Annotated in this window: 104 protein-coding genes (1 of these 104 only partly in view); 47 read left to right on the top strand and 57 right to left on the bottom strand. The window is 63.4% G+C overall.

The genetic code is table 11. The features are described 5' to 3' along the window. Positions 1-23 precede the first annotated feature (23 nt). Both AC1RM7_RS22665 and AC1RM7_RS22660 read left to right on the top strand, forming a co-directional pair. Entirely contained in the window at positions 24-752 is a 729-nt protein-coding gene (locus tag AC1RM7_RS22665; protein ID WP_024919358.1) for a sensor histidine kinase, read from the top strand. A gap of 76 nt (positions 753-828) precedes the next feature. Beyond that, positions 829-1,632, top strand: coding sequence for a transglutaminase-like domain-containing protein (locus AC1RM7_RS22660; RefSeq protein ID WP_024919359.1), 804 nt, complete (start codon positions 829-831; stop codon positions 1,630-1,632). Positions 1,633-1,717: 85 nt separating this feature from the next. Here AC1RM7_RS22660 and AC1RM7_RS22655 read toward each other — a convergent pair whose 3' ends face one another. Then, entirely contained in the window at positions 1,718-3,052 is a 1,335-nt protein-coding gene (locus tag AC1RM7_RS22655) for a dihydroorotase (protein ID WP_024919360.1), read from the bottom strand. A gap of 161 nt (positions 3,053-3,213) precedes the next feature. On the opposite strand from AC1RM7_RS22655, the gene ygfZ reads away from it, so the two are divergent. From ygfZ to AC1RM7_RS22625, 6 genes are all read left to right on the top strand, one after another. Continuing rightward, complete coding sequence (ygfZ, locus tag AC1RM7_RS22650; RefSeq protein WP_024919361.1) at positions 3,214-4,095, top strand: CAF17-like 4Fe-4S cluster assembly/insertion protein YgfZ; 882 nt, start codon at positions 3,214-3,216, stop codon at positions 4,093-4,095. Beyond that, positions 4,092-4,715, top strand: a complete 624-nt coding sequence (locus AC1RM7_RS22645; RefSeq protein WP_024919362.1) for a DNA-3-methyladenine glycosylase I — start codon at positions 4,092-4,094, stop codon at positions 4,713-4,715. Before ygfZ ends, AC1RM7_RS22645 begins: the two co-directional genes overlap by 4 nt. Then, positions 4,712-5,329: a YfbR-like 5'-deoxynucleotidase gene (locus AC1RM7_RS22640; RefSeq protein WP_024919363.1), complete on the top strand. Its 618-nt coding sequence runs from the start codon at positions 4,712-4,714 to the stop codon at positions 5,327-5,329. The genes AC1RM7_RS22645 and AC1RM7_RS22640 overlap by 4 nt, the downstream gene beginning before the upstream one ends. A gap of 78 nt (positions 5,330-5,407) precedes the next feature. After that, positions 5,408-5,914, top strand: a complete 507-nt coding sequence (locus tag AC1RM7_RS22635) for a tyrosine phosphatase family protein (RefSeq protein WP_006019053.1) — start codon at positions 5,408-5,410, stop codon at positions 5,912-5,914. A gap of 95 nt (positions 5,915-6,009) precedes the next feature. Next, the gene (locus AC1RM7_RS22630; RefSeq protein WP_024919364.1) at positions 6,010-6,993 is read left to right on the top strand and encodes an NUDIX hydrolase; all 984 of its coding nucleotides are present in this window, start codon (positions 6,010-6,012) and stop codon (positions 6,991-6,993) included. An 86-nt stretch (positions 6,994-7,079) separates the two neighbouring features. After that, complete coding sequence (locus AC1RM7_RS22625) at positions 7,080-9,761, top strand: DUF2339 domain-containing protein (RefSeq protein WP_024919365.1); 2,682 nt, start codon at positions 7,080-7,082, stop codon at positions 9,759-9,761. Between the two features lie 22 nt (positions 9,762-9,783). Here AC1RM7_RS22625 and AC1RM7_RS22620 read toward each other — a convergent pair whose 3' ends face one another. Continuing rightward, positions 9,784-10,326, bottom strand: coding sequence for a hypothetical protein (locus AC1RM7_RS22620; RefSeq protein ID WP_006019050.1), 543 nt, complete (start codon positions 10,324-10,326; stop codon positions 9,784-9,786). A gap of 141 nt (positions 10,327-10,467) precedes the next feature. Then, the gene (gene acuI / locus AC1RM7_RS22615) at positions 10,468-11,454 is read right to left on the bottom strand and encodes an acrylyl-CoA reductase (NADPH) (RefSeq protein WP_024919366.1); all 987 of its coding nucleotides are present in this window, start codon (positions 11,452-11,454) and stop codon (positions 10,468-10,470) included. A gap of 417 nt (positions 11,455-11,871) precedes the next feature. Between acuI and nadA the strand changes: the two genes are divergently transcribed. The 3 genes from nadA (at position 11,872) to nadC (ending at position 15,654) form a co-directional block, all read left to right on the top strand. After that, a complete protein-coding gene (gene nadA, locus AC1RM7_RS22610) occupies positions 11,872-12,984 on the top strand; it encodes a quinolinate synthase NadA (RefSeq protein WP_492837272.1) in 1,113 nt (370 codons plus the stop codon). A 172-nt stretch (positions 12,985-13,156) separates the two neighbouring features. Further along, positions 13,157-14,758: an L-aspartate oxidase gene (locus AC1RM7_RS22605; protein ID WP_024919368.1), complete on the top strand. Its 1,602-nt coding sequence runs from the start codon at positions 13,157-13,159 to the stop codon at positions 14,756-14,758. A 38-nt stretch (positions 14,759-14,796) separates the two neighbouring features. Further along, positions 14,797-15,654, top strand: coding sequence for a carboxylating nicotinate-nucleotide diphosphorylase (nadC, locus tag AC1RM7_RS22600; protein ID WP_192824453.1), 858 nt, complete (start codon positions 14,797-14,799; stop codon positions 15,652-15,654). Positions 15,655-15,829: 175 nt separating this feature from the next. Here nadC and AC1RM7_RS22595 read toward each other — a convergent pair whose 3' ends face one another. The 4 genes from AC1RM7_RS22595 to AC1RM7_RS22580 all read right to left on the bottom strand — a co-directional run bounded on the left by AC1RM7_RS22595 (position 15,830) and on the right by AC1RM7_RS22580 (position 20,923). After that, complete coding sequence (locus tag AC1RM7_RS22595; RefSeq protein WP_024919370.1) at positions 15,830-17,287, bottom strand: cell wall hydrolase; 1,458 nt, start codon at positions 17,285-17,287, stop codon at positions 15,830-15,832. 101 nt (positions 17,288-17,388) lie between these two features. Continuing rightward, positions 17,389-17,613, bottom strand: a complete 225-nt coding sequence (locus AC1RM7_RS22590; protein WP_024919371.1) for a hypothetical protein — start codon at positions 17,611-17,613, stop codon at positions 17,389-17,391. Between the two features lie 118 nt (positions 17,614-17,731). Next, entirely contained in the window at positions 17,732-20,620 is a 2,889-nt protein-coding gene (gene ppdK, locus AC1RM7_RS22585; protein WP_024919372.1) for a pyruvate, phosphate dikinase, read from the bottom strand. 159 nt (positions 20,621-20,779) lie between these two features. After that, entirely contained in the window at positions 20,780-20,923 is a 144-nt protein-coding gene (locus tag AC1RM7_RS22580; protein WP_081758572.1) for a DUF3096 domain-containing protein, read from the bottom strand. Between the two features lie 318 nt (positions 20,924-21,241). Here AC1RM7_RS22580 and AC1RM7_RS22575 point away from each other — a divergent pair, with 318 nt between their 5' ends. Continuing rightward, positions 21,242-21,601 carry a DUF1236 domain-containing protein gene (locus tag AC1RM7_RS22575; protein WP_024919373.1) on the top strand — a complete coding sequence of 120 codons (360 nt, stop codon included), beginning with the start codon at positions 21,242-21,244 and terminating at the stop codon, positions 21,599-21,601. 156 nt (positions 21,602-21,757) lie between these two features. On the opposite strand, the gene AC1RM7_RS22570 is transcribed toward AC1RM7_RS22575, so the two are convergent. The 8 genes from AC1RM7_RS22570 to AC1RM7_RS22535 all read right to left on the bottom strand — a co-directional run bounded on the left by AC1RM7_RS22570 (position 21,758) and on the right by AC1RM7_RS22535 (position 29,574). Beyond that, positions 21,758-22,861, bottom strand: coding sequence for a hypothetical protein (locus tag AC1RM7_RS22570; protein WP_024919374.1), 1,104 nt, complete (start codon positions 22,859-22,861; stop codon positions 21,758-21,760). A gap of 263 nt (positions 22,862-23,124) precedes the next feature. Further along, positions 23,125-25,296 carry a glycine--tRNA ligase subunit beta gene (gene glyS, locus AC1RM7_RS22565; protein ID WP_024919375.1) on the bottom strand — a complete coding sequence of 724 codons (2,172 nt, stop codon included), beginning with the start codon at positions 25,294-25,296 and terminating at the stop codon, positions 23,125-23,127. A gap of 14 nt (positions 25,297-25,310) precedes the next feature. Then, positions 25,311-25,730, bottom strand: a complete 420-nt coding sequence (locus AC1RM7_RS22560; RefSeq protein WP_024919376.1) for an endonuclease domain-containing protein — start codon at positions 25,728-25,730, stop codon at positions 25,311-25,313. Between the two features lie 92 nt (positions 25,731-25,822). Then, positions 25,823-26,755, bottom strand: a complete 933-nt coding sequence (locus tag AC1RM7_RS22555) for a glycine--tRNA ligase subunit alpha (protein WP_006019037.1) — start codon at positions 26,753-26,755, stop codon at positions 25,823-25,825. Between the two features lie 361 nt (positions 26,756-27,116). Then, positions 27,117-27,302 carry a hypothetical protein gene (locus tag AC1RM7_RS22550; RefSeq protein ID WP_006019036.1) on the bottom strand — a complete coding sequence of 62 codons (186 nt, stop codon included), beginning with the start codon at positions 27,300-27,302 and terminating at the stop codon, positions 27,117-27,119. A 15-nt stretch (positions 27,303-27,317) separates the two neighbouring features. After that, the gene (locus AC1RM7_RS22545; RefSeq protein ID WP_492837278.1) at positions 27,318-28,205 is read right to left on the bottom strand and encodes a S49 family peptidase; all 888 of its coding nucleotides are present in this window, start codon (positions 28,203-28,205) and stop codon (positions 27,318-27,320) included. 357 nt (positions 28,206-28,562) lie between these two features. Then, a complete protein-coding gene (locus AC1RM7_RS22540) occupies positions 28,563-29,354 on the bottom strand; it encodes a tRNA1(Val) (adenine(37)-N6)-methyltransferase (protein ID WP_024919377.1) in 792 nt (263 codons plus the stop codon). Beyond that, complete coding sequence (locus tag AC1RM7_RS22535) at positions 29,347-29,574, bottom strand: putative signal transducing protein (RefSeq protein WP_006019032.1); 228 nt, start codon at positions 29,572-29,574, stop codon at positions 29,347-29,349. Before AC1RM7_RS22535 ends, AC1RM7_RS22540 begins: the two co-directional genes overlap by 8 nt. Positions 29,575-29,681: 107 nt before the next feature. Here AC1RM7_RS22535 and AC1RM7_RS22530 point away from each other — a divergent pair, with 107 nt between their 5' ends. Beyond that, positions 29,682-30,692, top strand: coding sequence for a polyprenyl synthetase family protein (locus AC1RM7_RS22530; RefSeq protein WP_006019031.1), 1,011 nt, complete (start codon positions 29,682-29,684; stop codon positions 30,690-30,692). Positions 30,693-30,801: 109 nt separating this feature from the next. On the opposite strand, the gene AC1RM7_RS22525 is transcribed toward AC1RM7_RS22530, so the two are convergent. From AC1RM7_RS22525 to AC1RM7_RS22515, 3 genes are all read right to left on the bottom strand, one after another. Further along, positions 30,802-31,686, bottom strand: a complete 885-nt coding sequence (locus AC1RM7_RS22525; RefSeq protein WP_024919378.1) for a 4-(cytidine 5'-diphospho)-2-C-methyl-D-erythritol kinase — start codon at positions 31,684-31,686, stop codon at positions 30,802-30,804. A gap of 127 nt (positions 31,687-31,813) precedes the next feature. Beyond that, entirely contained in the window at positions 31,814-33,619 is a 1,806-nt protein-coding gene (locus AC1RM7_RS22520; protein WP_152544118.1) for a tetratricopeptide repeat protein, read from the bottom strand. Between the two features lie 144 nt (positions 33,620-33,763). Then, on the bottom strand, positions 33,764-35,425 hold the full coding sequence (locus AC1RM7_RS22515; protein ID WP_006019028.1) for an electron transfer flavoprotein-ubiquinone oxidoreductase: 1,662 nt from the start codon (positions 35,423-35,425) through the stop codon (positions 33,764-33,766). Between the two features lie 132 nt (positions 35,426-35,557). On the opposite strand from AC1RM7_RS22515, the gene AC1RM7_RS22510 reads away from it, so the two are divergent. Then, on the top strand, positions 35,558-36,349 hold the full coding sequence (locus AC1RM7_RS22510; protein WP_492838041.1) for a uracil-DNA glycosylase: 792 nt from the start codon (positions 35,558-35,560) through the stop codon (positions 36,347-36,349). A 9-nt stretch (positions 36,350-36,358) separates the two neighbouring features. Here AC1RM7_RS22510 and AC1RM7_RS22505 read toward each other — a convergent pair whose 3' ends face one another. Beyond that, positions 36,359-36,781 carry a GFA family protein gene (locus tag AC1RM7_RS22505; protein WP_425992074.1) on the bottom strand — a complete coding sequence of 141 codons (423 nt, stop codon included), beginning with the start codon at positions 36,779-36,781 and terminating at the stop codon, positions 36,359-36,361. Between the two features lie 208 nt (positions 36,782-36,989). On the opposite strand from AC1RM7_RS22505, the gene AC1RM7_RS22500 reads away from it, so the two are divergent. After that, positions 36,990-38,192, top strand: coding sequence for an MFS transporter (locus AC1RM7_RS22500; RefSeq protein ID WP_492838043.1), 1,203 nt, complete (start codon positions 36,990-36,992; stop codon positions 38,190-38,192). Here AC1RM7_RS22500 and AC1RM7_RS22495 read toward each other — a convergent pair. The 5 genes from AC1RM7_RS22495 to AC1RM7_RS22475 all read right to left on the bottom strand — a co-directional run bounded on the left by AC1RM7_RS22495 (position 38,189) and on the right by AC1RM7_RS22475 (position 43,555). After that, positions 38,189-39,517 (bottom strand): NCS2 family permease, encoded by a 1,329-nt coding sequence (locus AC1RM7_RS22495; RefSeq protein ID WP_492837282.1) that lies wholly within the window; start codon positions 39,515-39,517, stop codon positions 38,189-38,191. The genes AC1RM7_RS22500 and AC1RM7_RS22495 overlap by 4 nt on opposite strands. A gap of 12 nt (positions 39,518-39,529) precedes the next feature. Then, the gene (locus AC1RM7_RS22490) at positions 39,530-41,041 is read right to left on the bottom strand and encodes a glycosyltransferase family 39 protein (protein WP_425992078.1); all 1,512 of its coding nucleotides are present in this window, start codon (positions 41,039-41,041) and stop codon (positions 39,530-39,532) included. Positions 41,042-41,114: 73 nt separating this feature from the next. Further along, positions 41,115-41,873 carry a ribonuclease HII gene (gene rnhB / locus AC1RM7_RS22485; protein ID WP_024919385.1) on the bottom strand — a complete coding sequence of 253 codons (759 nt, stop codon included), beginning with the start codon at positions 41,871-41,873 and terminating at the stop codon, positions 41,115-41,117. Between the two features lie 52 nt (positions 41,874-41,925). After that, the gene (locus AC1RM7_RS22480; RefSeq protein ID WP_024919386.1) at positions 41,926-42,375 is read right to left on the bottom strand and encodes a VOC family protein; all 450 of its coding nucleotides are present in this window, start codon (positions 42,373-42,375) and stop codon (positions 41,926-41,928) included. Positions 42,376-42,394: 19 nt separating this feature from the next. Next, on the bottom strand, positions 42,395-43,555 hold the full coding sequence (locus AC1RM7_RS22475) for a PA0069 family radical SAM protein (protein WP_024919387.1): 1,161 nt from the start codon (positions 43,553-43,555) through the stop codon (positions 42,395-42,397). 229 nt (positions 43,556-43,784) lie between these two features. Here AC1RM7_RS22475 and AC1RM7_RS22470 point away from each other — a divergent pair, with 229 nt between their 5' ends. Beyond that, positions 43,785-44,357 (top strand): glycosyltransferase family protein, encoded by a 573-nt coding sequence (locus tag AC1RM7_RS22470; protein WP_024919388.1) that lies wholly within the window; start codon positions 43,785-43,787, stop codon positions 44,355-44,357. An 87-nt stretch (positions 44,358-44,444) separates the two neighbouring features. Next, the gene (locus tag AC1RM7_RS22465; protein ID WP_024919389.1) at positions 44,445-45,380 is read left to right on the top strand and encodes a bifunctional helix-turn-helix transcriptional regulator/GNAT family N-acetyltransferase; all 936 of its coding nucleotides are present in this window, start codon (positions 44,445-44,447) and stop codon (positions 45,378-45,380) included. 158 nt (positions 45,381-45,538) lie between these two features. Here the strand turns inward: AC1RM7_RS22465 and moaB are convergent, their stop codons facing one another. Both moaB and ypfJ read right to left on the bottom strand, forming a co-directional pair. Next, entirely contained in the window at positions 45,539-46,090 is a 552-nt protein-coding gene (gene moaB / locus AC1RM7_RS22460) for a molybdenum cofactor biosynthesis protein B (protein ID WP_024919390.1), read from the bottom strand. Between the two features lie 124 nt (positions 46,091-46,214). Next, entirely contained in the window at positions 46,215-47,150 is a 936-nt protein-coding gene (ypfJ, locus tag AC1RM7_RS22455; protein ID WP_006019015.1) for a KPN_02809 family neutral zinc metallopeptidase, read from the bottom strand. A gap of 377 nt (positions 47,151-47,527) precedes the next feature. On the opposite strand from ypfJ, the gene AC1RM7_RS22450 reads away from it, so the two are divergent. Then, a complete protein-coding gene (locus AC1RM7_RS22450) occupies positions 47,528-48,658 on the top strand; it encodes a site-specific DNA-methyltransferase (protein ID WP_006019014.1) in 1,131 nt (376 codons plus the stop codon). A gap of 58 nt (positions 48,659-48,716) precedes the next feature. Here AC1RM7_RS22450 and AC1RM7_RS22445 read toward each other — a convergent pair whose 3' ends face one another. Next, on the bottom strand, positions 48,717-49,145 hold the full coding sequence (locus AC1RM7_RS22445; RefSeq protein ID WP_024919392.1) for a nuclear transport factor 2 family protein: 429 nt from the start codon (positions 49,143-49,145) through the stop codon (positions 48,717-48,719). Between the two features lie 92 nt (positions 49,146-49,237). Here AC1RM7_RS22445 and AC1RM7_RS22440 point away from each other — a divergent pair, with 92 nt between their 5' ends. The 3 genes from AC1RM7_RS22440 to AC1RM7_RS22430 all read left to right on the top strand — a co-directional run bounded on the left by AC1RM7_RS22440 (position 49,238) and on the right by AC1RM7_RS22430 (position 52,679). After that, positions 49,238-50,164, top strand: a complete 927-nt coding sequence (locus AC1RM7_RS22440) for a LysR family transcriptional regulator (RefSeq protein WP_024919393.1) — start codon at positions 49,238-49,240, stop codon at positions 50,162-50,164. A gap of 74 nt (positions 50,165-50,238) precedes the next feature. Further along, complete coding sequence (locus AC1RM7_RS22435; protein WP_492837288.1) at positions 50,239-51,528, top strand: flavin-dependent oxidoreductase; 1,290 nt, start codon at positions 50,239-50,241, stop codon at positions 51,526-51,528. Continuing rightward, positions 51,525-52,679, top strand: coding sequence for a hypothetical protein (locus AC1RM7_RS22430; protein ID WP_051472482.1), 1,155 nt, complete (start codon positions 51,525-51,527; stop codon positions 52,677-52,679). The genes AC1RM7_RS22435 and AC1RM7_RS22430 overlap by 4 nt, the downstream gene beginning before the upstream one ends. Before the next feature lie 96 nt (positions 52,680-52,775). Here AC1RM7_RS22430 and AC1RM7_RS22425 read toward each other — a convergent pair whose 3' ends face one another. Both AC1RM7_RS22425 and mutY read right to left on the bottom strand, forming a co-directional pair. Next, on the bottom strand, positions 52,776-53,213 hold the full coding sequence (locus tag AC1RM7_RS22425; RefSeq protein WP_492837290.1) for a DUF4440 domain-containing protein: 438 nt from the start codon (positions 53,211-53,213) through the stop codon (positions 52,776-52,778). 108 nt (positions 53,214-53,321) lie between these two features. Then, positions 53,322-54,419, bottom strand: coding sequence for an A/G-specific adenine glycosylase (gene mutY, locus AC1RM7_RS22420; protein WP_024919397.1), 1,098 nt, complete (start codon positions 54,417-54,419; stop codon positions 53,322-53,324). Between the two features lie 29 nt (positions 54,420-54,448). Here mutY and AC1RM7_RS22415 point away from each other — a divergent pair, with 29 nt between their 5' ends. The 9 genes from AC1RM7_RS22415 (at position 54,449) to AC1RM7_RS22375 (ending at position 64,805) form a co-directional block, all read left to right on the top strand. Continuing rightward, positions 54,449-54,928, top strand: a complete 480-nt coding sequence (locus AC1RM7_RS22415) for a DUF721 domain-containing protein (protein WP_024919398.1) — start codon at positions 54,449-54,451, stop codon at positions 54,926-54,928. 118 nt (positions 54,929-55,046) lie between these two features. Beyond that, on the top strand, positions 55,047-55,703 hold the full coding sequence (locus tag AC1RM7_RS22410; RefSeq protein ID WP_024919399.1) for a DsbA family protein: 657 nt from the start codon (positions 55,047-55,049) through the stop codon (positions 55,701-55,703). A 252-nt stretch (positions 55,704-55,955) separates the two neighbouring features. Beyond that, complete coding sequence (smc, locus tag AC1RM7_RS22405; RefSeq protein ID WP_006019004.1) at positions 55,956-59,420, top strand: chromosome segregation protein SMC; 3,465 nt, start codon at positions 55,956-55,958, stop codon at positions 59,418-59,420. A 166-nt stretch (positions 59,421-59,586) separates the two neighbouring features. After that, the gene (locus AC1RM7_RS22400; RefSeq protein WP_024919400.1) at positions 59,587-60,582 is read left to right on the top strand and encodes a small ribosomal subunit Rsm22 family protein; all 996 of its coding nucleotides are present in this window, start codon (positions 59,587-59,589) and stop codon (positions 60,580-60,582) included. A gap of 72 nt (positions 60,583-60,654) precedes the next feature. Beyond that, positions 60,655-61,035 (top strand): COG4315 family predicted lipoprotein, encoded by a 381-nt coding sequence (locus tag AC1RM7_RS22395; RefSeq protein WP_006019002.1) that lies wholly within the window; start codon positions 60,655-60,657, stop codon positions 61,033-61,035. A 296-nt stretch (positions 61,036-61,331) separates the two neighbouring features. Further along, the gene (locus tag AC1RM7_RS22390; RefSeq protein ID WP_006019001.1) at positions 61,332-61,892 is read left to right on the top strand and encodes a LemA family protein; all 561 of its coding nucleotides are present in this window, start codon (positions 61,332-61,334) and stop codon (positions 61,890-61,892) included. 130 nt (positions 61,893-62,022) lie between these two features. Continuing rightward, complete coding sequence (locus AC1RM7_RS22385) at positions 62,023-63,186, top strand: M48 family metallopeptidase (protein WP_024919401.1); 1,164 nt, start codon at positions 62,023-62,025, stop codon at positions 63,184-63,186. A gap of 144 nt (positions 63,187-63,330) precedes the next feature. Beyond that, on the top strand, positions 63,331-64,098 hold the full coding sequence (locus AC1RM7_RS22380) for a P-loop NTPase family protein (protein WP_024919402.1): 768 nt from the start codon (positions 63,331-63,333) through the stop codon (positions 64,096-64,098). 35 nt (positions 64,099-64,133) lie between these two features. Next, positions 64,134-64,805, top strand: a complete 672-nt coding sequence (locus AC1RM7_RS22375; RefSeq protein WP_024919403.1) for a P-loop NTPase family protein — start codon at positions 64,134-64,136, stop codon at positions 64,803-64,805. Positions 64,806-64,976: 171 nt separating this feature from the next. On the opposite strand, the gene AC1RM7_RS22370 is transcribed toward AC1RM7_RS22375, so the two are convergent. The 12 genes from AC1RM7_RS22370 to petA all read right to left on the bottom strand — a co-directional run bounded on the left by AC1RM7_RS22370 (position 64,977) and on the right by petA (position 78,778). Further along, complete coding sequence (locus tag AC1RM7_RS22370) at positions 64,977-65,516, bottom strand: adenine phosphoribosyltransferase (RefSeq protein ID WP_006018997.1); 540 nt, start codon at positions 65,514-65,516, stop codon at positions 64,977-64,979. A 112-nt stretch (positions 65,517-65,628) separates the two neighbouring features. Further along, positions 65,629-67,788, bottom strand: a complete 2,160-nt coding sequence (locus AC1RM7_RS22365; RefSeq protein WP_024919404.1) for an anthranilate synthase component I — start codon at positions 67,786-67,788, stop codon at positions 65,629-65,631. A 209-nt stretch (positions 67,789-67,997) separates the two neighbouring features. Next, on the bottom strand, positions 67,998-69,191 hold the full coding sequence (locus AC1RM7_RS22360; protein ID WP_024919405.1) for an ABC transporter permease: 1,194 nt from the start codon (positions 69,189-69,191) through the stop codon (positions 67,998-68,000). Then, positions 69,188-70,408: an ABC transporter permease gene (locus AC1RM7_RS22355; RefSeq protein WP_024919406.1), complete on the bottom strand. Its 1,221-nt coding sequence runs from the start codon at positions 70,406-70,408 to the stop codon at positions 69,188-69,190. The genes AC1RM7_RS22360 and AC1RM7_RS22355 overlap by 4 nt, the downstream gene beginning before the upstream one ends. Position 70,409: 1 nt before the next feature. Beyond that, positions 70,410-71,396, bottom strand: a complete 987-nt coding sequence (locus AC1RM7_RS22350) for an HlyD family secretion protein (protein ID WP_024919407.1) — start codon at positions 71,394-71,396, stop codon at positions 70,410-70,412. Positions 71,397-71,595: 199 nt separating this feature from the next. Then, entirely contained in the window at positions 71,596-72,069 is a 474-nt protein-coding gene (locus tag AC1RM7_RS22345) for a GNAT family N-acetyltransferase (RefSeq protein WP_024919408.1), read from the bottom strand. Further along, entirely contained in the window at positions 72,066-72,740 is a 675-nt protein-coding gene (locus AC1RM7_RS22340; RefSeq protein WP_006018989.1) for a dienelactone hydrolase family protein, read from the bottom strand. The genes AC1RM7_RS22345 and AC1RM7_RS22340 overlap by 4 nt, the downstream gene beginning before the upstream one ends. Positions 72,741-72,766: 26 nt before the next feature. Then, a complete protein-coding gene (locus tag AC1RM7_RS22335; RefSeq protein ID WP_024919409.1) occupies positions 72,767-74,062 on the bottom strand; it encodes a flavin-containing monooxygenase in 1,296 nt (431 codons plus the stop codon). Then, complete coding sequence (locus AC1RM7_RS22330) at positions 74,059-75,045, bottom strand: SDR family oxidoreductase (RefSeq protein ID WP_034459947.1); 987 nt, start codon at positions 75,043-75,045, stop codon at positions 74,059-74,061. Before AC1RM7_RS22330 ends, AC1RM7_RS22335 begins: the two co-directional genes overlap by 4 nt. Then, entirely contained in the window at positions 75,042-75,986 is a 945-nt protein-coding gene (locus AC1RM7_RS22325; protein ID WP_024919411.1) for a bile acid:sodium symporter family protein, read from the bottom strand. Before AC1RM7_RS22325 ends, AC1RM7_RS22330 begins: the two co-directional genes overlap by 4 nt. 139 nt (positions 75,987-76,125) lie before the next feature. Continuing rightward, entirely contained in the window at positions 76,126-78,198 is a 2,073-nt protein-coding gene (locus tag AC1RM7_RS22320; protein WP_024919412.1) for a cytochrome c1, read from the bottom strand. A 49-nt stretch (positions 78,199-78,247) separates the two neighbouring features. Further along, positions 78,248-78,778, bottom strand: coding sequence for a ubiquinol-cytochrome c reductase iron-sulfur subunit (petA, locus tag AC1RM7_RS22315; RefSeq protein ID WP_152544124.1), 531 nt, complete (start codon positions 78,776-78,778; stop codon positions 78,248-78,250). 273 nt (positions 78,779-79,051) lie between these two features. On the opposite strand from petA, the gene AC1RM7_RS22310 reads away from it, so the two are divergent. From AC1RM7_RS22310 to AC1RM7_RS22285, 6 genes are all read left to right on the top strand, one after another. Beyond that, positions 79,052-79,534: a tRNA (cytidine(34)-2'-O)-methyltransferase gene (locus tag AC1RM7_RS22310; RefSeq protein ID WP_024919414.1), complete on the top strand. Its 483-nt coding sequence runs from the start codon at positions 79,052-79,054 to the stop codon at positions 79,532-79,534. Beyond that, complete coding sequence (queE, locus tag AC1RM7_RS22305; RefSeq protein WP_006018980.1) at positions 79,531-80,163, top strand: 7-carboxy-7-deazaguanine synthase; 633 nt, start codon at positions 79,531-79,533, stop codon at positions 80,161-80,163. The genes AC1RM7_RS22310 and queE overlap by 4 nt, the downstream gene beginning before the upstream one ends. A 15-nt stretch (positions 80,164-80,178) precedes the next feature. Continuing rightward, a complete protein-coding gene (locus AC1RM7_RS22300; RefSeq protein WP_006018979.1) occupies positions 80,179-80,544 on the top strand; it encodes a 6-pyruvoyl trahydropterin synthase family protein in 366 nt (121 codons plus the stop codon). Positions 80,545-80,749: 205 nt separating this feature from the next. Continuing rightward, positions 80,750-81,625: an oxygen-dependent coproporphyrinogen oxidase gene (gene hemF, locus AC1RM7_RS22295; protein ID WP_192824433.1), complete on the top strand. Its 876-nt coding sequence runs from the start codon at positions 80,750-80,752 to the stop codon at positions 81,623-81,625. 217 nt (positions 81,626-81,842) lie between these two features. Next, positions 81,843-82,634 (top strand): outer membrane protein, encoded by a 792-nt coding sequence (locus AC1RM7_RS22290; protein ID WP_024919416.1) that lies wholly within the window; start codon positions 81,843-81,845, stop codon positions 82,632-82,634. A gap of 133 nt (positions 82,635-82,767) precedes the next feature. Further along, positions 82,768-83,031: a YodC family protein gene (locus AC1RM7_RS22285; RefSeq protein WP_024919417.1), complete on the top strand. Its 264-nt coding sequence runs from the start codon at positions 82,768-82,770 to the stop codon at positions 83,029-83,031. Positions 83,032-83,075: 44 nt separating this feature from the next. Here the strand turns inward: AC1RM7_RS22285 and AC1RM7_RS22280 are convergent, their stop codons facing one another. Genes AC1RM7_RS22280 through AC1RM7_RS22265 form a run of 4 tightly spaced genes read right to left on the bottom strand, consistent with a single transcriptional unit; the run spans position 83,076 to position 85,906 of the window. After that, positions 83,076-84,332 (bottom strand): CCA tRNA nucleotidyltransferase, encoded by a 1,257-nt coding sequence (locus AC1RM7_RS22280; protein WP_024919418.1) that lies wholly within the window; start codon positions 84,330-84,332, stop codon positions 83,076-83,078. Then, on the bottom strand, positions 84,329-84,592 hold the full coding sequence (locus AC1RM7_RS22275; RefSeq protein WP_024919419.1) for a DUF6111 family protein: 264 nt from the start codon (positions 84,590-84,592) through the stop codon (positions 84,329-84,331). Before AC1RM7_RS22275 ends, AC1RM7_RS22280 begins: the two co-directional genes overlap by 4 nt. After that, positions 84,589-85,281, bottom strand: coding sequence for a CoA pyrophosphatase (locus AC1RM7_RS22270; RefSeq protein WP_006018972.1), 693 nt, complete (start codon positions 85,279-85,281; stop codon positions 84,589-84,591). The genes AC1RM7_RS22275 and AC1RM7_RS22270 overlap by 4 nt, the downstream gene beginning before the upstream one ends. 16 nt (positions 85,282-85,297) lie before the next feature. Continuing rightward, complete coding sequence (locus AC1RM7_RS22265; RefSeq protein WP_024919420.1) at positions 85,298-85,906, bottom strand: DUF1285 domain-containing protein; 609 nt, start codon at positions 85,904-85,906, stop codon at positions 85,298-85,300. Positions 85,907-86,203: 297 nt separating this feature from the next. Between AC1RM7_RS22265 and AC1RM7_RS22260 the strand changes: the two genes are divergently transcribed. The 4 genes from AC1RM7_RS22260 to AC1RM7_RS22245 all read left to right on the top strand — a co-directional run bounded on the left by AC1RM7_RS22260 (position 86,204) and on the right by AC1RM7_RS22245 (position 93,352). Further along, positions 86,204-87,208, top strand: a complete 1,005-nt coding sequence (locus tag AC1RM7_RS22260; protein ID WP_024919421.1) for an AAA family ATPase — start codon at positions 86,204-86,206, stop codon at positions 87,206-87,208. Further along, a complete protein-coding gene (locus AC1RM7_RS22255) occupies positions 87,208-88,152 on the top strand; it encodes a DUF58 domain-containing protein (protein ID WP_024919422.1) in 945 nt (314 codons plus the stop codon). Before AC1RM7_RS22260 ends, AC1RM7_RS22255 begins: the two co-directional genes overlap by 1 nt. Continuing rightward, entirely contained in the window at positions 88,149-91,016 is a 2,868-nt protein-coding gene (locus AC1RM7_RS22250) for a DUF4159 domain-containing protein (protein ID WP_024919423.1), read from the top strand. Before AC1RM7_RS22255 ends, AC1RM7_RS22250 begins: the two co-directional genes overlap by 4 nt. 272 nt (positions 91,017-91,288) lie before the next feature. Further along, complete coding sequence (locus tag AC1RM7_RS22245) at positions 91,289-93,352, top strand: membrane protein (protein WP_024919424.1); 2,064 nt, start codon at positions 91,289-91,291, stop codon at positions 93,350-93,352. Between the two features lie 65 nt (positions 93,353-93,417). On the opposite strand, the gene AC1RM7_RS22240 is transcribed toward AC1RM7_RS22245, so the two are convergent. Further along, on the bottom strand, positions 93,418-93,639 hold the full coding sequence (locus AC1RM7_RS22240; RefSeq protein WP_006018966.1) for a hypothetical protein: 222 nt from the start codon (positions 93,637-93,639) through the stop codon (positions 93,418-93,420). A 227-nt stretch (positions 93,640-93,866) separates the two neighbouring features. Here AC1RM7_RS22240 and AC1RM7_RS22235 point away from each other — a divergent pair, with 227 nt between their 5' ends. Continuing rightward, a complete protein-coding gene (locus AC1RM7_RS22235; protein WP_024919425.1) occupies positions 93,867-94,220 on the top strand; it encodes a DUF2946 family protein in 354 nt (117 codons plus the stop codon). Between the two features lie 114 nt (positions 94,221-94,334). Then, on the top strand, positions 94,335-96,677 hold the full coding sequence (locus AC1RM7_RS22230; protein WP_024919426.1) for a TonB-dependent receptor: 2,343 nt from the start codon (positions 94,335-94,337) through the stop codon (positions 96,675-96,677). Between the two features lie 176 nt (positions 96,678-96,853). Here AC1RM7_RS22230 and AC1RM7_RS22225 read toward each other — a convergent pair whose 3' ends face one another. Both AC1RM7_RS22225 and AC1RM7_RS22220 read right to left on the bottom strand, forming a co-directional pair. Beyond that, positions 96,854-97,372, bottom strand: a complete 519-nt coding sequence (locus AC1RM7_RS22225) for a GNAT family N-acetyltransferase (protein ID WP_024919427.1) — start codon at positions 97,370-97,372, stop codon at positions 96,854-96,856. A 186-nt stretch (positions 97,373-97,558) separates the two neighbouring features. Then, a complete protein-coding gene (locus AC1RM7_RS22220) occupies positions 97,559-98,023 on the bottom strand; it encodes an NUDIX domain-containing protein (protein ID WP_006018962.1) in 465 nt (154 codons plus the stop codon). A gap of 191 nt (positions 98,024-98,214) precedes the next feature. On the opposite strand from AC1RM7_RS22220, the gene AC1RM7_RS22215 reads away from it, so the two are divergent. Continuing rightward, positions 98,215-99,114 carry a metallophosphoesterase family protein gene (locus AC1RM7_RS22215; protein ID WP_024919429.1) on the top strand — a complete coding sequence of 300 codons (900 nt, stop codon included), beginning with the start codon at positions 98,215-98,217 and terminating at the stop codon, positions 99,112-99,114. Here the strand turns inward: AC1RM7_RS22215 and AC1RM7_RS22210 are convergent. The 3 genes from AC1RM7_RS22210 to AC1RM7_RS22200 form a co-directional block, all read right to left on the bottom strand. Next, the gene (locus AC1RM7_RS22210; RefSeq protein WP_024919430.1) at positions 99,111-99,674 is read right to left on the bottom strand and encodes a hypothetical protein; all 564 of its coding nucleotides are present in this window, start codon (positions 99,672-99,674) and stop codon (positions 99,111-99,113) included. The genes AC1RM7_RS22215 and AC1RM7_RS22210 overlap by 4 nt on opposite strands. A gap of 203 nt (positions 99,675-99,877) precedes the next feature. Then, positions 99,878-100,087 carry a DUF4170 domain-containing protein gene (locus AC1RM7_RS22205; RefSeq protein WP_006018959.1) on the bottom strand — a complete coding sequence of 70 codons (210 nt, stop codon included), beginning with the start codon at positions 100,085-100,087 and terminating at the stop codon, positions 99,878-99,880. A 269-nt stretch (positions 100,088-100,356) separates the two neighbouring features. After that, a complete protein-coding gene (locus AC1RM7_RS22200) occupies positions 100,357-101,796 on the bottom strand; it encodes a helix-turn-helix domain-containing protein (protein ID WP_024919431.1) in 1,440 nt (479 codons plus the stop codon). Between the two features lie 149 nt (positions 101,797-101,945). Between AC1RM7_RS22200 and AC1RM7_RS22195 the strand changes: the two genes are divergently transcribed. Next, positions 101,946-103,586, top strand: coding sequence for an isocitrate lyase (locus tag AC1RM7_RS22195; protein WP_024919432.1), 1,641 nt, complete (start codon positions 101,946-101,948; stop codon positions 103,584-103,586). On the opposite strand, the gene AC1RM7_RS22190 is transcribed toward AC1RM7_RS22195, so the two are convergent. Next, positions 103,583-103,801 carry a hypothetical protein gene (locus tag AC1RM7_RS22190; RefSeq protein ID WP_192824434.1) on the bottom strand — a complete coding sequence of 73 codons (219 nt, stop codon included), beginning with the start codon at positions 103,799-103,801 and terminating at the stop codon, positions 103,583-103,585. The two genes, AC1RM7_RS22195 and AC1RM7_RS22190, sit on opposite strands and share 4 nt — an antisense overlap. A 20-nt stretch (positions 103,802-103,821) precedes the next feature. Between AC1RM7_RS22190 and AC1RM7_RS22185 the strand changes: the two genes are divergently transcribed. The 3 genes from AC1RM7_RS22185 (at position 103,822) to AC1RM7_RS22175 (ending at position 106,981) form a co-directional block, all read left to right on the top strand. Further along, entirely contained in the window at positions 103,822-105,042 is a 1,221-nt protein-coding gene (locus AC1RM7_RS22185) for a lytic murein transglycosylase (RefSeq protein WP_024919433.1), read from the top strand. A 90-nt stretch (positions 105,043-105,132) separates the two neighbouring features. Beyond that, entirely contained in the window at positions 105,133-105,633 is a 501-nt protein-coding gene (locus tag AC1RM7_RS22180) for a DUF1993 domain-containing protein (RefSeq protein WP_024919434.1), read from the top strand. A 250-nt stretch (positions 105,634-105,883) separates the two neighbouring features. Further along, positions 105,884-106,981: an alkene reductase gene (locus AC1RM7_RS22175; RefSeq protein WP_024919435.1), complete on the top strand. Its 1,098-nt coding sequence runs from the start codon at positions 105,884-105,886 to the stop codon at positions 106,979-106,981. 69 nt (positions 106,982-107,050) lie between these two features. Here AC1RM7_RS22175 and AC1RM7_RS22170 read toward each other — a convergent pair whose 3' ends face one another. From AC1RM7_RS22170 to AC1RM7_RS22150, 5 genes are all read right to left on the bottom strand, one after another. Next, complete coding sequence (locus AC1RM7_RS22170; RefSeq protein ID WP_006018953.1) at positions 107,051-107,245, bottom strand: hypothetical protein; 195 nt, start codon at positions 107,243-107,245, stop codon at positions 107,051-107,053. A gap of 394 nt (positions 107,246-107,639) precedes the next feature. Then, positions 107,640-108,068, bottom strand: coding sequence for an acyl-CoA thioesterase (locus AC1RM7_RS22165; protein ID WP_006018952.1), 429 nt, complete (start codon positions 108,066-108,068; stop codon positions 107,640-107,642). Positions 108,069-108,107: 39 nt separating this feature from the next. Further along, on the bottom strand, positions 108,108-110,195 hold the full coding sequence (locus tag AC1RM7_RS22160; protein WP_024919436.1) for a 3-hydroxyacyl-CoA dehydrogenase NAD-binding domain-containing protein: 2,088 nt from the start codon (positions 110,193-110,195) through the stop codon (positions 108,108-108,110). A 10-nt stretch (positions 110,196-110,205) separates the two neighbouring features. Further along, the gene (locus tag AC1RM7_RS22155; RefSeq protein ID WP_006018949.1) at positions 110,206-111,489 is read right to left on the bottom strand and encodes an acetyl-CoA C-acetyltransferase; all 1,284 of its coding nucleotides are present in this window, start codon (positions 111,487-111,489) and stop codon (positions 110,206-110,208) included. Further along, on the bottom strand, positions 111,489-111,601 hold the final stretch of the coding sequence (locus AC1RM7_RS22150) for an acyl-CoA dehydrogenase (RefSeq protein ID WP_024919437.1). Its footprint extends 2,149 nt past the window's final position; only the last 113 of its 2,262 coding nucleotides appear in the window; the start codon falls outside the window, past its right edge; its stop codon occupies positions 111,489-111,491. Before AC1RM7_RS22150 ends, AC1RM7_RS22155 begins: the two co-directional genes overlap by 1 nt.

The following is a 111,601-nucleotide window of genomic DNA, read 5'->3' as shown; positions in this document are numbered from 1 at the left end:
GCCGCCGAAACACGGGATAATTCATGAGCACTGAGCGGCATCTCGCCCCGCTACGCGACGTCGAGGACGAAAACGACCAGCTTCGGCAACTGCTCATCCAGGCAGGTGTCGAAGCTCATGCCCATGTTGTCGCCGCGAAACTTCAGACCGTCCTGATCGGTGAGCTTCATCACCGGGTGAAGAACATGCTGGCGATTGCCTCGGCGATCGCCTCGCAAAGCCTGCGCGAAGCCACCAGCGTCGAGGCGGCGGCCAAGACCATCGCCAGCCGTCTGGCGGCGCTCGGCGTCTCCCACGATCTTCTCATTCGCGAGAGCTGGACCGGCGCGGGCTGCCGCTCGCTGATCGAAAACGCAATCCTCGCGTTCCAGACCGAGGGGCTGGCGCAGTTCACGATCACCGGGGAGAACGTCGCCGTATCATCGGGACCTGCCGTCGGACTGTCGATGGTGATCCACGAGCTCTGCACCAACGCGCTGAAATACGGCGCGCTGTCGGTGCCGGACGGCCGCGTCTCGATAACATGGTCGGTCGATGCCGAGGCGGAACGCTTCACCCTCGAATGGAAGGAAAGCGGCGGGCCGGCGGTGACCGAACCGAAGCAGAAGAATTTCGGCAGCCGGTTCATCGAGCAGGCGCTGCCCGGCCAGCTTCAGGGCGAAGCACGGCTGATCTTCGATCCGGCCGGTCTCGTTTGCCACGTCAATATTCCGGTCACGTCGTTGCAGGAGCCGGTGATCGCACTGGTTTAACACCTCAAACAACAGGCCCGGCATCGATGCCGGGATGACCTTCACACACACCCACGATTGGAAACACGTGACTGGAATCAGGATTCGCGTCGGCTACGAGATGATCTACGATTTTCCGCAGGCCACGCCGATGATCATGGTGCTGGGCACGCACTTCACGCGCGCGTCGGATGTCATCACCCCCGATTTTCTCACCACGACCCCGCCGGTGCCGATCACGCCCTATCGCGACATGTTCGGCAACTGGTGCAGCCGCATGGTCGCGCCGCCGGGACGGGTTCGGCTTTTCGCCGACGGACTGGTCCGCGACAGCGGCGTGCCGGATGTCGCCGTCCCATCGGCGATCCAGCATGCGGTGGAGGATCTGCCGCCGGACACGCTGGTCTATCTGCTGGGCAGCCGGTACTGCGAGACGGATCGCCTGTCGGACATTGCGTGGAAGCAGTTTGAAAACACCGCACCGGGCTGGGCGCGCGTTCAGGCGATCTGCGATTTCGTCCATCACCGCATCAAATTCGGCTACGAGCATGCGCGGGCCACCATGACGGCATTCGAGGTTTACAACGAAGGCAAGGGCGTGTGCCGCGACTACGCGCATCTCGCCATCGCGCTCTGCCGCTGCATGAATATTCCGGCGCGCTACTGCACCGGCTATCTCAGCGACATCGGCACGCCGAAACCGTGGTTGGGAGATTTCGCCGGCTGGTTCGAGGCCTATATCGGCGGCCACTGGCACATGTTCGATCCGCGCAACAACGTGCCGCGCATCGGCCGTGTGCTGATCGCGCAAGGCCGCGACGCCTCCGACGTTCCGATCACGCAGACATTCGGGCCGAATGAACTGATCAGCTTCAAGGTCTGGACCGACGAGGTCGCGTGAGGGCCTTTGCGATCCTGATTGATGGATTTCGCAAAAACAAAAACCCCGGCATCGCTGCCGGGGCGTTGTTCGGTCGCTCTTCAGATCACGCCTTCAGCGTCTCCAGAAACCGCACCGTTTCGCCGGTCGACGGGGTTGCGACCTCGCCCTGCCACATCACGCGCTTGCCGCGCACGAAGGTGCCGACCGGCCAGCCCTTGACCTTCACCCCGTCATACGGCGTCCAGCCCGCGCGCGAGGCGATCCACTTGTCGGTAATGGTTTCCTCGCGCTTCATGTCCACGATGGTGAAGTCGGCGTCGTAGCCGGCGGCGATCCGGCCCTTGCAGGCGATGTTGAACAGCCGCGCCGGGCCGGCGCTGGTGAGATCGACAAAGCGCGCAAGCGACAACCGTCCCGCGTTGACATGATCGAGCATGATCGGCACTAGCGTCTGCACGCCGGTCATGCCGGACGGCGAAGCCGGATAGACCTTGTCCTTTTCTTCCAGCGTATGCGGCGCGTGATCGGAGCCGAGCACATCGACAATGCCCTGCTCGATGCCGCGCCAGATGCCGTCGCGGTGGCTGGTATCACGCACCGGCGGGTTCATCTGCGCCTTGGTGCCGAGCCGCTCATAGGCCTCGGGACCGGCGAGGGTCAGATGATGCGGCGTCGCCTCGCAGGAGGCGACGTCCTTGTGGTCGCGCAAATACTCGATTTCCTGCTTGGTCGAGATGTGCAGCACATGGATGCGCTTGCCGGTCTCGCGCGCGAGGTTCACGAGGCGCTGCGTCGCGATCAGCGCCGCGTCCTCGTCGCGCCACACCGGATGCGAGCGCGGATCGCCCTCGATGCGCAGATGCTTGCGGTCGTTGAGGCGGTACTCGTCCTCGGCGTGAAATGCCGCGCGGCGGCGGATCACCTTGAAGATGCGGCGCAGGCTGTCATCGTCCTCCACCAGCAGCGAGCCGGTCGAGGAGCCGATGAAGACCTTGACGCCGGCGCAGCCCGGCGCGCGTTCAAGATCGGGCAGATGATTGACGTTGTCGCGGGTGCCGCCGATGAAGAAGGCGAAGTCGCAATGCATCCGGTGATGCCCGGCCTTCACCTTGGCGGTGAAGGCTTCCTCGGTCACGGTCAGCGGATTGGTGTTCGGCATCTCGAACACGGCGGTGACGCCGCCCAGCACCGCGCCGCGCGATCCGGTTTCCAGATCTTCCTTGTGGGTCAGGCCCGGTTCGCGGAAATGCACCTGCGTGTCCATGACGCCGGGCAGGATGTGCAGCCCCTTGCAGTCGATCACCTCGCCCGCGCTGGCAGCGCCGAGCGATCCGATTTCCGCGATCCGCCCGGCGGAGATGCCGATGTCGCGGACCCCCTCGCCGTCCTGGTTGACCACGGTGCCGGATTTTAGAATCACATCAAATGTCTGGGTCAATGCTCGAAACTCGTCTGATTTTGGGGCCGGATTTTACGCGTTCAATGCTGTGGTCGCACGGCGGCGCGGGCCTTGTTGTCCGCACCTTAGCGCCTTACGTTGCGATGTAACAACCAGCGGGCGAATTGTCCCACAGAACTTGAGAATCCCGAGAAAACCTTATGAAAGCAGCGTTTCTGCCGGATCGCGGCGTTGTCAAAGTCAGCGGCGAAGATGCGAGGGCATTCCTCGACGGGCTGATAACCACCAATGTGGAACTGGTGCGGCCCGGTGTGGGCCGGTTCGGCGCGCTGCTGACGCCGCAGGGCAAGATCATCGTGGATTTTCTCGTCACCGAGGCGCCGGAGGCCCATGGCGGCGGCTTCGTGTTCGACGTGCCATTGGCGCTCGCGCAGGCCTTCGCCACCAAACTCGGATTCTACAAGCTGCGGAAGAAAGTCACGGTCGACAACCTGTCCTCGCAGCTCGGCGTGATGGCGGTCTGGGGCGGTGCTCCGGCAACGACACCCGATCTTGCGTTTGAAGACCCGCGCGATCCGCAGCTCGGCTGGCGCATCTTCGTGCCGGACGATCTGGTCGATGAGACCGCAGCCGCGATCGGCGCGGACGTGACCGACAGCGAGGCCTATGAGGCCCACCGCATTGCCTGCGGCGCGCCGCGCGGCGGCGTGGACTTCATCTATGGCGACGCCTTCCCGCACGAGACCAACATGGACCGCCTGCACGGCGTCGATTTCGACAAGGGCTGCTATGTCGGCCAGGAGGTCGTCTCCCGCATGCAGCATCGCGGCACCGCGCGCACGCGCACCGTCCGCGTGCGGCTGGGCGGCTCGGTGCCGGAAATCGGATTGCCGGTGACCGCGGGCGACAAGGCCGTCGGCACCATGGGTTCGTCGGCGAACGGCGTCGGCCTCGCGCTGCTGCGAACCGACCGCGTTGCCGATGCACTTGAGGCCGGACTGCCGCTCACCGCAGGCGGGCTCCCGATCAGTCTGGTTTCGCCCGATGACGTGAAGGCCACACCGAAGCAGGCCTCCGCATGAGAAGCGCGCGCCTGCATGACGATGGGCTGGTGCGCTGCCCGTGGCCGGGTGAAGACCCGCTCTACATGGCCTATCACGACACCGAATGGGGCGTGCCGGAATACGACGACCGCGCGCTGTTCGAGAAACTGATCCTCGACGGATTTCAGGCCGGGCTGTCGTGGATCACGATCCTGCGCAAGCGCGACAATTTCCGAAAAGCCTTCGACGATTTCGAGCCGGCGAAAATCGTGCGCTACAGCGACAAGAAGGTCGCCGCGCTGATGAACGATGCGGGGATCGTGCGCAACCGCGCCAAGATCGAAGGCACCGTCAACAGCGCCAAGGCGTATCTGAAGATCATGGAAGAGGGCCCCGGCTTTTCCGCCTTCCTCTGGGATTTCATGGACGGCAAGCCGAAGGTCAACAACTTCAAGACCACGGCGTCGGTGCCCGCCGCGACGCCGGTCTCGACCAAGATGTCGAAGGAACTCGTCGCGCGCGGTTTCAAGTTCGTCGGGCCGACCATCGTCTACGCCTTCATGCAGGCCACCGGCATGGTCAACGACCATCTCGTGACCTGCCATTGCCATGAAACGTGCAGCAAGCTGAAGAAGCCTGTGCGCGTAAAATCAAAATGACCACGAAGAAATCATCGCCATCCAAACCAGCATCGCGCGCCTGGCAGCGCATGCTGTCGGGCCGCCGCCTCGACCTGCTCGATCCCTCGCCGCTCGACATCGAGATCGAGGACATTGCTCACGGCCTCGCGCGCGTGGCGCGCTGGAACGGACAGACCCACGGCGCGCATATCTTCTCGGTCGCACAGCACACGCTGCTGGTCGAGGCCGTGCTGCGCCAGCAGACCCCGCGCGTCGATCATCGCATTCGCCTCGCGGCGATGCTGCACGACGCGCCGGAATACGTGATCGGCGACATGATTTCGCCGTTCAAGGCGGTGATCGGAGGCTCGTATAAAGTCGTCGAGAAACGGCTCCTGTCGGCGATCCACATCCGCTTCGGCCTTCCTGCGGTGCTGCCCGCCGAGATCGAGCAGCAGATCAAGTCCGCCGACATGGGCGCGGCCTATCTTGAGGCGACGCATCTTGCCGGCTTCGCGCAGGCCGAAGCGAGGCGTCTGTTCGGCCGCGATCCCAGGCTGCCTGCGGCGACCGAAAAAGACTATGTGACACCATGGTCGGCCGGGCGCGCCGAAAAGCAGTTTCTCGCGCGATTCAAGGCGCTTTTGTCATAATCATCCACGGCATGTTTGCCGTGCAGCATGACGGGCGAAGACAGCAGGCATATACTCGTGCGGAACATAAGGACCGCCATGATTCACGTCTGCTCGCTCGCCGCCCTGCCCGCCACCGTCGAAGCCACCGGCGCCCAACACATCCTGACCGTGATGGCCAATGTCGCACAGGTGGTGCGTCCGGTATCGGTGCCGGAGGCCAATCACCTGCGCATCCAGATGGACGACATCATCGAACCGGCGCAGGGATTCACCGCGCCGTCGCATGAGCATGTCGAACAGGCGCTGACCTTCATCCGCAAGTGGGATCGCACCGCGCCGATGGTAATCCATTGCTATGCCGGGATCAGCCGCTCTACCGCGAGCGCATTCATGGCGGCCTGCGCGCTCAATCCGCATCGGGACGAGACCTCCATCGCACGGCAGATTCGCTCGGCATCGCCGAGCGCCTATCCCAACCGCCTGATCGTCACGCTGGCGGACGAGGTGCTGGGGCGTAATGGGCGCATGGTCCGCGCGCTCGACGCCATGGGTCCGGGCAACATGACCATCGAGGGGCGGCCGTTCCGGGTGGAGATTGAATGAGATCCGTCATTGCGAGCGAAGCGAAGCAATCCAGAGCAACTGAAAGCTGGATTGCTTCGTCGCTACGCTCCTCGCAATGACGGGGCTTTTGCATCATGACCGATAAAATCCTTACACCGATCGAGATCGGACTGACGGCGGCCATCGTGTCGATCGACGGCAACGAGCCGTCGATCCTGACGGCCTCCGGCAGCGACGGCGACGAACTCGAGGGCCTGCCGTTCGGGCCGTTCGACGCGGTCGCTCATCGCACGCTGGAAATCGGCCTGCGCTCATGGGTGGAAGAGCAGACCGGCCTGCGACTCGGCTATGTCGAACAGCTTTACACCTTCGGCGATCGCGGCCGTCATGCCCAGCGCAGCGACACGGACGCGCATGTCGCCTCGGTCGGCTATCTCGCGCTGACCCGCGCCGCGGACAGCACCTCGAAGCCGCAGGTGGCGGGCGCGACATTCAAGCCGTGGTATCGCTATTTTCCGTGGGAGGACTGGCGCGACGAGCGCCCGGCAATGATCGAGAAAGAGATTCTCCCGGCGCTGGAAGACTGGGCGGCGCAATCCGAAAAGCCGGATACCGCACGTGCACTGGCGCGCGGCGACCGCGTCCGGCTTTACTTCGGTACACACGGTGCGCAGTGGGACGAAGAGCGCGTGCTCGACCGTTATGAACTGCTCTATGAGGCCGGGCTGATCGAGGAATCCCGCCGCGACGGGCGTCCCGCCGCACTGGCGCGCAAGACACTGCCGGCGCTCGGCTCGCCGATGCGGTTCGACCACCGCCGGATTCTCGCCACCGCCATCGCGAGGCTGCGCGCCAAGCTGAAATATCGCCCGGTGGTGTTTGAACTTCTTCCCTCGGAGTTCACACTAACGGACTTGCAGCGCACCGTTGAGGCGATCTCGGGGCGTCATTTGCACAAGCAGAATTTCCGCCGTCTGGTGGAGGCCGGTGCGCTGGTCGAACCGACCGGCGAAATGTCGACCCAGACCGGCGGACGCCCGGCGGCGCTGTTTCGTTTTCGCCGCGAAGTCTTGCAGGAACGGCCCGCGCCCGGATTGCGGGTACGGGGACGACGCTGAATTTAAGGCCCGGTTGTTCGGGGCTGCTTTGAATTTTTCGCGTGATCCGAAAGCCCTCGCTGAGGCGGATCGCGCAAGGAGGATCGATGGAATTTATTGCGCTTGTCCTTGCTCTTATCGCGATCGGCATTGCCCGCAACGTGACCATGCGCTCGAAGGCACTGGAGGCGCGGCTGTCCCTGCTCGAAGCCTCGCTCGCGGGCGGCGCGCGTCCATCGACAACAAGAACGGATGCTCCGATCGCTCCGCCGATCGCGCCCGAAACGGCAGCGCCTGAATCAGCCGAGCGGACTGCGTCAACACCGCCGCCGCTGCCGCCTGCCGGATCGCGCTATCGGGAGACTGCGGACCGCGACATTCCCGAAATGCCTGCCGCACCGGCTGCATCGAGCGGCCCCGGCTTCGAGGAGCGCATCGGCACCCGCTGGGTGGTCTGGGTCGGCGGACTGACGCTCGCGCTCGGCGGCGTCTTCCTGGTCAAGTATTCCATCGAAGCCGGACTGCTGGGCCCCGAGGTGCGTGTGCTGCTCGGCGGCCTGTTCGCGCTCGGCCTGCTCGCCGTCGGTGAGTTCGCACGGCGCAAGGAGAGCCTGTCGTCGATCGCACCGCTGCCGATTGCCAACATCCCGGCGATCCTGACCGCCGCCGGAACGGCGGTCGCATTCGCCACCGTTTATGCATCCTACGCGCTCTACGGTTTTCTCGCACCGCCTGTCGCCTTCGTGCTGCTCGGCGCGGTCGCGCTCGGCACACTTGCCGCTGCGCTCTTGCATGGTCCGGCGCTTGCGGGCCTCGGCGTGGTCGGCGCATTCGTGACGCCGCTGCTGGTGGCATCGGACAAGCCGGACTACTGGGCGCTCTATATCTATATCTCTATCGTCACTGCAGCCGCCTTCGGCCTTGCACGCATTCGCCTGTGGCGCTGGCTCGCCGTCACCACCATCGCGTTTGGCGCTTTCTGGATGCTGGTTGGCATTGCCGAAGCCAACACGCTGGGCCCGCATGCGTTCGACATGATTGCGAGCTTCGCGCTGGCTGCGGTTCTGGTGGTCGCCGGGTTCATGTTCGGCCCGTCGGCGGAGCAAGGCCAGGTCGAGCCTGTTTCATCGATCTCGCTCGCGGTGTTCCTGTTCGGCGCCACGGCGCTGGTGCTCGGCCACAATCACGCCGATGCGGCGATGATCGTGTTCGCATTGCTGGTTGCAGCAACCTTCGCCATCGCCTGGCGTGCGGAGAGCGCCGCCGGCGCAATCGTTGCGGCTGCATTGTTCGTCTTCGCCGTGTTCGCCGAATGGGCGATCCGCGCCAATCCAGAACTCACCGTGATGCCCGGCGGCGCAATGCCCGGCATCGGCACGCGCGCCGACGAAGGCTCGATCAGCATGCATCTCATCGCGGCGGCCGGTTTCGGCGCGGCGTTTGGCGCGGCGGGTTTCCTCGCGCAGGGCCGTTCCTTCAGCGCGATCATTCCGGTGATCTGGGCGGCGGCCGGCGTGTTCACACCGCTGGCACTGCTGGTCGCGCTTTACGCGCGCATCGCGCATCTGGATCGTTCGATCCCGTTCGCGATCATCGCCATTGCGGTCGCCGGCGCATTCGCCGCGGCGACCGAACTCCTGACCAAGCGCGATACGCGTCCCGGCCAGATGATCGCAACCGCGATGTTCGCCACCGGCACGCTCGCCGCGCTGGCGCTGGCGTTTACGTTCGCGCTGGAAAAAGGCTGGCTCACCATCGCGCTCGCGCTGATGTCGCTCGGCACCGCCTGGATCTCCATGAAACGGCCGATCCCATTCCTGCGTGCGCTCGCGGCAATTTTGGCAGGCATCGTGGTGCTGCGGATCGGCCACGAGCCGCGCATCGTGGGTGATGACCTCGGCACCACGCCAATCTTCAACTGGCTGCTGCTCGGCTACGGCATTCCGGCAGCCTCATTCTGGCTCGGCTCTTACTTCCTGCGCCGCCGCGGTGACGATGGCCCGCTGCGCGGCGTGGAAGCCGCCGCGATCCTGTTCACGGTGCTGCTCGCCTTCACCGAGATCCGCCACTACATCAACAGCGGTAACATCTACAGCCGGTCTTCGGACCTGATCGAGATTGGCTTGCAAGTCTGCGTCGCACTGGCGATGGCGATCGGACTGGAGCGGCTTCGCATCCGGACAAGGAGCGTCATTCACAACGCGGGCGCGCTGCTGCTGACATGGTTCGCCGGTCTCGCGATCCTGTTCGGGCTGTTCTTCATCGCCAATCCGGCGATCTGGAGGATCGAGATCGCAGGTACGTTCATCAACCCGCTGATCCTCGGCTACGCGCTTCCGGCGATCCTCGCGCTGCTGCTGTCCTATGCCGTGGCGGGACGCCGCGCCGCGCCCTATGCCAACACCATCGCAGCCGGTTCGCTCGTTCTTGCGCTGGCCTGGATCACGCTGGAAATCCGGCACCTCTATCATGGCCTCTACCTCAACAGCGGCGACACGTTCGACGCCGAGCAGTACACCTACTCGGTGGCGTGGCTGGTGTTCGGCGTGGTGCTGCTGGGCATCGGCCTCCTGCTGCCGTCGCAGCGTGCGCGCCTTGCGTCGGCGGTGATCATCGCCCTCACCGTGCTCAAGGTGTTCCTGATCGACATGTCGAACCTGACCGGCGCTTACCGCGCGTTCTCGTTCATCGGTCTGGGCCTCGTGCTGGTGGCGATCGGATGGCTGTACCAGCGCATCCTGTTCCGGCAAACGAAGACGCCGCCGGCTGAAGGCAGCCCGGCGGCGTGATCAGAATTCTTTGCAGGAATAATTACTCGCTGGCGGAGCGGCGCAGTTCGAGCGCCGGTTCGCTGCGAACCGAAGCCGGACGCACTTCGGCGCGCGGGGTCGCATCCGCCGACTGGGTCACACCGGGTGCGCGCAGCGAGCGCGGGCGCGAGATCGACTGCGCCAGGAACACGCGCGCATTGCCGTGCTTGCGGAAATCGCAATAGGCAAAGCCCATGCCCGAGACCGAGCCGCGGAAGCTGACATTGTCAGTCTTGTTCAGGTTGAAGCATGGCTCGAAGGGAATGCCCTTGATCGATGCGCAGATCTGCTGGCCGCGCACCTGAAGCGTATTGCTCGGCAGCCGCATATGGCGGGTCTCGCCGGCGCCGCCGAACTGCACCGCGCCTGCCGCTGCGCCATCGTACGTGATCTTGCCGACACCCTTGGTGCCGTCGAAGCACGTAAAGGCGAACATCTTGTTGGCGACGAACTTGCGAGCTTCGTCTGCGTTCAGGGTTTCAGCCAACACCGGACCTGCAACCGAACCGGCAAGCAGGGCTCCAACAACGATGCGCACGAGCATACGGGCTACTCCAACTGACTGAACTTGCGGATCAAGTGAACCCGCCGGGCCAGGTGCCCGGCGGTTTACGCCTTAACTCGCTGATTACCATACCAACCATGGCAACATTGGCGCATCATGGTTGGCAAAGTCTGAACATCCTCAGGAAATTCTCACCACAGTGCGGCCACGAAGCTGGCCGGCGAGAATTTTCGGGCCTGCGTCGAAGACCTCGGCGAGACCGATTTCCTTAGTCATTTCAGCAAGTTTTGCATGGTCGAGGTCCTTCGCCAGCCGCTCCCAGGCGGCCTTGCGCGGGCCGATCGGGCACATCACGGAATCGATGCCCAAAAGGCACACTCCGCGCAAAATGAAAGGCGCCACCGACGACGGCAAATCCATACCGCCGGCAAGACCGCAGGCCGCGATCGCGCCGCCGTACCTGGTCATCGACAGCAGATTCGCCAGCGTGGTCGATCCGACGCTGTCGATGCCGCCGGCCCAGCGCTCCTTGCCGAGCGGCTTGCCAGGTGCGGACAGTTCGTTGCGGTCGATGATCTCGGACGCACCGAGGCCGCGCAGATAATCATGCTCGGAGGCACGGCCGGTCGAGGCGATGACCTGGAAGCCGAGCTTGGAGAGCAGCGCCACCGCAACCGATCCGACGCCGCCGGCTGCGCCGGTGACAACCACCGGGCCGTCCTTCGGCGTGAGACCATGCTTCTCCAGCGCAAGCACGGAGAGCATCGCCGTGAAACCCGCAGTGCCGATCGCCATCGCTTCGCGCGTGGTCATGCCGTCCGGCAAACGCACCAGCCAGTCGCCCTTGACGCGCGCCTTCTCGGCATAGGCGCCGAGGTGGGTTTCGCCGAGACCCCATCCGGTGGAAACAACCTTGTCGCCGGCCTTCCAGCCCGCATGCGACGACTCCAGAACCGTGCCTGCGAAATCGACACCGGCGATCATCGGGAAACGGCGCACCACCGGCGACTTGCCGGTGATCGCGAGGCCGTCCTTGTAATTCACGGTGGACCATTCGACCGCGACGGTGACGTCGCCGTCCATCAACTCCGCCTCGTCGAACTGCGTCAGCGCCGCCGTGGTGCCCTTTTCAGCCTTGTCGATTCTGACTGCCTTGAACGTTGCCAACTTTTCTCTCCGTCTCTTCTTGTGCGGTTGAAATCCGGCCCCCTGATTGGCGGCTCCGGTCCGCTTTGCCAAGCCCCTTCGGGCATGATCCCGAAAAGTGGGAACCGGTTTTCAGAGGGGATCATGCCCACAGTGAAAATAAGTCCGCATCTACCGTCACATCGCTGAGCGACCGGCGGACGCATTCCCGCCATGCGGGATTTTCCCGGCGCGCCTCTGGCGAGGCGGCGGATGACCTGCTATATTTGTTTTGCTCGTTATGAGAATAAGTGACCGTCTCGCGAGCGGGGAACGACAGCAGGTTGAAGCGGTCGTCCCTCAAGGGAGCCCGAGTTTGGAACGCCGGCCCAAAAGGCCGGATTTCTCAAGGCCCTAATATGCTCAAAATGAGCATATTAGGCATTCAAGGAGGCTGCGATGCCGATCTCAGGAATTTACGGTCCCGACGATTTCGGGAATCCGATCCACCGCCAGCCGGTGGGCGTCACCCGTCCCCTCCTCACCGACGCGGACCGCGCGCGCGCATTGCCGATGCCGTCACTGGAATGGACGCCCGAGGTCGAGCGCGCCACCGCGCATCTCTACGCCAAGGTGAAGAACGTCATTCCCGAGATCGAGTGGCCGTTCATGGCGCCTTACGTCAAGGCGATCAACGATCTCAAGAAGCAGCGCAACGCGGTGATCCTGGCGCACAACTACCAGACGCCGGAAATTTTCCATTGCGTGGCCGACATCGGCGGCGACTCGCTGCAGCTCGCGCGCGAGGCGACGAAGGTGAAGGAGAAGGTCATCGTCCAGTGCGGCGTGCACTTCATGGCCGAGACCTCAAAGATTCTGAACCCGGACAAGACCGTGCTGATCCCGGATTCGCGGGCCGGCTGCTCGCTGGCCTCAAGCATTACCGGCGCGGACGTGCGCCTGCTGCGCGAGCGCTTTCCCGGCGTGCCGGTGGTGGCCTATGTCAACACGTCAGCGGATGTGAAGGCGGAGGTCGACATCTGCTGCACGTCGTCGAACGCCGTGCAGGTGGTCGAGAGCCTGAACGCCGACACCGTGATCTTCCTGCCCGACCAGTATCTGGCGAAGTACGTCGCCTCGAAAACCACTGTGAAGATCATCGCATGGAAGGGCGCGTGCGAGGTGCACGAGCGCTTCACCGGCGACGAGCTGCGCACCTATCGCGAAGCCGACCCTTCCGTACAGATCATCGCACACCCCGAATGCCCGCCCGATGTGATCGCCGAAGCAGACTTCACCGGTTCGACCGCGCACATGATCGACTGGGTGCGCAAGCATCAGCCCAAGCGCATCGTCATGGTCACCGAATGCTCGATGGCGGACAACGTGCAGGCCGAACTGCCGAACGTCGAGTTCATCAAGCCGTGCAACCTGTGCCCGCACATGAAGCGCATCACGCTGCCGAAGATTCTCGACAGCCTTGTCTACATGCGTGAGGAAGTGACCATCGATCCGGCGATCATCGGCAATGCCCGGCGCTCGGTGGAGCGCATGATCAATCTGAAGAACTGAGAGGCGTGGCTTTTGAAAGCTGTTCTGCGTTCACCTCTCCCCGTTGGGGAGAGGTCGGCGCGTAGCGCCGGGTGAGGGGGTTCGGTGCTCATGACTATTTATCGAGCCCCCTCACCCCAACCCTCTCCCCCAAAGGGAGAGGGAGCACATAGTGCCGGTAGGTAGGGCAAACATGACAACATCCCCTTCTCGCAATCTTTCGCAGTCTTCCGACATCGTCATCGTCGGCGGCGGTCTTGCCGGCCTGTTCTGCGCGCTGAAGCTCGCGCCACGTCCCGTCACGGTGATCTCCGCCGCGCCGCTCGGCGAAGGCGCTTCCAGCGCATGGGCTCAGGGCGGCATCGCGGCGGCGGTTGCCGACGGCGACAGCGCCGAATCCCATGCCGCCGATACGATTGCCGTCGGCGGCGGGATCGTCGATGAAGAGGTTGCGCTCGGACTGGCCCGCGAAGCCGGTGCGCGTATCCACGATCTCCTGCAATACGGCGTGCCGTTCGACCGCGACCTCGAAGGCAGGCTGGCCGTCGGCCGCGAGGCGGCGCATTCCGCGCGCCGCATCGTGCATGTGCAGGGCGACCGCGCCGGCAAGGCCATCATTGCGGCGCTGATCGAAGCGGTGCGCAGGACGCCCTCGATCCATGTCATCGAAGGCTATGTCGCCGAAGCCCTGCTGACCGAAGGTGACGCGGTCACCGGCTTGCAACTGCGCAAGGCAGGCGACGCGGTGGCAGCGCCGGTCATCGTGCCGGCGCGCGCCATCGTGCTCGCCACCGGCGGCATCGGACATCTTTATGCGGTCACGACGAATCCGGCTGAGGCCAGCGGATCGGGTCTTGCGATTGCCGCCCGCGCCGGCGCGGTGATCGCCGATCCGGAATTTGTGCAATTCCATCCGACCGCCATCATGGCCGGCCGCGATCCCGCGCCGCTGGCGACGGAGGCCTTGCGCGGCGAAGGCGCGACGCTCATCAACGGCAAGGGCGAGCGCTTCATGCTGGCGCGCGACCCGCTTGCCGAACTTGCGCCGCGCGACATTGTCGCGCGCGGGGTGTTCGATGAAATCGCCGCCGGGCGCGGCGCATTCCTCGACGCGACACAAGCGCTCGGCGCAAAATTCGCTGCGAGATTTCCGACGGTGTACGCGAGCTGCATCGCGGCGGGCCTCGATCCGGCGACCCAGCCGATCCCGATTGCGCCCGCTGCGCACTATCACATGGGCGGCATCGCGATGGATCATCACGGCCGCACCTCGCTGAAGGGGCTCTGGGCCGGCGGCGAAGTCTCATCCACCGGCGCGCATGGCGCCAACCGCCTCGCCTCCAATTCGCTGCTGGAAGCCGTGGTTTATGCCGCGCGCATTGCCGACGATATCAACGGCAATCCCCTCGCCGCGGCAGGGCGTCCGCGCGACGGGATGATCTCGCGCAACAGTGCGATGCCGCCGCTCCGCGAGGCCAATCTGCGCGCAATGATGAGCTCGCATGTCGGCGTGGTCCGCGACGGCGATGATCTCGCAGAAGCCATCCGCACATTCACGGTGATCGAGCAGACCACCGGCAACATCGCGCTGCGCAACATGGCGACCACCGCGCTGATCGTCGCCGCCTCCGCATGGTCGCGCTGCGAAAGCCGCGGCGCGCATTATCGGTCAGATTACCCGGCGGAAGACCCGGCACGGCGGCATCGCACCGTGACGACGCTCGACGAGGCGCGTAACATCGCCGCAATGGTGGCCGATACCGCGCCTCGCAAACGCACTTCGACGGGAGCCTGATCTTGAGTATCAGCGACGTTCTCAATCCTGCCGCCCTGATGCACCCGGATGCATTCCTGTCGCCGCTGGCCATCGACGATGCGGTGGCACGCGCGCTTGCCGAAGATCTCGGACGCGGCGGCGACGTCACATCGGTTGCAACCATACCGCCCGCGGTTCATGCCCACGCGATTCTCGTTGCGCGGCAGGCCGGTGTGATTGCGGGATTGCCTCTGGCCGTGGCGGTGTTTCAGCGCCTCTCGCCCGACATCAACATTCAGGCCCATGTGCGCGACGGCAACGCCGTGGCAAAGGGCGTGCATGTGCTGACGATCTCCGGTCCTGCCCGCGCCGTGCTGGCGGGCGAGCGCACCGCGCTGAATTTTGTCGGCCGTCTCTCCGGTATCGCGACCCTGACCTCGGACTACATCCGCCACGCCGGGGTGACCAGGATGCGCATCTGCGACACCCGCAAGACCACGCCGGGGCTGCGCGCGCTCGAAAAGTATGCGGTGCGCTGCGGCGGGGGCTTCAACCACCGCTTCGGTCTCGATGACGCGGTTCTGATCAAGGACAACCACATCGCGGTCGCTGGCGGCGTGAAGCCGGTGCTGGAGCGCGCGCGGGCCCATGTCGGCCATCTGGTCAAGATCGAGATCGAGGTCGATACGCTCGATCAACTGCGCGAGGTGCTGGCGACGGGCCTCGCCGACGTGGTGATGCTGGACAACATGGACATCCCGACCCTGCGCGAGGCGGTCGCGATCACCGACAAACGCGTGGTGCTGGAAGTATCCGGCGGCGTAACGCTGGCGTCGATCGGCGAGATCGCGAAGACCGGCGTCGATTATGTGTCCGCGGGTGCGCTGACGCACTCCGCACCGAACTTCGATGTCGCACTGGATATCGATGCGTAGGTCGCGTCATCCCTCCCCCTTGTGGGGAGGGTGGCGCATTGAGAGCGAAGCGAACAATGCGTCGGGTGGGGGAAAGCTCCCACCGCGTGCGATGAACCCCCACCCCGGCCTCCGCTTCGCTCGGCCGACCCTCCCCGCAAGGGGGAGAGAAATTCAGAAATCGATTCGCTGGCGACTACTTCGCGCTCGACATCTCAGCCGAGCTCTTCGCCGCTTCGGCAAGCTTCGCGGAGATCGCCGCCGTCTCGGCCGCCGTGCCCCAGGTGGGCGCGTCCTTGCCGTCGCCCCAGGCCCGCGGACGATAGAAGGTATGCACGCCGTATTTGTACATCTTCTTCATCTCGTTCACCCACGACGGGCGAACCCAGTAGGCGTGGTAATGGGTCGACTTGCCGACTTCAGGCAGCCATAGCCGTCCGTCGAGGCTTTCACGCGCGATCTTTTTGGCGCGTTCCCACATATCCGGCTCCTTCACCACATCGCGGATGCCGTCGCAGGCGAAGGTGAACTGGCAGGACAGGTGACGGTGCGAATTCTGGTAGACGACGCCGCACACCGTGCTCGGATAGTAGCCGGAGAACGCGCGGTTCAGGACGACCTGCGCCACCGCGATCTGCCCGCGCACCGCTTCGCCGCGCGCCTCGAAATAGATCGCGTCGGTCAGGCACTTTTCGGACTTGGCACGGGTCTTGGCATCGAGGCCGAGGCGTTCCGCCGGTGTCCGCGGACGCTGATACTCGCCGGTGACTTCGCCCTTGCTCGCGACGCTTTCGCCGCCAGCGGACGGGGCTGAAGACTGGTTTGGCACCGCCGCAGGCATCTTCATGTCGGGATCGATACCCGGCACCACGATGATCGGCTCTTCGCCGGGCTGCCAGCGCTCCAGCGATCCGCTTGTCATGCCGAGCGAGGAATTGCCGAAGAACAGGGTCGCGGTCTGGAACGAGAAGCCGTCGCGGCTCGCTTCCGGCGTGGCGGCGACGCCGTCCCGATCGGCATTCGCGCGCGGCGCGTTCAGCGGATGGTCGGCGGGAAGGTCCTGAAGCGAAACGGAGGATTCATATTGCTGCAGGCGCGGCGCGTTCAGCGCGGCTTCGAGTTCGGCATCGAGCGGCGCTGCTGCGTTTACCGCCGGAGCATCGGCCTCGGCCGTTTTCGCGCCCCGCACCGATGCGTTGGAATTCGATTGATCCTGCGCGGGCTGCGGCTGCGGCGCGGCAATGGGAGCCGCGATCTCTGGAACATACAGCGGAAGACGGTCGCCCTTCGACGAGCGCACCACTTTCGGGAAATCCGATTTTTGCAGCGGACGCAGCACAGGCCCGAGCGGATCGCGGCTGACCGAGCCGGTGAAATCCACGCCCGTGCTGTCGAGGCTGGCCAGACGATACGTCGGTGCTTCGCGGGTGCTGGTGCCGATCGGACGGGGCAGATTGAAGGACGCGACCTGCAACATGCGGCGCGACGACGCGAAGATGTATTCCTGCCAGCGCTCTGCGACACCGGGCTGGCGTGCCAGCAGTGACGCGAGATCCTGATAGCCGATTTCGGTCGGGCTCACTGTCAGAAGACAGAGAACAAAGCCGAAGGGCGCGAACCGCGCGCCCTTCGACCCGTTACGCAACACAGACATCGATACGCTCACGCAACTAACGCTTATACACACGCAACCGAACCGCACATTCAGTGCAATTCGATCAATTTCGTTGGTATCGAATTAAAGTTGCCGGGGGGTTAATCGCAGCGTCCCGCGCGCAACACGCAAGCGCGTGCTTGAAAACGCGCGATCACATCGAAAGCGTTGGTAAACAGCGCCTCCAGCAAGGTGGTAAAGATCGCGTCAACAAAAAGAGTGAACGCAAATTGACGCAGGTCCGGTTGCGCGAGCCGCAATGGCGCCGCACCCACAATGTCGTCCCCGCGAAAGCGGGGACCCATAACCACGAAGGTCGTGGTCATCAAAGAAAGAGCGACACGAACATCACACGTGGAATCGAAGACTCAGGGAGTATGGGTCCCCGCTTTCGCGGGGACGACACTCGTTATGGAGTCACGCAATCCGTGATCACCAGCGAACTCACGCCTGGCTGGCGACAGCCTTGCCGAGAGCCGCCTGCGCAGCCGCGAGGCGCGCGATCGGCACGCGATACGGCGAACACGACACGTAATCGAGGCCGGTCTCGTGGCAGAATGTGATCGATGCGGGGTCGCCGCCGTGCTCGCCGCAGATGCCCATCTTGAGGCCGGGCCGCGTCTTGCGGCCGCGCTGCACGCCGATCTTCACCAGTTCGCCGACGCCGTCGCGGTCGACCGAGATGAACGGATCGATCTCGAGGATGCCGCGCGCGACATAGGTGCCGAGGAAGCTCGCGGCGTCGTCGCGGCTGATGCCGTAGGTGGTCTGCGTCAGATCGTTGGTGCCGAACGAGAAGAACTCGGCGGTCTTGGCGATCTCGCCCGCGAGCAGACATGCGCGCGGCAGTTCGATCATGGTGCCGGTCTGATAGTTGAGCTTCACGCCGGTTTCCTTCATCACCGCGGCCGCGGTGGCGTCGATACGCGCCTTGGTGATGTCGAACTCGGCGCGGGTCGCGATCAGCGGCACCATCACTTCGAGGCCGACCGGCTTGCCGGTGCGCTTGCCGGCTTCAACCGCGGCCTCGAAAATGGCGCGCGCCTGCATCTCGGCGATTTCCGGATAGGCGATCGCCAGACGGCAGCCGCGGAAACCCAGCATCGGGTTGAACTCGGCCAGTTCACGCGCGCGGTCCGCGATCTTGCGGGCGTCGGTATTCATGGCGCGGGCGACTTCCTCGATCTCGCTCTGCGAATGCGGCAGGAACTCGTGCAGCGGCGGATCGAGCAGACGGATGGTGACTGGCAGGCCCTTCATGATCTCGAACAGATCGACGAAGTCGGCACGCTGCATCGGCAGCAGCTTGGCCAGCGCGGCGCGGCGCGAGCCCTCGTCTTCGGCGAGGATCATCTCGCGCACCGTGCGGATGCGTGTCTCCTCGAAGAACATGTGCTCGGTGCGGCACAGCCCGATGCCTTCGGTGCCGAACTTCAGCGCGGTGCGCGCGTCGGCCGGCGTATCGGCATTGGTGCGGACCTTGAGCTTGCGGACCTGATCGGCCCAGCCCATCAGGGTGGTGAAGTCGCCGGACAGTTCCGGCTCGATCATCGGCATGCGGCCGGCCAGCACCTGGCCCAGTGAACCATCAATGGTGATGACATCCCCCGCCTTGAAGCTGCGGTTGCCGATGGTCATTATGCCGCGGCCGTAGTCGACGCGGATTGTGCCGACGCCGGATACGCAGGGCTTGCCCATGCCGCGCGCAACCACCGCCGCGTGGGAGGTCATGCCGCCGCGGGTGGTGAGAATGCCTTCCGCTGCATGCATGCCGTGAATGTCTTCCGGCGACGTCTCGACGCGCACCAGAATAACCTTGCGGCCATCGGCCTGAAGCTTGGCGGCTTCGTCCGACGAGAACACGATCTCGCCGGCGGCGGCGCCGGGCGATGCCGGAAGTCCGGTGGCGATGACATCGCGCTTGGCGACCGGATCGATGGTCGGATGCAGCAACTGATCCAGTGAGGCCGGATCGATCCGGGTGATCGCATCCTTCTTGGTGATCAGGCCTTCATTGGCGAGATCGACCGCGATGCGCAGCGCGGCCTTCGCGGTGCGCTTGCCGTTGCGGGTCTGGAGCATCCACAGTTTGCCCTGCTCCACCGTGAATTCCATGTCCTGCATGTCACGGTAGTGCTTTTCGAGCAGCGTGTAGATCCGGGTCAGTTCCTTGAACGCGTCCGGCATCGCGACTTCCATCGACGCCTTGTCGGAGCCGGATTCCTTGCGCGCGTATTCGGTGATGTCCTGCGGCGTGCGGATGCCCGCCACCACGTCTTCGCCCTGCGCGTTGATGAGGAATTCGCCGTACAGCCGCTTCTCGCCGGTCGACGGGTTGCGCGTGAACGCAACACCGGTCGCCGAGGTGTCGCCCATGTTGCCGAACACCATCGACTGGATGTTGACGGCGGTGCCCCATGACTCAGGGATGTCGTGCAGGCGGCGATAGGTCACCGCGCGCGCATTCATCCATGACGAGAACACCGCGCCGATCGCGCCCCACAACTGCGCGTGCGGGTCCTGGGGGAAATCTGCGCCGGTTTCGCGCGCCACCGCGTCCTTGTACTTGCCGACCAGATCGACCCAGTCGTCCGCGGTCAGTTCGGTGTCGAGCGAGTAGCCCTTGCTGTCCTTGTAGGTGTCGAGGATGTCCTCGAAGTGATGATGCTCGAAACCGAGCACCACATCCGAATACATCGTGATGAAGCGGCGATAGCTGTCATAGGCGAAACGGCGGTCGCCGGAGAGCTCCGCAAGCGCTTCCACCGTGGTGTCGTTCATGCCGAGATTGAGCACGGTGTCCATCATGCCGGGCATCGAGGCGCGGCCGCCGGAACGCACCGACACAAGCAGCGGGTTCTTGGCGTCGCCGAAGGTCTTGCCGGCGATCTTGCCGACCGTGACCAGCGCCTTCTCGACCTGCGCCTTCAGATCCTTCGGATAGGTTTTGTCGTTGGCGTAGAAATACGTGCAGACCGAAGTCGGAATCGTGAAACCCGGAGGCACCGGCAAACCGAGATTGGCCATTTCGGCGAGATTGGCGCCCTTGCCGCCGAGCAGATCGCGCATGTTGGCCTTGCCCTCGGCGCGTCCGTCACCGAACGTATAGACCCACTTGCCGGCCTGAACGGTTTGCTTCGCTGCGGGCTTCGCAACCTTCTTCACTGCGGGAGCGGATGTCTTGGCGGCAGCTTTCGCCGCGGCTTTGCCGGCAGGTTTTGCGGCAGCCGGCTTCGCTTTCGGGGCCGGCTTGGATTTGGACACTGATTTCGGAGAGGACTTCGCGGCGGATTTCTTCGATGAGGCTTTGGCCATGGCTTCCAGACGCTGCATGAGTGAAACGGCAGCGGCGTTACACCACGGTTGCCCGTTGAGGCGCAAGCGACTCCCGGCCGATATCCGCGTTTTCGATCACGGACGGTTACAGATTGTTACAGAATCGTGCAAATGGCGGGGTTTTGAGCCCAGCGTGTAACAATCTGAAATATTCCGTTACTTAATAAGGCCCAGTCCGATGATCCCGACCAGGATCAGATAGATCGCCACAATGAAATTCAGCAGCCGCGGCATGACGAGAATCAGCACACCGGCGATGAGAGCAACGATGGGCTGAATGTTGGCGACGCTGACGGACATTTCGGTCTCCCGGCATGGAGGAAAAGGACAAAGGATTGAACGAGCGCGAATCGAGACGAAATTTTATCCCCGTCTCGCGCATCGCAACAGCCAACGGCTTCGATCGGCAGTGGGTTCCATGACAGATCAAACTTCGACTGCGCACAGCCGCGTCACCTCCACGAAAATGCCCCGGTGAAATCACATTCCGTGAGGAACGATGATCGGCAAAAGCGATTGTCACCGCTGGTTGATCGGCCCGTGCCGGTTTCCGAGCGTGATTGACGAGAGCGAAGCCGCTTTGCGCGATCAGGCTCCTTATCAATTGAGGAGAAAGCCATGCGTAACCCCCTTCTCGCAGCAGCGCTGTTGGCCACTGCCACGGCGATGCCGCTCGCGGCTCAGGCCCAGCAGCGCATCATTGTCGAGGAAGGCGTGACAACCGGCCTTGCCCCCAGCGTCGGCATCATCACCGAGGAAGAGCGTCCGCGCTTCAGGCAGTACATTGTCGAGGAGCGCGTGCCGTCATATGCGATCGAGTCGCCCGTGCGCGTCGGCACCATCCTGCCGGAAAGCGGCGTGACCTATTACGACGTGCCGCAGCAATACGGAGCGACCAGCTATCGCTACACGGTGGTGAACGATCGGCCGATTCTGGTTGAACCGCGCACGCGCCGCGTGATGCAGGTGATCGATTAAAGCCAGCTTCGGCCCCGTTTGAGCAGGAAAGGTTGTCCCCGCCGCTCCGCTCAAACAAACAGCCCCGTCCCGGCGCCCCCCGCCGGGCGGGGTTTTTTCGCGCTTGTCCGTCACCTCAGGATGACGGTGACGCCCTGCTATCGATCTGTTGCGGGTTTACGCGCCGTTCAGGATCGACAGGATGTTGCTGGTGGATTTGTAACTCTGGAGCACGTTGTCACGGAACGACGGCGACCAGCCCGACGCCTGCCGCTCTTCATCGCTCATCGCGGAATAGCTTTGAAGAATGCCGAGGCTGAGCTGGGTGGGATCGCCGCTCTGCTGGCTCTGCTTGAGAGAGGAGAGGATGTTGGCGCGGTTGCGCGAATCCAGTTCCTTCTTGGCTGCGTAGATCTCCTGGTTGGAGAACTTCTGATCCTGATTGAGCGTGATCGCCGACAGCGAGCGATTGTCGAACGACGAGAAATCCACCAGCTGTCCGAATTTGCGCGACGGATCGTAGACCAGTTCCGTCTTGTTCTCGGCCGCGAGTTTGGCCTGCGCATCCAGCGCGGCGCGGGCGTCGGTCGCGACCATGCCGAACGTCTTGGTGGTGCCAACCGGCGCGCCGTCAGGATATTTCGCGAGATAGCTGGCGACCGGATCGCCTGAAACCGAGGGCGCCGTGTCGGGCTTCTGCTTTGCGGCGTCATAGCCCTTCTGCACGGCGGCGCGCTGCGCCGACCATGCCGCGGTGGCCTTCTCTTCACTGCTTGCGCCGTCGAGATAATCCAGCGCGGCCTTGTAGACCACGGTGTAGTTCCTGGTCATCGACGTCGCCGCGGCGGCAGGCGCAAGCGCGGCGTTGAAGCGGTTGGTCAATTCGCCGGACGCGACGCTTTGTTCGTCGGGCGTGAACTTGCCGCCGCTGTTGGTGGCGATCGCAAACAGCGAGCGTCGGTCGAGCGACGACAGATCGATGGGGGTCTTGCCGTCAGCGCCCAGCGGGCTCGTCACCTTTGCGGCGGCATAGAGCTTGTCGAGCACCGCACGCGCGTCATTGGTCACCGCCGTGAAATCGGGCGTCTTCGCATCGCTCGCCAGCTTGGCTTTCGCCGCATCGGACAGGGTCAGATTGGTTGCTGCGTTGGGATCGAGCGGGTTGCTGTTGCCGGCTTCCGCCGCATTAAGCGTATCGGCGAGCGACGGCTGCGTTGCGGCGGCACGCGCGTAAGCGGAGCCATACTGGGCGTAGGGATTGGTACCGTTGATCGATGTCATGCAGGCCCCGGCATTCGCTAACGGCCGTTAACGGAAGTTACCGGAACCTTACAGAACATGGTTAACGAGGGGTAAACGCGCGGACAGCACACACGGCGGCAGCGCCTCTTTCACCTCTCCCCGTTTACGGGCAGAGGTCGGAGCCGAAGTGCAACGAAGGCTCCGGGTGAGGGGCCAATGGAGAGTTCATGATAGAACTCGCCCCTCACCCCAACCCTCTCCCCGCAAGCGGGGCGAGGGAGCACATCGGCGTTGTCGCGCGGTCAGTCCTGGATCTTCGAGAAATCCGCCACAGCGCGCGTCGCTTCGCGGATTTCGTTCAGGAGCTTGAGGCGGTTTTCGCGCACAGCCTTGTCGTCGTCGTTGACCTTCACCTTGTCGAAGAAGGCATCGACCGCGGGACGCAGTTTGGCCATCGCGGTCATCGCGGACGCGAAGTCTTCCTTGGCGACGGCAGCACTCGCATCGGCCTTCACCTGCGCGATGGCGCCGGCGAGCGCCTTCTCCTCATCGAGCTTGTAGAGCGACGCATCCGGCGCGCCGTCGAAGGTGCGCTTGTCCTTCTTCTCCTCGATGGCAAGGATATTGGACGCGCGCTTGGTGCCGGCGAGCAGGTTCTTGCCGTCGTCGCTGTCGAGGAATTTTCCGAGCGCTTCGACGCGGCGCACGACCATCAACAGATCGTCCTGACCTTCAAGCGCGAACACGGCGTCGACAAGATCATGCCGCGCGCCCTGATCGCGTAGCTGGACTTTCAGGCGGTCGGCGAAGAAGGCCAGCAAATCCTTGCCGTCATGCGGCTTCGCGGCTTTCGCGAAAGCGGCGAGCAGCGGCAAACGAATGCCATTATCACCCACAAGGCGGATCACCCCGAGCGCAGCACGGCGCAGCGCAAACGGGTCCTTCGATCCCGTCGGCTTTTCATCGATGGACCAGAAGCCCGTCAGAATGTCGAGCTTGTCCGCCAGCGCGACGGCAATCGCGACCGGATCGGTCGGCACGCGGTCCGCAGGCCCCTGCGGCTTGTAGTGATCTTCGATGGCCGCGGCGACGGACGCGTCTTCCCCCTGCGCCAGCGCGTAGTATTTCCCCATCAGGCCCTGCACTTCAGGGAATTCGCCGACGACTTCGGTCAGCAGATCAGCCTTCGCGAGCTGCGCCGCGCGTTTGGTCTTTGCGACATCCGCGCCGACCAGCGGCGCGAGTTCGGCGGCGAGCCGTTCGATCCGCGCGATGCGCTCCGCCTGTGTGCCGAGCTTTTCGTGAAACACGATCTGCGCGAATTTCGGCAGCCGGTCTTCGAGTTTGGTCTTCAGGTCCGTCTCGTAGAAGAACTTCGCGTCCGACAGGCGCGCGCGGATCACGCGCTCGTTGCCCGCGACGATGGCCTTGCCGCCGTCAGTGGCTTCGACATTCGCGGTGAGAATGAATTTCGGCGCAAGTCTGCTCCCCTCCCCTTTGCGGGGAGGGGTCAGGGGTGGGGGTCCGTCGCGCACCGGATCTTGTTGCTCACCCCCCTCCCCAACCCTCCCCCGCAGGGCAGGAGGGAGTGAGGGGTCGCGCACCACGAAACACTTCTGGTTGTTGCGGATGGTGGCGCGGATCACCTCGCCGGGGATCGACAAAAATTCTTCGTCGAACGAGCCCATCAGCACCACCGGCCATTCGACCAGGCCGGCCACTTCGTCGAGCAGCACCTGATCCTCGACCAGTTCGAAGCCCTGCGCGAAGGCCAGCTCCTTGGCGTCCTCGAGAATGATGTTCTTGCGGCGCTCGGGATCGAGCACGACCTTGGCGGCTTCCAGCTTCGACACGTAATCGTCGAAGCGGCGCACCTCGATTGGCGTGGGCGCCATGAAGCGATGACCGTAGGTCGTCTGTCCGGCCTCGATGCCGGCGACGTCGAACTTCACGATCTCCGGCTCTTCGGTTTCGGGACCGAAGGTCGCGATGATCGAATGCAGCGGGCGCACCCAGGTCAGCGCGCCGTTCCGCGCGGAGCGTTCGCCCCAGCGCATCTGCTTGGGCCACGGGAAAGTGCGGATGATCAGCGGGATGATTTCCGCGATCACATCGATCGCGGGACGGCCGGCCTTCTCCATCAGCGCGATGTAGAAATCGCCCTTCGGGTCGCGCTGGATCTTCGCTTCATCGAGCGATTTCAGGCCAGCGGCTTTCAGGAAGCCCTGCACGGCAGCATCCGGCGCACCGACCTTCGGGCCCTTGCGCTCCTGCTTGAGGTCCGGCTGCCGCGCGGGAATGCCGTGCACGGTGAGCGCGAGACGGCGCGGCGTCACGAACGCTTTCGCGCCTTCATAGACGAGACCTTCGGCGACCAGCTTGTCGGTCACCATCTTGCGCAGGTCGTCCGCCGCCTTCGCCTGCATGCGCGCGGGAATTTCTTCGGAGAACAGTTCGAGGAGAAGATCGGGCATAGGATGTCTGTTCTCTACTCCCCTCCCCCCGCTTGCGGCGGGGAGGGGTCGGGGTTTGCCAATAACTCCCCTCCCCCTTGCGGGGAGGGGTCGGGGGTGGGGGTCAGCGCATTCTGAATAGCAGCAAGCACGCCGTCGATGTTGCTCAACACGTCATGGTTCCAGAAACGCAAGACTCGATATCCTCTCTCTTCGATCTGCCGCGTCCGGTGCATATCAGCCGCGTTCTCCGCGTGCTGACCGCCATCCAGTTCGATGACAATCTTTGCGCGCCGGCTGGCAAAATCCGCGATGAACGGACCAATCAAAGCCTGACGCCGGAAATGCGAGCCGCTCAGCGCAATGTCATGCCGAAGCCGATGCCATAGCACCCGCTCGGCTTCGGTCGGCTGTGCGCGCATGCGATGCGCGAACTGTCGCTGACGATCATCCATAGTCCGCGATTGAAGCACATAGGCCAATGCCTGTGGACCCCCACCCCCGCCCCCTCCCCGCAAGGGGGAGGGGAGCATAGGCATCGCGCCTCTCACTCCGCCCTTCCCGCTTCGGTGTGCACCCACGCTTCGCCGCAGGCTTTTGCGAGTTCGCGCACGCGCAGGATGTAGCTTTGCCGCTCGGTGACCGAGATCACGCCGCGCGCGTCCAGCAGGTTGAACACATGGCTGGCCTTGATGCACTGGTCGTAAGCGGGCAGCGCCATCAGATGCGCCTCACGCTTGCCATCCTTCCATCCGGCTTCGAGATATTTCCTACAGGCGTTCTCGGCCATCTTGAACTGCTCGAACAACATTGCGGTGTCGGAGTGCTCGAAATTGTGCCGCGAATATTCCTGCTCGGCCTGCAGGAACACGTCGCCGTAGGTCACCTTGTCGGCGCCGTCGCGGCCGTTGAAGTTGAGATCGTAGACGTTGTCGACGCCCTGCACGTACATCGCGAGACGCTCGAGACCGTAGGTGAGTTCGCCCGCGACCGGCGCGCATTCGACGCCCGCGACCTGCTGGAAGTAGGTGAACTGCGAGACTTCCATCCCGTCGCACCAGCACTCCCAGCCGAGCCCCCACGCCCCGAGCGTCGGGCTTTCCCAATCGTCCTCGACGAAACGCACGTCATGCAGCGCGAGATCGACGCCGATGGCTTCGAGCGACTTCAGATAGAGATTCTGAAGGTCCGGCGGCGACGGCTTCAGGATCACCTGAAACTGATAATAGTGCTGCAGGCGGTTCGGGTTCTCGCCGTAACGCCCATCCTTCGGGCGGCGCGACGGCTGCACGTAAGCCGCGTTCCAGCGCTTCGGTCCGAGCGCGCGCAATGTGGTCGCCGGATGGAACGTGCCCGCGCCGACTTCCATGTCGTAGGGCTGCAGGATGACGCAGCCATAGTCGGCCCAGTAGCGCTGCAATGTCAGGATCAGGCCCTGAAACGAGCGCTCGGGACGCATGTGCGGAGGCAGGGAATCCATCGGAAATCTTCGGGCGTTGGAATGGGATGATTTGCGCGCGGACCGTATCGGCGCAGGCTAACGGAATCAAGGCGATAGCCTGTTTATGGGGGCAATTCCTGCCGGAATCGGCTGAATTTTAGCGATCCCCCGAACGCCGGTTTAACCGCCCCGGCAAGCCGTCTGCCCGCGTCCGCAGTTCGTTAGCAACTCCCCGCTAGCAAAGCGTCATTGCAACCAACGGCCGGATTTCAACCGGCGGTGTGTTCGACAGGGACGACAATGATTGCCTTTCAGGTTTTGGCCGCCGCGGCCATCATGGCTGCGCTCTGCATCATGACCATCAACGACGTGCGCGGGCACGGCTGATTTTCAAGACAGCCTAACCAGGACGATAGGTCCCGGTGTCGGGATCGCGCCGCAGCTTGGGCATGCGCTCCTGCTCGGCGGGTTTCGCCTTGCGCGCATCGTCAAGCTCGCGATTGATGCGCCTGCCCTCGCGCACCGCGAGGCGCACCAGCGCTGCGCCACCCAGAATTCCGGCAGCGATCAGGATCAGCGGCGGCATGATCGGTCTCCCGTCCTACAATCCGTAACGCGCCCAGATCGCGCGCTCTTCCAGCGCCGAAATCAGGTCTTCCGAAAAACCTGGAAAACCCGGCAGCGCCACTCCCGCGCCCGGCTTGCGGCCCGCAAGCCCGGAGAGAAGCCCCGCCGCAGGCGCAATCACCGGCATCTGCACTTTCTCGCCATAGCGTGCGCGCAGCACCGTGCGCAGATCGCCGAGCGCGTCCGCAAGACCGAGCTTCACCGCGCGTTCGCCGGCCCAGTATTCGCCGGTGAACAGATAATCACCCTCGGCCTTGAGCCGTGCGCCGCGGCTGTCCTTCACCAGCGCGATGAAGGTGTCGTGAATCTCACGCTGGATCGCCTTCAGCCGCGCAACGTCATCGGGATTCTCGGGGAGAAACGGATCGAGCTGCGACTTGTTCTCGCCGGATGCGTAGACCCTGCGCTCGATGCCGACCTTCTTGATGAGATCGACGAATCCGAAGGTGCTGCCGACCACACCGATCGATCCGACGATGGAGGACGGATCGCAGAAAATCTCGTCGCCCGCGCAGGCGATCATGTAACCGCCCGACGCCGCCACGTCCTCGACGAACACCAGCACCCGCAGCTTCTTCTCGGCGGCGAGCTGGCGGATGCGCTGATAGATCTGCCGTGACTGCACCGGCGAGCCGCCCGGCGAATTGATCACCAGCGCGACGGCCTTTGCGCCCTTGGTCGAGAACGCCCGCTCCAGCGTCCGGGATACACCCGCCAGCGACATGCCCGGCCGCAACGGCGTCACCGCGCCGATCACGCCGGACAGGCGCACCACCGGCACCACCGCGCCGCCGCGCCAGCGCGCCGGCAACAAGCTTTTCAACCTCTCGGCAAAGTGACTATCGCCGTCATTCTCAGCCATGAAACATCCTTCATGTTCACAGTTTATTATTCGGTAACTGGCATCACGAGCCCAGAGCGCATTCGACAATCGTTAAGCACGTCCTTTGTGCCCGAATTCCGTCTAAATGTTTGAGGGGACGGGATTTCTTCCGAACTTCTCCGGTTCTTCGCCGGAGCGCGACAAGAAACTGGAACGCACTTTGCATTGCAGCAGATACGCAGGCTGCAACGGCGCAGCCACTAAGGTGCAGAAATGAAGATTTATCTCCTAATCCTTTTGATTGGCGCCCTTTTCGCCGCCATCCACTTCACCCAGGCTCCCGAAACCGAGCCAAAATCGGTAACCCAATAAGCAGGCTGCCTGCCTGCTGTGCATTCAGCGGGTTCTCGATACCTTCGCCAGCGGCAGAGCGGCTTTGCCGCCAAGGACCGCCTGAATCTCGTGACCCGCCTCCCCATTCGTGTCGAGCAAGACCAGACCGGAATGGAGCGCCATCGGCGCGCGTCCGCCTTTGACCGCGCTCACCAGGACGCGGATCGCCGGTGCGCCCGGCGTGGGATGGACCGGCAGAATCTCGACGCTGCCGAAGCCCCGCGCCAATGCCGCCAGCACGTCCGCCAATCCATCCGCCCGCCAGATCAGCGTGAGTGCGCCGCCGGATTTGAGCACGCGCCGCGCCGCATGGGTCCATCTCTCGAGCGTGTCGGCCGCCGCCACATGCGCTGATTGCCGCGCAGGGTCCGGCGATGCGCGATGCCTCGCGGCATCATTGAACGGCGGATTCATCAGGACGACATCGGCAGTGTCGGGACCCAGCCCCGATGCCGCGAAAACATCGGCGTCCGCGGTGACATCGAACGCCATCACGTTTGCTTTGATGCCATTCGCCTCGGCATTGATGCGCGCCAGCGCCGCAAGCGTTTCATCGATCTCAGTGAGCACCAGATCGAGCCCGGCGACACGGCGCGCGGCGCTGAGCCCGGCAGTCCCGACACCCGCGCCGAATTCCACCACGCGATCGCCCGGCTGCGCCGGCGTTGCCGCCGCCAGCAGGATCGCGTCGTGACCCGCGCGGTGACCGCGCCTCGGCTGGCGCAGCCGCAACTGGCCGCCGAGAAACATGTCCTCGGTCACTTCCGGAATTTCAGTACGGGCGGGGTCAGTCATTGTCCCGCAGTTCATGGGCCAGACCCGCCTCGGTGAGCAGGCGGCGCGCGGCCACGGCGTCGTCCTCATGAACCAGAATGCGCCGGGGCAGCACGCCCAGCGATCCGTCCATGATGCTCATGTTACTGTCGAGCACGAGGTGGTGAATATTGGCACCATCCAGCAACGCGCCTACAGCGGACACCAGCACCGCATCGTTGGTCCGCACCAATTCCTTCAAGGCAGTGTCTCCCGGGGGTGGATACGGGACGCCGGGCGCCCGTTGTTGCTCTTGCCGCGCCGCACGGCAGTTTCTATTGTGCCCTTACATTCATCCGGAGACCGGACGTGGCGGTTATTGTACCCTTTGAGAGCCACTCGACGCCATCGATAGATCGGCTGGTTGAGCTTGTTGCGCCCGATATGGAACGCGTCAACAGCACGATTCTGTCGCGAACCGGCTCGGAAGTCACGATGATCCCGGAGGTCGCCAACCACCTGATCTCGTCGGGCGGCAAGCGCCTGCGGCCGATGCTGACGCTGGCGATGGCCAACCTCACCGGCTACACCGGCGAAGGCCATATCAAGCTCGCCGCCGCCGTGGAATTCATGCACACCGCGACGCTGCTCCATGACGACGTGGTGGACGAAAGCGAACTGCGCCGCGGCAAGCTCTCTGCACGGATGCTGTGGGGCAACGAGGCCAGCGTGCTGGTCGGCGACTTTCTGCTCGGCCAGGCGTTCCGCATGATGGTCGAGGTCGGCTCACTGCGCGCGCTCGACATTCTCTCCTCCGCCGCCGCCACTATCGCCGAGGGCGAAGTGATGCAGCTTGCGGCAGCCAAGAACACGGCGACCACCGAGGACGAATATCTTGCGGTGATCCGCGGCAAGACCGCAGAGCTGTTCGCCGCGGCCTGCGAAGTCGGCCCCGTGATCGCCAACCGCCCCAAGGCGGAGCAGACCGCGTCCCGTTCGTTCGGCATGAACCTCGGCATCGCCTTCCAGCTCATCGACGACGTGCTGGACTACGGCGGCAAGGCCGCAAAGCTCGGCAAGAACGTCGGCGACGATTTCCGCGAAGGCAAGATCACGCTGCCGGTGGTGCTGGCGTTTCGCCGCGGCAACGATGCCGAGCGTGCATTCTGGGTCCGCACCCTGGAAAAGGGCGAAATCGGCGACGGCGACCTCGATCACGCCATCGGTCTGATGACCAAGCATCGCGCACTCGAAGACACCATGAGCCGTGCGCAGCATTACGGCGCGATGGCGGTCGATGCGCTGGCGCTGTTCCCGTCGTCACCGATGAAGACCGCGCTCGAGCAGGTGGTTGCTTTCTGTTTGGCAAGGTCGCACTAAGACGCCTTGTCGTCATTGCGAGCGAAGCGAAGCAATCCATTCACAATGCTTCGCGTGCGAGAAGCTTGATTGCTTCGTCGCTGACGCTCCTCGCAATGACGAGAGTGCGCTAGCTCAGCACGCCGGCGTGGACCCACCAGCCGGGATGAGCTTTTGAGATCGCCTTCGCGGCCTGACCGGCGTCACCTATGGTCTCGAAGATCGCAAAGCATGTCGCGCCGGAGCCCGACATCCGCGCCAGCCGCACACCTTCCGTTGCGCGCAACGCCGACAACACCTCGCCGATCACCGGCTCGACCTTCAGCGCCGGCTTTTCGAGATCGTTCGTGCCTTGGCCAACGGCCTCGACCCATTCATCGAATGACGCACCCTTCGCCGGCCATCCCGGCGACAGCATCACATCACCGACACCGGCAAGGAGTTCGCCCTTAGCCAGACCAAGCGCTGTGAACACATCCTTGGTCGCGACGCCGACGCGCGGATTGACCATCACGCACGGCATCGCGGGAATATCGAGCATCGACAAATTCTCACCGACACCGGTCATGGTGCAGGCACGCGAGGCGAGACAAACGGGAATGTCCGCGCCGGTGTCGCGCGCGACATTGACAATGCGGGGATCGTCGATCGCAAGATTGTTGGCCTGTGCCAGCAGCCGCAGCGCCGCCGCGGCGTCGGCCGAGCCGCCGCCGATTCCGGCCGCGACGGGCAGATGCTTGTCCAGCGTGAAACGGCCGAGCGTAAGCCCCGGAATGCGCTCGCCAAGCAACAGCGCTGCGCGCACCACCAGATTGTCTGACATTTCGCCGCAGTCCTGCGCACCGGGGCCGCCAGTCGCAAGGGTCAGGTCGGGCCCCGGCGTCAGTGTCAGCGTGTCCGCACAGTCGGCGAACACCACCAGGCTTTCGAGGTCATGGTAGCCGTCGGCGCGGCGGCCGAGGACGCGCAAGGTGAGATTGACCTTGGCGCGGGCGGTTTCAGTCAGCATTGCCATTCCAGCCAGCGTTGCGCCGTCCGCGCGTCCGCGCAGCCATGCGATAGGCCATGCTTATCAAGGAAGATCGATTGCCGGGTCAAGTCCGGCAATCGAAGGACATATTTAAAGAGCCGCAGAACTGCGATCAGCCGCCCCGGCCGTCTTCCTTTTTCTTCTCGGCGGCAGCCGCGTTGGACGTGTCCTCGGGCAGGCCGTCACGCAGCTTGGCTTCGATCTTCGGAAGCTCTTCCGCCTCTGGCTTGAGGTCGCGGGCATGCGCCCACTGGAATTTCGCTTCCAGCGTCCGTCCGACGCGCCAGTAGGCATCGCCGAGGTGATCGTTGATGGTGGGGTCTTCCGGCTTCAGGTCGATCGCGCGTTCGAGATGCTTCACGGCGTTCTCGTAATCGGCGATGCGGTAATAGGCCCAGCCGAGGGAGTCGACGATGTAGCCGTCATCCGGCCGCTGATCGACGGCGCGGCGGATCATCTTCATGGCCTCATCGAGATTGACGCCCTGATCGATCCACGAGTAGCCGAGATAGTTCAGCACATGCGGCTGCTCGGGCTGCATCTCGAGCGCTTTCTTCAGATCGGTCTCTGCCTTCGCCCACTGCTTCGAGCGCTCGAAGCAGATGCCCCGGAAGTAATAGAGCACCCAGTTCTGCTTCTCGGCGCCGGACTGCGCCTCGATGCCCTTGCTGTAAGTCTCGCCGCAATCCGCGAACTTCTTGCGCGCGCGCTGGATGTTGCCGAGCGCCATGATGGCCTCGACATCCTTGGGATCGTCGGCGACCACGGCGTTCAGGATCTTGATGCCCTCGTCGGTGCGGTCGACTGCATCGAGATCGGTGGCGAGCTGGATCTGCGCATTGCGCTTGAGCGGCGACGTCGCAGGCACGCGCTCATAGACCTTGATCGCCATCTGCGGCTTCTTCACCGACTCATAGAGATCGGCGAGCGACAGCAGCGCGAGCGAATGGTTCGGGTTGAGATAGAGCGCGAGCTGGAGATAGACCAGCGCGAGATCCTCGCCGCCCCGGCGCGTCAGTGAAGCGCCGATGCCGTAGAGCGCCTCGGCCGCACCCTGCTGCGGGTTTTCAGCCAGCGGCGAAAGCTTCTTGCCGGCCTTGGTTTCGCGAATGCCTTCCACCACCAGCGGGTGGCGCGCGAGTTTCTTGTCGAAGCCTTCATAGATGGCGGTGGCCGCGGCCGCGTCCTTGTTGCGCGACAGCCAGCGCGCATAGGCGTCGGACACCCGCAGCGCCGAGTCGTCGAGCTTGTAGGCGCGCTCGAAGCGGACGCCGGCTTCCTTCTGCTTGTTGGCCAGTTCCAGGATCATGCCCGAATGCAGGTCCTTGAAGATCGGATACCATTCCGGACCCGCCAGCTTGTCGATGGCGTTGATCGCGGCCTGGGTATTGCCCGCGCCGTAGCTCGCCCAGCCCGACAGCAGCGTCGCGACCAGATCGGTGATCGGCCCGCGGACCGACTGATTGATGTTCTGCTGCGCGGCGCCGTATTGCTTCTGCTTCAGCGAGCGCACGCCCGCGACCAGCCGCGCGACGCGATTGTTCTTGTCGATGGTGAGAATGCGGTCGGCAAGCTTTACGGCTTCGTCGATGTCGCCGTCGGCAAGCGAGGCGATGAAGGCGCGGTCGAGCAGTTCGTTGTTCTTCGGGTCCGAACGCAGCGCCGCGCGATAGAATGCCGCAGCAGCGGTCGCGTCGCGATCGACGCTGGCGTGACGCGCGGCGAGGTAGCTGCCGGATACCGTGAGGCCGAGCAGGTCACGCCCGCTCGGATACGTTCCCTGCTTGGTGTCTTCGCTGGCGCTGGTGCGGGTCTGGGCCGCAAGCGGACCGGCGGACGCAAGGACCGATGCGAACGCGAAAGTGGCGACGGCCACGCGGCTGAAACGACGTTGGAGGATCACGCTCGCCGGCTCCATGGATTGATTAAGGGTGCGACCGGTCAGGTCAGCAGCACCGGGACAATGGCTTGTTTGGCCCGCATCCGCAAGGATGCGAGGCGGCCGACGAGCCTATCTAGTATGGCGCAATCGTGGCGATCAGCGGTTCTCGCGCAATCGTGCTTACATTGACTGATAATTAGGCCCGCCGCCGCCTTCCGGAGGAACCCAGGTGATGTTGCCGTTGGGGTCCTTCACATCGCAGGTTTTGCAGTGGACGCAGTTCTGCGCATTGATCTGGAACCGCAAATCCGCGCCCTCGCCAACCCACTCATAAACGCCCGCCGGGCAATAGCGGTTCGAGGGACCCGCGAACACATCGTGCTCGGAGGTCTTTTGCAGGTTCATGTCCGCGACCTTGAGATGGATCGGCTGATCCTCCTCATGGTTGGTGTTGGACAGGAATACCGACGACAACCTGTCGAAGGTCAGCTTGCCGTCGGGCTTCGGTCCCGGAATCGGCTGATGGGCCTTCGCAGGATCGAGCGTTTTGCGATCGGGCTTGGCATGCGACTGGGTGCCGAACAGCGAGAAGCCGAACAGCGTGTTGGTCCACATGTCGAGGCCGCCGAGCGCGACGCCGATCACCGTGCCGAACTTCGACCACAGCGGCTTGACGTTGCGGACCTTGAACAGGTCCTTGCCGACGGCTGAATCACGCCAGGTGTTTTCGTACTCGACGATCTCGTCATTGGCGCGGCCCGCAGCCAGCGCAGCGGCGACATGTTCTGCCGCCTGCATGCCGGTGCCCATCGCGTTGTGCACGCCCTTGATGCGCGGCACGTTGACGAAGCCCGCCGCGCAGCCGATCAGGGCGCCGCCCTTGAAGGTCAGGCGCGGCACCGACTGGTAGCCGCCCTCGGTGATCGCACGCGCGCCGTAGGCGATGCGCTTGGCGCCCTCGAAGACAGGGCTGATCTTGGGATGGGTCTTGAAGCGCTGGAATTCCTCGAACGGCGACAGATATGGATCATTATAATTCAGGTGCACCACGAAGCCGACCGCGACCAGATTCTCGTTGTAGTGATAGAGGAACGATCCGCCGCCGGTGGACATGTTCAGCGGCCAGCCGAACGAATGCTGGATCAGTCCCTTCTTGTGCTTGGCCGGATCGATCTGCCAGACTTCTTTCAGACCGATACCGAACTTCGATGGCTCGCGATCCTTGTCGAGGCCGAACTTCGCGATCAACTGCTTGGTGAGCGAGCCGCGCGCGCCTTCGGCGAACAGCGTATACTTGCCCAGCAGTTCCATGCCGCGGGTGAAACTGTCTTTCGGCTTGCCGTCACGGCCGACGCCCATGTCGCCGGTCGCGATGCCGCGCACCTCGCCGTTCTCGCCGTAAAGAACTTCAACCGCCGCGAAGCCCGGATAGATTTCGACGCCGAGCGCTTCGGCGCGCGGGCCAAGCCAGCGGCAGACATCGCCGAGCGAGCCGATGTAGCAATGATGGTTGTCCATCAGCGGCGGCATCATGAAATTCGGCAGCTTGATCGCGGAGCTGCCCGTCATCCAGAAGAACTGGTCGTCCTTCACCTGGGTCTTGAGCGGGCAATCGGCGTCCTCGCGCCAGTCCGGGACCAGCTTGTCGAGCGACACCGGGTCGATCACCGCGCCGGACAGAATGTGCGCGCCGACCTCGGAACCCTTTTCGACGACCACGACGCTGAGATCCGGATTGATCTGCTTCAGCCGGATGGCGGCGCTCAGGCCGGACGGGCCTGCGCCGACGATCACAACGTCGAACTCCATGGACTCGCGCGGCGGAAGCTCTTCGGTGCTCATGCTGTCATCTCAAAATTGGGTGGTTCAGAATGTTTCTAATCATCGTTCTTCCCGATTTTTGGCGCAAGAACAACCCCGTTTCGCTGCACCGCGATCCGATCTAGATTGGCACCCGTGACCACACCCGAACCCATGCCCTCCGCCCGCGAACTTCTCGCCTTTTATCTAGAGGCTGGAGTGGATTGCGCGTTGTCGGAAGCCCCCGTCAATCGCCTGTCGGAAGAGGCTGCGGTCGAGGAAAAGCCCGCCGCCAGGCCCGCGCTGTTCCGCACTGCGAACCCTGCGCCCGCGCCGGTGCTCGCTGACCCCGCGCCCGCGCCCGACGCGGCGATCACATCGGCCCGCGAGATCGCGCCCAGGGCCGCATCATTGCAGGAGCTGCGCGCGCTGCTCGAACGCTTCGACGGCTGCGCGCTGAAATCCACCGCGACGCGGCTGGTGTTCGCCGACGGCAACCCCGAAGCGAAGATCATGTTTGTCGGCGAAGCGCCGGGACGCGACGAGGATCTCGAAGGGCTTGCGTTCGTCGGACGCTCCGGCAAGCTGCTCGACCTGATGATGGCGTCGATTGGCCTCGACCGCAGCAAAGCGTATATCGCCAACATCATTCCCTGGCGGCCGCCCGGCAATCGCGATCCGTCGCCGCAGGAAACGCAGATCTGCCTCCCGTTCATCCGGCGGCAGATCGAACTGGTCAATCCCGACGTGCTGGTGTGCCTCGGCAAGCCCTCGTCGCAGGCGGTGCTGGACCTCAAGGACGGCATCATGAAAACGCGCGGCAAGTGGTTCGACTACGACACCGGCACGCGCAAGATCAAGGCGATGGCGACCTTCCATCCGGCGTACCTGCTGCGGCAGCCGATCTACAAGCGGCTGGCCTGGCAGGATCTGCGCGCCGTGCAGAAGGCACTGGCCGCTGGCTAACACAAGCCGCTATTCCGCGATCATCTCGCCGGAGCCGCCGAGTTCGGCCGGGAAGTCTTTCAACTTGGGCAAACCATCCCGCATCGGCATCACCGTCTCGGCGTAGTTCACATGCACGCCAGGGATGAACGCAAGTGTCGGGATCGTCGAAGCGAAAACGTCCACGAGGCTAATGGGCGGATGATTGGTCATCAGATGTCCGCCGCATTTCGAGCAATACTGACGCTGGCTCATTTCAGATTTCTGGAACGTCGCAACATACTCGGCTCCCGACGCGATCCGCACAGCTTCCGGCTTCCACAGGCTGAAGGCGTTGACTGGCCCGCCGGACCATGTTCGGCAGGAGTTGCAATGGCAGTAACCCATCGCCTCCGGTGACCCTGTCACCTCGAGTTTAACTGCGCCGCAAAAACAGCTTCCAAGGTGAGACATCGGTTTCTCCTTTGAACTGTTCATATCGATCACGCCAGAACGGCCGCAATACACCGAATGGGTAGCGGGCGTCCCTCGATCGCAATCCCGATCAGATGATGTCACACCACAGCCATGCAGTGGATGCTGATGACGCAGGCGACCGGTTCAGGCCATAAGCCATGGGTGCTGCGCAATTACGCAGCCGTTCGGGGCGCTTAATGTGAATATGCATACTGCGGACGCGGCAATCGACGACACGGTGGCGCGGGCGAATGTCCGCCGCCTTGCGGCCGCGCAGGCCTTGACCGGCGCGAACGCCGCTGTGGTGTTTGCGACCGGTTCGATTGTCGGCGCGCAGCTTGCGCCCAGCATTTCGCTCGCGACCCTGCCGCTGTCGATCTACACGCTCGGCCTTGCCGCTGGCACGCTGCCGACCGGCATGATCGCTCAGGCTTACGGCCGACGGGCGGCGTTCATCGCGGGCACCGGCAGCGGCGCGCTATGCGGACTCATCGCCGCCATCGCCATCCTTTACGGCTCATTTGTGCTGTTCTGCTTCGCGACGTTTCTTGGCGGTGTCTATGGCGCGGTCTCGCAATCCTATCGCTTTGCCGCGACCGACAGCGCCAGCATCGCTTACCGGCCAAAGGCGATTTCGTGGGTGATGGCCGGCGGCGTTTTCGCCGGTTTTCTCGGTCCGCAACTCGTGCAGTGGACCATGGATCTGTGGCAGCCCCACCTGTTCGCAGTGAGCTTTCTGGTTCAGGCCGTCGTCGCGCTTATCGCGATGGCGGTGCTGGCCGGTGTCAATGCGCCAAAGCCTGTCGCTGCGCAGATGACCGGAGGCCGGCCGCTCACGGAGATTATCCGGAAACCCCGGTTCATCGCCGCCGTGGTCTGCGGCGCGGTCTCCTATACATGCATGAACTTCCTGATGACGTCGGCGCCGCTGGCGATGAAGTTCTGTGGCCTGTCGCTGAGCGATTCCAATTTCGGCATTCAATGGCACATTGTTGCAATGTTCGGGCCGAGCTTTTTCACCGGCTCGCTGATTTCGCGCTTTGGAGCGGCCAGGGTCGCTGTCATCGGCCTGTTGCTTGAAGCAGCCGCCGCAATCATCGGCCTGTCGGGCATCACCGCGATGCATTTCTGGGTCGGGCTATTCGTCGTCGGCGTCGGCTGGAATTTCTCCTTCGTCGGTGCATCGGCGCTGATCGTCGCAACCCATGGTCCGCAGGAAGGCAAGAAGGTTCAGGCCTTCAACGATTTCATCGTGTTTGGCCTTGTGGCCATCGGTTCGTTCTCATCCGGCCAATTGCTGGCAAGCCATGGCTGGTCGATGGTCAACATCGTGATTTTCCCGGCGGTCGCGCTGGCACTGGCAGGTCTGGCCGTCGCTGCATTCACGCAGCGGCGGGCGGCGGTCTAACCAACCGCGAATTTTACAACGAACACCAGCGCCAGCAGCATCACCGCGGGCTTTGCGTCCGAGAAGCGCCCGGCAAGAATCTTGATCACCGCATAGGTGATGAAGCCGAGCCCGATGCCGGTGGCGATGGAATAGGTCAGCGGCATCGCGATGGCGGTGACCACCGCGGGCGCGTATTCGGTCACATCGTCCCATGCCATGTCCGCAAGACCGCGTGTCATTACGCAGGCGACATAGAGCAATGCGGCGGCTGACGCATAGGCCGGCACCATGCCGGCCAGCGGCGCGAAGAACAGCGCCAGCAAAAAGAACAGCGCGACGAACACCGCCGTCAGCCCGGTGCGTCCGCCGGCGGCAACACCGGATGCGCTTTCGATGTAGCTCGTGGTGGTCGAGGTGCCGATCAGCGCGCCGAACATCGCAGCGAAGCTGTCCGCCAACAGCGCCTGCTTCATGCGCGGCAGTTTGCCGTCCTTGTCGAGAAGACCAGCCCGATGCGTCACGCCGATCAACGTTCCGGCATTGTCGAACACGTCGATGAACAGAAAGCTGAACACCACGATCAGGAACGTCAGTTCGGTGGCGCGCGAGAAATCGAGTTGCAGCAATGTCGGCGACAGTGACGGCGGCAGCGACACCACGCCGTTGAAGCTGGTCAATCCCAGCGGCAGCCCGAGCAACGATACCGCAAGAATGCCGATCAATGTGCCGCTGGCGATGCCCCGCGCATTCATCGCCACGATCAGCGCAAAACCCAAAAGGCACAGCACCGGCGCGGGATGGGCGATGCCGAGCGGTCCCGCAGTGACGAGCGTCGCGGGACTGGCGATAATGATCTTGGCCTGCTCAAGCGCGATGATCGCGAGGAACAGTCCGACACCGGCGGAGATCGCGAATTTCAGGTTTCGCGGGATGGCATCGATGACATATTCCCGCAGGCGAAAAAACGTCAGCACAAGGAAGATCACGCCCGAGCAGAACACCGCGGCCAGCGCCTGCTGCCACGTGTACTTGTAGCCGAGCACCACGGTGAACGCGAAGAACGCGTTGAGCCCCATTCCGGGCGCAAGCGCGATCGGGTAATTCGCCAGAAACGCCATCGCGAACGTGGAGACCGCTGCCGCCAGACAGGTCGCGACGAACACCGCGCCCTTGTCCATGCCGGCGTTCGCGAGGATCACCGGATTGACGAACACGATGTAGACCATGGTCAGGAATGTTGTGAACCCCGCGACGAACTCGGTGCGGACGTTCGTGCCGTTTTGGGTGAGGCCGAACCGGCGATCGACGATTGCTTCCAGTGACGTCTGCGACGGTTCGCTCATCTCGCCTCGCTGTTATCGCGGCCGCGGCCGCACAATGGCCCAGCCGATCCGCAGCAGCGGCTGACGGCCTCTGACCGTGCGCTCGAAGGCGCGCGGCACTTCCGGCACGAGACCGGGAAAACGTTTCTGGATGTCGTCGGGCGGCGTGCCAGCGGTATCGGCGGCGCGCCAGACTACTACGCCGCCGCTCTCGTTGAAGCGCGCGGGCGTCATCCATGGCGTCAGCTGCGGCGTTGCATCGAGCATCACATGCGGGCGCGATGCTGCGGCGAAGCCGATCAGCGTCGCGATCTGCGGATCGCCCGCCACCGCAGCAAGCGGACGGCCGGTGCGACGCTCAAAACTCTCGCCAAAGAAACGTCCGATCTCGCTGGCCGGCAGCGAGGTCTTGACCTCGGCGCTTCCGATCCAGGGCAAAATAAAAGTGATGCCGAGGATTGCGGCGACAGGCGCCGCCATGATGACCAGCCAGACCGAGCGCAGGAGCTGTTGCCGCCGCAGCGCGATGAGATCGCTGGCGGCGACGACGATGGCGAGGCCGGTCAGCAGCAGCGCGATGCCGTCGCCGCCGATGATCTGATCCCGGTCGAACAGCGCGGCGATGAAACTGAGCGCGAAGGGCGGGACGAGCGCAAACACATAAACATAAAGCCGCGCGAAGGGATCGAGCGGCGGACGGAAGATCAGCGGCGGATCGTCCGCCTTGCGGACGAAGTAGCGCGAATTGGCGATCAGCAGCAGCGCCACGCCGGAGAGCGCGAACAGCAGTCCGGCCAGCAGTCCGGCCCATCCGAGCAGCCGGTCCTGCAACTGCGCCACCGCCGGCAATGACGGCAACACCGTCACGTCCGCGCGCAGCACCCACACCAGATATGGCAGCACCACCACGAACACCACGACGGCCGCATAAAGCGGATCGGTCGAGAGCAGCGCACGCCTGCCCTTCTGCGTCGCCAGCACAAAGACGGCCAGCAGTACCAGCAGCGGCAGCGCCGCCGAGGTGGTCAGGATCAGCAAACCGATCTCGACCGGCAGCATGAACCACGCCCTGCGCCGCCCCTGCCCGACGATCTGCCAGGTATGGAGCAGCGTCAGCGCCCAGAGCGGCCGGGCCAGGATCAGCGGGCCGAACTCGGCGCCGGGAAAGGCGAAAGCGGTGATGGTCGCCGTCAGCAGTACCGCAAGGACCGCCTGCTGCGCGCCGACGATGGCGCGGCCGAGCGCGAACAGCGCCCAGAACGTCACGATGAAGCAAAGCTGCGACAGCAGATAGACGCCGAAGATGTGATTGCCGGACAGGCGGAATGCGACATCGGCAAGCCAGAACGCCGCGGGCGGACCGAGATGGGTGCCGACCTGATACTCCCGGCCGAACGCCAGCACCGTCGCCACCTCGCCCGGCGGGCTTCCATACAGCAGCCATGGCAGGAACAGCCACAGCGCCGCCTGCGCCAGCACCACAAGCCAGAAGATCAGGCGGGGCCGCGCGCGGACCAGTTCAACGATCAGGGATGTGAAGCGCATAAAAAGTTTGAACCGGCCTCGCGAGGAACCCGTCACTGATAGAGTGCACGAAGCGATCAGGCAACCGAACCGCTCAGAGCGCCGCGATGGCCTCGTCGGACGATATGAGCATCTCGATTTGCGCGGGCGCCTGGATATCGTCTTCCCCAAAGTGCTTGCGGCGCGACGCCGCGACAGGCGCGAAAAAGCGGCGGTGATGGACCGTCGGCCCGAGCCGGTCGAGCGCTTCGAGATGGGCCGGAACGGCGTACCCCATGTGCTGCTCGAAACCGTAGCCAGGATGATCCTGCGCCAGCCGGCACATCAGCCGGTCCCGCGAGACTTTGGCGACAATGGAGGCGGCAGCGATCGACATCACAATGCCGTCGCCGCCGATCACCGCGTCGCAGTCGCAGGATACAGCCAGCCGGTCGCGGCCATCGACAAAGACATGTTTCGGTGCCTCGGGCAGCGCACGCACCGTGCGCGCCAGCGCCCACAATGATGCACGCAGGATATTGTCGCGATCGATCCGCGACGGCGGCGCAATCGCCACCGAGACGAGCGCGGTCGCGCAGATTTCCTCGAACAGTTCCTCGCGGCGCTCCCGTGTCAGGCGCTTGGAATCGTCGATGCCCTTCGGAATTCGCTTCGGATCGAGAATCACGGCGGCGGCCACCACCGGACCGGCCAGCGGTCCCCGCCCCGCCTCGTCGCAACCCGCCACCGGCCAGACGCCGCGCTTGATCAGCGCGCGCTCACGGCGAAAGGTCGGCGGCGTAACGGCAATGACACCGGTTCGCTTTGCTTTCTTTGCAGCAACTGGAACTGCGGAGGGCTTCGCTCGACTCATGCGGCTATGCTTGCGTTCTTAAAGTAGAACGCGCAACCGCTAATCCCCACTATTATTCCGGCAGATGAACACGCCTGTCATCCCCGACCTCAATGCCGGGGGCAATGACAACTTCCCACGGATGGCCATCGGGATCGGTGAAATATCCCGAATACCCGCCATAACCGGTGCGATGCGCGCCCTTTTGCAGCCGCGCGCCTTGAGCGACAGCGAACGCCAGCACGTCATCGACTTCGCTCTCGCTTCGGCAGTTCCACGCCAGGGTGATTCCCCGAAAGCCTGCGGGCTGCGGCTGCGCCGGCAGACCGGCATCCAGCGCCAGCTTGTCCCATGAATACAGCGCCAGAACCGTCGCACCGGTGTCGAAAAACGCGACTTCTTCGCCTGTCACTTGGAGCTTTCGCTCAAAGCCCAGAGACTCGTAAAACGCGATGCTCCGGCGCATGTCGCTGACGCCGAGCGTCACGACGGTGAATCGCGCAACCGGTTTGGGGAGACTCATAACACAGCGCCCTTTGCAGTCAGAACAGATCCAGTTGCTCGTTTGCGGGCTTGGGCCGCGCGAAATGCGCGGTCGTCAGCTTGGAGCGCCGCTTGTTGAGGCCGAGTTTCTCGCAGGCGATCTCGAACCGCCGCCCGATCATCCAGGCCATCGGCCCGGTGCCCTTCATACGGGTCCCCCATTGCGAGTCGTAGTCGCGGCCGTCACGCATGTCGCGGATCAGGGTGAAGACATGGCGATAGCGATCCGGATAATTCGCCATCAGCCACTCGCGGAACAAATCGCGCACTTCGAGCGGCAGCCGCAGCAAAACGTAGCTCGCTTCCTTCACGCCGGCGTGCGCTGCTGCGTCCAGAATGCGCTCCATCTCGGAATCGTTCAGCGCCGGTATGACGGGCGCGACCATCACCGTGGTCGGAATGCCGGCTTCCGATAGTTGGCGCAGCGCCTCCAGCCGCTTCGGCGGCGTCGCCGCGCGCGGCTCCATGGTGCGCGCGAGTTTCGGATCCAGCGTCGTCACCGAGATCGCAACCTTGGCGAGATTTCGTTTCGCCATCCGTGCCAGAATATCGATGTCGCGGGTCAGCAGCGCGGATTTCGTGACAATGCCGACCGGATGCCCGGTGCGTTCCAGCACCTCGAGAATACCGCGCATGATTTTGTGCTCGCGCTCGATCGGCTGATACGGATCGGTATTGGTTCCGATCGCGATCATGCGCGGCTCGTAGCCCGGCGCGGACAGTTCCTTTTGGAGCAGTTCCGGGGCGTCGGGCTTGGCGAACAATTTGGACTCGAAATCGAGCCCCGGCGACAATCCCAGATAGGCGTGGGTCGGACGCGCGAAGCAATAAACGCAGCCGTGCTCGCATCCCCGGTACGGGTTGATCGAGCGGTCGAAGCCGATGTCCGGCGAGTCGTTGCGGGTGATGACCTTGCGCGCGGTATCGACCGCGACCGTGGTCTTGAAGGGAGGCAGGTCTTCGAGGCTCTGCCAGCCGTCGTCGAAGGTGACGCGCGCTTCCGCCTCATAGCGCCCGCTGACGTTGGACTGCGCGCCGCGGCCCCTGCGCCGCTGGCTGTCGATCGCCACTTCGATCTCGGCAAAGGGAGAAGGACCACCCGCCGGATCAGAGGGGGGCGTCACCGGCGGGTGTTTGAGGGCATGGGATGCATGGCTCATGGAGAGAACATAGCACCACACGAGAACAAAACAAGAACTTCAATATCGTCCCCGCACAGATTCTTTTCCCGGAGGCCGCCCTCCGGTGTGCCGCTTCGCGAGGGCTCGTTCCCGGATCGCAGCCGTTAATGAATGCCGCAAAAAGCTGCACCGGACGGGCTGTTCTGAGTGTGACAAGATGATAACGATGCCGCATCTGTCGTCCGGCGATCACGTATTTCACCAAGTCATGATCAGCGTTGTCATTCCAACCGAAGGCGTCGAGCAACCCGTTGTTGCCACCCTTGCGGCCCTGGTGCCGGGCGCCGCGGCCGGCATCATCCGGGACGTGGTGCTGGTCGATCGCTCGCAGACCGACACCATCGAGCGGGTGGCCGATGTTGCCGGGTGCAATTTCCTGAAGTTCGAGGGCTCGCGCGCTGCGGCGCTCGCGGCGGGCGCCGAGCAAAGCCGGTCTCCCTGGCTGCTGTTCCTGCTTCCGGGCGCTGTGCTGGATTCCGGTTGGATCGACGAGACCTCGCAGTTCATTCAGAGCGTGTCCCTGAGCGGCCGTCAGCGGGCCGGCATCTTCCGCTATGCGCGCCCACCCTATGAGGACGCAACGGTGCGCGACGGGGTGAAATCGCTCGCGCGCTTTATTGCCGGCCCGTCCACCGATCAGGGTCTGCTGATTTCCCGCGATCATTATGAGCGGGTCGGCGGCTATGCCCCTGCCGCGCGCCGGGCCGAGGCTAAACTGATCTCGAAGCTCGGCCGCACCGGCCGCGCCGTGCTGCGGACCCGGATTTTCGTCGCCGCCTGATAATATTTGACTCCGTCAACTTATTAGTTGACCCCGTCAACAATCATGCCAGAATGCCCGTAACACCAGGACGAGGCATGTTGGCCCATGGACACCCTTCATGATGGCGGGAATGACGACCGGATCGCCGCAGTCCGGCGGTTCAACCGCATCTACACCCGCAAGATCGGCGTGCTCGAACAGCATCTGCTGGAAAGCCCGTTCACCCTGACCGAGGCCCGCGTGCTGTTCGAACTGGCGCATCGCGGTGGCGCCCTCGCCAAGGAGATCGGCGCCGAACTCGGCCTCGACGCCGGTTATCTCAGCCGCATCGTTCAGGCTTTTACAGAACAGGGACTGATCACGCGCAAGCCAGTCCCCGCCGACCGCAGGCAATTCGAGCTGGCGCTCACCGCCAAGGGCAAGCAGGCGTTCTCCCGCCTCGAACGCGCGTCCCATGATGAAGTCAGCAAGATGATCGCGGCATTGCCGGCGGGCGGCGGGCAGCGCCTTGTCGCCGCGATGACAACGATCGAGCGGTTGCTGGATAATACAGCCACGCGACCCGAGGTGACGCTTCGCACCCACCGGCCCGGCGACATGGGCTGGGTCGTGCAGCAGCACGGCGCCCTCTACGCCCGCGAATACAACTGGGACATTTCATTCGAAGGCCTCTGCGCGGAAATCGCCGCGCAGTTCCTGAAAAATTTCGATCCCGTCCGCGAGCGCTGCTGGATCGCCGAGATCGACGGCCAGCGGGTCGGCTCGGTGTTTCTGGTGAAGCACACCGATGACGTGGCGAAGATTCGTCTGCTGCTGATCGATCCGGCGGGACGCGGTTTCGGGACCGGCAAGCGGCTAGTGGACGAGTGCATCGCCTTCGCGCGGAGCTGCGGCTACCGCAAGATCACGTTGTGGACCCAGAGCATGCTGCTTGCCGCGCGCGGCATTTACCAGAAAGCAGGGTTCGTGCATGTCGCGACCGAACCGCACCACAGTTTCGGTCACGACCTGATCGGCGAGACCTGGGAGCTTGACCTGTGATGTCCTCGCGTCGCGAACCCGCGCGGCGCATCACGCCGGACCTCATCGCATTTCACAAGATCGACGCGAAGCGCCTTCGTCTTGCAGCCCGTCGCCACGCCTTGCGCGCGGTCCTTGCGTGGCTGGTAAAAACTCTCAGCCGACGATAGTTGCCGGTCCTACTTCGCCTTGCCGCGCTTTAAGTGCTCGTCCAGCCGCGGCATGATCTCCACGAAATTACACGGCTTGGTGCGGTAATCAAGCTGTGCCGCGAGAATGCCGTCCCAGCCATCGCGGCAGGCGCCGGGCGAACCCGGCAGACAGAAGATGAACGTCGCACCGGCAACACCTGCGGTGGCGCGGCTTTGAATCGTCGAGGTGCCGATCTTGGCGTGGCTCAGCATGTGAAACGCAATCGAGAAACCATCCATCCGCTTCTCGAACAGCGGCTCGACCGCTTCCGGCGTCACGTCACGGCCGGTGAAACCGGTGCCGCCGGTCGTAATGACCACATCGACGCCGGGATCGGCGATCCACGCTTTCAGTTTTGCGCGGATCTCCTCGACGTCGTCGGTGACGATGTCACGCCCGGCAAGACGATGGCCGGCCGCCGTCAGCCGGTCCGCCAGCGTCGTCCCCGATTTATCGTCGGCGAGCGCGCGCGTATCGGACACCGTCAGCACCGCGATATTTAGCGGGATGAACTGCTGAGTTTCGTTGATTGAAGACATCGCGTTTCTATTCCTTGAGCCGTCACCCTGAGGTGCGAGGCGATTCCTGCGCCGACCCTCGAGGGCGACGGCAACACGCTGTCATCCTTCGAGGCTCGCACCTCAGGATGACGAATCCTGCCGACTAGAGCTGAACACCGGGCGCGAACGTGTTGCAGGCCTGCACGCTGCCCTGCTGGTAGCCGGTCATGAACCAGCGCTTGCGCTGCGCGGCCGATCCGTGCGTGAACGAGTCGGGCACGACGCGGCCCTGGGCCTGCCGTTGCAGCGTATCGTCGCCGATCGCAGACGCGGTCTGCAACGCCGCATCGATGTCGCCTGCTTCGAGGAAGCCCGGCCGCTTCTTCTCCTCGCGATTGACCCACACGCCGGAGAGGCAGTCCGCCTGCAGTTCGACGCGGACCTGGATCGCATTCGCCTCGGCCTTGCTGCCGGCCCGCTCCTGCATCTGGCGCGCCTTGTCGAGAATGCCGAGCAGGTTCTGGATGTGGTGGCCAGCTTCATGCGCGATGATGTAGGCCGCGGTGAACTTGCACGCATTGCCGGAGCAGCCGCGGAACCGGGTCTCAACCTCGCGGAAGAATCCGGTGTCGAGGAAAATCTGCTTGTCCGGCGGACAATAGAACGGGCCCATGGCTGACTGCGCCATGCCGCAGCGGCCGCCATTGGTGGCATTGCGGAACAGGACGATACGCGGGCCGCGGTAGGTCTGGCCGCTGGCCGAGAAGATTTCGCTCCACCGGTCGTCGATTTCGCCCAGCACGCCGGCGATCATGCTGCCCATCTCGTCCGTCGGCGCTCCGGCCTTCGGCGGGCTGCTGGTGCGGCGGTCGGTCTGATAGGTGGGAGCCTGCTGGCCGCCGGTGAGAATTTCCGCGCCGCCGATCAGGATGCGCGGATCGATTCCCACAGCCCAGCCGATCAGGCCGAGCACAATGACGGTGCCGATGCCCAGTCCGCCGCCTCCACCCATCGGGAATCCGAAACCGCCGCCACCGCCCCCGCTATCGTCGCGGCGATCGTCGATATTGTCGCTGCGGCGAAAGTCATCGTAACGCATCGGAAATCTCCTCAACCGGCAAGCGCGTCATGGCGACACGCAACGGAGCCGCAAAGTATCTGTTAACGATTCATACCGCGCCCGGCAAAAATTGCCTAGTGCGGCATTTCGATGTGTTTCCACTCCGTGACATGAATGCGGGCTGAATTCTGCAGTGAAACACGCGCTGCACCGGCAATTCCGGCCGTTGACTGCATTGCAGCGGCGCATGTGCGTCTTGCAATTCGCGATGCGCGCGACGTTTCGGAATCAATTTCGAATTCGTCACAAACCTTTTTGCGATTAAGCCGATTTTTACCTTGGGCATTCATGGTGATGACAGTCGGATTTGTTGGTCCCGCGTCGCCGACTGCGTCGCCTGAGTCAGGTTTTGAGTCATGGTAGTGTCGCGTCGCGGGGCGTCTGCAAAGGCGCCCCGCACTCAATTTGAAATGCCCAGTTCGCATATCGTCGTCGGCGATTGCGTCGCCGAGATGTCAAAGATGCAGGCCGGCTCGGTCGACCTGATCTTCGCAGATCCTCCGTACAATCTGCAATTGAAGGGCGATCTCAAGCGTCCCGACGAATCGCATGTCGATGCGGTCAACAACGACTGGGACAAGTTCTCCTCCTTCGCCGCCTACGACGACTTCACGCGGGCGTGGCTGCTTGCGGCCCGCCGCATCATGAAACCGTCGGCGACGATCTGGGTGATCGGCTCCTATCACAACATTTTCCGCGTCGGCGCGATCATGCAGGACCTCGGCTTCTGGGTTCTCAATGACATCGTGTGGCGCAAGACCAATCCGATGCCGAATTTCCGCGGCCGCCGCTTCACCAACGCCCACGAGACGATGATCTGGGCGGCGCGCGACGAGAACGCCAAGGGCTATACCTTCAATTACGAAGCGCTGAAGGCGGCCAACGAGGACGTGCAGGCGCGTTCCGACTGGCTGATCCCGCTTTGCACCGGCGACGAACGCCTCAAGGGCGGCGACGGCAAGAAAGTTCATCCGACGCAGAAGCCGGAAGGTCTGCTGGCGCGCGTGCTGCTCTCGTCATCGAAGCCCGGCGACCTCGTGGTCGACCCTTTCAACGGCACCGGCACCACCGGCGCTGTCGCCAAGCGCCTCGGCCGCCGCTATGTCGGCTTCGAGCGCGATCAGACCTATGCAACGGCCGCCGAAGCGCGCATCGCCGCCATCGAGCCACTGCCGGAAGCAACACTGGCTCCGTTCATGACTGCGCGCGGTGCACCGCGTGTCGCGTTCTCCGAACTGGTCGAGCGCGGCATGATCGTGCCCGGCACCAAGCTGGTCGATTCCAAGAAGAAGCACGCCGCCCTGGTGCGCGCCGACGGCGCCATCATGCTCGGCGACAAGGTCGGCTCGATCCATCGCATGGGCGCGCTGGCTCAGGGAGCCGAAGCCTGCAACGGCTGGTCGTTCTGGCACGTCGAGACCAAGAAGGGTCTCAAGCTGATCGACGAACTCCGCGCCGAAATCCGCAGCGAGATGGCGGCGGGCTGAGGTTCTGGAATTCTGGATATTGCGCCGCGCCGGCAACACCGGCGCGGCGTTTTGCATATCAGACAGCCGCCCGTAGTTGCGATTTCGGAAACGGACCGAGCACCCGCTCGACCAGAGCCGTGTCACAGTACTCCTTGATCTGCGTGATCCTGCCGTTCTGAACACGCCAGACCATGCAGTACTCGTTGTCGTAGCGATCGCCTGATTTTGTGACATTGTCGCCCTTTGCCTCGACCACGACGGTGTCGCCTTCGGCGATGAAGTTGAACGCCAGCGTACGCGGGCGATCCGCCAGCAAGGCTCGCAAATGCGCGAACAGGCCTTTCGTGATGGCATCCTTGCCCTTGAAGCTGCCCGACCATGAGCACTGGCCGGTCTGCACCCACACCGCATCGTCCGCGAGATGATCGATGAAGGTCGTCCCGCTGCGGCTCGCGCTGTCGGTGAAAATCTGCTGGATCAGTTTCTTGTTGGCTTCGGCACTCATCGGTTCCATCCTGTGCTTGAGTTGATGGAGGGATGATGGGCCTGGCATCGGTATTCTTCCAATCGATGCTTCGTATAGTGTATATTCGCCAGATGAATTTAGCCTCGCTCGATCTCAACCTGCTGGTCGCTCTCGACGCGCTGCTGCTCGAGGCCAATGTCGGCCGCGCGGCAATGCGGATCGGCCTCTCGCAGCCGGCGGCCAGCCACGCGCTGCGGCGGCTGCGCGATGTGCTCGGCGATCCGCTGCTGGTGCGCACCGGTGCACGGATGGAACTGACGCCGCGCGCGCAGGCGCTGCGTGCGCCGCTGGCGCAGGCGCTGGACCAGGTGCGCGGCCTGTTCATGCCGGACGAGTTCGATGCCGCGCGCAGCGAACGGCGCTTTCGCCTGATGATGCCGGACCTCGCCGTCGAACTGTTGATGCCGCCGCTGATGAAGAAGCTGGATGCTGTGGCGCCCGGTGTGCGGATCGACGTGGTGCCGTGGCGCGGGCCCGCGATCTTCACCGCCGAATTCGCCCGCACCATCGACATGGTGATCAGCATCGGCGACGCCTTCAAGGGATTTCACCGGCAACTGCTTTACACCGACTCCGATGCGCTGGCGGTGCGGCGCGGACATCCTGCGGGCGCGCGATTGAAGAACAAGGAGACGTTCTTCCAGGCGCGGCATGTCGCAGTCATCATTCGCGGGCAGAGCGAGGACCTGATCGACACCTGGCTGCGCAGCAAAGGCCAGGAGCGGCGGATCGCGCTTGTGGTCCCGAGCTATATCGAAGCGCTGCATGTCGCCGCGCGCACCGACCTCGTCGCCTTCGTGCCGCGGCGTCTGATCGCCGCGCTGTCGAAGCAACTGTCGCTGACGACGGTCGCGCCGCCGCTCGATCCGGGGATCGACGAACAATTCATGTTCTATCCGACACGCGCGCAGATGGACCCCGGTTCGATCTGGCTGCGAACCATTATGCTCGGAATAGGAAAAAATTTAGGGCGGATTGATGGAAAGGCCCCGCGTTAGTCCCATACTTTTTTTCGCAGTTGCACGCTCATCGTGTCCCATGTCATGACGCAGGTCAGTCACAGGAGCTTATCATGACGGTTCTTATCGCGGGGGGCGGGATCGGCGGGCTGACGCTCGCACTGAGCCTTCACCAGATCGGTATTCCGTGCCGCGTGTTTGAAAGCGTGCCGGAACTGAAGCCGCTCGGCGTCGGCATCAATGTGCTGCCGCATGCCGTGCGCGAACTGATCGAACTCGGCCTGCTCGACAAGCTCGATGCCGCCGGCGTCAGGACGAAGGAACTGTCGTACTTCTCCAAGCATGGAAAGCCGATCTGGAGCGAACCGCGCGGGATAGAGGCCGGATACAAGTGGCCGCAGTTCTCGATCCATCGCGGCACGCTGCACCAGATCCTGCTCGACGCCGTGGTTGAGCGTCTCGGCGCGGACAATCTGCTCAACAGTCATCATGTCACGAGCTTCACCGACTCGCCCGAAGGCGTATCGGCGAATTTCATCGACAAGGCCACCGGCAAGGATGTCGGCACCTACGATGGCTCGCTGCTGATCGCTGCCGACGGCATTCACTCCGCCATTCGCGCCAGGCTCTATCCCGACGAAGGCCCGCCGATCTGGAACGGCCGCATTCTCTGGCGCGGCATCACCGAGAGCGACGCGTTTCTCTCCGGCCGCACCATGATCATGGCCGGCCACGAGGTTCTGAAGTTCGTCTGCTATCCGATTTCGAATGCGCCGTTGCCGAACGGCAAATTCCGCATCAACTGGATCGCCGAACGGCTGCTGCCGCCGACTTACTCGTGGCGTCGCGAGGACTACAACCGCGCAGCCAAGCTCGACGAATTCCTGCCCTGGTTCGAGGACTGGACGTTCGACTGGCTCGACGTGCCCGGCCTGATCCGCAATTGCGCGCACGCTTACGAATATCCGCTGGTGGACCGCGACCCGATCGACCGCTGGACCTTTGGCAACATCACGCTGATGGGCGACGCCGCACATCCCATGTATCCGATCGGCTCCAACGGCGCGTCGCAGGCCATTCTCGACGCCCGCGTGCTGACACGGGAAATCCTCAAGCACGGCGAAACCGCAACCGCGCTTCAGGCCTATGAAGCCGAGCGCCGTCCCGCGACCACCGAACTCGTCAAGCTCAACCGCCGCAACGGCCCTGAGCAGGTGATGCAACTGGTCGAGGAGCGCGCGCCCAACGGCTTCAATGTCGTAACCGAGGTCATGTCGCAGCAGGAACTGGAAGACGTTGCCAACACCTACAAGCGGGTCGCGGGCTTTCAGGTCGACGCGCTCAACGCCAAGCCGCCGATCGTGCCGAGGCCCGAGACATCGTTCCTGTCGAGCGCCGGATGAATCGGGAGGCGCGGCAGGTTCCCGGGATCAGCCGCGCTTTCATCCACTGGCGGCGGCTGGTTGCGATCAACGCCGCGATCATCATCGGTTACGCGATCTACAAGATCGTCCATGACGTCCCCGATATGGAGTATGTCCATCTCCTGGTCGGCTATCATTTCGGTTTCACCAAGCGCGCGCTGATCGGCGCAATCGTCTCGCTCGGCGCCGACCGTGTCCCGCCATGGCTGGTCTACGTGCTCGGCGGCACAGCGCTGCTTGCCACCGCCGGGCTCTATCTGCTCCTGTTTAAAAAGACATTTGGCTTTTCGCAGGCGACCGCACCGCTGCTCGTCTTCATCATGGGATCGCCGTTCTTCCTGAAGAACTTCGTCAAGACCATCGGCTATTTCGACATCTACGGATGCATGTTCGCGATCGTGATGCTGCTGATCCCGGCGCGCTCGATCGCCTTTGTCGTGCTGGCGGCATGCGGCTCGATTGCGCTCATCCTGATTCACCACATCCATATGCTGCTTTATGTTCCGGCCATCGCTGCGATTGTCGCGATCCGGTATTATTGCAACGGCCATCTATCAAAGCCCGACATCGCGGTGGGCGCTGCGATGGCGGGACTTGTGTCGGCGGTTTTCGTCGCCGTTCAGATCTACGGCAACGTCCCGGTGTCCCAGGCAGAGTTTTCGCAATTTCTGCGCAGCCGGATGGGCAACGGCGGCGCCGCAACCGACGCGCTGTCGTTTGCCTACATCTGGTTCAGGACATTGCCTGATGAGATCAGCGAGACCTGGAAGACCATGCCGACAAATCTGTCGACCGCATGGGCGTATCCGATCCTGATCGCGCTCCATACGCCGCTAATCAGATACTTCCGCGACTCGATCCGCGCGCTGACATCACCTCATCACCGCCGCGTGGTGCTGGCTGCGCTGGTGCTGATCAGCCTCGGCTATCTCGTGATCTGCATCACGGTGTTCGATTACGCGCGCTGGGTTTCGAGCTGGGCGGTGTGCATGATGCTGATGCTGCATGCGGTCAAGCAGTTGCCCGCCAGCGGTCCTGTCGCGCTGATTGCAGAAGACGACAAGCGCGCGCTTGCCTGCGCCATCGTTCTGACCGCGATTCCGCGCGTGGGAATTATCCGGCCTTTCTGACGCGGGGCGGCTTGTCCGGCGGATCAAACGTGAGCATCACGTCTATCGCAAGCATGCACGACTCTGGCAGCGTCATTGCGGCTTCGGTCGCGGCGATTAGTGCTGGTGCGCAATACGCCATTGGCCGCCGCTATCGACAACAACGAGGCTGTAGCGCGCCGGAGCTGAAAAACTCTGGCCGTCGGCTCTGGTGCCCGAAAATTCGTAGATCCCGGCAAGAACAAACGCACTGTCCGAAAGTTTCGTTACCGTCGGCGCATCGACAAGCTTCACCTGCGTGCGATTTTTTGCGCTCGCGGCGAAATAGGCCTTCAACAGCTCAGGGCCCGACGAAATCGAAGGGCTCAGCGTACCAAACAGCGTCGCCTCGGTCGTGTACATCCTGACGATGTCATCCACCTCACCCGCGTTGAATGCCTTTTCCCATTTCGTGACAACGCCCGCGGCATCTTCCGCTGGCCCCGCCGACGCGAAATGAGATCCAAGAATGAAAAAATGAAAACATGCCGCTAACTTTAATGACAACTGGCGCATTTGTTCCTCGTCCTATGTTGCGGGAAACGAGCAGGGCCGGCTCACGGAGCCTGCCAAATAACACACGAGTGTAAAGCCACAAAATGACAATTGCGATTCAGGAACCGGCTAATCGCCCAATCCGTGCGCGATCACCTTGCGCATCACGTTCGGCAGCGCCTCATCCTTCAGCGTCGCGACCGGCACCCAGCGCATGCCCTGTGGTGCGCGGGTGCGCGCGGCAACGCTCGCGGTGTAGACCACAAGCTCGAGCGGGAAATGCGTGAACACATGCGTGACCACGCCCGCCTTGCGATGCCAGCGCGGCACATTGATCGCCGGAGCCTGTTCGCGCGCATCCCTGTCGTCATGACCGGCCAGCCATTCGGAGGTCGGCACTTCCGTCATGCCGCCGAGCAGTCCTTTTTCCGGCCGCGTGCGAACGAGGAGTTCGTCGCTGCGCGTCACCACGAACGCCGCCCCTCGCCGCAGCGTGCCGGTCTTCTTCGGGGCCTTGCGCGGAAACGTCTCCTGATCGCCGCGCTCGCGCGCGGCGCAGTTGTCGTTGAGAGGACAGAGCGCGCAGGCGGGCTTCTTCGGCGTGCAGATGGTGGCGCCGAGATCCATCAGCGCCTGCGCGCTGTCGCCCGCGCGTGAATCCCAGAGAAGCGTCGCAGCCAGTTCCCGAATTCGCGGCTTCGATTTCGGCAGCGGCTCCTCCACCGCAAACAGCCGCGACACCACACGCTCGATATTGCCGTCCACCGGCATGGTCTGACGGTCGAACGCGATCGCGGCAATCGCAGCCGCCGTGTAGGGCCCGACGCCCGGCAGCGTGCGCAGGCCTTCTTCGGTATCGGGAAATGCGCCGCCATGGTCGCGCAGCACCGTGACGGCGCAGGCGTGAAGGTTGCGCGCGCGGGAGTAGTAGCCCAGCCCAGCCCACATTCTCAAAACATCATCGAGCGAGGCCGCGCCGAGCGCCGCCACCGTCGGCCAGCGCGCGGTGAATTTCTCGAAATATGGCCCGACCGCTTTCACGGTGGTTTGCTGCAACATGATTTCCGACAGCCACACCCGGTAGGGGTCGCTGGCGCGGCCCGGCAGTGCGCGCCACGGCAGTTGCCGCCGATGGCGATCGTACCAAGCGAGCAACAGCGCCGGGCGATCGGCTTCAGCACGGTCCTGAGATTTCTTCCGCCGCGCGGCAGCGCCTGATAAGGTCATGGGACAATATGTACCGACGACACCCGCTCATGAACAAGCCCGGTCCCCTCACCGCGAAGCCGTTATCCGCATTGCTCGGCAGTGCGATCAACGATGTCTTCGCCAAGCAGGGCTTTGCCTCGCGCGAACTGGTGACGCGGTGGGCCGAGATCGTCGGCGCCCAAGTGGCGGCCCATTCGGAACCTCTGAAAATCCAGTGGCCGCGGCCGGTCGAGAACCAGGTCCCTGAACCGGCGACGCTGGTGCTGCGGGTCGAAGGCCCGATGGCGCTGGAAATCCAGCATACCTCGGACGTCATTCTGGAGCGGGTCAACCGCTTCTTCGGCTGGAACGCGGTGGGCCGGATCGCGCTGCGTCAGGCGCCGCTGTCGCAACGGCCGAAGCCCCGGGTCCGGAAGGCGCCCGACCCGAGCGCCGTCGCCGAGGTCGAGGCCTCGCTGGGCACCGTGGAGGACGGCGATCTGCGCGCAGCGCTGGCGCGGCTGGGCGCATCGATCAAGCGAAATTGAGCCCTATGTGACGGCGCCTGGCTTCGGCCCGGCATTGCCACAATCATGGTTTCAAGCTAGCGAAACGTTCCCCATCAGGCGTGACAACGCCGTTCGCACGACTTTCCGGAGCAGACCGTTGAACATCACGCGCCGCACCTTCACCGCCGCCTTGTCCCTCGCTGGCGCCTCTGCCGCACTCGGCCTTTCGCCGTGGCAGTTTTTCAGCCCGGCCAGCGCCCAGACCGCCGCCGAGATCAACCAGGCCGGCGAACTCGGCGACATGGCGCTCGGCTCGAAGGACGCCCCCGTCACCATCATTGAATACGCTTCCATGACCTGCCCGCATTGCGCGGCGTTCACCAAGGACGTGTTCCCGCAGATCAAGACCAACTACATCGATACCGGCAAGGTGCGCTTCATCTTCCGCGAATTCCCGCTCGATCAGGTGGCGCTCGCCGCTTCGGCGCTGGCGCGCTGCGTCGCCAAGGACGATGCGCCGAAATACTTCGCGATCGTCGACATCCTGTTCAAGCAGCAGAACGATCTGGCCTCGGACGCGCTCGGCACCATCAACCGCGTCGGCAAGCAGGCCGGTTTCAGCGAGCAGATGATCAAGGACTGCGTGCAGAGCGACCCGAAAATCCAGAAGGGCATTCTGGATGTGCGCGAGCACGCCTACACCAAGCTCAAGGTCAACTCGACGCCGTTCTTCTTCGTCAACGGAACCGTGGTGAAGGGCGAGACCTCGTTCGAAGCCTTCGAAAAGATGATCAAGCCATTGCTGAAGAGCTAAGCGTGGCGGGCGGAACCGGTCCAGTTCCACGGACCATTCGCCCGAAACACACTGAAATCCCTCGGAAATCCCTTTAAATCCCTTGGGAAAAGCCTTGCGGGCCGGTTGCCCTGCAGGGCCAGCCTCGCCATTGTGCGGACAGTTCGAGGCGCATTCCGCGACTCAGTTATACTGGCACAGGCCTGCTATGACCTTGCCCCGGCTGGATAATTCCGACTCCGGTAGTTCCCCGGCCAACAGAGCACCGATTGCATGAAACTCACCCGTCTTCGCCTTCATGGATTCAAATCCTTCGTTGAGCCGACCGATTTTCTGATCGAGCCGGGCCTGACCGGCGTCGTCGGTCCGAACGGTTGCGGCAAATCGAACCTCGTTGAAGCGCTGCGCTGGGCGATGGGCGAAACCTCGCACAAGTCGCTGCGTGCCGCCGACATGGACGCGGTGATCTTCGCCGGCTCCGGCAACCGCCCGGCGCGCAATCACGCCGAAGTGGCGATGACCATCGACAATTCCGATCGCTCGGCGCCATCCGCCGTGAACGATCAGGACATGCTGGAAATTTCCCGCCGCATCGAGCGCGAAGCCGGCTCGGTCTATCGCATCAACGGCAAGGATGTGCGCGCGCGCGACGTGCAGATCCTGTTTGCGGATGCCGCCACCGGCGCACGCTCGCCCGCCCTCGTCCACCAGGGCAAGATCGGCGAAATCATTCAGGCGCGTCCCGACCAGCGCCGCCGCGTGCTGGAAGACGCCGCCGGCGTCGCCGGTCTGCATGCGCGCCGTCATGAGGCCGAACTGCGCCTCAAGGCGGCCGAGACCAACCTCACCCGCGTCGAGGATGTCATCGGCCAGTTGGCGAGCCAGATCGAAGGCCTCAAGAAGCAGGCGCGGCAGGCGATCCGCTATCGCGAAGTCGCCGCCAAGGTCCGCAAGGCCGAGGCCATGCTGTTTCACCTGCGCTGGATTCAATCCCATGCCGATGTCGCCGAGGCCGGCCAGACCCACGACCTGAACGTGCGCGAACAGGCCGAGCGCACCCTCCAGCAGGCCGAAGCCGCACGCATCCAGGCGATCCGCGCCTCCGAACTGCCGGGCCTGCGCGAGAGCGAAGCGCGCGCCGCTGCCGGTTTGCAGCGCCTGACCAATGCCCGCGAAATGCTCGACCGCGAGGAAGCGCGGGCCAGGGAGCGCGTCACCGAACTCGACCGGCGCCTGACGCAGTTCGCCGCCGACATCGAACGCGAGCAGCGGCAACTGTCCGACGCCGACGTCGCGCTGGCGCGGCTCGAATCCGAAGACAGCGTGCTCAAGGACGAGATCAGGTCGCGCGTCGAAAAGCGCAGCGGCGCCGATGAGCGCGTTGCCGAAGCCGAAGCGACCCTTGCCGCGGCCGAACGGACCTTCTCCGAACTGACCACCGCGCTCGCCGATCTCACCGCCAAGCGCAACCAGATCGAAGCCAATGTCCGCACCCATCGCGACCGTCTTGCGCGGCTCGATCAGGACATCGTCAACGTCCAGAGCGAAGTCGAGAAGCTTGCCGCGGAGACCGGCGGCCTCGGCGACCTCGATGAACTTGCGGCCGCAATGGAAGCGGCGGCGGAGACGTTGCTGATTTCCGAAACCACGACGCAAGCCAGCGAGGCTGCGCATGTCAGCGCCCGCGCCAGGCTGGAAGCATCGCGTGCCCCGCTTGCCGATGCTGAAAAGCGCGTGCAGCGGCTGGAGACCGAAGCCAAGACGATCTCCAAGATCGTCAACGGCGAGACCAAGAACCTGTGGCCGCCGATCATCGACGGCGTCAACGTCGCCAAGGGTTTCGAGAAGGCACTGGGCGCCGCGCTCGGCGACGATCTCGACGCGCCGGTCGATCCGACCGCACCGATGCGCTGGTCCAGCTTCGGCGTGATCGAAGGCGATCCGTCGCTGCCCGAAGGCATCGAAGCGCTTGCCGCTCATGTCACCGCGCCGCCGGAACTGGCGCGGCGTCTGGCGCAGATCGGCATCGTCAGCCGCGAACGCGGCGCGCAGCTTGCACCGCAGTTGAAGACCGGCCAGCGGCTGGTTTCGCGCGAGGGCGACCTGTGGCGCTGGGACGGGTTCGTCGCTGCGGCCCATGCTCCGACCGGCGCGGCACGGCGGCTCGCCGAGCGTGCCCGTCTCGTCGACATCGAAGCCGAGATCGAGCAGGCGCGGGCCGATGCGGCCGCCAAGCGTCAGGCACTGGAAAATGCCGAGGCCGAACTCAAGGCTGCGTCCGCAGCCGAAAGCTCCGCACGCGAAGCTGCGCGTAATGCCCAGCGCGAAGCCAATGCCGCGCGCGAACGCCATGCCAATGCGGAGCGCGAAATCAATCGGCACGCCTCGCACCGCTCGGCCCTCGACGAACGCGCCGCCCGCCTCGCGGCGGATCGCGCCGAGGCACACAGCGCTCACGAAGCCGCCGTCGCCGCTCTGGAGGAGTTGCCGTCGAGCGCGGAGAACGAAGAAAAGCTCGCCACTGTTCGCGCCGACATGGACGGCCACCGCCGTCTGGCCGCGCAGGTGCGCGCCGAGGCGCAGGCGCTGGCCCGCGAAGCCGAACTCGCCGACCGCCGTGTGCAGGCCATCCTTGCCGAGCGCAGCGAGTGGCAGAACCGCAAGGAAAACGCCGCGTCGCAGATCGCGACCGTCGAGACCCGCATCGTCGAGGTCAACACCGAGCGCGCCGAACTCGAAAACGCACCGGAAGTGTTCGCCGAAAAGCGCAGCGCGCTGATCAGCGAAATCGAGCATGCCGAAGCCGACCGCCGCATGGCCGCCGATGCGCTGGCCACAGCCGAAACTGCGATGGCGGAAACCGACCGCGTGGCCCGCGCCTCGCTCGACGCGCTGTCCTCCGCACGCGAGGCCTGCGCCCGCTCCGAGGAGCGCATGGAAGGCACCCGCCGCCGCCTCGAAGACATCGAACGTGAAATCCGCGACATGCTGGAGGTCGAGCCGCACGGCGTCGCCGCTCTCGCCGAGATCACCCCGGAAACCGAGCTTCCGGCCGTGACCGATGTCGAGGCCGATCTGGAAAAGCTGCGCCGCGACCGCGAGCGCCTCGGCGCCGTCAACCTGCGCGCCGAAGAAGAACTGCGCGAGGTCGAGGCCCAGCATCTCAACCTCACCACCGAGCGTGACGATCTGGTCGAAGCCATCAAGAAGCTGCGCACCGGCATCCAGAGCCTCAACAAGGAAGCGCGCGAGCGCCTGCTGACCTCGTTCGAGACGGTCAACGCTCACTTCAAGCGGCTGTTCACCGAGCTGTTCGGCGGCGGCCAGGCCGAACTGACCCTGATCGAGAGCGACGATCCGCTCGAAGCCGGTCTCGAAATCATCGCCAAGCCGCCCGGCAAGAAGCCGCAGACGCTGTCGCTGCTCTCCGGCGGCGAGCAGGCGCTGACAGCGCTGGCGCTGATCTTCGCGGTGTTCCTCACCAATCCGTCGCCGATCTGCGTGCTGGACGAAGTCGACGCGCCGCTGGACGACCACAACGTCGAGCGGTTCTGCAACCTGCTGCATGAGATGACCTCGTCCACCGAGACGCGCTTCATCATCATCACCCACAATCCGATCACCATGGCGCGCATGAACCGGCTGTTCGGCGTCACCATGGCGGAACGCGGCGTGTCGCAGCTCGTGTCGGTCGATCTCGACGGCGCGATGAAGGTTCTCGACCAGAACGTAGCTTGACTGCTTCACCCTCCCCTCTGAGGGAGGTCCGTCATCCTGAGGTGCGAGCCGCACTTGCGGCGAGCCTCGAAGGATGCGCGCAGTGCGTTATTGCTGTCACCCTTGGAGGCGCGCAAGCGCTCGCTCCTCAGGATGACGGCAAGACAGGTCGAAAGGCCCCGCCGCCATGATCTCCCCCGATCTTCCCGCCGAACTGAGAGCAGCCCTCACACGCAAGTCCGAAGGCCTGTCGCGCAACGACGCTGCACAGCGCGCGGATACGATCTCGCGCACCTATCGCGATGGCGGCGGCTCGGGCACTATCCGAACAGGTGCCGACGCGCTGGCCTATGCGCTGGCACGGATGCCGGCGACCTACGCCGCGATCACCGCGAGCCTGAATGCCCTGACGGAAATCCGTCCGGGTTTCGCCCCCTCCAGCCTGCTCGATGTCGGCGCGGGGCCGGGCACGGCGACGTGGGCGGCGAGCGAAACCTTCGCCTCGCTCGAGACGTTCACACTGCTCGACGCAAACGTGGCCCTGCGCGATCTCGCAACTGAACTCGCACAGCCGCACCTGCGCCTTGCGGCAATGCGCTACCAGTCCGGCGATGCGCGCAAGGCGCTTGCGGAGGCGCCGGAAGCAGATCTCGTTGTCGCCAGCTACGTCATCAACGAACTGGGCGACGGGGAACGTGCGGCCCTCGCTGACGCCATGTGGGCGAAAACGCGCGACACGCTGCTGGTCGTGGAGCCCGGTACGCCGGCGGGCTATGCACGCGTCATCGATCTGCGCGACCGGCTGATCGCGAAGGGCGCGCGTGTCATCGCGCCCTGCCCGCACGATGCTGCATGTCCGCTGACCAGGCCAGACTGGTGTCACTTCACGCAGCGGCTGCAACGCTCGCGCGCGCATAAACACCTGAAGGGCGCGGACCTTCCCTATGAGGATGAAAAATTCGCCTACGTGGTTCTGTCGCGGACGGCGCCTGCGCAAAGACCCGCGCGCGTGCTGGCGCAACCGCTGGTGACCAAGATAGCGGTCACGGCAAAAATCTGCACGCCTGAGGGAATAATGGAGGCTGCAAGCGTCCCGCATCGGGACAAGGCTGCCTACAAGCGCGCAAAGAAATGGAATTGGGGCGATGCGATTTTCCCCGAGAACGGCATCGGCGTGGAATAATTCTCTCCTGTCGGAGTTTGTCCTGATGACGCGTTCGCGTCCGACGCAAAAATCATCAGGAGTACACCACCGATGTCCAAAACATTTGCCGCGATTGCGGCTGTCTCTCTCTTGCTCGCCTCAACCGCAGCTTTCGCGCAGGCTGCAAAGGTCGCCGACACTCCGGCAGGCAAGGCCTATGTCGATGCCAAGGGCATGACGCTCTACACCTTCGACAAGGACAGCGCCGGCAAGTCCGCCTGCAACGGCCCCTGCGCGACCAACTGGCCGCCGCTGATGGCCGGTGCCGACGCCAAGCCGTCCGGTGACTGGACCATCGTCACCCGCGACGACGGCAGCAAGATGTGGGCGCTCAAGGGCAAGCCGCTCTACACTTTTGCGAAGGACACCAAGCCCGGCGACACCACCGGCGACGGCTTTCTGAACGGCGCCTGGCATATCGCCAAGCCGTAAGCGTTTCACAAACAGACGTCACGGCATCGGAAGATTAACTCCCTCTCCCCGTTGGGGAGAGGGTTGGGGTGAGGGGGTTAAATGTCAAAGCTGACATACGATCCCCCTCACCCGGCACGCTATCGCGCGCCGACCTCTCCCCGACGGGGAGAGGTGAAAGAAACATCCTGACCGTTTCATTGAACCACCTCTCCCCAAGGACGACCAAATAGCGCGGCACCCTGGCCGCAGGCACTGACGGCCATCTGCCTTTCAGGTAGGCTGCGCGCATTCGTTGTCCTCATGGAGCTTTTCTCATGTCGTCCGGCTGGATTTTACTCGGTGTCATCGTCGTCATCGCCCTGTTCGTGTTCGGCGCCTATAACCGGCTGGTCGCGCTGGCGCAGCGGGTGTCGCAGGCCTTCGCCGACATCGACGTGCAGCTCAAGCAGCGCCACGACCTGATCCCGAATCTGGTCGAGACCGTCAAAGGCTACGCGACCCACGAGCGCGGCACGCTGGAAGACGTCGTGAAAGCCCGTAACGCCGCCATGTCGGCGCAGGGCCCGGCGCAGGTCTCCGCCACCGAAGGCCAGCTCTCGGCTGCGCTCGGCCGGCTGATCGCACTGTCCGAGGCCTATCCGGACCTCAAGGCCAACGCGAATTTCCAGCAGTTGCAAACCGAACTGTCCGACATCGAGAACAAGATCGCCGCCAGCCGCCGCTTCTTCAACAACGCGGTTCAGGAATACAATACCGGCATCCAGCAGTTGCCGGCTGCCCTCTTCGCCGGCGCGCTCGGTTTCACGAAGAAGGACTTCTTCGATCTCGGCGAGCAGCGCGGACAGCTCGAACAGGCACCATCGGTCAAGTTCTGATGACACCGCATTGACGGCGAAGATACGTCATTGCGAGCGAAGCGAAGCAATCCATTTTTCTCAGAGCTTGAGCTGGATTGCTGCGTCGCTGCGCTCTTCGCAATGACAGCCACATAGGACAATCCAGGTCATGGCCGCGTACGGTCTCTACACGCATATCGCATCGAACAAGTTTCGTTCGATGCTGCTGCTCGGCGGCCTGTTCCTGCTCGTCTATGTGATGGTGTTCGCCGGCGCGCTGCTGGCCGAAGTGGCGCTCAATAGCAACCGTCCGTTCGACGACTATCTCACCCTCGCGGCGCACGACCTCGTCAAGGCCTTCCCGTTCGCCACCATCGGCGCGGCCGCATGGATCGTGATCGCCTATTTCTTCCATCAGAACATCATCGATGCCGTCACCGGCGGCCATGACGTGACGCGGCAGGAGCAGCCGCGGCTCTACAATCTGCTGGAAAATCTCTGCATCTCGCGCGGCATCCCGATGCCGAAGCTGAAGATCGTGGACAGCCCCGCGCTCAACGCCTTTGCCACCGGCCTTAACCGCAGCCAGTACGCAATCAGCGTCACCACCGGACTGATGAATGCGCTCAACGACCGGGAAATGGAAGCGGTGCTCGGGCACGAGCTGACCCACATCCGCAACGGCGACGTGCAGTTGCTTGTGATCGCTGTGGTCATTGCGGGCGTGATCGGCTTTTTCGCCGAACTGTTCTTCCGCATCTTCTTCAACTCCAACTGGAGTTTTGGCGGCGGCGGACGGTCCTCGTCCTCCTCGTCGGACGGGGACAAGAAGGGCGGCGGCGCGTTCGCCATCGTGCTTCTGGCGATCGCCCTGATCGGACTCGCATGGGGCCTGTCGCTGGTGGTGCGGTTTGCCCTGTCGCGCTCGCGCGAACTGCTGGCGGACGCGGGCTCCGTCGAACTCACCAAAGACCCTGACGCGATGATCTCAGCACTGCGCAAGATCGAGGGCCGCGGCGAACTGCCGGGCGCGACCTCCGCCGTCATGGAAATGTGCATCGACAATCCGCGCGAAGGCTTCGCGGACCTGTTCGCCACCCACCCGTCGGTCGATTCGCGGGTCAAGGCGCTGGTGAAATATGCCGGCGGGCGCGACCCGGGCCCATTGCCTCTGCCCGGCAGCGGCGCGGAAGCCGGTGATGGCGGCGGCCCCTCGGCGGATTCCAGCCCGGATACCCGGCCGGAAGCGCCCCATGCGGGGCCGTGGGGCAGTTCCCCCCAGCCCGCGCCGTCTCCGGTGGACCCAATTCCAGGTCCGTGGGGCCGCCGGTAGCCCGCCGAGGTTAAGAAGCCGTTGGTTATTCAGCATAACTGCCCGGTCAAGAATTGAATTATCCCTCGATTCTGCCATGGTCCGGCGGAAAGCAGGCTAAGCTGCGTCGTCAATTCGACGTGCTTGGTGGGTTAAAGAGGTCTTATGGCGAAACCGGCAGTGATCGTAGTGGGCGCGGACAAGGGTGGGGTCGGTAAAACCACCGTTTCGCGCACCGTCCTCGACTATTTCAACGCAAACAACATCCCGACCCGCGCCTTCGATACCGAATCGCCGCGCGGTACGCTGATGCGCTTTCATCCCGACATCACCCAGATCGTCGACGTCACCTCGACGTCCGATCAGATGAAGATTTTCGATACGCTGAATTCGTCGGGCACCAGTGTCACCGTCATCGACGTCCGCGCAGGACTGCTGTCACCGACCCTCGCGGCGCTTCGCGACATCGGCTTTCTGGATGCCGCCCGCTCCGGCCAGATTACCTTTGCCGTGTTCCATATCCTCGGTCCGTCGATCGCCTCGCTGGATGAAATCGCCGAGACCGCGAACTTCATGGACGGCGCGAAGTACTTCCTGGTGAAGAACTTCATCAACAACACCAGCTTCTTCGAGTGGGACCAGGCGACCTACAATTCGTATTTCCACCGCATCAAGAATGCGACCGAGATCACGATTCCGAAGCTCAACGAGATGGCTTACGAGCAGGTCGAAGTCGCTTCGGTGCCGTTCCTCAAGTTCGTCGCCAACAAGGGCACCAAGGACGAGCCCGCGAACTACTCGTTCGTGCTGCGCGGCTACGTCCGCCACTGGCTCGGCAATGTGTGGGGCGAGTTCGACCGCATCAAGCTGACCGAGATCGTCGGCTCGAAGGACAAGTCCAATACGTCTCGGGCGCCGACCAGCGAGATCTGACGCCGGATTCAAGACACCAGCCGGACATCGCGCCGATGCGCCGCACGCCTGTCTATATCGTCTGTTCCCCCCGCCCCGCGGTGGGAAAAACGCTGATCGCGCGGGCGCTGACCGAGTTTCTGGTGCTTCAGCGCGGCAAGGTGATCGCCTTCGACATCAACCTGCGCGAGCCCTCGCTGCTCAACTATCTGCCGCGCATCACCGAGACCGCTGCGATCAGCGACACCTTCGGCCAGATGGCGCTGATGGACCGGCTGATCGTCAACGACAACGTGCCGAAGGTCGTCGATCTCGGCTTTCATGCCTTCGACGATTTCTTCAAGATGATCGCGGAAATCGGCTTCATCAAGGAAGCGGATCGCCGCGGCGTCGATCCGATCGTTCTTTTCATTCCCGATCGCGACCGCGCGTCCATCGTCGCCTGGACCATGCTGCGCGAGACGTTTCCGAATGCGCCGATCGTGCCGGTCGAAAACGAGCATGTGCTGTGGGGCGAATTGCCCGCAGCGTTCGGCCGCGTACGGCCGTTCAGGGTCGCGGCCCTGCCCGCATTCCTGAAATCAATTATCGGACGCCTGAACTTCTCGTTCACGCACTATCTGCGCGACAACAAGGACCAGTCGTCGGAGCTGCATCAATGGGTGCGGACCAACTACACGCGCTTTCGCGAGCTGGAACTGAACCTGATCCTGCACAAGCTGGGATAGATCAGGATTATTCCATTTTAGATAATCGAGTTTGTTGAAATCGTCATTGCGGGGAGCACTTGCGACAAAGCAATCCATTCTCCTCAAAGGTGGATTGCTTCGCTTCGCTCGCAATGACGTAAATGGACAAATCTGAATTCATTCACATTCTGGTAGCTGAAGATCGATCTGTCAGTGACCGTCGAAGGTCATCAGTGTTCGCACCGGGACATTCATGGCGCGCAGCTTGGCCGCACCGCCGAGTTCCGGCAGATCGATGATAAAGCAGGCCGCCACCACATCGGCGCCGATCTGGCGAAGCAGCTTCACCGCGCCTTCCGCCGTGCCGCCGGTCGCGATCAGATCGTCGATCAGGATGACGCGCTCGCCAGGCTTGATGGCGTCGGCGTGCATTTCCATTTCATCCAGACCGTATTCCAGCGAATAGGCGATGCGCACCGTGGTGTGCGGCAGCTTGCCTTTCTTGCGGATCGGCACGAAGCCTGCCGAGACCTGATGCGCCACCGCGCCGCCGAGAATGAAGCCGCGCGCTTCCATGCCGGCGACCTTGTCGATCTTGGAGCCGGCCCAGGGCTGCACCAGTTCATCGACCGCACGGCGGAACGCCCACGCGTTGCCAAGCAATGTCGTGATGTCGCGGAAAACAATGCCGGGCTTCGGGTAGTCCTGAATGGCGCGGACGGTGGCCTTCAAATCATCAGAAAGAGTCATCGGATGCTAATCCCACAAAATCATTTTCGTCATTGCGAGCGAAGCGAAGCAATCCATTCTTGGGTCGCAACGCATGGATTGCTTCGTCGCTGACGCTCCTCGCAATGACGTTCTAACCGGGTTGCCCCAGCCTGAAGGCGTTTTCGACGATCCGCAGTCCGACATTGCCTTCGAGCGACATCAGCGACTCGGGATGAAACTGCACGCCGCCCACCGGCAGCGTCTTGTGCTCGATCGCCATGGCGATGCCGTCCTCGGTGCTGGCAGTCACCTGCAGCACGTCAGGCATACCGTCGCGATCGACATACAGCGAGTGATAGCGCCCGATCACGACTTCATTCGGCAGATTGCCCATCAGCGTGCCGCCGCGCACCTGAACGCGCGACGGACGGCCATGGGCAGGCGTGGACAACTGCCCGAGCTTGCCGCCGAAATACTCTCCGATGGCCTGCACGCCGAGACAGACGCCGAACACCGGAAGATTCTTCTCCAGCGCCGCGCCGATGAATTTCGAGATACCGAAATCTTCGGGACGGCCGGGGCCTGGCGACAGCACCAGAAGATCGTATTCGTTCTTCTTCAGCACATCGAGCGCGTGATTGTGCCGCGTGACGCTGACCGTCGCACCGACCTGCCGGAAATAATCCGCCAGCATGTGCACGAACGAGTCTTCATGATCGATCAGCAGCACCTTCTTGCCGGAACCGGTGGCGTCAGGCGCGAAGGCGGACAGAGGTTTCGCCGGATCGCCGCGCAGCGCCTGAAACAAAGCTGCCGCCTTGGTCTGGCATTCCTTTTCTTCGGCAACGGGATCGCTATCGAACAGCAGCGTCGCGCCGACGCGCACTTCCGCAAGACCGTCCTTCATGCGGATGGTGCGGATGGTCAGGCCCGTATTGATGCTGCCGTCGAAGCCGAGGAAGCCGAGCGCGCCGGCATACCAGCGCCGCGACGAACGCTCATTGTCCTCGACGAACTGCATCGCCCACAGCTTCGGCGCACCGGTCACGGTCACGGCCCATGCATGGGTGAGGAAACCGTCCAGGGCGTCGAAGCCCGGACGCAGCATGCCTTCGACATGATCGACGGTGTGGAACAGCTTCGAATAGGTCTCTATCTGCCGCCGCGCCAGCACCTTGATGGTGCCCGGCTCGCACACGCGCGCCTTGTCGTTGCGATCGACGTCGGTGCACATGTTGAGCTCGAATTCGTCTTTCTGCGAATTCAACAGTTCCTGAATCTGCTTAGCGTCGCTGATGGCATCGACGCCGCGCGCGATGGTGCCGGAGATCGGACAGGTCTCGATCCGCTTGCCGTCGGAGCGCACGAACATTTCCGGCGATGCCGCGACCAGAAACTCTCCGTCGCCAAGATTGATCAGCGCGCCGTAAGGCGAGGGATTGATCTTGCACAGGCGCTGGAACACTTCCGCCGGGGTACGCTCGCAGGGCTCTGCGAACAACTGTCCCGGCACCGCCTCGAACAGATCGCCGCGTGCAAACGCCTTGCGGGCAATCTCGACGGTTTCCTGATAAACGCCCGGTGCGTGATCGGCAAAGCCTTCGCGCTTGGTCTTGGCGTAAACGCTCTCGGAGGTCTCGCGGTCGAGGCCCTTGGTGGACTGACCGCCGAACGCAAACTCATAGCTCAGGATCACACCGCGTCCTGTGGCGCGGTCATAGGCCAGAATGCGGTCGGGAATGTAGAGAACAATGTCGCGCTGGTCCTTCTCGCGCGCGCGCTTCTGCACGAGGTCCTCGAACTGGAACACAAGATCGTAGGCGAAGGCGCCGAACAGCCCGAGCAATCCATCGCTCGAAGAGTTAAACGCCGCGATGATATCGCGCACCAGCGACACCACAGACGCACGCCGGGTGCGCTGATCCTCATCCACCGGCGCGTCGCCGCGCACGATGTGACCGGAAATGCGCGTGGCGCTCTTTTCGGTGATGACGGCGCAGGGCTCGCTCAAGGTCTCGGCGAGAAACGCCACCAGCACCTTGCCGCGCTCGTTCAGCGCCTCGATGAAGAAATCCGTGCCTGTCGATTCCAGCCGCAGCGGCGGATCGGAAAAACCGAGGTCGAAGCTCTCATAGCGGCCCGGCACCGTGGTGCCCGACGACAGCACCACGCCGCGGCGGGTGTCGAGCCGGTCGATCAGCCGGTCGAGCGCCGTTCCGCCGGTAAAATGCTCGACGGAACGAGCCACATCGAGGCCGCGGGCCGTCCGGTATTCGCTCTGCGCGGGGAGGGAAAAAAGGGTCCTGTTCATCTGGTCCTCTTACGAGACTTGCTGGAGGAACGCCACACAGGACAAACGAAAAAGGCCGTCGCTCTGCGATGACGGCCTCGACGATTGAAATTCACATAAATCGCACCGGCCACCTTTAGAAGGTGCGCCACCAGAGACGGGTCGGGCTGGACAGGGTGCTCATGGGGGCAAAACACCATCCAGAGCGGGCGAAGTCAAGCGCCTCAAAGTCACGATTCCGCAGCGGCCGGGACTGGCGTCCCGGGCCTATCCTTGAGCCTATCTTGGGGCCGGGTCGCTCTGGCCTCGATCAGGACGGCCAGGGCTCCGTAGAACAGGGTCAGCCCCCACAGGGTCCAAAGCGCAGGCTGGACCTCGTGGAGCGATGCCCCGAGTTGCCCGATTCTTACCAGCGCACTAATGGCCGACGTGCTGGGGACCAGAAGGGAAACGGCATGAACCGCCGGCGGGATCGCCTCCACCGGCCAGGCGAACCCGGCGAGGAAAAAGAACGGCAAGCCGATGGCCGCCAGAACGAGCTGAACCATAAGCGGATTGCGCAGCCACGCAGCAATCACAAGGCCGAGCGCGCTGGTCGATAGCACGAAAGGAATGGCGAAAAACAACTGAGGCGCCAAGGAACCCAGACGCGGCACCCCATAAAAGTACGGAAGCGCGATCAAATAGAGCGGCACAACGACCGCCTCCACCGTCAGATAGGCCAACAGCCGGCCCACGACCTTCGTGACCGGGCCGGCATTGGCGCTCTCGCCGGACGAAAGGCGGGCGCCCGGCAGCGTCCCGAGCAGCCCGACTGCGACAAGCAACGTCTGTTGCAGGATGAGAACGAACGCCGCGGGCAGCACATAGGTGGCGTAGCCTCCCTGCGGATTGAACAGCGGCACCGATGTCAGCGGCAGCGGATCAGTGACCGCCGAGGCGATCACGGGATCGATGCCAAATCCGACGAGCCGCGTCGCTTCGACCTGTGCGCCGAAGGTGCGCGACACCGAAGTGACGCCGGCAGAGATTCGCTGATGCATCAGGAAGTAGCTGGCATCGCTATAGAGCGCGACAGGTGACGGGCGACCGTGCAGAAGATCGCGCTCGAAGTATTGCGGAATAACAAGGACGCCAAAAATCCTGCGTGTGTAGACTTCACGTTCCGCCGTGACAAAATCAGGCAGTGTCATGGCCACATGAATATCCGGCGTCGCGTCGATCAGGCGCGCCAGCTCTCGGCTGCTGGCCGTGCCGTCGTTGTCGACCACTGCGATCGGGACATTGCGCAGCGCCTCATTGACATAGGGCTGCGGATAGAACGCGGCATAGATCAGCACCGCCCCGATCAGAACCGACCACACCGGCTTCAGCGCAAAGATGCGCCTGAACTCGTCACAGTACACGGCAAGCAGCGCGTTCATGACGTCGCCCCCTCAAGCGCAGGCGACGGTCCTGATGGCGCGGTATCAGTGCGCGACCGCATGCTGTCGAGCCGCCACGCCGCCAGGATGACAAGGCTCACCACGAACGCGAGAAGGATCAGGATCGGCTTCAGCGACAGGTCGGACGGCGTACCGCGCACGGTCTGATCGATGCGCGCCATGAGATACCAGGTGCCCGGCAGCAGCGCGCCAAAGCCATAAGCAAAGGAATTCATGGCGAGCCGCGGAAAGCCGATACCCATGTAACCGAAAGCCGGCGACGTGAGCAGCGTCGCGATGCTGATCGCGCTCGGGGTCGAGCGCAACAGAAGCGCCAGCAACGCACCGAACATCTGACACGCAAGGATAAACAACAGCCCGGCCGACAGGAGGAGCCAGCGGCTACCGTGCAACGGCAGGTCGAAATAGCCGAACAGCCACAGATCCGACAGACCGAGCACGGCCAGAAAGACGAGGGTGAGTGGCAGTATTTTTCCCGCCATGGCTGGCCACAGCCCCCCGCCAAGCCGGCGCAGGATGCGTAGCCGGTGCGGGGTCTCGACGTCCAATCCCACCGAGTAGGCGGAAGCGGTGATGACGATGATCTGCAGCACACTGGGAATCAGGGCAGCGAGCAGGAAGTGCACGTAGTTCAACGTCGGATTGAACAACGGATGAATCTGAACCGGGATCGGCGTCAGATCGGCCTGTGCCAGATCGGAGGCCTGTCCCTGCCCCGTCCGCAGCGAGAGGCGAATGCCCGCAGCGGCGGTCGGCAACGCCGCGGAGATTCCGCGGACCACAAGATTTCCCGTGGTCAGTGTCTGCGTGTTGTAGAAAAATACGACCTCGGGACGGCGCCCGGCAGTGACGTCCCGTTCCAGATGCAGCGGCAGCATCAGGAAGCCGTGCACCTTGCCCTCGATGAGAAGCTTGCGGCCTTCCGCAAGATCACCCACATGCTGGGCGACCGCGGTGTCGGGCGTTGCATCGACCATGCGGATGATGGTGCGCGACAGATCCGAACCGTCGAGATCAAGCACGGCGATTGGAAGACGGGTGGCGAGACCGGCACTGAACACCAGCGTCAGCACCGCCATCAGCGCGATCGGCAGGATGGTCGACAGGACCAGCAGGAACTTGCGGCGGCGAAGCCACGTCAGTTCACGCCAGAACACCAGCCAGAAACCCGGTTTCAGGTTTCGGCGCGACAACATATCAGCGGCCTCGCGCGGCCCATGCCGCGATCGCGCTCATGCCCGGCCGCAAACCTTCGACGGGGTTCACCGGCACAGAGCGAACCTCGAATGTCCGCAGATCGAAATCACCCGTTGCACGCGTCGCACGCCAGGTCGCGTACTGGCCCTGCACGTTGATCATGGTGACACGGACCGGAATCACTGCCGATTTGAGCGCGGGCACGGTGACCTCGAAGGTGTCGCCAATTTTCAGACCGGCGAGAAGGTCCTCGCGCAGATTGAAGGTGAACCAGACGTTCTTCAGATCGATCAGGGAGAACAGCGGCGCGCCCGCGCTGAAGTTCTCGCCGATGGCCGCGACACGTGTCGTCACCTGCCCCGAGATCGGTGCAACGACATGCAGTTCCTTGACGTCCACGTCGCGCTGGTTGAGCGCCGCCTCGGCCTGCTTGACTTGCGCGGCCGCCAGCGCCTTTTCCTCCTTGCTGGCGCCGGTTTCGGCAAGCTGCGCCGCCGCCTGCGCCGATTCACGCTTGCGGATCGCGGCTTCGAGATTGCGGGTGGCTTCATCGACGCGCGACTGCGGCGTGTTGCCGGAGCGGGCCAGTTCGGCCTGACGGTTGTAGGTTTCCTGCGCCAGCGTCACGTCGGCATCGGCAGCAGCAACCTCAGCCTTGCGGGCCGCGATGGTTTCCGGCCGCGTGCTGTTGATGCGCGCGAGGTCCGCTTCAGCAACACCCAGCGCGGCCTTTGCCCCGATCAATGCCGCGACAAGCTGCGGGCTTTCAAGCTCAGCGAGCATGGCGCCTTTCTCGACGGAACTGCCGACATCGGCGCCGAGCTTGATGATGCGTCCGGAAACACGCGGACTGACATCGACGCGATCCGCCGTGACTTCACCCTGTACGGTGAGAGGTGGCGCACGCGTTGCGATCCACAGAATGACTCCCAACGCACCGAGTGCAAGAATGCCGATCACCGGCTGCACTACCTTGTTGCCTGCCATCCTCAATCCCCGTTCGGAGCCGGCCTCTGGCTGAGCCATGAGGTAATCCAGTCTGCGCACAATGCATAACGTATAATTTCAACACAACGGAAAATCGCGGCTTTGCCAGGCGCAAAATTTCATCATTCTGTCGCCCGCATCAGCGACGTTCGCGATTCCGTTTCAATCATCTGTATCAATCAAGGATCAAGTCGCGAGTTCATTTCGGCGGTGTTGAACCCTTGACGAAAACCGTCAGGTGTCGCTCGCCAACGTCCTCCTCGATTGGAAGCCAATCCTGCCGGGTATAGAACCGCCGACGTTCCTTTTCGGCGCACAGATAGACCCGTCTGAAATTGAGCACGAAGACGTCACTGACGGCGCGCGCGACCAGCGCGGAGCCGATCTCCTGCATCCGGTATTTCGGATCGACCCAGACCGCCGCCACCCAGGGCGAGTATTGCGGACGTTCCTCAAGGTCGGCGGCAATGACCGACGACGTGCCCAGAAATATGTCGCCCCGGTGCGCCACCAGCGCGAACGGGATCGGAGACGGATTCATATTTTCGCGCAGGCGTCCGGCGATGTAATCCGCCGAAAAGCCCCGCTCCTTCCACCATGCCCGCCAGATGCGGTCAGCAACCGCGTCGAAAAACGCCGGCTGCTGCCGCAGGTCGGAGATGGTGACGTTCATCCCAAATGCTTTTTGAAGAAATCCGTGGCGCGGCCCCAGGCAAGTTCGGCGGCTTGGCGGTCATGAACAGACATCCGCTGTTCGTTGACGAAGGCATGATCGGCGTCGTAGCGGAAGAACTCATAAGTTTTGCCGGCGGCCTTCAGCCCCTTCTCGAACGCATCGACCACCTGCGGCGTGCACCAGTCGTCACGATTGGCGAAATGCCCCTGCAACGGAATTTTCACGTCGGCGGGCTTGGCGGCCTGCTCCGGCGGGATGCCATAGAATGCCACGCCGGCAGCCAGTTCCGGAATAACAGTTGAGCCGATCACGGTTACCGCGCCACCAAGACAAAAGCCGGTGAGACCGACCTTGGCGCCATTGCGTGCGAGATATTGCGCAGCGCCGCGCACGGTCTGCTTCGTGGCATCCATGAAATCAAGCGAGCCCATCTCTTTGTTGGCGGCATCCGTATCGTGATACGGCACGACCACACCATTGTAGAGGTCGGGCGCAAGCGCATCGAATCCGGCCACTGCGAAGCGATCGCACAGCCCCTTGATTTGATCCTGAAGACCCCACCATTCCTGAATGACGACGACGCCCGGCGCGTTGCCGCGCGCGGCGTTGGCGAGATAGCCGGTTGCGTCCTTGCCGTCGGGACGCTTGAAAGTGATTGTGGTGCCCATGATGTCCTCCGAGAAATTTGAGTGTCTTATACCGCGGTCGAAGCAACGCTCAAGCTCGCGATGGCTTTCTGAAGATCACGTTTGTATTGCAGGAAGTCGACGAAAATTCCGTGTTCCCCGCGATCCTTGGCGACCGGCCGTGTGTGATAGGCGGCGATCTTGTCGCGGAAATCGGCGATCGTATCGGGGCTTTCCTTTTGCGCCTTGATATAGGCCGCGATCAGATCGGTTTGCAAAGCACGGCCCGGCCAGCCGACACCGGCGCCTTCGAGCAGCCCGGCGACATAAAGACCGTTCGGACGTGACGGGAAAATGTTGAGATAGAGACGCGGCGCGCCTTTCTCCGGGTGCCAGTTCAGTTCGGTGAGGTCTTCAAGAAACGGAAACGTGATCTCGTAGCCTGTCGCAAGCAGCACCAGATCGACCTGATCTTCCTGCCCATCGGTAAAGACAACCGTATCGCCGCGGAATTCCTTGATCGGCTTGCGCAACGTGACATCGCCCTGCCCCAGATGCTGGAGCACGAGCGAGTTCACGATCGGCGTCTTGTCATAAAGCCGGTGCTCGGGCTTTGGCAGGCCGAAGCGCTCCGGCGGCCCCACCAGAAACCGCAGGATCGGCTCATTCAGCATCGAGCGCAGGCGTTTGGGAATGATGAAACGCTTCGGCTTGTGGTTGCCCTCGTCCGCCGGCTTTCCGGCGAGGAACTTCGGCACGAAGTGATTGCCGCCGCGCACGCTCCACAGCACCTGCTTGGCGCGGTGAATGGCATCGACAACGATGTCGCAACCGGTATTGCCCATGCCGACGACGAGCACACGCTTGCCTTCGAAGATGTCGGCCGTCTTGTAGTCCTTCGCGTGCATCAGCTTGCCGCTGAATTCGCCCGGAATCTTCGGCATCAGGGGATCGCTGAGATGGCCGTTGGCGAAGATGACGCTTTCATAGTCGTCTGCGGTGCCGTCATCGAAGGTGGCGCGCCAGCTTCCGTCCCGCTGCTCGATCTTGCTGACTTCGGTATTGAAACGGATCGAGGGATAGAGATCGAAATGTTTCGCGAACGACTTGAAATATTCCAATACACGCTCGTGGCCCGGATAGGCGGGCCAGTCCTCCGGCATCGGGAAATCCGCATAGGCGGTGGTGCGCTTTGAGGAAATCAGATGCGTAGAGGCATAGACCGCGCTGGGCGCCGCGCCATACAGCCACTGCCCGCCGACATCGGCGTTCCTCTCCACGCACTTCACCGGCAGATCGGCCCGCTTGAGACTCCTGACGGCGGCAAGGCCCGCGGGGCCCGCGCCGATGACGAGCGTCGTCATCTCCTCAGCTCCTCGCGGCCGTCGCGATAACGCTCGAACACCTTGCGCGCATCATAGCGCGGCGTGAATCCGAATTCGGCTTTCAGCTTGTCGTTGGACAGCACCGGCCTGTACTGGATGAACTTGGCATGGCCCGGCCCGAGCTTGGTGATGCGCAGCAGATGCAGCAGCCACAGCGCGGACTTCAGAAGCGACGGCGGGATCGAAACATAGGGCCGGTGATTGAGTTCGGCGATCTCGCGCAGGCTGAGCGTGCCGTCGCCGGCGAGATTGTAGGTGCCAGGTTTCGGCTCCCGCACGGCCTGCACCAGTGCGTCGACCACATCGCTGTCGGCAATCAGCGAGAACGGCGTGGCGGTGCCGCTGACGCCCATCACCACCGGCCGCTCGAAGATCGCGGTGATCTGGTTGTTGGTCGTGGGCCCCAGCACCGTGCAAGGACGGAACACCGTCTGCTGAAGATCGGGATAGAGGTCGTGCCACTCGATCAGCATTTCCTCGACCTCGCGCTTGTTACGCGCGTAGGGGAAATCCGCATTGCCGCGCAGCGGATCGCTTTCACGCAGCGGCACCGGATTATCCGCGTGATAACCGTAGGCCGAGCCGCTTGAAGTGACGATCAGATGCTCGACGCCGGCATCGAGTGACGCTTGCAGCACGTTCTTGGTGCCGAGCACGTCGATTTCCCAGTCGCGCTGCGGATCTCCGCCGACCGCGACGACCGACGCGAGATGCACCACGGTCTGCGGACGACGCGCCTGAAAAATTTCCCTGAGCGCGGGATCGCGGACATCGCCCGTCAGATAAGTGACGTTGGGAAGCCGCTCATCGGCGACAACCTCGCGCATATCGAGCGCGATGATCTCCGAATTCAGATTGACGCGTGCCAGTTCGGCGATCAGCGATTTGCCGATGAAACCGGCAGCGCCGGTGACCAGCACGCCGCCGTTCATGGCGTATTGTCCTGCGTGGGCGTCGCTCATTCCGCCGTGTCCGTACGAGGGATCTGACTCTCGCGCGGATGCGGATCGCGGCGCTTCCACCATGCCGCCAGCGCCCATCCGGAAATCAGATGCCAGACGCCCCATCCCGCAGCCACCAGCGCCGCGCCGCCGATGCCGTCGAACTGGTTGAGGATCAGCGCGAGACCCAGTCCCGAATTGTGCATGCTGACCTCGATGGTCATCGCACGGGTATCATAGTCGCTGAGCCGCAGCAGCTTCGCCGTGCCCCAGCCGAGCCCGATGGCGATGGCGTTGTGCAAGATGACGAACGGCAGGATCGATTGCACGAAGGTCGTCAGATAACGCGCATTGGTGAAGATCGCGCCGCCGATGAAGGCCACCAGAAACAGGAACGACAGGATCTGCAGCGGCCGGCGCAACAGGTGACCGAGGCGCGGCCAGTAATGCACCGTGGCCAGCCCCAGCATCATCGGAATGCCGAGGATAAGCATGGTCGAGCCCAGGAACGACAGCGGCTCGATGCTCACCTGCCGCAGCAATGCATTGGTGTCCGGGTTAAGTCCTGCCCAGAAGATGATGTTGAGCGGCGTGGTCACGATGGCGAGCAGGCTCGACATCGCGGTCATGCTGATCGAGAGCGCGGCGTTGCCGCGCGCCATGTGCGTGATCAGGTTGGAGATGTTGCCACCCGGACAGGCCGCCACCACGATCATGCCGAGCGCGATGCTCGGCTGCGGCTTCAGCAGCATGGTGATCGCCCATGTCACCGCAGGCAGCACCGCAAGCTGCGCCAGCAGACCGGAGACCGGCGCAACCGGGCAGCGGAACACTTCAATGAAATCGCCGATGCGCAGATCAAGCGCCACGCCATAGATGATCAGCGCCAGCACGCCGCCGAGGACAAGCTGTCCCGTCGGATTGATGTTGAGCAGAATGCCGTCGATCGGTGCGCCCGTCATATGTCCCTCAGCCTTGATCGATAAGGTTAGTTGAGCGGATCACCCGACGCTAGTGGAGCGCACATTGCTGCAATGAAGCATTCACGCAGCAAAAAGGCCCCGCAGCGGGGGCCTTTCACAACTCTCATCTCAAGAAGGCTCAGTGAGCGTCAGCCCAGACCTTCTTCTTGGTGAAGTACAGCAGGCCCGACAGCACGATCAGGAAGATCATGACCTGCAAACCGAGGCGCTTGCGGGCCTCGAGATGCGGCTCGGCCGCCCACATCAGGAATGCGGCGATGTCCTTGGCGTACTGCTGCACGGTCGCAGGCGAACCGTCGTCGAACGTCACCTGACCGTCGCTGAGCGGCTTCGGCATCTTGATCGAGTGGCCGGGGAAATACTTGTTGTAGTACGACCCCTCGGGCAGCGTGAAGCCGGCCGGCGCCTTCTCCTCGTAGCCCTGCAACAGCGCGTCGATGTAGTTCGGGCCCTTCTCCTGGAATGAGAAACCCGGCAGCGCGTCGATCACGAACTGCGGGAAGCCGCGCTCATAGCCGCGCGCCTTGGCGATCAGCGACAGGTCCGGCGGATAGGCGCCGCCGTTGGCAGCGCGGGCGGCCTGCTCGTTCGGGAACGGCGACGGGAAGTAGTCAGCCGGACGGCCGGGGCGCTCAAACATGTCACCTGCGTCGTTCGGACCGTCCTTGACCTTGTACTCCGAGGCAAACGCAGCAGCCTGCGCCGGCGAGTAGCCCGGCCCGCCTGGGTCAGCGAGATTGCGGAATGCGACATACGACAGCCCGTGGCACGAGGAACAGACTTCCTTGTAGATCTTGAGGCCGCGCTGCAACTGGCCCTGATCGAACTTGCCCAGGGCACCCGCGAACGACCACTTCAGCGACGGCGGGGTTGGACCGTGTCCCTCCTCGGCCTTCGCGTTATTCATGCCGCCGAGCATCAGCATGCCGCCGACGGCAAGCGCGATCACGGCCGACACCGGCGTCCTGCCCGTCTTGCGCAGCACGTCTTCGGCGATCGAGTTCGGCAGCGGACGCGTCTTCTCGATGCGGCTGAGGATCGGCAGCACGATCAGGAAGTAGGCGAAGTAAGCGAACGTCAGGACGCGGCCAGCGACGACATAGATGCCTTCAGGCGGCTTGGCGCCGAGATAGCCGAGGCCGATGCACACCGCCACGAAGATCCAGAAGAACTGCTTGGCGAGCGGACGATACTTCGACGAGCGCGTCTTGGCGCTGTCGAGCCACGGCAGGAACGCCAGCACAATGATCGCCGAGAACATCGCGATAACGCCGGCGAGCTTGTTAGGGATCGAACGCAGGATTGCGTAGAACGGCAGGTAGTACCATTCCGGCACGATGTGCGCAGGCGTCACGGCCGGGTTGGCCGGGATGTAGTTGTCCGGATCGCCGAGATAGTTCGGGATGTAGAAAATGAACCAGGCGAAGAACAGCAGGAAGCAGGACATGCCGAACGCGTCCTTGAGGGTCGCGTAAGGCGTGAACGGCACAACGTCCTTCTCGGTCTTCGGCTCGACGCCGGCCGGATTGTTCTGACCTGCGACGTGCAGCGCCCAGATGTGCAGCACGACGACGCCGGCGATGACGAACGGCAGCAGGTAGTGCAGCGAGAAGAAGCGGTTCAGCGTCGGGTTGCCGACCGAGTAGCCGCCCCACAGCAGCGTCACGATGCTGTCGCCGACGTAGGGGATCGCGCCGAACAGGTTGGTGATGACGGTGGCGCCCCAGAAGCTCATCTGGCCCCACGGCAGCACGTAGCCCATGAAACCGGTTGCCATCATCAATAGGTAGATGATGACGCCGAGGATCCAGAGCACCTCGCGCGGCTCCTTGTACGACCCGTAGTAGAGACCGCGGAACATATGAATGTAGACGGCGATGAAGAACATCGACGCGCCGTTGGAGTGCAGGTAGCGCAGCAGCCAGCCGTAGTTGACGTCGCGAACGATCAGTTCGACCGACTTGAACGCGAAATCGACATGCGGGGTGTAGTGCATCGCCAGGATGATGCCGGTGATGATCTGCACGCCGAGCATCATCGAAAGGATCGCGCCGAACGTCCACCAGTAGTTGAGGTTACGCGGCGTCGGGTAGGCAACGAAGGACGAGTGGATCAGTCCCCCGATCGGGAGACGCCGTTCAACCCACTTCAAGACGGGGTTTTGCGGGTTGTAGTTCGATGGTCCGCTCATGATGCGATCCTGACAAAGAAGAAGCGACTCAATCGGGTCAGATTAAGAATCAGCCGATTTTGATTTTGGTGTCGGAGACGAAGGAGTACGGCGGCACCGGCAGGTTAGCAGGCGCGGGCCCCTGACGGATGCGGCCGGACGAATCGTACTGCGATCCGTGGCACGGACAGAAGAAGCCGTCGTAGCTGCCTTCATGGGCGATCGGGATACAGCCGAGATGGGTGCAGATGCCGATCACGACGAGCCACTGGTCGTGGCCTTCCTTGACGCGCGACTGGTCGCTCTGCGGATCGGGCAGGCTCGCGGTCGGAACGGCGCGCGCCTCCTCGATCTGCTTCTTGGTGCGGTTCATGATGTAGATCGGCTTGCCGCGCCAGAACACCTTGATGTCCTGTCCCGTCGCGATCGGCGTCAGATCGACTTCGATCGGAGCGCCCGCCGCGATGGTCGAGGCGTCCGGGTTCATCTGGGAGATCAGCGGCCAGGCCACTGCCGCAGCGCCGACGGCGGCTACGGATCCCGTCGCTACATAAAGAAAATCACGGCGTGTCGGCTCGGCCGAGGATGAAGACGTCACGATTGCAAACCCTTTCCGAACTGCAACCGGCGGACCCATCCCCGTTCGACGCAACGGACGCGCCGGGAGAGTAAGCCGGTGCCCGCGGGCCCCGCGGTGGCAGAATGACCACTTGTCCTACTCAACCGGGCAGAACATACGATCTAGAATCGATCTATTGGCACCCTTGCCGGGAGAGCGCAAGCCCGCTATCGGCACATTTAGTGCGACGCACTAAAACCGCCTGTGGCGGAGATTTTTCCTGAAGTTTTCCACCGGTGCCGAAGGCCGCTCCCGATGCGTGTTGTCCTTTTTCAACCTGACATCCCGCAAAACACCGGGACGATTCTGCGGCTCTGCGCCTGCCTGGACGTCGAGGCCCATATCATCGAGCCGGCCGGTTTCCCCATTTCCGACCGGCATTTCCGCCGGGCCGGAATGGATTATCTCGACCAGGTGACCATCGTCCGCCATGATTCCTGGGCCGCCTTCGAGGCGTGGCGGGCGAAATCCGGCGGCCGGCTGCTTCTTTTTTCGACAAAGGCTGCAACGCCCTATCTCGATCATATCTATCGGGGCAACGACATCCTGCTGTTCGGCCGTGAATCCGCCGGGGTCACCGATGACGTGGTAAACGCCGCCGACGAGCGGCTGGTCATCCCCATCGCGCCCGGAATGCGGTCCCTGAACGTGGCGATGACGGTCGCGATGGCGCTGGGCGAGGCGCTCCGGCAGACAAGGGGCACAGCCACGCCAAAGCCAGAAGGAACGGCGAGTTGAGTTACGCGGTGAAGGAAATCTTCCTGACATTGCAAGGCGAAGGCGCCCATGCCGGGCGCACCGCCGTGTTCTGCCGTTTTAGCGGCTGCAATCTCTGGACCGGCCGCGAGCAGGACCGCGCCAGCGCCGTCTGCCAGTTCTGTGACACCGATTTCGTCGGCACCGACGGTACGCTCGGCGGACGCTACGCGAACGCCGACGAGCTTGCCGCGACGATTGCCGCACAGTGGCAAGGGCCCGAGGGTCATCGTTATACCGTGCTGACCGGCGGCGAGCCGTTGCTGCAAGTGGATACCGCGCTGATCGACGCGCTGCATGCGCAGGGCTTTACCATCGCCATCGAGACCAACGGCACCATCGAACCGCCGCCCGGCCTCGACTGGATCTGCGTCAGCCCCAAGGCCGGATCGGAACTGGTCATCCGCAAGGGCCACGAACTGAAGCTGGTTTATCCGCAGGCGGAGAACACACCTGAGGATTTCGCGGGTCTGGAATTCGAGCGGTTCTCGTTGCAGCCGATGGACGGACCTGACATAGCGCAAAGCACGCAAGCCGCGATCGCGTATTGCTTGCGCCATCCGCAGTGGCGGCTCAGCGTCCAGACACACAAGACGCTTGGTATCAGGTAAAACCGGACACAACCGATGTGGGAATTGACGAAATCGTTCCGTTTCGAGGCCGCGCATTCGCTGCCCGGCACGACGCTGGGCGAGGCCAGTGACGAAATCCACGGCCATTCGTTCCGCGCCGAGGTTTCCATTCGCGGCATACCCGATCCCGCGACCGGGATGGTGACGGATCTGGGCGTGCTCGAGCAGCGGATGGCCGAGGTGCAGAAAATGCTCGACCACAAGCTGCTCAACAAGGTCGAGGCGCTGGGTGCCCCGACGCTGGAAAACCTCACGCGCTTCATCTGGGAGCGGGTTCAGCACGCCGGCAAGGTCACCCGCGTCAGCGTCCATCGCGACAGTTGCAACGAAAGCTGCACGTATTTCGGCCCGCAGGGTTAAACACCCGCCTAGTGTCCCGAATTCGAAGTTCGCTTCACCTTGCAGCACTCTCCGAGCGAACTTCGAATTCGAAAGGACACTAGAAACTATAAATTCTAGCGTGGTTTTGGTTTGCAAGTCCGCAAATGGCCGTGCTGCGAGGATGTTGCGGACTTGCAAACCACCACACTAGATGGAGACGATCCCATTGGAAAAGCCTGTAACAATGATCGAAGAGCGCAAGCAAAAGGCCCGCGCGTGGTTCGAACACCTGCGTGACGATATTTGCCTGTCGCTGGAAAAACTCGAGGCCGACGCGCCGTCCGCGCTCTATCCCGGCGACGCCGGCCGTTTTGCCCGCACGCCGTGGGATCGCACCGACCATTCGGGAAAACCCGGCGGCGGCGGCGTGATGTCGGTGCTGCGCGGGCGGCTCTTCGAGAAAGCCGGTGTGCATTGCTCGACAGTGCACGGCGAGTTCGCACCGGAATTCCGGGCGCAGATTCCGGGCGCCGCGGACGATCCGCGCTTCTGGGCTTCGGGCATCTCGCTGATCATCCATCCGCGCAATCCGAACGTGCCCGCGGTCCACATGAACACCCGCTTCGTGGTGACCACCAAGGCATGGTTCGGCGGCGGCGCCGATCTGACGCCAGTGCTGGACCGGCGGCGGACCCAGGACGACCCCGACACAACCGCCTTTCACGCCGCCATGAAGGCGGCCTGCGACGCCCACGCGGCGGTCGCGCCCTACGACAAGTACAAGAGCTGGTGCGACGAGTATTTCTATCTGCCCCACCGCAAGGAAGCCCGCGGCATCGGCGGCATCTTCTATGACTGGCTCGATTCGGGGGACTGGGATGCCGACCTGGCCTTCACCCAGGACGTCGGCCGGGCCTTTGCCGGGATCTATCCCGAGCTGGTGCGGCGGAATTTCAAAGACGCCTGGACCGACAAGGATCGGCAGGAGCAACTGGTGCGGCGGGGCCGCTATGTCGAGTTCAACCTGCTTTATGACCGCGGGACCATTTTCGGCCTGAAGACAGGTGGAAACGTCGACTCGATCCTGTCGTCGATGCCGCCCGAGGTGAAGTGGCCGTAACGGCTTCCGCCCTCAGGTGAAATTCACGAAAGCTTAAGAAACGGGCACTTTTGGACGCTTTTGACGTGTCACCGAGATAGCACACCCGGCAAAGAACGGTGCCGGATACCACCCAACAGGCCGGAAACCATTTGAGCCCGGACAGCCCCCAACGTATTTTGCTGCTCATAGGTGTGGCGGAATCGTACTGCCACCGAAGTTTTCTTAAGGGGCTCAGATGCGCAAGATTGCTGTACTTCTCCTCGCTGCCGCAGGCGTTAGCCTGGCTGGCGCAGCTTCCGCAGCCGATCTCGGCACTGCGCCGATCTATCGCAAGGCACCTCCGGTGCAGGTCTTCTCATGGACCGGCGGTTACATCGGCGGTTACGTCGGCGGCGCCTTCGGTGCCAAAGATGCGGTGACCGGCGTTCCGGTGATCGGCACAGGCGCAACGATCTTCGGTGGCCCGGCCGCTTCTTACAGCTACGACTCCAGCGTCATCGCCGGCTATACCAGCGGCTACAACTGGCAGTTCGCTCCGAACTGGGTGATCGGCTACGAAGGTGAAACCGGCTACATCGGCACCAAGGGTGCAACAACCTACGCCGGCCTGGCGACGACAACGGCGACGACCCGCGCTGACGGCATTTACAGCGTGTGGGCTGCCCGCTTCGGTTACGCCTTCGATCGCTCGCTGATCTACGTCAAGGGCGGCGCCGCGCTGGTGGAATTCGAAACCGGCGCTTCGAACGGAACGCCTGGCTTCCACATCGACACCATGCAGAGCAAGTATCGCCTCGGTTACGCGATCGGTGGCGGCTGGGAATATGCCTTCGACACCAAGTGGAGCGTGAAGGCTGAGTACCTCTATCTCGGCTTCGACAACAACGTCACCACCACCGGCAACCTGAACGGCAACGGCGGCATCCAGGTCTTCACGACGACTTCGCTTCCCGGCATCCACACCGCCAAGGTCGGCCTGAACTACAAGTTCGACGTGCTCGGCTACTTCCTCGGCGCGGTTCGCTAAGTACCGAAGCCTTTCTGGACGTGAAAAGCCCCGGACATTGTCCGGGGCTTTTTCGTTTTGTCGGCTACTCTTTGTCGGCGTGTCATGACCCACGGCTAGGCTGAACGCTCCTCACACCAGCAAGGAGCCGATCATGGGACTGAAAGCAGGCGACGTCGTTGTTCTCAAATCAGGCGGTCAGGCGTTGACCGTTTCCGAGGTTACCGACGAGATGATCGAATGTGTCTGGATCGGCGAGGAAGGCGATCTGTTCCGCGAGAAGCTTCCAGCCTCCGTTCTCGAACTCGCCCACATCGACATGTCCGACGATGAGGACGAAGAAGAAGACGAGGACGGCGAAGAGAACGAAGACGAAGGCGACGACCATCACGCCAAGAAGACGTCGGAAGTGGCCTGAGGCTCTGCTAAACCGGCGCCTGGCATTGCCCCCGGCGATCAACCTTAAAGCCGATGATCCCGCGTGAATTTCGCGACGGTGTCATCGGCGATGGTTTTGAGCGCCGCGCTATCCAGCGGAAACTGCAACGCCAGCCACGCATCCTCGGCCAGTGTCAGAACGTGACCGAGTGCCGGGCCTTCGGCGATACCGCGCGCAATAAAGTCCGCAGCCTTGAGCGGGAATACCGGCGGCGCCCAGCGCTCCGGCAGTGTCGCAAGTTCACGCCACGATGGGGAAGCCGCATCGCGACCCGCCCGCGCCCAGGCCAGCATCATCCGGTCGCGGTAGCGCGCAGCGCCCAGCCGGTACAGCCGCCGCTGCGCGATGGCCTCGTCCATTCCCGCCGCGCGCCACCAGCGATGCCCCATCGAATCGAGGCGCTTGGTCTCGGCATTGGACAGCCGCCAGCGCTGCGACAACCGCTTGGCATCTTCGGTGACGGCAACCGCCAATGCACCGAGGCGAAGGATGGCATCCGGTGCAAGGCCCATTTGCTGCTCGGCCACGATCATGTTGGCGAAAGCGCCGTGATAGACCACCCCCGCCGTGAGCCGCAGCAGCAGCCCGGCATCATCCATCGCCACCAGCGCCTCGGCGGCGCCTTTCGCGACCATCAGCTTCAGCATTTCCAACCGAATGCGCTCGGCCGACAGTTCCGCAAGCCCGTCGCGTCCGGCGATACAGGCCTCGTACCCCGCACGATCCGGTGCGCCCTCACCGTAAGCAGCATGAATGCGGAAGAAACGCAGGATGCGCAGATAGTCCTCCGCAATCCGCTGCGACGGCTCGCCGATAAACCGCACCCGCCGTGCCGCGATGTCCGCGCGCCCGCCGACCTCGTCATGAACCGTGCCGTCAGGCGTCACCGTCAGGCCGTTGATGGTGAAATCGCGGCGCATCGCGTCACGCGTCCAGTCGCGCCCAAACGCCACCTTGGCCTTGCGCCCGAAGGTTTCGATATCCTCGCGCAGCGTGGTCACTTCAAACGGCTGGCCTTCGATCACCAGCGTCACCGTGCCGTGTTCGACGCCGGTCGGCACCGCCTTGATATGCGCAAGCTTGGCGCGGCGGATCACTTCCTCCGGCACGGCCGTGGTCGCAATGTCGATGTCGCCGATCGGAAGGCCGAGCAGTGCATTGCGCACCGCGCCCCCTGCTACCCGCGCCTCCTCGCCGCCGGAATTGAGCAGTGTCAGCACCCGCGCCGTCGCGCCTGATCTCAGCCAGGGAGCGTCACGCAGCGAATCAGGGGCGTTCATTTCTCAGATCCCCGGATCAGCTTGCCGTTCTCGATATGCGCGGGAGTGTACGTCGACCCCGGAGGCGCGCCGGAAAAATGCGCCAGCAATATGAGGCTGACGATAACCAGCACGAACGCGGCCACCGCCAGTTTGCCGACGATGTGCAGCGGCCACGATGACTTGACCCAGACACCGGAACGGCCTGCAAGAAGGAATGCCGCATAAACCGCGAATGGAATCAGGAAAATTCCGATCTCGGTGAGGACGGGACGGATCATGCAAGATATATCCGCTCGTAAAGCGCGCGCAGCATCCCTGCGGTCGCGCCCCAGATATAATGCTCCTCGAACGGCATCTCGTAGAACGAGCGCTGCATGCCGCGAAATTCCTTGCTGCCGAGCTTGTGATTCACCGGATCCATCAGGAACGCCAGCGGCACTTCGAAGGCGGCATCGACCTCGTTGGTGTTGATGGTCAGTTCAAACCCCGGCCGGACCCGCGCCAGCGTCGGCAGGATGCGGAATCCGAACCCGGTCGCATACACATCGAGATAACCGATCGGCTCGACGAAATTCTGCTTGAGGCCAACTTCCTCGTCGGCTTCGCGCAGCGCCGCATCCATTGGCGAAGCGTCGGTCGGATCGATCTTGCCGCCAGGAAACGAAATCTGTCCGGCATGTTCGTTGAGATGTTCGGCGCGCTTGGTCAGCAGCACGGTCGGCACCTCGCGCTCCACGATGGGAACGAGAACCGCCGCCGGCCGTACCGGGCGTTCCTTCGCAATGATCTCCAGCATCGCATCGGTGCCGAAATCGCCCGTCGGCGCCAGCACCGCGGCGTCGGTCAATCCCGGCGGCACGTCGAAGTTCAGCCGCTCGTGCGCCCTGCGAAAAAATTCGCTGGAGCTCATATCGAGCGGAGCCGCGGTGCCGGCGGATACGGCGTCCTTCAAAACACTTTTGGTCAACCCAAATCCTCTTGTCTCAAACAGGGTCTCGCGCCTGTGCTGCATCCGCCATCGAGAAGAACTCGCCGCCGGACATGACCCCAAACATCTCATGGCCATCGACGACTCGAACCTCGCCCATCTCGACCAGATCATAATAGAGCGCGCGTGTGACTTTTGCCCACAAATCCGACCGCACATGGAGGTAAGGCGTTAGGCCGCCGTCTGCCGCGGCCTCGAAGCGCAACCGGTGCGCGCCATCGCATGGCACCCATTCGTCGACATTGGTGCGAAAGCTCAGCGTTCGCCCTGCGCCCTCGCCGTCCTTCTCCATCTCGACGGCGAGAAACGGCACGTCATCGACGCGGATGCCGACTTTCTCAACCGGCGTGACCAGAAAATACTTGCCGTCCTCGCGCTTGAGAATTGTGGAAAACAGCTTTACCAGCGCCGCACGCCCGATCGGTGTCCCAAGATAGAACCACGTGCCGTCGCTCGCGATCCTCATATCGAGATCGCCGCAGAACGGCGGATTCCACAGATGAACCGGCGGCAGGCCTTTCGCCGCAGCACCGCGCGCCGCCTGGGTGAGCCCGTCAAGGCGCTGAACCGGATTCAGCTCCTGTTTCTGCCCTTGGTTCGCCATTGTTTGCCCTGACCGTTGACGCTTCTGTTTGGCACGATTGGTGCACGCCTTGAAACCGAAAGCTGAGAAACCCGGAACGATGACATAGTCGACAAATCATACCTGAGTGCGGCGGGATTACTCGCCACATCGTGATGAGTTTCAAGCCCCCCACCCGCTAATGTGGGGACAGCCAAAATCGGCGAATACATAAAAGAATACATGGCCTTTGCGCCGGTTTAGCATGGGCCGAAGTCACGGCGTGAGTCCGCGGAACCCCGAAGGCGGCCTCGTGCGGCCCGATAAGGAGCGAAGAATATGGCTGGCGCAGAAGGTGTCGAGAAACTGGAAGACGTGATCGTGCGTTCGGCCGAGCAGATCGCGGGTAACATCCGCGCTGCGCGGGAGGCGGTCTCGACTGTCATCTTCGGCCAGGAACGCGTGGTCGAAAATGCGCTGGTGACGATCCTGTCCGGCGGTCACGCATTGCTGATCGGCGTTCCCGGTCTGGCGAAGACCAAGCTGGTCGAGACGCTTGGCATCACCCTCGGTCTCGACGCCAAGCGTGTGCAGTTCACGCCGGACCTGATGCCGTCCGATATTCTCGGCGCCGAAGTGCTCGACGAGAGCGTCAGCGGCAAGCGCTCGTTCCGGTTCATCTCGGGACCGGTGTTCGCGCAGCTTCTGATGGCGGACGAAATCAACCGCGCCTCGCCGCGCACGCAGTCGGCTCTGTTGCAGGCGATGCAGGAGCAGCACATCACGGTCGCCGGTGCGCGGCACGATCTGCCGAAACCGTTCCATGTGCTCGCCACGCAGAACCCGCTGGAGCAGGAAGGCACCTATCCGCTGCCGGAAGCCCAGCTCGACCGCTTCCTGATGGAGATCGATGTCGAGTATCCGGACCGTGACGCCGAACGCCGAATCCTGTTCGAGACCACAGGCGCCGAACAAACCACCGCGAAGGCGGCCATGACCGCCGAGACGCTGATTACCGCGCAGCGCCTCGTGCGCCGTCTGCCGGTCGGCGACTCCGTGGTCGAGGCCATTCTGTCTCTCGTCCGGTCCGCGCGCCCCGGCGACGACCGCGGCGAGATCGGCAAGTCGATCGCATGGGGACCGGGACCGCGCGCCAGCCAGGCGCTGATGCTCGCGGTTCGTGCACGCGCATTGCTCGACGGGCGGCTCGCGCCCTCGATCGACGACGTGCTCGATCTCGCGGAGCCGGTTCTGAAGCACCGCATGGCGCTGACCTTCTCGGCGCGTGCCGAGGGCCGCACAGTGACCGACGTCATCAAGCAGTTGAAATCACGGATCGGCTGATGGCACCACGGCCGCAACCTGCACTCCAGGAGATCGAAGCAGTCCGACGCGCAGATGGTGAAAGCCGTTCGCTCGCCGCGTCGCTGCCGCGTCTCGTGCTGGAAGCGCGGCGCATTTCGGCCAACGTCATCCACGGCCTGCACGGCCGCCGCCGGGCCGGCACCGGCGAGAACTTCTGGCAGTACCGCCGCTTCGTCTCCGGCGAGGCCTCGCAGAACGTCGACTGGCGCCGCTCGGCGCGGGACGATCATCTCTATGTCCGCGAGCAGGAGTGGGAAGCCGCGCACACCGTGTGGCTGTGGCCCGATCGCTCGAAGTCGATGGCGTTCGCCTCGAAGACCGCGCGCGACAGCAAGCTCGAGCGCGCGCTGGTGGTCACGTTCGCGCTGGCCGATCTCCTGGTGTCCGGCGGCGAACGTGTCGGCATTCCCGGACTGATGTCGCCGAGTTCGAGCAGCAACATCGTCGACAAGATGGCGCAGGCGATCCTGCACGACACCGCCACCCGATCCAGCCTGCCGCCGTCGTTCGTGCCGTCCGCGCTCGCGGAAGTCGTGGTGCTGTCGGATTTCTGGTCGCCCCTCAGTGACATCCGCGCCATGCTCGGCGGCCTCTCCTCGTCCGGCGCGCATGGGACGCTGTTGCAGGTCGTCGACCCCGCCGAAGAAACGTTCCCCTATTCCGGCCGCATCGAATTCGTCGAGCCCGAGGGCGGCGAGATCATCACCGCGGGACGCGCCGAGACCTGGGCCAGGGATTACACCGCGCGCGTCGCCGCCCATCGCGCCGCGATCCGCGAGGAAACCAGCAAGCTCGGCTGGCTGTTCTCGACCCACACCACCGATCGCTCGGCCGCCGAACTGCTGCTGTATCTGCACAGCGGCATGATGGTCACCAAAGGCAGTGCCGGCCGCGTCGCTATAACAGCGGGGCGCACCTCATGATGGGCCTGCCGCTCTCGTTCGCCGAACCGTGGCTGCTGGCGGGCCTGCTGAGCCTTCCCGCACTATGGTGGCTGCTGCGCGTGATGCCGCCGCGCCCGCGCCGCATCGATTTTCCGCCGACGCGCCTGCTGTTCGATATCGCGCCGAAGGAAGAAACTCCGTCGCGCACTCCGTGGTGGCTGACACTGCTGCGCCTGCTCGCCGCTGCGCTGGTGATCCTCGCCGCCGCCGGTCCGGTCTGGAATCCGAGCGAAGGCGTGACGCGCTCCAGCGCGCCGCTGGTGCTGCTGCTCGACGACGGCTGGAGCGCCGCGTCCAACTGGGATGCACGCATCAGAACCGCGGATGAACTGGTCACCAATGCGGAATCCGACCGGCGCGCGGTGGCGCTGGTGCCGCTGTCCGATGCGACGCGCGACGTCACGCTGATGCCGGCCGGTACCGCGCGCGTGGCGCTGCGCCAGTTCGCGCCGAAGCCGTACGCCGTCGAGCGCGTCGAGGCGCTGCCCGCCCTGGCGCGCTTTCTCGCCAAGACCGGCGACAGTGAAATCGTTTGGCTCAACGACGGCATCGATACCGGGCGCGGCAGCGAATTCACCGAAGGCCTGACGAAGACGATTCAGGATCGCACGCTGACGATTTTCGAAAGCGGCACTCCGCCTGCGCATGCATTGGTCGCGGCCGAGAATGCTGCCGCGAAAATGACGGTGAAGGTACTGCGCGCCGGAAGCGGCGGAGGCGATACCGGACTCGTCCGCGCGCTCGATCAGAAAGGTTCGCCCATTGGCGAAGCAAAGTTTGCATTCGGCGCGCAGGATCGCGAGACCGAGGCGAGCTTCGACCTGCCGGTGGAGCTGCGCAACGACATCACGCGGCTGGAAGTCTCCGGCGAGCGCTCGGCCGGCGCTGTGCAACTGCTCGACAAGCGCTGGCGGCGGCGCGCCATCGGCATTGTCTCCGGCGCGACCAGCGACACCGCGCAGCCGCTGCTGGCCTCAACCTTCTATCTGACGCGCGCGCTGGCGCCGTTCGCCGACGTTCGGCTGGGCGAGCGCGGCTCGCCTGCGCTGGCGATCGGGCAGTTTCTGGATCAGAAGCTGCCGATGATCGTGCTCGCGGACGTCGGAACGCTGACGCCGGACATCCGCGACCGCCTCAATACATGGATCGCGCAGGGCGGTGTGCTGGTGCGTTTCGCCGGGCCGCGTCTGGCAGCCGGTGACGACGATCTGGTGCCGGTGAAACTGCGGCGCGGCGGGCGCAGCCTGGGCGGCAGTCTCACGTGGGAGAAGCCGCAGCCGCTGGCGTCGTTCGCCGCCGATGGCCCGTTCGCGGGCCTCACCGTGCCAAAGGATATTACGGTGACGCGTCAGGTGCTGGCCGAGCCCGATCCGGCGCTGGCCTCGCGAAGCTGGGCGTCGCTCGCCGACGGAACGCCGCTGGTGACCGGCGAACATCGCGACAGGGGCATGCTCGCCCTGTTCCACATCAGCGCCGATATGCGCTGGTCGGACCTGCCGTTGTCTGGCACCTTTGTCGAGATGCTGCGGCGAATCGTCGATATGTCGGGCTACACGGCCAACGTGGGCGCAGGTGTCGCCGCCGAGGCCGGAGCGGAGACTGTTGCGCCAATCCGCACCCTCGACGGCTTCGGTGCGTTCGGTCCGCCGCCCTCCACCGCAAAGCCGGTGCGCGCCGACTACCGCGACCGCGCCTCGCTCGATCATCCGCCCGGTCTCTATGGACCCGCCGACGGTCCGCTCGCAGTGAACGCGCTCGCTGCCGCTGACCGGCTCGTCCCGCTCGACACGTCCGCACTGAAAGCGCGCCGCGCGACCTACACCAACGCCGAGCCGCGCGACCTGCGCGGCATCCTGCTCTCCACGGCGCTGGCGCTGTTCCTGATCGACGCGGTCATCGTCGCCATTCTTGGCGGCGGGCTCGCTGCATTGCTGAGACGCCGCACTGCGACGGCGGCGGCGCTTGCCATCGCATTCGCGCTTGCGTCTGTCAGCGCAGTGCCCTCGCCGTCTTATGCGCAGGCTCCGAAAGCTCCAGCCCAGAGTGCGCCCGCGAAGTCTGCTGCGAACAACGCCGCCAATGACGACTTCGCCATCAAGGCCGTCGCGCAGACGCGCCTCGCCTATGTCCTGACCGGCAACGCCGATGTGGATTCGATTGTGAAGGCCGGCCTGTCGGGCCTGACGCTTTTTCTCGCGCAACGCACCGCGCTGGAAGCCGGCGAGCCGGTCGGCGTGGATCCGGCGCGCGATGAACTCGCGTTCTTCCCGCTGGTGTACTGGCCGGTGATCACCGGCGCGCCGAAGCCGTCGCAGGACGCCATCAACAAGCTCGACGCCTACATGAAGCAGGGCGGTACGGTGCTGTTCGACACCCGCGACGCCATCGAGGCGCCGCCGGGTCCCGGCGGTGAATCGCAGACGCCCGGCATGCTGACGCTGCGTGAAATTCTGTCCTCGCTCGACATTCCCGAACTCGAGCCGGTGCCGCGCGAGCACGTGCTGACCAAGACGTTCTACCTGCTGCGCGATTTTCCCGGCCGCTTCAACTCGGGACAGACCTGGGTCGAGACGCTGCCGCGCGGCGATGATGAGGATGCCGCCGACCGTCCCGCACGCGGCGGCGACGGCGTCTCGCCGATCATCATCACCTCGAACGACCTTGCAGGTGCATGGGCGATGCGGGCTGACGGCCTGCCGATGCTGCCGCTGACGCCGGGCGATCCGCGCCAGCGCGAAATGGCCTTCCGCGCCGGCGTCAACATCGTGATGTACACCCTGACCGGCAACTACAAGGCCGATCAGGTCCACGCACCGGCGCTGATCGAACGGCTGGGGCAATAAGTATGCGCAGAATATTTGGTTTGCGATCTCCGCTGCGAATGCAATGCACCCCCTCTCCCCGGCGGGGAGAGGGTTGGGGTGAGGGGCTCTCGATGTTCCCTCAAGAGCACCGAACCCCCTCACCCGGCGCTTCGCGCCGACCTCTCCCCCTCGGGGAGAGGTGGACAGCAAGTTTCAACACCGGGCCTTACCAAGGTACAGACATCGTTATCCTTCGAGGCGCATCGGGACGGCGCGCACCTCAGGATGACGTCAGAGCATCGAGCTAATTCATGCAGTATGGCATTGCATTCGCGCCCCTCGTTCCCACGCTCGTGCTGTGGGTCGGCCTCGCTGCCATCGTCGTGATCGCTGCTGTCCTGATGATGGCGCGTGCGCGCGGCGCAGCGGTGCGTGTCGCCGCACTCACCCTGATTTTGCTGGCGCTGGCCAATCCGTCGTTTACGCGCGAAGAGCGCGAACCTCTGACCTCGGTCGCGGCTGTCGTGATCGACAAGAGCCCAAGCCAGAATTTCGGCGAGCGCACCCGCGAGACCAACGAGGCGCGCGAGGCACTGGTCGCCCGTCTGAAAGACATCAAGGGACTTGAGGTGCGCGTCGTCGAGGCCGGACAGGCCGACGGCGAAACCGACGGCACCAAGCTGTTCTCGGCGGTCACCTCGGCGCTGTCCGATGTGCCGACCGACCGCGTGGCCGGTGCGTTTCTCATCACCGACGGACGGGTGCACGACATTCCCGCCACTGCCGCCGCCATCGGCTTCAATGCGCCGGTGCATGCGCTGATCACCGGGCGCAGCAACGAGCGCGACCGCCGCGTCGCCATTGTCGCCGCACCCCGTTTCGGCATTGTCGGGCAGACCCAAACCATCACCTATCGCCTCGACGATCAGGGCGTGACCAACCAGAGCGCCCGGGTTGTGGTCCGGCGCGACGGCGACGTGCTGAGCGAGCGCGCAGTGCGCAGCGGCGAGCAGGTCAGCGTAACCATCGAGATTCCGCATGCGGGGCCGAACATTGTCGAGATCGAGGCCTCGAAGCTCGACGATGAGCTGACGCCGGTGAACAACCGCGCTGTGGTTTCCATCGACGGCGTCCGCGACAAGCTGCGCGTGCTGCTGGTGTCCGGTGAGCCGCATTCCGGCGAACGCACCTGGCGCAACCTGCTGAAGTCGGACGCCAGCGTCGATCTGGTGCATTTCACCATTCTGCGCCCGCCCGAGAAACAGGACGGCACCCCGATCAACGAACTGTCGCTGATCGCATTTCCGACCCGCGAACTGTTTCAGCAGAAGATCAACGAATTCCAGCTCATCATCTTCGACCGCTACGCGCGGCAAGGTGTGCTGCCGATTTCGTATTTCGACAACATCACCCGCTATGTGCGCAACGGCGGCGCGGTTCTGGTTTCGGCGGGACCCGATTATGCGAGCCCGACCAGCATCTGGCGCACGCCGCTCGATGCGATCCTCCCCGCAGAGCCGGTCGGCGTCAGCGAACAGGCTTTCACAGCGCGCCTGAGCAATGTCGGCAAGCGCCATCCGGTGACGCGCGGGCTTGAAGGCTCCAGCAGCGAGCCGCCGCACTGGAGCCGCTTCTTCCGCCTGATCGACACGCGCAACCCCGCCAACCCGCCGATCATGGAAGGCGCCGACGGCAAGCCGCTGCTGCTGCTGTCACGGCAGGGCGAAGGCCGCGTCGCGCTGCTGCTGTCCGACCACATCTGGCTGTGGGCGCGCGGCTATGAAGGCGGCGGCCCGCATCTCGATCTGCTGCGGCGGATGTCGCACTGGCTGATGAAGCAGCCGGATCTCGATGAGGAAGCACTGCGGCTGAAAGTCGAGGGCCGCGATCTCGTCGCGGTGCGCCAGACCATGGCCGACACCGTGTCGCCGGTCACCATTACCTCTCCGTCCGGTGTGATGCGCCAGGTGACGCTGAACGCCGGCGAACCCGGCGAATGGCGCGCCTCGATCAGCGCCGACGAGCTTGGCCTCTGGCAGGCCACCGACGGGTCGCTGAAGGCGCTGATCAATGTCGGCCCGGTCAATCCGAAGGAATTCGCGGAAGTCACATCGACAACGGAAGCGCTGCGCCCGCTGTTGCAGGCGACCGGCGGCGATGCGCGCCGCGTGGCCGACAGCGGCAGCATCGATCTGCCGCGCGTGCTGCCGGTGCGCGCCTCGACCGTGTTTCGCGGCGAAGGCTGGCTCGGCGTTAAAATGCGCGATGCGAGCGTGGTGCGCGGCATCGGCGTGCTGCCGATCTTCGCCGGCCTGATTGGCCTGTTGCTGCTGCTCGGCGCATTCGCCAGCACCTGGCTGCGGGAAGGCCGCTAGTTTCTCGGCCATTGGCCGACTGGGCCAATGAGCAAGCTGGCTGCAAATTCAGACGTGGTGGAAAGTTAAGCGGCCGAACGCCGGGCCACCGCGACCGACAGCATCGAGATCAGCTCCGATAGCGGAACATGGATGCTGACGGGCTTCAACTTGAGCTGGAAGGTCATGATCGCTTCGTGGCAGCGAAGCCCCTTCCCGCCTTTGACCAGGCCCAGATCACGAATGAGCTTGTAGGTTTTACCATCCGCCATTCGCACAAGACGGACGTTCTCAAAATACTTGAGCATTCACGCTCTCCTCGCGCGAATGAGAACAGCCGTTCGTTACGATTCGGTCAACCATGACAGCCATGTAACAGCCGCGCCCTGTGTCCTTTTGGTCGCGCGCCGCCGCTTTCGGCCACCCCCTCCAGCCTCCTGAGTTGACACCCTGGCCTCGACCAGCGATGTTATATTATAACATCTGGAACCGGACCGGATGGGTCTAACCGGATGAGTGTAGGGCGCATCGGCTCATGAACTGGCTGCGATCGAGGGCAAAGAGGCTGTCGCTGCTGGCGCTGTTCGCGCTGGCGCTGCAACTCGGCCTGTCGTTCGGCCATTGCCACCACGATGTCGCCGTTGCCGGTATCGCGGCGAGCCAGTCGCAAGCATCGACGCCCGATACAGACCACGACCAGGATGTCCATCACGACCTGTGCGCCATCTGCGCAACCATGGCGATGGCCAACACCCTCGTGGCAGCAGTTCCACCCTCGCTGACGATGCCGCTGACGGTCACGGCGCTCCGGACCGCCTTCCATTATAAAACCATCGCGGAGGACGCCCGCCGCGGCGCATTCCGCTCCCGCGCACCTCCGCAAGCCTGACTCGAATTGTTGTCCGATCCCGACGGTCGCCGCGCAGCGGTGATCGCGGGACATTCGAGGTGAGCCGCCCGGTCCCACACGATGGATCGGAGGCGGCATCAGGATCAAAGCATCATGTCGTACAAGTTTCTTCGCGCCTCGCTGGCCGGCGGCTCCGCCGTCGCCATGGCGCTTCTCGTCAACGGCGCCGCGCGGTCGCAGCAGGCCGACCCTGGCGCCGGCGAAACGCTGCCCGAAATCGTCGTGCAGGCGCCGAGCCCGATCCAGCGGCCGCATCGGCATAGCGCGCAGCCGGGCCGCACGACGGCCGCAGCGCCAGCCGCTGCCCCTGCGCCCAACCCCGAGACCTTTGCGGGCACACTGCCGATTGTCACCGATCAGTTTGCCACCGTTACCGTGGTGCCCAATGAGGAAATCCGCCGCAGCGCCGCCGCAACTCTCGGCGATCTCCTGAACAACAAGCCCGGCATCACCGGCTCGTCCTTCGCGCCCGGCGCATCGAGCCGTCCGATTATCCGCGGGCTCGACGTCAATCGCGTCGGCATTGTCGAGAACGGCATCGGCAGCAACGGCGCATCAGATCTTGGCGAAGATCATTTCGTGCCGATCGATCCGCTCTCGACCAATCAGGTCGAGGTCATCCGCGGTCCGGCAACGCTACGCTACGGATCGCAGTCAATCGGCGGCGTGGTCAGCGCCAGCAACAACCGCATTCCCGATACCCTGCCGTGCAGCGCGGTACCCTCGATCCAGACCTACGGATACAACGTCCAGGCGCCGCAGCTCTCGCCGTCGAATCCCTGCGCCAGCTTTGAGACGCGCTCGTCGTTATCGAGCGTCGATCTCGGACGCGAAGGCGCGGTGCTGCTTGATGCCGCAGGCAACAACGTCGCGATCCATGCCGACGCTTTCGCGCGCAAGACCGAAGACTACAGCATTCCGAATTCGCCCTACCGCTTCGATCCGACACGGCCATTCACCGGCAAGCAGCCGAACTCCTCATCACAATCCGACGGCGCATCGATCGGCGGATCGTATTTCTTCGCAGGCGGATTCATCGGCGCAGCCATCCAGCAGAACAACAGCATCTATCACATCCCCGGCGAGGACGGCGAAGACCACCGCACCCGCATCAGTGCGCGGCAGACCAAGCTGACGGTGAAGGGCGACTATCACCCCGACACCAAAGCTATCGACGTGATCCGGTTCTGGGCCGGCGCCACCGACTATAAGCACAATGAAATCGGCCTGGCCGATCCGGCTGATTTTTCAAGCGACGGCGTGCGCCAGACCTTCACCAACAAGGAGCAGGAAGGCCGCGTCGAGGTGCAGTTCGCGCCGCTCAATCTGCGCTTTGCGGCCTTGACCACTGCGGTCGGCGTGCAGGCCTCGCACCAGGAACTGACCGCGCCGAGCCCGGACGATCCGGGCAGCCCGCTCAACGGCCTGTGGGACCCGAACAGGAACACCAAGGTCGCTGGCTACATCTTCAACGAGTTCAAGTTCAGCGAGATCACCAAGGCGCAGGTGGCAGCGCGCGTCGAACATGTGAATTTGAGTGGCACCACGCCGGCCTTCGTTCCGGACCTGTTTGATCTCAATGTCGATCCTACGGCGATCGGTCCGGCGACACCGCGCAATCTGAACTTCACGCCGAAGAGCGGCAGCATCGGCCTGATCCAGAATCTTCCGTGGAATCTGGCGGCCAGCATCACCGGCCAGTACACCGAACGCGCGCCCAAGCCCGCCGAGCTGTTCTCGCGCGGCGGTCACGATGCGACAACGACTTTCGATATCGGCAATCCGAATCTCGGCATCGAGACCGCAAAGTCGGTCGAGGTCGGTCTGCGCCGCGCGACCGGGCCGTTCCGGTTCGAACTCACCGGTTACTACACGCGCTTCGACGGCTTCATCTACCGGCGGCTGACCGGCAATACATGTCAAGATGTCACGTGTCAGGCCGGCCCGGGTCTCGAACTCAATCAGGCGATCTACTCGCAGAAGGATGCGACCTTCCGCGGGGCCGAATTCCAGTTTCAGTACGATGTGCTGCCGCTCTGGGCCGGACAGTTCGGCATTGAGGGACAATATGACGTCGTGCGCGCCACCTTCACCGACGGCACCAACGTGCCGCGCATTCCGCCGCAGCGGCTTGGCGGCGGCGTCTACTATCGCGACGCCAACTGGCTCGCCCGCGTCAACCTTCTGCATGCTTTCGCCCAGAACGACATCGGCGGCATCGAGACCGCGACACCGGGCTATAACCGTCTGCGAGCCGAGCTGAGCTACACCACAAAGCTCGCCAAGAGCGACTGGTGGAGTGCGAAGGAATTCACCTTCGGTGTTGTCGGCGACAACCTGCTCAATGAAGACATCCGCAACTCCGTATCCTACAGCAAGGATCAGGTGCTGCTGCCGGGCATCGGCGTGCGTATGTTTGCAAATGTGAAGTACTGACAGCCGTCATTGCGAGCGAAGCGTTTGCTTCTCCCTCTCCCCGCCTGCGGGGAGAGGGTTGGGGTGAGGGGCAAAATGTTGTCGCACACCGCGATGCCCGGCCCCTCACCCGGATTGCTTCGCAATCCGACCTCTCCCCGTACACGGGGAGAGGTAAAACCGAAAAATCCTTTGCGTCACCGCGCCCGCGCGAAATTCCAGTCGGGACGGATCGCTCCGCTGACGCCTTCAAAAGCGCCCTCGACAAGTTCGTGCACCAATAGCCGGGCGTGATCGACCGGTCCCGGCATCGTCGCCTGCCCCTTCGGAATCCGCTTGAAGCCGACGCGGCTGTAATAGGCCTCGTCGCCGACCAGCAGCACCAGCCGGTGACCCTTTGCCTTCGCATCTTTCAACGCGCGGTCGAGCAGCGCCCGGCCGACGCCGCGATCGCGGAACGGCGGCTCGACGGTGAGCGGCCCCAGCAACAATGCCGGCGTGTTGCCGATGCAGACCGGCAGTTGCCGCACCGAGCCGACCATCAGCGTGCCGATCCGTGCGGTGAACGACAGATCGAGCAGATGATCGACATGCTCCCGCAGCCGATAGGCGCTGAGCGCGTAACGGCCCGGCCCGAACGTGCGCTCGTGCAGGCGCTCGATGGCCTGCTCGTCGCCGGGGGTTTCGGCCAGGATGGTCAGGGAAAGGTCGGACATGATGGACCGCGAATTAGCATCTGGCGTGGGCACGGTCTACGGCCCACCGGATCGACTGAGCTGAAATCTCCGCCCAATCACGAGTTCACCCGCCGTCATTTCGGGATGCGCGTCCTTCACGCGCAGGCCCGGAATCCAGAACGACTGGATTCCGGGTTCGCTCGCGCCGCGGAATGACGGAGGCGGTTAAATCCAGTCCTCGGTCAAAGGCCGGTTATCCAGCACTTCGGCGATCCGCGCCCTTGTCCCTTGGGTGGTGTCGGATGGCAGATCTGCGACACTGAAAAAGCCGCAGGCCACGATTTCGTGGTTGGGCTCAGGCATCCGGTCCTGCCGGTACTGCCGCACGACATAGACCGCGACATGGTCGCGCGGCGACACCCGGCGGTTGAAGAACAGGCCATGCAGGAGCGGCTCGCCGGTCATCTCGATCCGGCCCTCCTCGATCAGTTCGCGCTTCAGTGAACTCAGGAAAGTCTCGCCGGTCTCGACGCCGCCGCCCGGCAGATGCCAGCCGGAGACGTAGCTGTGCTTGACCAGAAACACGCGGTTCTCGCCATCGAGCACGACCGCGCGCACGCCGAGCGTCATGCCCCGGGCGAAGCGCCAGTAGACGTGAAACATGCGCCGGAGCAGAGGCTCGATTTTCATGCGAACGTTTGAGATGTCCTTCGTCAAAATCAGTTCCGAAATCCCGACGCCGTCATGGCCGGATTATCCGGCGATCCACGTCCAGCAAACCATCAAGAAAGTCGTCATGCCCGCGTCAAGAGCCCGGGCACGACGATGTGCGGCATTCTGAATATCATGACATTTCGAGATAACGCATGTAACAAAAGGTTATGACGTCGTTCGTGCTCGCGCATCTGTCCGATCCGCATCTCGGCCCGATGCCGCGGCCGCGTCTGCGCGAACTCGTGGGCAAGCGCGCGATCGGCTATCTCAACTGGCGGCGCAAGCGGCACATGGTCCACCGGCGCGAAGTGCTCGGCGAACTCGTCGCCGACATGCACGCGCAGCAGCCGGACCACATCGCCGTCACCGGCGACCTCGTTAACATCGCGCTGCCGCTGGAATTTGCCGAAGCCCACAGATGGCTCACGAGCGTCGGTACGCCGGAGGATGTGTCGCTGGTGCCGGGCAATCACGACGCCTATGTGCGCGGCATCCGCGACCATTTTCCGCAAGCCTGGGCGGACTATCTTCGCGGCGACGGCGCAGCGAAGAACAGCGAAGCGACATTCCCCTATCTGCGGCGGCGCGGCCCGCTTGCGCTGATCGGCGTGTCCACTGCTGTTCCCACAGCACCCTTCATGGCGACCGGGCGGCTCGGGCAGCAGCAGCGGAGCGATCTCGAGAAGCTGCTGCCGAAGCTTGCTTCCGAGAAGCTGTTTCGCGTGCTGATGATCCACCATCCGCCGGTGACAACGCCGGGCCGCTGGGCGGCGCGATTGCGCGATTCCGATGAACTGCTGGGTCTGGTTGCGCGCCACGGCGTCGAACTCGTGCTGCACGGACACGATCACCGCCATGCCACCGTCTGGCTCGACGGACCGCGCGGACGGATTCCCGCGATCGGCGTGCCGTCCGCCTCCGCAATGGCGCACGGGCACAATCATCCCGCCGCCTACAATCTGTTTTCAATCGAACGAAACGGCGATGCGTGGCGCTGCCAGCATCGCGTGCGCGGTTTCGCCGACGGCATGATGCTCGGCGAGATCAAGGATGAGAAACTGATCTAGATTCCGCGCAGCGCCATCACCAGAGCGAAGCCGAACAGCGCGGCGAGACCTGCGGCGAATCCGAACGCGAAGGTCCAGACAGCACTGCGGCGCTTCGCCGGGATAGCGGCAGCCGTCACGGGTGCGGGAGCCGGCGTCACCACCATCGCGTGCTCGCGTTCGATCAGGCGGCGCGCGATATAATCCGTCACCGCGTCGACCATCACCGGGATGTCGTGCGACTCGGCGATCACAATGCGCCCGAAGCGGGTGTCCTGCACGAAGCGGTAGATGCGCTTGTCGCGGCCCATCGCGATATGCGCGACGGCGTCGATCCACAGCCGCGGCGTGTCGCCCTGGCTGATGCCGCGATCGAACAGATCGACCCCAGCCGGAATCTCGGAGAACAGCGAATCGAGCGCGTCGTTGAGAATTTCCAGCCGGGCGACTTCGGCGTCGCGCAGATCCACAACGACGCTGGTGCGGTCGGCGGCCTCGATGCGTGCCTTCCGCAGGGCGTCGCGCAGCCGGAACGGGTTCAGTTTGCCGGCTGAATCGCTCGGGACGCTCTGTTCCGCCATGACCTGAAAACCTTAGGGTTCGATAGGTTTGTTTCGACACCCTTAATCTATCAGTAACCCTGTTCCCGCGCCAAGGCCTCGGGCCGTTTCGCGCGTGGTTTCATGGCGTTGTTCATGTCCCAAAATGAAAACGGCCCCGTCCGGAAGCGGAACAGGGCCGTAAATTGGGGCGGGCGACGCACCCCGCCCGGGAGTTGTCGGTGTCAGGTATTCGAGCGGTTCGGCTCTTCCACGATGGAAAAGCGAACGCTGCCGCGATGACGGTTCTCTTCGGAGACGACACGCCAGGCGTCCTCGGCTTCCTTCCGGGTCTTGAAGGGGCCCTGAACCTGTGCCGAGCCCGCCACGAGTTTGTGGAAGTTCATCGAGCCGAACTCTCCGCCGATCACCCAGAAAATGCTGCCGCCGCTCATGTGAGTCTCCGTTCGTTAGCTTGAGCGCACCAGACTGTTTTTGGGAGCATGTTTCGGAAACCGATCGGCTTCCAGTCATGCCCGGCATTTCAGCCGCTGCGCTTCTCGTCGTGTACTGATCTGAACACTATCTAATCACGTCGGCGGCTTTTGTAATGGAAATTTTGCAATAATCCAGTGCGGCGGTTCGCGGGTCCGCGTCATCGCCACAGAAAGTACTGCAAAATAAGGCGAACTTCGCGCTCAAGAGACCGTCGCGCGATGAACTCTCAATCGGACGAAAATCCGAACGGAACGCTGAGCCGCCGGTAATCGTCAGGCAACAGTTCGCGGCCGATCGGAAGTTCGGATCGCGCGGCGCATGTCGGACGATGACAGACGCGGCACGCGACGCCAATCGGCGTCGGCGCGTCAGCGCGGGGCCCGGAGTCATCGCTGGTATAAATCAGCTTTTCCGCATGTTCAGCCGCGCATCCGATGGCGATGGCGCGCTCCACACGCGGCGCGCCGAACGAGCCGCCGCCGGCGGTGACGGTTCGGGCAATGGAAAAAAAGCGCTGGCCGTCAGGCAATTCCAGCCACTGCGTCACAATCTGGCGCGGGGTCTTGAACACCCCGTGCACCGACCACAGCGGACACGCGCCGCCGTGCTTTGCAAAGGGAAAGCCGGCGCCGTCGAGCAGCTTGGAAATATTGCCTGCCGGATCGACGCGGATCAGAAAGAACGGAACCTTCTCGGAGCCCGGCCGCTGCAATGTCGTGATGCGGTGCGCGGTCTGCTCGAAACTGGTTCCGAACTGGCGCGCCAGCGCTTCCATATCGTAGCGGCGCGCCTCCGCGGCTTTCACGAATGCGGAATACGGCATGATGAGCGCCGCCGCGGCGTAACTCGCGAGCGACCGGTGCGCCAGGAGTTCGCCGCTCTTGGTGGTGAACTGGCCGGCTTTCAACGCTGCACCGATCTCATCTTCGAATTCGAGATAGGCGAGTTGCTGAGCCAACTGGAAGTTGAAGCTCGCGGTGTCGAGCGAGTCATCGAACAGGATTTCCTTGCGGTGACGATCCAGCCGCCGCACCGAGCCGAGCATGACATTGGGCGGCAAATGGCGGACGCGGAGATTATGCCGCGAGCGCAGCCGCTCGATCAGCCAGGCCTGATCCGCCGGCCCCTGAAGAATGCGCTCTGCCGCATCGTCAATATCCGCGAAGTTATTTCGGCGCGCGGCCAGAAACCGCCGGACTTCCGCGACCGGATCGTTGGCATCCAAACCGCCAGGCCCTGAGCGCGATGCAGCCCCTGTCAGGCCGGGGCTCCTGCGATCGGCCAGTGCGAGCTGTTCCTCGCGGTAGGCCGTGTAGAGCCGCAGGAATGCTTCCGCCAATCCGGGATAGCCGATGGCGATATCGCTGATTTCAAGCGGCGGAATATCGATGTCGGCAAACATCGGCTCTTTCAGAACCGCCTGCATCCGCGCGGTATGATCGGCGCCGCCGTCGCCCGCGAGATCGGCGAGGTCGATCTTGTAGGTACGGGCAAGGCGCAGCAGCATATCCGCCGTGACCGGCCGCTGATTGCGCTCCAGAAGCGCCACATAAGGCGCGGAAATGTCCAGATCCGCCGCCATGTCGGCCTGGGTCAGCCCCAGATCGCGCCGCAGCCGCCGCAGCCGCGGACCCATGAAAACCGAGCGGATTGTGGCTGTTGCCATCGGAATCGTCCTACTGACTTACCTCTATTGTAAACTAATTACAGCATTACAACAAAAGTTTGTAAAGTCTGACAAGCTATCTTCAATCCCTCTAGCGAATGGCCGCGCAATGGGTTGAAACAGGGACAACTTCACAAGGGAACACCACCATGAATTATCAATCGCGCGGAATCTCCGACCAGGCAATTCAAGGCCCGTCTTCCTACAAGGCGGAACTCACTGCGGCTGAGGCCCTCCTCAAGGACCATCCGGCCTGGAACGGCGTGACCGCCGAGGCGGTTGCCCGCATGCGCCTGCAGAACCGTTTCAAGACCGGCCTCGACATCGCCCGCTACACCGCCGACGTGATGCGCGCGGATATGGCGGCGTACGACGCTGATCCGACCAAATACACCCAGTCGCTGGGTTGCTGGCACGGCTTCATCGCCCAGCAGAAGCTGATCTCGATCAAGAAGCACTTCGGTGGCAAGACCGACCGCCGTTACCTCTACCTGTCGGGCTGGATGATCGCAGCGCTGCGCTCCGAATTCGGACCGCTGCCGGATCAGTCGATGCACGAGAAGACCTCGGTGCCGGCGCTGATCGAAGAACTCTACACGTTCCTGCGTCAGGCCGACGCGCGTGAACTGAACGACATCTTCCGTGAGCTCGACGCTGCCCGTAAGGCTGGCGACAAGGCCAAGGAAGCTGCGCTGATCGACAAGATCGACAACTTCCAGACCCACGTCGTGCCGGTGATCGCCGACATCGACGCAGGCTTCGGCAACGCCGAGGCAACCTATCTGCTCGCCAAGAAGATGATCGAGGCAGGCGCTTGCGCCCTGCAGATCGAAAACCAGGTGTCGGACGAAAAGCAGTGCGGCCATCAGGACGGCAAGGTCACCGTGCCGCACGAGGTCTTCATCGCGAAGATCCGCGCCTGCCGCCATGCGTTCCTCGAACTCGGCGTGGACAACGGCATCATCGTGACCCGCACCGACTCGCTCGGTGCCGGCCTCACCCAGCAGATCGCCGTCAGCCACAAGCCGGGCGATCTCGGCGACCAGTACAACAGCTTCCTCGACTGCGACGAAGTTGACGCATCCAACGTCGGCAACGGCGACGTGATCATCAGCCGCAACGGCAAGCTGTTGCGTCCGAAGCGCCTGCCGAGCAACCTGTACCAGTTCCGCTCCGGCACCGGCGTCGATCGCTGCGTTCTCGACAGCATCACCTCGCTGCAGCACGGCGCTGACCTGCTGTGGATCGAAACCGAGCGTCCGAACATCGCGCAGATCGCCGAAATGGTCGATCGCATCCGCGAGGTGATCCCGAACGCGAAGCTGGCCTACAACAACTCGCCGTCGTTCAACTGGACGCTGAACTTCCGCTGGCAGGTGTTCGACGAGTGGAAGGCGGCCGGCAAGGACGTCAGCAAGTACAACCGCGCCGACCTGATGAAGGTGGAGTATGACGACACGCCGCTGGCGATCGAAGCCGACAAGCTGATCCGCACCTTCCAGGCGGATTCGGCCAAGCGCGCCGGCATCTTCCACCACCTGATCACGCTGCCGACCTATCACACGGCTGCGCTGTCGACCGACAACCTCTCGAAGGAATACTTCGGCGACCAGGGCATGCTCGGCTACGTGAAGAACGTTCAGCGTGCGGAAATCCGCCAGGGTATCGCCTGCGCGAAGCACCAGAACATGGCCGGCTCCGACATCGGCGACGACCACAAAGAATACTTCGCTGGCGAAGCGGCCCTCAAGGCCGGTGGCGCTCACAACACAATGAACCAGTTCGGCTAAACGAACGGCTCGACACAATCAACAACGAAATGCCCGGCCTCAAAGCCGGGCATTTTCTTTTGCGGAAGCTGGGTGCCGCGTGTCGCTCTTGCGTTCGGCCACGCCAGGGAATTGTAAACAACATCCAATTCGTCATTGCCGGGCTTGACCCGGCAATCCATCGCAGCACAAATCGACGAAGATTTTAGATGGATGGCCGGGTCAAGCCCGGCCATGACATTCAGGGGAAACTCTCATGCTGCGCTTTCCTTCCATGTTTGGCGTTCTGCTTGTCGGCGCTGCTGCGTTCGCCTCCCCCGCCCACGCCCAATCCGGCGCACGCTGCCATGGCGGCCAGAGCTTCGATCAGTTTCTGGCCCAATTGAAGCAGGACGCGGTCGCCGCCGGCGTGTCGCAGCGCGCGATTGCCGCCGCCTCGCCCTACATGGTCTACGATCAGGGCATCGTGAACCGCGACAGGGGCCAGCGCGTGTTCGGCCAGATCTTCACCGAGTTCTCCGGCCGCATGGCATCCGAAGGCCGCAGGGTCAAAGGCCAGCAACTGATCCAGACCTACGCGCAGGCCTTTGCGCGCGCCGAAAAAGAATACGGCGTGCCGCCTGCGGTGATCACGGCATTCTGGGCGCTGGAGAGCGACTTCGGCGCAGTGCAGGGCAAGCTGCCGACGCTGCGCTCGCTGGTGTCGCTGGCCTATGACTGCCGCCGCTCCGAGATGTTCCGGCAGGAGACCATCGCCGCGCTGAAGATCATCGACCGCGGCGATCTTTCGCCCTCAGAGATGATCGGCTCATGGGCCGGCGAGCTCGGCCAGACCCAATTCCTGCCGCGCCACTACTTCGATTACGCCGTGGACTACGACGGCGACGGTCATCGCAACATGCTGCGCAGTGCGCCGGACGTGATCGGCTCGACCGCGAACTACATCGCGAACGGATTGAAATGGCGGCGCGGTGAACCGTGGCTGCAGGAAATCCGCGTGCCCGCGAACCTGCCGTGGGATCAGGCCGATCTCACCATCAAGCATCCACGCTCGAAATGGGCGGCTTGGGGCGTGACCTATGCCGACGGGCGTCCGCTGCCGAAGGACGAACTGCCCGCTTCCGTGCTGCTGCCGATGGGCCGCACTGGGCCGGCGTTTCTCGCCTATCCGAATTTCGCCGCCTACACCGAGTGGAATAACTCGCTGATCTATTCGACCACGGCGGGCTATCTCGCCACCCGCATTGCAGGCGCAGGTCCGATGCGAAAACCTGCAACGCCGGTTGCGCAACTGCCGTTCAACGAGATCAAGGAATTGCAGCAACTGCTCGCGCGGCAGGGCCACAACGTCGGCAAGATCGACGGCATTCTCGGCCAGCAAAGCCGCATCGCGATCAAGACCATGCAGGTCAAGTACGGCCTCCCGGCCGATTCATGGCCGACCGCCGAATTGCTGGCGCGCATGCGTGGCGGCTGATTGTCAACTGCCGGCACCTTGTAAGCGCAAAGAGAACATCTACATCGGGCCAGTCTGCTTCACGGCAAGATTTTCCCCGAAAGGTCCCCCATGTCATTCTATGACGGCTCCGTTCCGGTCTTTGTCCACACACTGACGGCCATGTCTGCATTTCTCGCCAAGGCCGAAGGCTTTGCGAAGGAAAAATCAATCGATCCCGATGTTTTGCTGAACGCACGGCTGCACCCGACCATGTATCCGCTCAAGCGGCAGGTGATGGCGGCGTGCGATGCCGCGGTGCGCGCATCTGCACGCTTCGCGCAGCTTGAACTTCCGTCATTCCCCGACACCGAGAATACATTCGCCGAGTTGCAGACACGAATCGAGAAGGTCCTTAGCAACATCAAGACGATCGAGCCGTCGAAATTCGAGGGCGCAGGGACGCGCGAGATTACGTTTCCTTCGGGACCCGGCACGACGCGAACGGTGACTGGCCAGGAATATCTCAACCACATGGCGCTGCCGAACTTCTTCTTTCACTGCACGACCGCTTACGACATCCTGCGCCACAACGGCGTTGAACTCGGCAAGCGCGACTTCCTCGGCGCGTAAGGATTATGAAGAAAGCAGCGTAACGCTGCTTTCTTTCGTCCCGTCGACGGCGTGAAGACGATTTGCATCGCCTTGCCTCCAAGGTGAGGGAAATTATTCTTCGCGGCGCGCGCCTGTGTTTTAAACACGGAACACATGACTGCCATTCAGCCCGCCTGAATCAGCACTTTTCAACCGGCCGAGACTTGCGTTTTCAGAGCCGGAATACTTACATGCACCTGCATTGAAGTCACCCTCAGGAAAAGCAGCCATGTCCGTTTCCAAACTCTTCGATCCCTACAAGCTCGGCGCCGTCACCCTTTCGAACCGCGCCGTCATGGCTCCGCTGACGCGCAACCGCGCTGTCGCGGGCTTCGTTCCCAATCCGCTTGCCATCGAGTACTACGGACAGCGCGCCTCCGCCGGACTGCTCATCACCGAAGCGAGCCAGGTCTCGCAGCAGGGCCAGGGCTATCAGGACACGCCCGGCATCTACACCAAGGAGCAGGTTGCGGGCTGGCGCAAGGTTACGGACCATGTTCATGAACGCGGCGGCCACATCTACATCCAGCTCTGGCATGTGGGACGTATTTCCCACACCACCTTGCAGGAGAACGGCGGCGCGCCGGTTGCGCCCTCTGCGATCCGCGCCAATACCAAGACCTTTGTCGGCGGCTCATTCGCCGACGTCTCCGAGCCCCGTGCGCTCGAACTCGGCGAAATACCCGGCATCATCGACAGCTTCAAGCGCGCATCGGCCAACGCACTCGAAGCCGGATTCGACGGCGTCGAAATTCATGGCGCGAACGGCTATCTGCTCGACCAGTTCGCCAAGGACGGCAGCAACAAGCGCACGGACGCCTACGGCGGCCCGATCGAGAATCGTGCGCGCCTGATGATCGAGGTGGCACAGGCCGTCGCCGCCGAAGCCGGCGCCGACCGCACCGGCATCCGCATCTCGCCGGTGACGCCCGCCAACGATGTATCCGACAGCAATCCTCAGCCGCTGTTCGACCACATCGTCGACCAGATCAATGCGCTGAAGCTCATCTACATCCATGTCATTGAAGGCGCGACCGGCGGTCCACGCGACAACGCACCGTTCGACTATGACAGCCTGCGCAAGCGCTTCAGCGGCACCTACATCGCCAACAACGGCTATAACTTCAAGCTGGCGACCGAAGTGCTGGACAAGAACAAGGCCGACCTGATCGCATTCGGCAAGCCGTTTATTTCGAATCCCGATCTCGTCGAGCGGCTGAAGCTGGGCGCGCCGCTGAACGATTTCGACAAGGCGACGTTCTACGGCGGCGGCGCGAAGGGCTACACCGACTATCCGGTGCTCGGCCGTCAGGCCGCGGCGGAATAACGCGCTCACGCGTATCTTGAATCAAGAAGGCCGGATTGCACTCCGGCCTTCTTTCGTTCTGGGAAGAGTTTATGCAGGAAGCGGATCGAGTTGCCCGGCAAGAAACCGCGTCGCGGCGCGTTCAGCTTCGCGCGCGTTCTTGAAAACGCGGCCATCGAGCGGATTGAACTTATGCACCGCCGCGAAGAAGCGAAAACCCGACTTCTCGCGAACAACGATACCCGCGGCTTCCGAACTGACTTCGATGATGTAGGTGTCCGACATGTTCTATCCCGTGCCCCGTCCTTAGGGTTTCTCACGCGCTATAACCCCGAAGGACTGAAAAGGTTTCAGCCCCTTGAAGCCTTCAACACACCGCCTCTTTCCGACTCATACCGATCTGGTATGCACATCCCGGGCCAACAGCAGAGAGCCTGTATTCAGCCCGAAATGACCGGAAAACAAACGGTGAGTGACTCCCGCGTGTGCAGTGCGCCGAACCTGTAGGCGCTTCGCGCGACAGTTTTATAACTGAAATGCATAGGCCGGAAGATCGTCGGGGACAGCGCGACAAAATAGCAATGCCGGCTCCGTGCAGCGCAACAAAACGGGACGAACGCATTCGTACAACCGTCACAGTTGCGAAAAATTACCTAACGTCTTGAGGAAGAATCCCTCGTCAGACGCTGACGGATGGAGAACGCTGCCCGATGGGTTGCGGACGGCCCTCGTCATCGATAGCGACGTAGGTGTAGTTCCCGTCGGTCACGAGAATCAGTTGCGATTCCTTCCGGCGTTGCACCCACGCCTCGATATGGACGGTGATCGAGGTGCGGCCGAGCCGAACCGTGGTGCAAAAAACCGAAACCACATCGCCGACATTGACCGGCTTGCGGAAGGTCATAGCTTCAATCGCAACCGTGACGGCGCGGCTCTTCGAAACCTTGGACGCAAAAATGCCGCCCGCAATATCCATCTGGCTGAGCAGCCAGCCGCCGAAGATATCGCCGTTCTGGTTGGTGTCCGCAGGCATCGCCATGGTGCGAATGGAGAGTTCGCCCTCTGGCGCGGCTGGGGCGGGCGCGGCGTGAACGGGCGTGTCTGCCATCGATGAAATCCGTCAAATGAAGCTGAACGAAAATATGTATCAGGCGAACGTATCCCACCCGGCGTCCGGTTTAAAGCGATCGCCGAACTTCGCTTCCAGCGCCTTCAGCGCCGCGACAACGTTCGCGGCGCCACGGGTGCGTGCATAGTTCAGCGGACCGCCACGGAACGGCGCATATCCCGTGCCGAAGATCATGGCGCCGTCCACCACATCGCCATTCTCCACGATACCTTCGCGCAGACAGGCCACGCAGACATTCGACATCGGCAGGATGAGGCGGTCGATCATCTCCTCGGTGGGCTGCACCGGCGACGGCAGCTTCACCGCCTTGCCGTCCTTCCACTCGTAGAAACCCTTGCCGGTCTTGCGGCCGAGTTCGCCCTTCTTCACCTTCTCGCGCAGCCAGTCCGGCGCTGGCGGGAGCGCGGCTTCGCCGAACTTCGAGCGTAGCATGTCGCCCACCGCGAGACAGATATCGAGCCCGACCTGATCGGCCAACTCAATGGGCCCCATCGGCATGCCGAACTTCTCGGCAGCAGCATCGATGACCGCCTTGTCGACCTTCTCGTCGAGCATCACTATCGCTTCCAGCATGTACGGCGTCAGCGCGCGATTGACGAGGAAGCCTGGCGAACTTTTCACCGGCAGCGGCAGGCGATCGATGGCGCCGACAAACTTCAAAGCCGTCGCCAGCGCCTGCGGGTCGGCCTCATCGTGGCTCACGACTTCAACCAGTTGCAGGCGGGATACCGGATTGAAAAAGTGCAGGCCAAGAAGGTGTCTGGGGTTCTTCAGCGTGGTGCGCAGATCCTGCAATGGAATGCTGGAGGTGTTGGTGGCAAGGATCGCGCCGGCTTTCATCACAGGCTCGAGCCCGGCATAGACCTTCTGTTTCAGTTCGAGCTTTTCCGGCACCGCCTCAATGATCAGATCGGCGTTGCGCACGCCTTCCCCGGTCATATCCGGCATCAACCGGTCGAGCGCATCGCGCAGATCGGTCTTCTTGCGGATGATCTTGCCGAACAGGTCCGCCGCCCGCTTGATCGCGCCGGCGATCGGTTCGGCCTTCATGTCGGCCAGCGTCACGCGCAGGCCCTGATAGGCGCACCACGCGGCGATATCGCCGCCCATCGCACCCGCGCCGATGACATGAACATGCTTCACGGCGTTGCGGCCATCGGCGAGCTTCTTCATCTGCTCGCGCAGGAAGAACACGCGGATCAGATTCTGCGCGGTCGGCGTCACCATCAGATTGGCGAACGAGACCTGCTCCGCCGCCAGCATCGCCTTGCGATCGCCGCCGTGCTTTTCCCACAGATCGATCAGCGCGTAAGGCGCGGGATAATGATCCTTCGGCGCGGTCTTCGCGGCCTCGCCGCGCATCCTGTTGGCAAGAAGGCCGCGCACCGGGCCTAGATTCATCGCCTGCGCAAGCAGGCCTTGCCTGTGCGGCCGCAGCCGCCCGAAGATCGCGTCCTTCACGGCATTTCGGACATGCCGCTCCTGCGTCACCGCATCGGCCAGGCCCAGCGACTTCGCCTTGCGCGCGTCGATGGTCTTGCCGGTCAGCATCATCGTCATCGCCTCAAGCGGACTGACGAGATGGGTGAAGCGCGCGGTGCCGCCAAGCCCCGGATGCAGGCCGAGCATCACCTCGGGAAATCCGAAGCGGGCGTTGTCGATGGCGATGCGCGTGTTGCACGCCAGCGCCACTTCGAGGCCGCCGCCGAGACAGAAGCCGTGGATCACCGCGACGCTTGGAACCTTGAGCGCTTCCAGCCGGTCGACCACCGCATGGGCACGCGCCATCGGGGTTTCGACCTCGCGCGGATCGGTCACGCCGCGAAATTCGTTGACGTCGGCGCCTGCGATGAAGCCCGACGGCTTCGCCGAGCGAATGACAAGGCCGGCCGGGCGATCCTGCTCCAGCGCGGCAATGACGGTCTCGAACTCTTCGAGCACGCTCGCAGACAGCGTGTTGGCGCTGGCGCCTTCGCGGTCGAACAGCAGCCAGGCGATACCGTCGCTGTCGCGCGTCAGTTTGAAGTTCCTGTACGGTCCAGCCTGCGGCTCCGGTCCGAGTTCGAGGACGCGGTCTTTGAGAACATCCATGATGCGTGAGTCCATGTCCGTTCCCTTACACTGTCTCGATCAGCATCGCGCCGCCAAGGCCGCCGCCGATGCATTCGGTGGCGATGCCGCGCCGGGTGCCGAGCCGCTTCATCGCGTTGACCAGATGGAGCACGATGCGGTTGCCGCTGGTGCCGACCGGATGCCCGAGGCTGATCGCGCCGCCGTCGACGTTAAGCTTTGTGCGGTCGATCTCGCCCGCCGCGCCGTCGAGACCGAGCACCTCGCGGCAGAACTTATCGTCGTTCCATGCCGCCAGACACGCCAGCACCTGTGAGGCAAACGCCTCGTTGATTTCCCAGGTCTCGATGTCCTGCAATTTGAGCTTGTTGCGCTTCATGAGCTCGGCCGATGACAGCACCGGGCCGAAACCCATGATGCTCGGATCCAGCCCCGCCCACTGGCTGTCGACGATGATCGCCTTCGGCTTGAGGCCGTATTTGTTGACGGCGTCCTCGGACGCCAGAATGGTCCAGCATGCGCCATCGGTGATCTGGGACGAATTGCCCGGCGTCACCTGTCCCCATGGCCGCTCGAAGGCGGGCTTCAGTCTTGCCAGCTTGTCCATCGACGAATCGGGCCGCACGCCGTCGTCATGGTCGTAGAACTTGCCGTCGCGCGCGAACGAGGTCTCGACCTCGCCTTTCAGGAATCCCTGCTCCTGCGCATTCGCCAACCGCCGGTGACTTTCCACAGCGTAGGCATCGGCCTGCTCGCGCGTCACGCCCATCAGATGCGCGACGACTTCGGCGGTCTGGCCCATGTTGAGATCGGTGATCGGATCGGTCAATCCGCGTTCAAGACCGATGATCGGCTTGAAGTCCGAAGGCCGCGCCTTCAGAAACGCTGCCGCCTTCGACAGCGTGTCCTTGGCGCCCGCAAATTTCGCGAACCAGCGCACGCCGGATTGCGGAAAAACCAGCGGCGCGTAGCTCAGCGCTTCCGCGCCGCCCGCCAGGATCATGTCGGCCTTGCCAGCCTCGATATAGCGGTACGCCGTGTCGATCGACTGCATGCCGGAGCCGCAATTGATCTGCACGGTGAACGCTACCATGCGCTCGCCCATGCCGAGGCGAAGCGCCGCGACGCGCGCCGGATTCATCTCGTCGGCGATGACATTGACGCAGCCGAGAATGACCTGATCGAACGCATTTGGCGCAAAAGGTTGCCGCGCCAGCAAGGGCCGCCCGGCCTGAACTGCGAGATCGACCGGGGTGAATGGCCCCGGCCCGCCTTGTGCCTTCAGGAACGGCGTGCGTGCGCCGTCAACGATATAAACCGGTCGCGCCATCAGCTTGCCGCCCGGTCCGGCGTGGTTTGCTTCGCCTCGGTCCGCTTGTGATAGATCGGCGACAGCGCTTCGGGTGCGAAGTCGTCGACCTCGATCACCAGCGCGACCGCAT

The organism is Afipia sp. GW822-FHT03D08 (assembly GCF_058801645.1).
This window is presented reverse-complemented; position numbering and strand designations above follow the sequence as displayed.

What these genes read in the sequence shown, in the direction of transcription:
- AC1RM7_RS22555 (WP_006019037.1), bottom strand. Translation starts at nt 26,755, where the DNA reads ATGGATTCCCTGCCTCCGCACATGCGTCCCGAGCGCTCGTTTCAGGGC.
- AC1RM7_RS22440 (WP_024919393.1), top strand. Translation starts at nt 49,238, where the DNA reads ATGAATTTAGCCTCGCTCGATCTCAACCTGCTGGTCGCTCTCGACGCG.
- AC1RM7_RS22570 (WP_024919374.1), bottom strand. Translation starts at nt 22,861, where the DNA reads ATGACATCGATCAACGGTACCAATCCCTACGCCCAGTATGGCTCCGCT.
- AC1RM7_RS22375 (WP_024919403.1), top strand. Translation starts at nt 64,134, where the DNA reads ATGCGCCGCACGCCTGTCTATATCGTCTGTTCCCCCCGCCCCGCGGTG.
- AC1RM7_RS22505 (WP_425992074.1), bottom strand. Translation starts at nt 36,781, where the DNA reads ATGTCTCACCTTGGAAGCTGTTTTTGCGGCGCAGTTAAACTCGAGGTG.
- AC1RM7_RS22470 (WP_024919388.1), top strand. Translation starts at nt 43,785, where the DNA reads ATGATCAGCGTTGTCATTCCAACCGAAGGCGTCGAGCAACCCGTTGTT.
- AC1RM7_RS22250 (WP_024919423.1), top strand. Translation starts at nt 88,149, where the DNA reads ATGATGGGCCTGCCGCTCTCGTTCGCCGAACCGTGGCTGCTGGCGGGC.
- AC1RM7_RS22245 (WP_024919424.1), top strand. Translation starts at nt 91,289, where the DNA reads ATGCAGTATGGCATTGCATTCGCGCCCCTCGTTCCCACGCTCGTGCTG.
- AC1RM7_RS22350 (WP_024919407.1), bottom strand. Translation starts at nt 71,396, where the DNA reads ATGGCAGGCAACAAGGTAGTGCAGCCGGTGATCGGCATTCTTGCACTC.
- AC1RM7_RS22550 (WP_006019036.1), bottom strand. Translation starts at nt 27,302, where the DNA reads ATGCCGCCGCTGATCCTGATCGCTGCCGGAATTCTGGGTGGCGCAGCG.
- AC1RM7_RS22340 (WP_006018989.1), bottom strand. Translation starts at nt 72,740, where the DNA reads ATGGGCACCACAATCACTTTCAAGCGTCCCGACGGCAAGGACGCAACC.
- AC1RM7_RS22345 (WP_024919408.1), bottom strand. Translation starts at nt 72,069, where the DNA reads ATGAACGTCACCATCTCCGACCTGCGGCAGCAGCCGGCGTTTTTCGAC.
- AC1RM7_RS22290 (WP_024919416.1), top strand. Translation starts at nt 81,843, where the DNA reads ATGCGCAAGATTGCTGTACTTCTCCTCGCTGCCGCAGGCGTTAGCCTG.
- AC1RM7_RS22205 (WP_006018959.1), bottom strand. Translation starts at nt 100,087, where the DNA reads ATGAGCGGCGGCAGCATTTTCTGGGTGATCGGCGGAGAGTTCGGCTCG.
- AC1RM7_RS22285 (WP_024919417.1), top strand. Translation starts at nt 82,768, where the DNA reads ATGGGACTGAAAGCAGGCGACGTCGTTGTTCTCAAATCAGGCGGTCAG.
- AC1RM7_RS22235 (WP_024919425.1), top strand. Translation starts at nt 93,867, where the DNA reads ATGAACTGGCTGCGATCGAGGGCAAAGAGGCTGTCGCTGCTGGCGCTG.
- AC1RM7_RS22160 (WP_024919436.1), bottom strand. Translation starts at nt 110,195, where the DNA reads ATGGACTCACGCATCATGGATGTTCTCAAAGACCGCGTCCTCGAACTC.
- AC1RM7_RS22400 (WP_024919400.1), top strand. Translation starts at nt 59,587, where the DNA reads ATGATCTCCCCCGATCTTCCCGCCGAACTGAGAGCAGCCCTCACACGC.
- AC1RM7_RS22190 (WP_192824434.1), bottom strand. Translation starts at nt 103,801, where the DNA reads ATGGCCGGGCTTGACCCGGCCATCCATCTAAAATCTTCGTCGATTTGT.
- moaB (WP_024919390.1), bottom strand. Translation starts at nt 46,090, where the DNA reads ATGTCTTCAATCAACGAAACTCAGCAGTTCATCCCGCTAAATATCGCG.
- AC1RM7_RS22435 (WP_492837288.1), top strand. Translation starts at nt 50,239, where the DNA reads ATGACGGTTCTTATCGCGGGGGGCGGGATCGGCGGGCTGACGCTCGCA.
- AC1RM7_RS22200 (WP_024919431.1), bottom strand. Translation starts at nt 101,796, where the DNA reads ATGGCAACAGCCACAATCCGCTCGGTTTTCATGGGTCCGCGGCTGCGG.
- AC1RM7_RS22240 (WP_006018966.1), bottom strand. Translation starts at nt 93,639, where the DNA reads ATGCTCAAGTATTTTGAGAACGTCCGTCTTGTGCGAATGGCGGATGGT.
- AC1RM7_RS22225 (WP_024919427.1), bottom strand. Translation starts at nt 97,372, where the DNA reads ATGTCCGACCTTTCCCTGACCATCCTGGCCGAAACCCCCGGCGACGAG.
- ppdK (WP_024919372.1), bottom strand. Translation starts at nt 20,620, where the DNA reads ATGCAGCGTCTGGAAGCCATGGCCAAAGCCTCATCGAAGAAATCCGCC.
- mutY (WP_024919397.1), bottom strand. Translation starts at nt 54,419, where the DNA reads ATGACCTTATCAGGCGCTGCCGCGCGGCGGAAGAAATCTCAGGACCGT.
- AC1RM7_RS22475 (WP_024919387.1), bottom strand. Translation starts at nt 43,555, where the DNA reads ATGAGCCATGCATCCCATGCCCTCAAACACCCGCCGGTGACGCCCCCC.
- AC1RM7_RS22155 (WP_006018949.1), bottom strand. Translation starts at nt 111,489, where the DNA reads ATGGCGCGACCGGTTTATATCGTTGACGGCGCACGCACGCCGTTCCTG.
- AC1RM7_RS22605 (WP_024919368.1), top strand. Translation starts at nt 13,157, where the DNA reads ATGACAACATCCCCTTCTCGCAATCTTTCGCAGTCTTCCGACATCGTC.
- AC1RM7_RS22445 (WP_024919392.1), bottom strand. Translation starts at nt 49,145, where the DNA reads ATGAGTGCCGAAGCCAACAAGAAACTGATCCAGCAGATTTTCACCGAC.
- AC1RM7_RS22465 (WP_024919389.1), top strand. Translation starts at nt 44,445, where the DNA reads ATGGACACCCTTCATGATGGCGGGAATGACGACCGGATCGCCGCAGTC.
- rnhB (WP_024919385.1), bottom strand. Translation starts at nt 41,873, where the DNA reads ATGAGTCGAGCGAAGCCCTCCGCAGTTCCAGTTGCTGCAAAGAAAGCA.
- AC1RM7_RS22495 (WP_492837282.1), bottom strand. Translation starts at nt 39,517, where the DNA reads ATGAGCGAACCGTCGCAGACGTCACTGGAAGCAATCGTCGATCGCCGG.
- AC1RM7_RS22165 (WP_006018952.1), bottom strand. Translation starts at nt 108,068, where the DNA reads ATGGCAGACACGCCCGTTCACGCCGCGCCCGCCCCAGCCGCGCCAGAG.
- AC1RM7_RS22665 (WP_024919358.1), top strand. Translation starts at nt 24, where the DNA reads ATGAGCACTGAGCGGCATCTCGCCCCGCTACGCGACGTCGAGGACGAA.
- AC1RM7_RS22365 (WP_024919404.1), bottom strand. Translation starts at nt 67,788, where the DNA reads ATGAACAGGACCCTTTTTTCCCTCCCCGCGCAGAGCGAATACCGGACG.
- AC1RM7_RS22425 (WP_492837290.1), bottom strand. Translation starts at nt 53,213, where the DNA reads ATGCGCCAGTTGTCATTAAAGTTAGCGGCATGTTTTCATTTTTTCATT.
- AC1RM7_RS22370 (WP_006018997.1), bottom strand. Translation starts at nt 65,516, where the DNA reads ATGACTCTTTCTGATGATTTGAAGGCCACCGTCCGCGCCATTCAGGAC.
- AC1RM7_RS22170 (WP_006018953.1), bottom strand. Translation starts at nt 107,245, where the DNA reads ATGTCGGACACCTACATCATCGAAGTCAGTTCGGAAGCCGCGGGTATC.
- AC1RM7_RS22275 (WP_024919419.1), bottom strand. Translation starts at nt 84,592, where the DNA reads ATGATCCGTCCCGTCCTCACCGAGATCGGAATTTTCCTGATTCCATTC.
- AC1RM7_RS22575 (WP_024919373.1), top strand. Translation starts at nt 21,242, where the DNA reads ATGCGTAACCCCCTTCTCGCAGCAGCGCTGTTGGCCACTGCCACGGCG.
- AC1RM7_RS22210 (WP_024919430.1), bottom strand. Translation starts at nt 99,674, where the DNA reads ATGGCGGAACAGAGCGTCCCGAGCGATTCAGCCGGCAAACTGAACCCG.
- AC1RM7_RS22335 (WP_024919409.1), bottom strand. Translation starts at nt 74,062, where the DNA reads ATGACGACGCTCGTCATCGGCGCGGGCCCCGCGGGCCTTGCCGCCGTC.
- AC1RM7_RS22355 (WP_024919406.1), bottom strand. Translation starts at nt 70,408, where the DNA reads ATGTTGTCGCGCCGAAACCTGAAACCGGGTTTCTGGCTGGTGTTCTGG.
- nadC (WP_192824453.1), top strand. Translation starts at nt 14,797, where the DNA reads ATGCACCCGGATGCATTCCTGTCGCCGCTGGCCATCGACGATGCGGTG.
- AC1RM7_RS22215 (WP_024919429.1), top strand. Translation starts at nt 98,215, where the DNA reads ATGACGTCGTTCGTGCTCGCGCATCTGTCCGATCCGCATCTCGGCCCG.
- ygfZ (WP_024919361.1), top strand. Translation starts at nt 3,214, where the DNA reads ATGAAAGCAGCGTTTCTGCCGGATCGCGGCGTTGTCAAAGTCAGCGGC.
- AC1RM7_RS22320 (WP_024919412.1), bottom strand. Translation starts at nt 78,198, where the DNA reads ATGAGCGGACCATCGAACTACAACCCGCAAAACCCCGTCTTGAAGTGG.
- AC1RM7_RS22255 (WP_024919422.1), top strand. Translation starts at nt 87,208, where the DNA reads ATGGCACCACGGCCGCAACCTGCACTCCAGGAGATCGAAGCAGTCCGA.
- AC1RM7_RS22230 (WP_024919426.1), top strand. Translation starts at nt 94,335, where the DNA reads ATGTCGTACAAGTTTCTTCGCGCCTCGCTGGCCGGCGGCTCCGCCGTC.
- AC1RM7_RS22380 (WP_024919402.1), top strand. Translation starts at nt 63,331, where the DNA reads ATGGCGAAACCGGCAGTGATCGTAGTGGGCGCGGACAAGGGTGGGGTC.
- AC1RM7_RS22260 (WP_024919421.1), top strand. Translation starts at nt 86,204, where the DNA reads ATGGCTGGCGCAGAAGGTGTCGAGAAACTGGAAGACGTGATCGTGCGT.
- AC1RM7_RS22325 (WP_024919411.1), bottom strand. Translation starts at nt 75,986, where the DNA reads ATGACGGGCGCACCGATCGACGGCATTCTGCTCAACATCAATCCGACG.
- AC1RM7_RS22220 (WP_006018962.1), bottom strand. Translation starts at nt 98,023, where the DNA reads ATGAAAATCGAGCCTCTGCTCCGGCGCATGTTTCACGTCTACTGGCGC.
- AC1RM7_RS22395 (WP_006019002.1), top strand. Translation starts at nt 60,655, where the DNA reads ATGTCCAAAACATTTGCCGCGATTGCGGCTGTCTCTCTCTTGCTCGCC.
- nadA (WP_492837272.1), top strand. Translation starts at nt 11,872, where the DNA reads ATGCCGATCTCAGGAATTTACGGTCCCGACGATTTCGGGAATCCGATC.
- AC1RM7_RS22595 (WP_024919370.1), bottom strand. Translation starts at nt 17,287, where the DNA reads ATGTCTGTGTTGCGTAACGGGTCGAAGGGCGCGCGGTTCGCGCCCTTC.
- AC1RM7_RS22525 (WP_024919378.1), bottom strand. Translation starts at nt 31,686, where the DNA reads ATGGCAATGCTGACTGAAACCGCCCGCGCCAAGGTCAATCTCACCTTG.
- AC1RM7_RS22580 (WP_081758572.1), bottom strand. Translation starts at nt 20,923, where the DNA reads ATGTCCGTCAGCGTCGCCAACATTCAGCCCATCGTTGCTCTCATCGCC.
- AC1RM7_RS22510 (WP_492838041.1), top strand. Translation starts at nt 35,558, where the DNA reads ATGCCCTCCGCCCGCGAACTTCTCGCCTTTTATCTAGAGGCTGGAGTG.
- ypfJ (WP_006019015.1), bottom strand. Translation starts at nt 47,150, where the DNA reads ATGCGTTACGATGACTTTCGCCGCAGCGACAATATCGACGATCGCCGC.
- AC1RM7_RS22185 (WP_024919433.1), top strand. Translation starts at nt 103,822, where the DNA reads ATGCTGCGCTTTCCTTCCATGTTTGGCGTTCTGCTTGTCGGCGCTGCT.
- hemF (WP_192824433.1), top strand. Translation starts at nt 80,750, where the DNA reads ATGATCGAAGAGCGCAAGCAAAAGGCCCGCGCGTGGTTCGAACACCTG.
- AC1RM7_RS22280 (WP_024919418.1), bottom strand. Translation starts at nt 84,332, where the DNA reads ATGAACGCCCCTGATTCGCTGCGTGACGCTCCCTGGCTGAGATCAGGC.
- AC1RM7_RS22385 (WP_024919401.1), top strand. Translation starts at nt 62,023, where the DNA reads ATGGCCGCGTACGGTCTCTACACGCATATCGCATCGAACAAGTTTCGT.
- AC1RM7_RS22620 (WP_006019050.1), bottom strand. Translation starts at nt 10,326, where the DNA reads ATGCTCGTGCGCATCGTTGTTGGAGCCCTGCTTGCCGGTTCGGTTGCA.
- AC1RM7_RS22175 (WP_024919435.1), top strand. Translation starts at nt 105,884, where the DNA reads ATGTCCGTTTCCAAACTCTTCGATCCCTACAAGCTCGGCGCCGTCACC.
- AC1RM7_RS22590 (WP_024919371.1), bottom strand. Translation starts at nt 17,613, where the DNA reads ATGACCACGACCTTCGTGGTTATGGGTCCCCGCTTTCGCGGGGACGAC.
- AC1RM7_RS22450 (WP_006019014.1), top strand. Translation starts at nt 47,528, where the DNA reads ATGGTAGTGTCGCGTCGCGGGGCGTCTGCAAAGGCGCCCCGCACTCAA.
- AC1RM7_RS22640 (WP_024919363.1), top strand. Translation starts at nt 4,712, where the DNA reads ATGACCACGAAGAAATCATCGCCATCCAAACCAGCATCGCGCGCCTGG.
- AC1RM7_RS22645 (WP_024919362.1), top strand. Translation starts at nt 4,092, where the DNA reads ATGAGAAGCGCGCGCCTGCATGACGATGGGCTGGTGCGCTGCCCGTGG.
- AC1RM7_RS22490 (WP_425992078.1), bottom strand. Translation starts at nt 41,041, where the DNA reads ATGCGCTTCACATCCCTGATCGTTGAACTGGTCCGCGCGCGGCCCCGC.
- AC1RM7_RS22560 (WP_024919376.1), bottom strand. Translation starts at nt 25,730, where the DNA reads ATGGATGATCGTCAGCGACAGTTCGCGCATCGCATGCGCGCACAGCCG.
- AC1RM7_RS22480 (WP_024919386.1), bottom strand. Translation starts at nt 42,375, where the DNA reads ATGAGTCTCCCCAAACCGGTTGCGCGATTCACCGTCGTGACGCTCGGC.
- AC1RM7_RS22635 (WP_006019053.1), top strand. Translation starts at nt 5,408, where the DNA reads ATGATTCACGTCTGCTCGCTCGCCGCCCTGCCCGCCACCGTCGAAGCC.
- AC1RM7_RS22630 (WP_024919364.1), top strand. Translation starts at nt 6,010, where the DNA reads ATGACCGATAAAATCCTTACACCGATCGAGATCGGACTGACGGCGGCC.
- AC1RM7_RS22625 (WP_024919365.1), top strand. Translation starts at nt 7,080, where the DNA reads ATGGAATTTATTGCGCTTGTCCTTGCTCTTATCGCGATCGGCATTGCC.
- AC1RM7_RS22300 (WP_006018979.1), top strand. Translation starts at nt 80,179, where the DNA reads ATGTGGGAATTGACGAAATCGTTCCGTTTCGAGGCCGCGCATTCGCTG.
- AC1RM7_RS22430 (WP_051472482.1), top strand. Translation starts at nt 51,525, where the DNA reads ATGAATCGGGAGGCGCGGCAGGTTCCCGGGATCAGCCGCGCTTTCATC.
- AC1RM7_RS22500 (WP_492838043.1), top strand. Translation starts at nt 36,990, where the DNA reads ATGCATACTGCGGACGCGGCAATCGACGACACGGTGGCGCGGGCGAAT.
- AC1RM7_RS22195 (WP_024919432.1), top strand. Translation starts at nt 101,946, where the DNA reads ATGAATTATCAATCGCGCGGAATCTCCGACCAGGCAATTCAAGGCCCG.
- AC1RM7_RS22520 (WP_152544118.1), bottom strand. Translation starts at nt 33,619, where the DNA reads ATGGAGCCGGCGAGCGTGATCCTCCAACGTCGTTTCAGCCGCGTGGCC.
- AC1RM7_RS22415 (WP_024919398.1), top strand. Translation starts at nt 54,449, where the DNA reads ATGAACAAGCCCGGTCCCCTCACCGCGAAGCCGTTATCCGCATTGCTC.
- AC1RM7_RS22390 (WP_006019001.1), top strand. Translation starts at nt 61,332, where the DNA reads ATGTCGTCCGGCTGGATTTTACTCGGTGTCATCGTCGTCATCGCCCTG.
- AC1RM7_RS22545 (WP_492837278.1), bottom strand. Translation starts at nt 28,205, where the DNA reads ATGGCTGAGAATGACGGCGATAGTCACTTTGCCGAGAGGTTGAAAAGC.
- AC1RM7_RS22515 (WP_006019028.1), bottom strand. Translation starts at nt 35,425, where the DNA reads ATGAGCACCGAAGAGCTTCCGCCGCGCGAGTCCATGGAGTTCGACGTT.
- smc (WP_006019004.1), top strand. Translation starts at nt 55,956, where the DNA reads ATGAAACTCACCCGTCTTCGCCTTCATGGATTCAAATCCTTCGTTGAG.
- glyS (WP_024919375.1), bottom strand. Translation starts at nt 25,296, where the DNA reads ATGCCCGATCTTCTCCTCGAACTGTTCTCCGAAGAAATTCCCGCGCGC.
- AC1RM7_RS22540 (WP_024919377.1), bottom strand. Translation starts at nt 29,354, where the DNA reads ATGACTGACCCCGCCCGTACTGAAATTCCGGAAGTGACCGAGGACATG.
- AC1RM7_RS22265 (WP_024919420.1), bottom strand. Translation starts at nt 85,906, where the DNA reads ATGGCGAACCAAGGGCAGAAACAGGAGCTGAATCCGGTTCAGCGCCTT.
- AC1RM7_RS22330 (WP_034459947.1), bottom strand. Translation starts at nt 75,045, where the DNA reads ATGAGCGACGCCCACGCAGGACAATACGCCATGAACGGCGGCGTGCTG.
- AC1RM7_RS22360 (WP_024919405.1), bottom strand. Translation starts at nt 69,191, where the DNA reads ATGAACGCGCTGCTTGCCGTGTACTGTGACGAGTTCAGGCGCATCTTT.
- AC1RM7_RS22310 (WP_024919414.1), top strand. Translation starts at nt 79,052, where the DNA reads ATGCGTGTTGTCCTTTTTCAACCTGACATCCCGCAAAACACCGGGACG.
- AC1RM7_RS22180 (WP_024919434.1), top strand. Translation starts at nt 105,133, where the DNA reads ATGTCATTCTATGACGGCTCCGTTCCGGTCTTTGTCCACACACTGACG.